At 72.4% G+C, this 112309-nt stretch carries 97 protein-coding genes (1 of these 97 cut by a window edge); 55 read left to right on the top strand and 42 right to left on the bottom strand.

Translation table 11 applies throughout. The annotated features are described in order from the left end of the window. Positions 1-136: 136 nt before the first annotated feature. Positions 137-1348: a S8 family peptidase gene (locus ABZ865_RS05725; protein WP_361224438.1), complete on the bottom strand. Its 1212-nt coding sequence runs from the start codon at positions 1346-1348 to the stop codon at positions 137-139. A 406-nt stretch (positions 1349-1754) separates the two neighbouring features. On the opposite strand from ABZ865_RS05725, the gene ABZ865_RS05730 reads away from it, so the two are divergent. Beyond that, positions 1755-4226 (top strand): SpoIIE family protein phosphatase, encoded by a 2472-nt coding sequence (locus tag ABZ865_RS05730; RefSeq protein ID WP_361224441.1) that lies wholly within the window; start codon positions 1755-1757, stop codon positions 4224-4226. A 9-nt stretch (positions 4227-4235) separates the two neighbouring features. Here ABZ865_RS05730 and ABZ865_RS05735 read toward each other — a convergent pair whose 3' ends face one another. Further along, positions 4236-4769: a GNAT family N-acetyltransferase gene (locus ABZ865_RS05735; RefSeq protein WP_361224444.1), complete on the bottom strand. Its 534-nt coding sequence runs from the start codon at positions 4767-4769 to the stop codon at positions 4236-4238. A 439-nt stretch (positions 4770-5208) separates the two neighbouring features. Between ABZ865_RS05735 and ABZ865_RS05740 the strand changes: the two genes are divergently transcribed. From ABZ865_RS05740 to grpE, 4 genes are all read left to right on the top strand, one after another. Further along, positions 5209-5349 (top strand): hypothetical protein, encoded by a 141-nt coding sequence (locus ABZ865_RS05740; RefSeq protein WP_361224447.1) that lies wholly within the window; start codon positions 5209-5211, stop codon positions 5347-5349. A gap of 108 nt (positions 5350-5457) precedes the next feature. Continuing rightward, positions 5458-5934, top strand: a complete 477-nt coding sequence (locus ABZ865_RS05745; protein ID WP_361224450.1) for an Hsp20/alpha crystallin family protein — start codon at positions 5458-5460, stop codon at positions 5932-5934. Positions 5935-6022: 88 nt separating this feature from the next. Beyond that, positions 6023-7918: a molecular chaperone DnaK gene (dnaK, locus tag ABZ865_RS05750; RefSeq protein ID WP_361224453.1), complete on the top strand. Its 1896-nt coding sequence runs from the start codon at positions 6023-6025 to the stop codon at positions 7916-7918. A gap of 2 nt (positions 7919-7920) precedes the next feature. Next, positions 7921-8385, top strand: a complete 465-nt coding sequence (grpE, locus tag ABZ865_RS05755; protein WP_361224456.1) for a nucleotide exchange factor GrpE — start codon at positions 7921-7923, stop codon at positions 8383-8385. A gap of 33 nt (positions 8386-8418) precedes the next feature. Here grpE and ABZ865_RS05760 read toward each other — a convergent pair whose 3' ends face one another. Then, a complete protein-coding gene (locus ABZ865_RS05760; protein ID WP_361224459.1) occupies positions 8419-8859 on the bottom strand; it encodes a hypothetical protein in 441 nt (146 codons plus the stop codon). 346 nt (positions 8860-9205) lie between these two features. Between ABZ865_RS05760 and ABZ865_RS05765 the strand changes: the two genes are divergently transcribed. The 6 genes from ABZ865_RS05765 to ABZ865_RS05790 all read left to right on the top strand — a co-directional run bounded on the left by ABZ865_RS05765 (position 9206) and on the right by ABZ865_RS05790 (position 14450). After that, positions 9206-10375, top strand: a complete 1170-nt coding sequence (locus ABZ865_RS05765; protein WP_361224462.1) for an ATP-binding protein — start codon at positions 9206-9208, stop codon at positions 10373-10375. After that, the gene (locus tag ABZ865_RS05770) at positions 10372-10773 is read left to right on the top strand and encodes a roadblock/LC7 domain-containing protein (protein WP_361224465.1); all 402 of its coding nucleotides are present in this window, start codon (positions 10372-10374) and stop codon (positions 10771-10773) included. Before ABZ865_RS05765 ends, ABZ865_RS05770 begins: the two co-directional genes overlap by 4 nt. After that, positions 10770-11147 (top strand): DUF742 domain-containing protein, encoded by a 378-nt coding sequence (locus ABZ865_RS05775; protein ID WP_361224468.1) that lies wholly within the window; start codon positions 10770-10772, stop codon positions 11145-11147. Before ABZ865_RS05770 ends, ABZ865_RS05775 begins: the two co-directional genes overlap by 4 nt. After that, positions 11122-11715 (top strand): ATP/GTP-binding protein, encoded by a 594-nt coding sequence (locus ABZ865_RS05780; protein WP_361224471.1) that lies wholly within the window; start codon positions 11122-11124, stop codon positions 11713-11715. The genes ABZ865_RS05775 and ABZ865_RS05780 overlap by 26 nt, the downstream gene beginning before the upstream one ends. A gap of 8 nt (positions 11716-11723) precedes the next feature. Next, on the top strand, positions 11724-13076 hold the full coding sequence (locus ABZ865_RS05785) for a cytochrome P450 (RefSeq protein ID WP_361224474.1): 1353 nt from the start codon (positions 11724-11726) through the stop codon (positions 13074-13076). A gap of 222 nt (positions 13077-13298) precedes the next feature. Beyond that, positions 13299-14450: a tryptophan dimethylallyltransferase family protein gene (locus tag ABZ865_RS05790; protein ID WP_361224477.1), complete on the top strand. Its 1152-nt coding sequence runs from the start codon at positions 13299-13301 to the stop codon at positions 14448-14450. A gap of 166 nt (positions 14451-14616) precedes the next feature. On the opposite strand, the gene ABZ865_RS05795 is transcribed toward ABZ865_RS05790, so the two are convergent. Together ABZ865_RS05795 and ABZ865_RS05800 are read right to left on the bottom strand one after the other, a co-directional pair. Beyond that, positions 14617-15903 carry an NAD(P)-binding domain-containing protein gene (locus ABZ865_RS05795; protein ID WP_361224480.1) on the bottom strand — a complete coding sequence of 429 codons (1287 nt, stop codon included), beginning with the start codon at positions 15901-15903 and terminating at the stop codon, positions 14617-14619. Positions 15904-16078: 175 nt separating this feature from the next. Next, positions 16079-16660 (bottom strand): NADPH-dependent FMN reductase, encoded by a 582-nt coding sequence (locus ABZ865_RS05800; protein WP_361224482.1) that lies wholly within the window; start codon positions 16658-16660, stop codon positions 16079-16081. Positions 16661-16779: 119 nt separating this feature from the next. Between ABZ865_RS05800 and ABZ865_RS05805 the strand changes: the two genes are divergently transcribed. From ABZ865_RS05805 to ABZ865_RS05815, 3 genes are all read left to right on the top strand, one after another. Continuing rightward, positions 16780-17259, top strand: a complete 480-nt coding sequence (locus tag ABZ865_RS05805; protein WP_361224485.1) for a MarR family transcriptional regulator — start codon at positions 16780-16782, stop codon at positions 17257-17259. Positions 17260-17321: 62 nt separating this feature from the next. Next, positions 17322-17669 carry a tetratricopeptide repeat protein gene (locus tag ABZ865_RS05810; RefSeq protein ID WP_361224488.1) on the top strand — a complete coding sequence of 116 codons (348 nt, stop codon included), beginning with the start codon at positions 17322-17324 and terminating at the stop codon, positions 17667-17669. Positions 17670-17824: 155 nt separating this feature from the next. After that, positions 17825-18475: a peptide deformylase gene (locus tag ABZ865_RS05815; RefSeq protein ID WP_361224491.1), complete on the top strand. Its 651-nt coding sequence runs from the start codon at positions 17825-17827 to the stop codon at positions 18473-18475. A gap of 18 nt (positions 18476-18493) precedes the next feature. On the opposite strand, the gene ABZ865_RS05820 is transcribed toward ABZ865_RS05815, so the two are convergent. Further along, positions 18494-19924: an NAD(P)/FAD-dependent oxidoreductase gene (locus ABZ865_RS05820; RefSeq protein ID WP_361224495.1), complete on the bottom strand. Its 1431-nt coding sequence runs from the start codon at positions 19922-19924 to the stop codon at positions 18494-18496. A 201-nt stretch (positions 19925-20125) separates the two neighbouring features. Between ABZ865_RS05820 and trxA the strand changes: the two genes are divergently transcribed. Further along, positions 20126-20506 carry a thioredoxin gene (gene trxA / locus ABZ865_RS05825; RefSeq protein ID WP_361224498.1) on the top strand — a complete coding sequence of 127 codons (381 nt, stop codon included), beginning with the start codon at positions 20126-20128 and terminating at the stop codon, positions 20504-20506. A 108-nt stretch (positions 20507-20614) separates the two neighbouring features. Here trxA and ABZ865_RS05830 read toward each other — a convergent pair whose 3' ends face one another. Next, entirely contained in the window at positions 20615-21628 is a 1014-nt protein-coding gene (locus ABZ865_RS05830; protein ID WP_361224501.1) for a LacI family DNA-binding transcriptional regulator, read from the bottom strand. Positions 21629-21811: 183 nt separating this feature from the next. On the opposite strand from ABZ865_RS05830, the gene ABZ865_RS05835 reads away from it, so the two are divergent. Beyond that, the gene (locus ABZ865_RS05835; protein WP_361224504.1) at positions 21812-22504 is read left to right on the top strand and encodes a TetR/AcrR family transcriptional regulator; all 693 of its coding nucleotides are present in this window, start codon (positions 21812-21814) and stop codon (positions 22502-22504) included. Then, positions 22501-23676, top strand: a complete 1176-nt coding sequence (locus ABZ865_RS05840) for an NAD(P)/FAD-dependent oxidoreductase (protein ID WP_361224507.1) — start codon at positions 22501-22503, stop codon at positions 23674-23676. The genes ABZ865_RS05835 and ABZ865_RS05840 overlap by 4 nt, the downstream gene beginning before the upstream one ends. A 30-nt stretch (positions 23677-23706) precedes the next feature. Here ABZ865_RS05840 and ABZ865_RS05845 read toward each other — a convergent pair whose 3' ends face one another. Continuing rightward, positions 23707-24387, bottom strand: a complete 681-nt coding sequence (locus tag ABZ865_RS05845; protein WP_361224510.1) for a TetR/AcrR family transcriptional regulator — start codon at positions 24385-24387, stop codon at positions 23707-23709. Positions 24388-24488: 101 nt separating this feature from the next. Between ABZ865_RS05845 and ABZ865_RS05850 the strand changes: the two genes are divergently transcribed. Both ABZ865_RS05850 and ABZ865_RS05855 read left to right on the top strand, forming a co-directional pair. After that, entirely contained in the window at positions 24489-25046 is a 558-nt protein-coding gene (locus tag ABZ865_RS05850; RefSeq protein WP_361224513.1) for an NAD(P)H-dependent oxidoreductase, read from the top strand. A 98-nt stretch (positions 25047-25144) separates the two neighbouring features. After that, on the top strand, positions 25145-26128 hold the full coding sequence (locus ABZ865_RS05855; protein WP_361224516.1) for an alpha/beta hydrolase: 984 nt from the start codon (positions 25145-25147) through the stop codon (positions 26126-26128). Between the two features lie 13 nt (positions 26129-26141). On the opposite strand, the gene ABZ865_RS05860 is transcribed toward ABZ865_RS05855, so the two are convergent. Beyond that, a complete protein-coding gene (locus ABZ865_RS05860; protein ID WP_361224519.1) occupies positions 26142-26600 on the bottom strand; it encodes a (2Fe-2S)-binding protein in 459 nt (152 codons plus the stop codon). Positions 26601-26690: 90 nt separating this feature from the next. Beyond that, positions 26691-28769 carry a molybdopterin cofactor-binding domain-containing protein gene (locus ABZ865_RS05865; RefSeq protein WP_361227148.1) on the bottom strand — a complete coding sequence of 693 codons (2079 nt, stop codon included), beginning with the start codon at positions 28767-28769 and terminating at the stop codon, positions 26691-26693. Between the two features lie 535 nt (positions 28770-29304). On the opposite strand from ABZ865_RS05865, the gene ABZ865_RS05870 reads away from it, so the two are divergent. Next, complete coding sequence (locus ABZ865_RS05870; RefSeq protein WP_361224522.1) at positions 29305-29859, top strand: lasso peptide biosynthesis B2 protein; 555 nt, start codon at positions 29305-29307, stop codon at positions 29857-29859. Between the two features lies 1 nt (position 29860). Next, complete coding sequence (locus ABZ865_RS05875; RefSeq protein WP_361224525.1) at positions 29861-31633, top strand: asparagine synthase-related protein; 1773 nt, start codon at positions 29861-29863, stop codon at positions 31631-31633. On the opposite strand, the gene ABZ865_RS05880 is transcribed toward ABZ865_RS05875, so the two are convergent. Then, a complete protein-coding gene (locus tag ABZ865_RS05880; protein WP_361224528.1) occupies positions 31617-33017 on the bottom strand; it encodes a hypothetical protein in 1401 nt (466 codons plus the stop codon). The genes ABZ865_RS05875 and ABZ865_RS05880 overlap by 17 nt on opposite strands. Before the next feature lie 106 nt (positions 33018-33123). Here ABZ865_RS05880 and ABZ865_RS05885 point away from each other — a divergent pair, with 106 nt between their 5' ends. The 5 genes from ABZ865_RS05885 to fxsT all read left to right on the top strand — a co-directional run bounded on the left by ABZ865_RS05885 (position 33124) and on the right by fxsT (position 42654). Next, entirely contained in the window at positions 33124-34548 is a 1425-nt protein-coding gene (locus ABZ865_RS05885) for an amidase (protein WP_361224531.1), read from the top strand. Between the two features lie 111 nt (positions 34549-34659). Next, positions 34660-35616 (top strand): trypsin-like peptidase domain-containing protein, encoded by a 957-nt coding sequence (locus tag ABZ865_RS05890; RefSeq protein WP_361224534.1) that lies wholly within the window; start codon positions 34660-34662, stop codon positions 35614-35616. Then, positions 35613-37118, top strand: coding sequence for a hypothetical protein (locus tag ABZ865_RS05895; protein WP_361224537.1), 1506 nt, complete (start codon positions 35613-35615; stop codon positions 37116-37118). The genes ABZ865_RS05890 and ABZ865_RS05895 overlap by 4 nt, the downstream gene beginning before the upstream one ends. Continuing rightward, positions 37115-38191: an AAA family ATPase gene (locus ABZ865_RS05900; protein WP_361224540.1), complete on the top strand. Its 1077-nt coding sequence runs from the start codon at positions 37115-37117 to the stop codon at positions 38189-38191. Before ABZ865_RS05895 ends, ABZ865_RS05900 begins: the two co-directional genes overlap by 4 nt. Next, on the top strand, positions 38188-42654 hold the full coding sequence (gene fxsT, locus ABZ865_RS05905) for an FxSxx-COOH system tetratricopeptide repeat protein (RefSeq protein WP_361224543.1): 4467 nt from the start codon (positions 38188-38190) through the stop codon (positions 42652-42654). Before ABZ865_RS05900 ends, fxsT begins: the two co-directional genes overlap by 4 nt. A gap of 47 nt (positions 42655-42701) precedes the next feature. On the opposite strand, the gene ABZ865_RS05910 is transcribed toward fxsT, so the two are convergent. Genes ABZ865_RS05910 through fxsA form a run of 3 tightly spaced genes read right to left on the bottom strand, consistent with a single transcriptional unit; the run spans position 42702 to position 45378 of the window. Further along, positions 42702-43952, bottom strand: coding sequence for an HEXXH motif-containing putative peptide modification protein (locus tag ABZ865_RS05910; RefSeq protein ID WP_361224546.1), 1251 nt, complete (start codon positions 43950-43952; stop codon positions 42702-42704). Then, complete coding sequence (locus ABZ865_RS05915) at positions 43949-45202, bottom strand: FxsB family cyclophane-forming radical SAM/SPASM peptide maturase (protein WP_361224549.1); 1254 nt, start codon at positions 45200-45202, stop codon at positions 43949-43951. The genes ABZ865_RS05910 and ABZ865_RS05915 overlap by 4 nt, the downstream gene beginning before the upstream one ends. Continuing rightward, positions 45199-45378, bottom strand: a complete 180-nt coding sequence (gene fxsA / locus ABZ865_RS05920; protein ID WP_361224552.1) for an FxSxx-COOH cyclophane-containing RiPP peptide — start codon at positions 45376-45378, stop codon at positions 45199-45201. The genes ABZ865_RS05915 and fxsA overlap by 4 nt, the downstream gene beginning before the upstream one ends. Positions 45379-45696: 318 nt before the next feature. Between fxsA and ABZ865_RS05925 the strand changes: the two genes are divergently transcribed. The 3 genes from ABZ865_RS05925 (at position 45697) to ABZ865_RS05935 (ending at position 49235) form a co-directional block, all read left to right on the top strand. Further along, positions 45697-47310 carry a chloride channel protein gene (locus ABZ865_RS05925; protein ID WP_361224555.1) on the top strand — a complete coding sequence of 538 codons (1614 nt, stop codon included), beginning with the start codon at positions 45697-45699 and terminating at the stop codon, positions 47308-47310. 82 nt (positions 47311-47392) lie between these two features. Then, entirely contained in the window at positions 47393-47611 is a 219-nt protein-coding gene (locus tag ABZ865_RS05930) for a hypothetical protein (protein ID WP_361224558.1), read from the top strand. 133 nt (positions 47612-47744) lie between these two features. Beyond that, complete coding sequence (locus ABZ865_RS05935) at positions 47745-49235, top strand: SPFH domain-containing protein (RefSeq protein WP_361224561.1); 1491 nt, start codon at positions 47745-47747, stop codon at positions 49233-49235. A gap of 55 nt (positions 49236-49290) precedes the next feature. On the opposite strand, the gene ABZ865_RS05940 is transcribed toward ABZ865_RS05935, so the two are convergent. Beyond that, complete coding sequence (locus ABZ865_RS05940) at positions 49291-50877, bottom strand: HEAT repeat domain-containing protein (RefSeq protein WP_361224564.1); 1587 nt, start codon at positions 50875-50877, stop codon at positions 49291-49293. Between the two features lie 90 nt (positions 50878-50967). On the opposite strand from ABZ865_RS05940, the gene ABZ865_RS05945 reads away from it, so the two are divergent. After that, the gene (locus ABZ865_RS05945; protein ID WP_361224568.1) at positions 50968-51438 is read left to right on the top strand and encodes a type II toxin-antitoxin system PemK/MazF family toxin; all 471 of its coding nucleotides are present in this window, start codon (positions 50968-50970) and stop codon (positions 51436-51438) included. Here the strand turns inward: ABZ865_RS05945 and ABZ865_RS05950 are convergent. Beyond that, positions 51423-52247: a TIGR02452 family protein gene (locus ABZ865_RS05950; protein ID WP_361224571.1), complete on the bottom strand. Its 825-nt coding sequence runs from the start codon at positions 52245-52247 to the stop codon at positions 51423-51425. The two genes, ABZ865_RS05945 and ABZ865_RS05950, sit on opposite strands and share 16 nt — an antisense overlap. 274 nt (positions 52248-52521) lie before the next feature. Here ABZ865_RS05950 and egtA point away from each other — a divergent pair, with 274 nt between their 5' ends. Genes egtA through egtD form a run of 4 tightly spaced genes read left to right on the top strand, consistent with a single transcriptional unit; the run spans position 52522 to position 56901 of the window. Further along, a complete protein-coding gene (gene egtA / locus ABZ865_RS05955) occupies positions 52522-53835 on the top strand; it encodes an ergothioneine biosynthesis glutamate--cysteine ligase EgtA (protein WP_361224574.1) in 1314 nt (437 codons plus the stop codon). Continuing rightward, positions 53832-55163 (top strand): ergothioneine biosynthesis protein EgtB, encoded by a 1332-nt coding sequence (gene egtB / locus ABZ865_RS05960; protein WP_361224577.1) that lies wholly within the window; start codon positions 53832-53834, stop codon positions 55161-55163. Before egtA ends, egtB begins: the two co-directional genes overlap by 4 nt. Next, a complete protein-coding gene (egtC, locus tag ABZ865_RS05965; RefSeq protein WP_361224580.1) occupies positions 55163-55942 on the top strand; it encodes an ergothioneine biosynthesis protein EgtC in 780 nt (259 codons plus the stop codon). The genes egtB and egtC overlap by 1 nt, the downstream gene beginning before the upstream one ends. Then, on the top strand, positions 55939-56901 hold the full coding sequence (gene egtD / locus ABZ865_RS05970) for an L-histidine N(alpha)-methyltransferase (RefSeq protein ID WP_361224583.1): 963 nt from the start codon (positions 55939-55941) through the stop codon (positions 56899-56901). Before egtC ends, egtD begins: the two co-directional genes overlap by 4 nt. A gap of 114 nt (positions 56902-57015) precedes the next feature. Here the strand turns inward: egtD and ABZ865_RS05975 are convergent, their stop codons facing one another. Then, positions 57016-58275, bottom strand: a complete 1260-nt coding sequence (locus ABZ865_RS05975) for an extracellular solute-binding protein (RefSeq protein WP_361224586.1) — start codon at positions 58273-58275, stop codon at positions 57016-57018. Between the two features lie 281 nt (positions 58276-58556). On the opposite strand from ABZ865_RS05975, the gene ABZ865_RS05980 reads away from it, so the two are divergent. Beyond that, complete coding sequence (locus ABZ865_RS05980; RefSeq protein WP_361224589.1) at positions 58557-58772, top strand: dodecin; 216 nt, start codon at positions 58557-58559, stop codon at positions 58770-58772. A gap of 49 nt (positions 58773-58821) precedes the next feature. Here ABZ865_RS05980 and ABZ865_RS05985 read toward each other — a convergent pair whose 3' ends face one another. Next, a complete protein-coding gene (locus ABZ865_RS05985) occupies positions 58822-59313 on the bottom strand; it encodes a hypothetical protein (protein ID WP_361224592.1) in 492 nt (163 codons plus the stop codon). Between the two features lie 98 nt (positions 59314-59411). Here ABZ865_RS05985 and ABZ865_RS05990 point away from each other — a divergent pair, with 98 nt between their 5' ends. The 3 genes from ABZ865_RS05990 to ABZ865_RS06000 all read left to right on the top strand — a co-directional run bounded on the left by ABZ865_RS05990 (position 59412) and on the right by ABZ865_RS06000 (position 63043). Beyond that, positions 59412-60416, top strand: coding sequence for an LLM class flavin-dependent oxidoreductase (locus ABZ865_RS05990; protein WP_361224595.1), 1005 nt, complete (start codon positions 59412-59414; stop codon positions 60414-60416). 75 nt (positions 60417-60491) lie between these two features. After that, on the top strand, positions 60492-60680 hold the full coding sequence (locus tag ABZ865_RS05995) for an antitoxin (protein WP_361224598.1): 189 nt from the start codon (positions 60492-60494) through the stop codon (positions 60678-60680). 32 nt (positions 60681-60712) lie between these two features. Beyond that, positions 60713-63043 carry an excinuclease ABC subunit UvrA gene (locus ABZ865_RS06000; RefSeq protein WP_361224603.1) on the top strand — a complete coding sequence of 777 codons (2331 nt, stop codon included), beginning with the start codon at positions 60713-60715 and terminating at the stop codon, positions 63041-63043. On the opposite strand, the gene ABZ865_RS06005 is transcribed toward ABZ865_RS06000, so the two are convergent. The 6 genes from ABZ865_RS06005 to ABZ865_RS06030 all read right to left on the bottom strand — a co-directional run bounded on the left by ABZ865_RS06005 (position 63033) and on the right by ABZ865_RS06030 (position 69850). Next, on the bottom strand, positions 63033-63893 hold the full coding sequence (locus ABZ865_RS06005; protein ID WP_361224606.1) for a lysophospholipid acyltransferase family protein: 861 nt from the start codon (positions 63891-63893) through the stop codon (positions 63033-63035). The genes ABZ865_RS06000 and ABZ865_RS06005 overlap by 11 nt on opposite strands. After that, positions 63893-64666: a GNAT family N-acyltransferase gene (locus ABZ865_RS06010; protein ID WP_361224609.1), complete on the bottom strand. Its 774-nt coding sequence runs from the start codon at positions 64664-64666 to the stop codon at positions 63893-63895. The genes ABZ865_RS06005 and ABZ865_RS06010 overlap by 1 nt, the downstream gene beginning before the upstream one ends. A 142-nt stretch (positions 64667-64808) precedes the next feature. After that, entirely contained in the window at positions 64809-66305 is a 1497-nt protein-coding gene (locus ABZ865_RS06015; RefSeq protein ID WP_361224612.1) for a glycosyltransferase family 39 protein, read from the bottom strand. 179 nt (positions 66306-66484) lie between these two features. Further along, positions 66485-67234: a succinate dehydrogenase/fumarate reductase iron-sulfur subunit gene (locus tag ABZ865_RS06020; RefSeq protein ID WP_361224615.1), complete on the bottom strand. Its 750-nt coding sequence runs from the start codon at positions 67232-67234 to the stop codon at positions 66485-66487. Beyond that, positions 67231-69177, bottom strand: a complete 1947-nt coding sequence (locus ABZ865_RS06025) for a fumarate reductase/succinate dehydrogenase flavoprotein subunit (protein WP_361224618.1) — start codon at positions 69175-69177, stop codon at positions 67231-67233. Before ABZ865_RS06025 ends, ABZ865_RS06020 begins: the two co-directional genes overlap by 4 nt. A gap of 1 nt (position 69178) precedes the next feature. Next, on the bottom strand, positions 69179-69850 hold the full coding sequence (locus tag ABZ865_RS06030; RefSeq protein ID WP_361227151.1) for a succinate dehydrogenase: 672 nt from the start codon (positions 69848-69850) through the stop codon (positions 69179-69181). 119 nt (positions 69851-69969) lie between these two features. On the opposite strand from ABZ865_RS06030, the gene ABZ865_RS06035 reads away from it, so the two are divergent. Beyond that, positions 69970-70854 carry a LysR substrate-binding domain-containing protein gene (locus tag ABZ865_RS06035; RefSeq protein ID WP_361224621.1) on the top strand — a complete coding sequence of 295 codons (885 nt, stop codon included), beginning with the start codon at positions 69970-69972 and terminating at the stop codon, positions 70852-70854. A 24-nt stretch (positions 70855-70878) separates the two neighbouring features. Here the strand turns inward: ABZ865_RS06035 and ABZ865_RS06040 are convergent, their stop codons facing one another. The 3 genes from ABZ865_RS06040 to ABZ865_RS06050 form a co-directional block, all read right to left on the bottom strand. Further along, positions 70879-73023 carry an EAL domain-containing protein gene (locus ABZ865_RS06040; RefSeq protein WP_361224625.1) on the bottom strand — a complete coding sequence of 715 codons (2145 nt, stop codon included), beginning with the start codon at positions 73021-73023 and terminating at the stop codon, positions 70879-70881. Beyond that, positions 73020-73832: an SAM-dependent methyltransferase gene (locus ABZ865_RS06045; RefSeq protein ID WP_361224628.1), complete on the bottom strand. Its 813-nt coding sequence runs from the start codon at positions 73830-73832 to the stop codon at positions 73020-73022. The genes ABZ865_RS06040 and ABZ865_RS06045 overlap by 4 nt, the downstream gene beginning before the upstream one ends. 271 nt (positions 73833-74103) lie before the next feature. Continuing rightward, a complete protein-coding gene (locus ABZ865_RS06050; protein ID WP_361224631.1) occupies positions 74104-75069 on the bottom strand; it encodes an SCO0930 family lipoprotein in 966 nt (321 codons plus the stop codon). 774 nt (positions 75070-75843) lie between these two features. On the opposite strand from ABZ865_RS06050, the gene ABZ865_RS06055 reads away from it, so the two are divergent. Beyond that, complete coding sequence (locus tag ABZ865_RS06055; RefSeq protein WP_361224634.1) at positions 75844-75972, top strand: hypothetical protein; 129 nt, start codon at positions 75844-75846, stop codon at positions 75970-75972. Between the two features lie 30 nt (positions 75973-76002). After that, on the top strand, positions 76003-76785 hold the full coding sequence (locus ABZ865_RS06060) for a DUF4239 domain-containing protein (RefSeq protein WP_361224637.1): 783 nt from the start codon (positions 76003-76005) through the stop codon (positions 76783-76785). Positions 76786-76887: 102 nt separating this feature from the next. Here the strand turns inward: ABZ865_RS06060 and ABZ865_RS06065 are convergent, their stop codons facing one another. After that, positions 76888-77766: a hypothetical protein gene (locus ABZ865_RS06065; RefSeq protein WP_361224640.1), complete on the bottom strand. Its 879-nt coding sequence runs from the start codon at positions 77764-77766 to the stop codon at positions 76888-76890. 312 nt (positions 77767-78078) lie between these two features. On the opposite strand from ABZ865_RS06065, the gene ABZ865_RS06070 reads away from it, so the two are divergent. After that, positions 78079-78762 (top strand): class F sortase, encoded by a 684-nt coding sequence (locus ABZ865_RS06070; protein ID WP_361224643.1) that lies wholly within the window; start codon positions 78079-78081, stop codon positions 78760-78762. Positions 78763-78792: 30 nt separating this feature from the next. Here ABZ865_RS06070 and ABZ865_RS06075 read toward each other — a convergent pair whose 3' ends face one another. Then, positions 78793-79623, bottom strand: coding sequence for a polysaccharide deacetylase family protein (locus tag ABZ865_RS06075; RefSeq protein WP_361224646.1), 831 nt, complete (start codon positions 79621-79623; stop codon positions 78793-78795). 183 nt (positions 79624-79806) lie between these two features. On the opposite strand from ABZ865_RS06075, the gene ABZ865_RS06080 reads away from it, so the two are divergent. Then, on the top strand, positions 79807-81321 hold the full coding sequence (locus ABZ865_RS06080; RefSeq protein WP_361224649.1) for an MFS transporter: 1515 nt from the start codon (positions 79807-79809) through the stop codon (positions 81319-81321). Here ABZ865_RS06080 and lysX read toward each other — a convergent pair. Beyond that, entirely contained in the window at positions 81266-84541 is a 3276-nt protein-coding gene (gene lysX, locus ABZ865_RS06085; RefSeq protein ID WP_361224652.1) for a bifunctional lysylphosphatidylglycerol synthetase/lysine--tRNA ligase LysX, read from the bottom strand. The genes ABZ865_RS06080 and lysX overlap by 56 nt on opposite strands. A gap of 89 nt (positions 84542-84630) precedes the next feature. Between lysX and ABZ865_RS06090 the strand changes: the two genes are divergently transcribed. Beyond that, the gene (locus ABZ865_RS06090) at positions 84631-85110 is read left to right on the top strand and encodes a universal stress protein (RefSeq protein ID WP_361224655.1); all 480 of its coding nucleotides are present in this window, start codon (positions 84631-84633) and stop codon (positions 85108-85110) included. Here the strand turns inward: ABZ865_RS06090 and ABZ865_RS06095 are convergent. Further along, entirely contained in the window at positions 85046-86290 is a 1245-nt protein-coding gene (locus ABZ865_RS06095; protein WP_361224658.1) for an MFS transporter, read from the bottom strand. The two genes, ABZ865_RS06090 and ABZ865_RS06095, sit on opposite strands and share 65 nt — an antisense overlap. 103 nt (positions 86291-86393) lie before the next feature. On the opposite strand from ABZ865_RS06095, the gene ABZ865_RS06100 reads away from it, so the two are divergent. After that, complete coding sequence (locus ABZ865_RS06100) at positions 86394-87350, top strand: LysR family transcriptional regulator (protein WP_361224661.1); 957 nt, start codon at positions 86394-86396, stop codon at positions 87348-87350. A 51-nt stretch (positions 87351-87401) separates the two neighbouring features. Next, on the top strand, positions 87402-88826 hold the full coding sequence (locus ABZ865_RS06105; protein ID WP_361224664.1) for an amino acid permease: 1425 nt from the start codon (positions 87402-87404) through the stop codon (positions 88824-88826). On the opposite strand, the gene ABZ865_RS06110 is transcribed toward ABZ865_RS06105, so the two are convergent. Beyond that, positions 88827-89981 carry a CapA family protein gene (locus tag ABZ865_RS06110; protein WP_361224667.1) on the bottom strand — a complete coding sequence of 385 codons (1155 nt, stop codon included), beginning with the start codon at positions 89979-89981 and terminating at the stop codon, positions 88827-88829. It lies immediately after the preceding gene. A 225-nt stretch (positions 89982-90206) separates the two neighbouring features. Between ABZ865_RS06110 and ABZ865_RS06115 the strand changes: the two genes are divergently transcribed. From ABZ865_RS06115 to ABZ865_RS06130, 4 genes are all read left to right on the top strand, one after another. Then, on the top strand, positions 90207-90758 hold the full coding sequence (locus tag ABZ865_RS06115; RefSeq protein ID WP_361224670.1) for a sigma-70 family RNA polymerase sigma factor: 552 nt from the start codon (positions 90207-90209) through the stop codon (positions 90756-90758). A gap of 135 nt (positions 90759-90893) precedes the next feature. After that, a complete protein-coding gene (locus tag ABZ865_RS06120) occupies positions 90894-91409 on the top strand; it encodes a hypothetical protein (RefSeq protein WP_361224673.1) in 516 nt (171 codons plus the stop codon). Positions 91410-91659: 250 nt separating this feature from the next. Then, positions 91660-92313 carry a zf-HC2 domain-containing protein gene (locus ABZ865_RS06125; protein WP_361224676.1) on the top strand — a complete coding sequence of 218 codons (654 nt, stop codon included), beginning with the start codon at positions 91660-91662 and terminating at the stop codon, positions 92311-92313. Between the two features lie 79 nt (positions 92314-92392). Beyond that, the gene (locus tag ABZ865_RS06130) at positions 92393-92986 is read left to right on the top strand and encodes a hypothetical protein (RefSeq protein WP_361224679.1); all 594 of its coding nucleotides are present in this window, start codon (positions 92393-92395) and stop codon (positions 92984-92986) included. A gap of 61 nt (positions 92987-93047) precedes the next feature. Here ABZ865_RS06130 and ABZ865_RS06135 read toward each other — a convergent pair whose 3' ends face one another. Further along, complete coding sequence (locus tag ABZ865_RS06135; RefSeq protein ID WP_361224682.1) at positions 93048-93911, bottom strand: DNA-formamidopyrimidine glycosylase family protein; 864 nt, start codon at positions 93909-93911, stop codon at positions 93048-93050. 140 nt (positions 93912-94051) lie between these two features. After that, positions 94052-96139: a SpoIIE family protein phosphatase gene (locus ABZ865_RS06140; RefSeq protein WP_361224685.1), complete on the bottom strand. Its 2088-nt coding sequence runs from the start codon at positions 96137-96139 to the stop codon at positions 94052-94054. Between the two features lie 196 nt (positions 96140-96335). Here ABZ865_RS06140 and ABZ865_RS06145 point away from each other — a divergent pair, with 196 nt between their 5' ends. Then, complete coding sequence (locus tag ABZ865_RS06145) at positions 96336-97757, top strand: lipase maturation factor family protein (RefSeq protein ID WP_361224688.1); 1422 nt, start codon at positions 96336-96338, stop codon at positions 97755-97757. 69 nt (positions 97758-97826) lie between these two features. On the opposite strand, the gene ABZ865_RS06150 is transcribed toward ABZ865_RS06145, so the two are convergent. Both ABZ865_RS06150 and ABZ865_RS06155 read right to left on the bottom strand, forming a co-directional pair. Beyond that, positions 97827-98273, bottom strand: coding sequence for a MarR family transcriptional regulator (locus tag ABZ865_RS06150; protein WP_361224691.1), 447 nt, complete (start codon positions 98271-98273; stop codon positions 97827-97829). Positions 98274-98342: 69 nt separating this feature from the next. Next, entirely contained in the window at positions 98343-99287 is a 945-nt protein-coding gene (locus ABZ865_RS06155) for a DMT family transporter (protein WP_361224694.1), read from the bottom strand. Positions 99288-99359: 72 nt separating this feature from the next. On the opposite strand from ABZ865_RS06155, the gene ABZ865_RS06160 reads away from it, so the two are divergent. Then, a complete protein-coding gene (locus tag ABZ865_RS06160) occupies positions 99360-100283 on the top strand; it encodes a LysR family transcriptional regulator (RefSeq protein ID WP_361227154.1) in 924 nt (307 codons plus the stop codon). 5 nt (positions 100284-100288) lie between these two features. Here the strand turns inward: ABZ865_RS06160 and ABZ865_RS06165 are convergent, their stop codons facing one another. The 6 genes from ABZ865_RS06165 to ABZ865_RS06190 are packed head-to-tail and all read right to left on the bottom strand — an operon-like array spanning position 100289 to position 109842. Next, on the bottom strand, positions 100289-103309 hold the full coding sequence (locus ABZ865_RS06165; protein WP_361224697.1) for a glycoside hydrolase family 38 C-terminal domain-containing protein: 3021 nt from the start codon (positions 103307-103309) through the stop codon (positions 100289-100291). Between the two features lie 51 nt (positions 103310-103360). Beyond that, entirely contained in the window at positions 103361-105385 is a 2025-nt protein-coding gene (locus tag ABZ865_RS06170; protein ID WP_361224700.1) for an endo-beta-N-acetylglucosaminidase, read from the bottom strand. Continuing rightward, on the bottom strand, positions 105382-106638 hold the full coding sequence (locus ABZ865_RS06175; RefSeq protein ID WP_361224703.1) for a glycosyl hydrolase: 1257 nt from the start codon (positions 106636-106638) through the stop codon (positions 105382-105384). The genes ABZ865_RS06170 and ABZ865_RS06175 overlap by 4 nt, the downstream gene beginning before the upstream one ends. A gap of 37 nt (positions 106639-106675) precedes the next feature. Then, positions 106676-107605, bottom strand: a complete 930-nt coding sequence (locus ABZ865_RS06180) for a carbohydrate ABC transporter permease (RefSeq protein ID WP_361224706.1) — start codon at positions 107603-107605, stop codon at positions 106676-106678. Beyond that, positions 107602-108546, bottom strand: coding sequence for a sugar ABC transporter permease (locus tag ABZ865_RS06185; RefSeq protein WP_361224709.1), 945 nt, complete (start codon positions 108544-108546; stop codon positions 107602-107604). The genes ABZ865_RS06180 and ABZ865_RS06185 overlap by 4 nt, the downstream gene beginning before the upstream one ends. 6 nt (positions 108547-108552) lie before the next feature. After that, positions 108553-109842: a sugar ABC transporter substrate-binding protein gene (locus ABZ865_RS06190; RefSeq protein ID WP_361224712.1), complete on the bottom strand. Its 1290-nt coding sequence runs from the start codon at positions 109840-109842 to the stop codon at positions 108553-108555. Positions 109843-110120: 278 nt separating this feature from the next. Here ABZ865_RS06190 and ABZ865_RS06195 point away from each other — a divergent pair, with 278 nt between their 5' ends. From ABZ865_RS06195 to ABZ865_RS06205, 3 genes are all read left to right on the top strand, one after another. Then, complete coding sequence (locus ABZ865_RS06195) at positions 110121-111197, top strand: LacI family DNA-binding transcriptional regulator (RefSeq protein ID WP_361224715.1); 1077 nt, start codon at positions 110121-110123, stop codon at positions 111195-111197. A 168-nt stretch (positions 111198-111365) separates the two neighbouring features. Further along, a complete protein-coding gene (locus tag ABZ865_RS06200) occupies positions 111366-112022 on the top strand; it encodes a hypothetical protein (RefSeq protein ID WP_361224718.1) in 657 nt (218 codons plus the stop codon). A 168-nt stretch (positions 112023-112190) separates the two neighbouring features. Continuing rightward, a protein-coding gene (locus ABZ865_RS06205; protein ID WP_361224721.1) for an amidase family protein crosses the window boundary here: on the top strand, positions 112191-112309 show its start. The gene runs 1234 nt beyond the window's last position; 119 of the gene's 1353 nt are visible here — the first part of the coding sequence; its start codon is at positions 112191-112193; the stop codon falls past the right edge of the window.

A 112309-nucleotide genomic window follows, 5' to 3' on the forward strand; every position in this document is an offset into this window, starting at 1 on the left:
CGCGCGGCCGCGGGGGCGGCCCGGGGGGGGGGTCCCGGCTTGTCGTGGGGGGGGGCCCCCCGGGGCGCCCCGGGGGGCGGGGGGGCCCCGCCCGTGCGCACGGGCGGCACCACCGGGCCCCTGGTTCCTCGTGGACCTACTCGGTCACCTTCAGCAGCTTGTTGGGTGTTCCGCTGCCCGGGTTGGTGATCTTGTCGCTGGTTGCCGCGGCGGTCAGCGCGGAAGCGACCTGAGCGGGAGTGGCGTCCGGGTGTCCGGCCAGGTAGACGGCGGCGGCTCCGGTGACATGGGGGGTGGCCATGGAGGTGCCGGAGATCGTCTTGGTTCCCTGGTCACTGTCGTTCCAGTCGGACGTGATGTCCGAGCCCGGCGCGTACAGGTCCACGATCTTGCCGAAGTTGGAGAAGTCCGACTGGGCGTCGTCCTTGGTGCTGGAGGCGACCGTGATGGCCTCGGGCACGCGGGCCGGTGAGCCCTGTCCCGCGTCCGCCGACTCGTTGCCGGCGGCGACCGCGAACGTGACGCCGGAGGCGATGGCCTTCTTGACCGCCTCGTCGAGGGCGGGGTCGGCGCCTCCGCCGAGGCTCATGTTGGCCACCGAGGGCCCCTGGTGGTTCTTGGTCACCCAGTCGATGCCGGCGACGACCTGCTCGGTGGTCCCGGAGCCGTTGTTGTCCAGCACGCGGACCGCGACGATCTTGGCCTTCTTGGCCACACCGTGGGCGGCACCGGCGATGGTCCCCGCCACGTGGGTGCCGTGGCCGTTGCCGTCGTCGGCGTTGCCGTCGTTGTCGACGGCGTCGAACCCGGAACTGGCCCGCCCTTCGAAGTCCTTGTGGCTGATGCGGACGCCGGTGTCGATGACGTACGCGGTCACGCCCTCGCCGGCCTTGTCCGGGTAGGTGTACTTGCCGTCGCCGGCCGTGTCCTTCTGGTCGATGCGGTCCAGGCCCCAGGACGGCGGGTTGTCCTGGGTGGCGTCGATGTGGAACTTCTTGTTCTGGACGACCTTGGACACCGCGGGGTCGGCGGCGAGCCGCTTGGCCTCCGTCTCGGTGAGGCTGTCGGCGGAGAAGCCGTTGACCGCCGAGCCGAAGGTCCGGCGGACCTTGCCGCCGTACTCGGTGGCCAACTCCTGCTTCTGGGCGCCGGACGCCTTCTGGTCCAGCAGGACGATGTAGCTGCCGGCCACGGCTCCTTCGGCATGCAGTCCGTAGACCGTGCCTTCCGCGGGCTGTCCGGCCTGGGCGATGGGGGACACGTACAGGGCGGTACCGACGACGGTAGCGGCGGCCGCGACCGCGGTGACGGTCCTGGCCTTGCCCATGCGTTTGTGATGCGCCGTCAAGAGGGGTCTCCTCGTGAAGTGGGGGGATCGACGTTCGAACGGCAGCGCTGCGCGTGCTCTGGAGCCTGTCGACTTGTCGCGGACAGATCAACCCCATGACGTGCCCCTGACACTTCGATCGCGATCGATCTCCACAGGATTCGCGCACATTCGAAGCAACCCGAATGCGAACGTGCAGCCCTTTACGCTGGTTGAATCACCAAGAAACGACGAAGAATTATCCGTGCCGATTTCTTCACCAGCCGCTCACGCGCGGCGTTCCTGTCGGGTCGTCAGCCACTGCGTCGGCATGGTGCGGGCAGTCCGGTGTCCCCCCGGAGAGCCGGTCGGCTTCTCCCGGACCGTCGTCGTGGGGCCGACGACCGGGTTGTGGCCGCCGGTGGCCTGACCTGCGCACACTGGATGTATGCGCGGGATGACCGGCGGCCGGACGGCGGAGCTCGAGGACGTGCTCGCCGAGGCCGTCGTGGAAGGCGTCCAGGGCACGAGCGCGTACGCGGGGAGCATCTTCCTCCGCTCCCGCGACCGTCGGTCGATCGTGCTCGCCGCGACGTGCGGAGTGCCGCCTTCCCTGCTGGGTGGCTGGAGCCTCATCGCGGTGAACAGTCCCATCCCGGTCGCCGTGGCATACAAGTCCGGGCGCACGGTGCACCTGGCCGACGCCGATGAGACGATGCGGAGGTTCCCCCAGCTCGCGGTGGCTCTGCCGCATGCCTTCGGCTCCTGCTCGGTGCCGGTGCACGCAGGAGGGGAGCGCTTCGGGGCGCTGGCGATCGTCTGGTCGGCGTCACCGGGCGGCGAAGGACTGTCCAAGGCCCAGCGCCGCCACCTGCGGAGCGTCGCCGGCCGGCTGGGCAACCGACTGGCCGCGCTCCGTGACCGTACCGGCGAGCCCGTGGAGTGCGACCCGAGGACGGTTCCCGTGGAAACCCCGGCTCCCTCGGCAGCAGCCGCACGGGTGGGGTTGTTCGACTGGGACCTCGGCTCCGGAACCCTCAGCGTGGACGAGGCGTTCTGCGCGATTCTCGGTCTCGACCCCGATGCCTTCGACGGACGCGTCGAAACACTCGCTTCGTGCCTGCACCCCGGTGATCGAGCGGCGTTCCGGGCCTGCGCCCGGGAGGCGGCGGGCGAGGGCCGGATCACCGCGCGCCGGCTGCGCGCACGGGATCACGGCGACGGCGGCGGAGGCTATCGCACGGTCGAGCTGTGGGGCCGCGCCCCGGAGGCCGACGACCCTCGCCTCGGCGCGCGAGTGGTCGGCGCGGTCGTGGACGCCCAGGCCGGCACCACGGCCGTCGCCGCGCTCGAACGGCTGCGGGAGGGGCTGTTCTCCCTCGCCCCGGACGGACGGGTCACGTATGCCAACCGCAGTGCCCTGCGCCTGCTGGACGTGTCCGCCGACGAGGTACTGGGCCGCTGCCTCTGGGACGCCCTGCCATGGCTGTCCGACCCCGGCGTCGAATACCGGCACCGGTCCGCGATGATCTCCCAGACGCCGTCGTCCTTCCTGGCGAACCGGCCGCCCGACCAGTGGCTCGCCTTCTCCCTCCACCCGCGGGCGGACGGGGTGACCGCCTGTGTGGCGCCCGCGTCCCGTGCCCAGTCGGCCGCCGCGGTGTCCGCCGCGCCGGTCACCGCGGTACCCGCCGCCGCACCGGCCCGTTTGGGTGCCATGTACCACGTCCTGCAGCTGAGCAGCGCCCTGACCGAGGCAGTCACCACCCGCCAGGTGTGCGAAGTCGTCTCCGACCAGTTGCTGCCGGCCTTCGGGGGTCAGCAGATGGCGATCTACGAGGTCCACAGCGAAGCGATGCACCTGCTCCATCACACCGGCCGCCACGAGGAATTCCTCGACTGGCTGGAGGGCGTTCCGCTGCGCGCCCGCCTGCCGGGAACCGAGACCCTGACGTCCGGTGCCCCGCTCTTCATCGAGTCGCAGCAGGACCTCACCCGGGGTTACCCGGGAGTCCCCATGGGCCAGGTGAGCTCATGGGCCTATCTGCCGCTGATCGCCTCCGGCCGCCCGGTCGGCACCTGCGTTCTCGGCTTCGACGAGATCCATCACTTCACCGAGAAGGACCGCGGCGTCCTCACCGCACTCGCCGGGCTGATCGCCCAGGCCCTGGAACGAGCACGGCTCTACGACGCCGAGTTCGCCGTGGCGCACGGCCTGCAGCGGGCGCTGCTGCCGCACCGGCTGCCCACCGTCCCGGGTATCCGCGCCGTCGCCCGCTATCTGCCCGCCAGCAGCGGTATGGACATCGGTGGCGACTGGTACGACGTCATCCTCACCGACAGCGGGGCCCGCCTCGTCATCGGCGACGTGGAGGGGCACAGCATCGCCGCCGCGGCCACCATGGCACAGTTGCGCAGCGCGGTACGGGCCTTCGCAGCCGTCGGCCATACGCCCGGCGACGTGATGGCCGGCGTCAACCGGACCCTGATCGACCTCGACTCCCACCTGCTGGCCAGCTGCTGCTACCTCCATCTCGAGCCCCACGGCCGGCACGCCTACGCGGTGACCGCCGGGCACCCGCCTCCTCTGCTCCGCCGCCCCGACGGCACGACCGAGGCCCTCGACCTGGATGTCGGCCCGGTGCTGGGCGTGGATCACGCGAGCGCCTACCCCCAGACCCGTGTCGCGCTCCCGCCCGGATCCGTTCTCGCCCTCTACACGGACGGGCTGGTGGAGGAACCCGGCACCGACATCGACGTGGGGATCGACCGCCTGCGAGCATCACTGGCCCACGCGCGTGCGGACTCGCTGGACGAACTCGCCGACCGGATCCTGCACGAGGCCCGCCGCTCCCCCTACCGTGCCGACGACATCGCCCTCCTGCTCACCGAGCACGGTGTCGGCCACGGCTCGCGGTGAGCACGCCGTTCAGGGTGCGGCCGGGTCCTGGAGCAGGATGCGGAGGTCGAGCACGGACCCGGTGGAGTGGGCCGGTGTCGCGTCCAGTTTCTCCAGGACATGGAGCATCGGTGTGTTGCTCGCCGACACCGCGGCGGCCAGTGTGTGGTGGCCCTCGCGGCGGGCGACGATCGCCGCGTGCGCGGCCAGCGCGGTGCCGAGCCCCCTGGCCTGCCACGCGTCCTCGACCAGGATCGCGAGCTCCCCCACGCCCTGCTGATCGGTGCGCATGACGTTGGTCATGGCGATGATGTGGTCCGTGCGCCCGGCTGGAGTGGTCACCAGCGTGGTGCCGCGCTCCGGACTGGACAGCCGGCGCCATTCGGCAGGTGAGAGCCCGGACCTCCCCGCGTTGTACCGCAGGGCCCGGCTGCCCGGCGAGCATCGGCGGTGCAGTTCCTGGACCGGTACCAGGTCGACGGGGACCGCCTCCCGGGTCCGGGTGGCGGTGCCGTCGGTCAGGGTGATCGAGTGTGCGGCGTCTCGACGGCCGGCGTCGGGCATCGACGTTCTCCTCACATTGCGATCGCGACCTTGTGATGGTGACTGCTGTGCCGCGGGTCCCGGGGGTCGGCGCGGCCTCGTCACCGCAGCAGTCTTTTGCCGCCTCCCGGCCGGCTCAAGAGGACTTCGCGTCACGTCGATCGCGCTGCGCTTACGTACGGACACGGAGGGAGACGGGAACATGAGGGGGTCACGGTCGCCATCGGCGGCGATGCTGCGCTTTGATCACGCCATCGCTCAAGGATTTACGCGGACGTCCGCCCGGCCCGCGCCTCCAGGGCAGGCCGACGCACGTCGTCCGCGCCTCGCGCGGGTGACCCGCTTCCGTGGACCGCCGCCCTCGCCTCGGACGCGGCGGGGCAGGGAAATCCCAGCATGTGGGCGTCCGGTTCGCATTCGCGACCTTTTGCGTAGCATCCCGGCAGTTTGAGGAGGCGCCATGAGCGAGCATGTTCACGTCCGCATCGGGGACGGCCTGAGGGTGAGCGACGACGGTGATGTGATCGAGCTGTCGCACTGCCCCTGCGGTGCCACATGGGCCAGGACTCATCGGGTGGACGAGGGCGTCCCCGAGGAGTGAGCAGGGCCCCGGCCTGAGCATCGTGAGCAGCCCCTGAGCAGCGTGAGCAGGACCCGAGCGGGTACTCGCCAAAAAGAAGAGACTCAGGGAGGCGGGACAGTCATGAACATGCCTGTACGACGCACCTCTGGCAGGCTCGCCGAGCGGCCGTTCCCCGGGTGGATGAGGGACCCGATGGCCGAGTTCGACGACCTGTTCAGCCGCATGGGATCGCTGCTGGAATCCACGTTCGGCGCGACGCCCGCCGCCACCGGCGCCGCCGCCTGGGCGCCGTTGGCCGACTTCTCCGAGACCGACGACGCCTACATGATCGAGGTCGATGTTCCGGGCGTCGCGCGCGAGGACATCGACATCGAGCTGAGCGACCGGGACCTCATGATCAGCGGCGAGATCAAGGAGAAGGAGCGGACCGGCATGCTGCGCCGCTCCATGAGGCGGACGGGACGCTTCGAGTACCGGACGCTGCTGCCCGGTGAGATCAACACGGAAGGGGTCGACGCCACTCTCCGCGACGGAGTGCTGACCGTCAAGATCCCGAAGACGGAGATGACCAAGCCCCGCCACATCGAGATCAGCGGAGACTGAGGACGCCCGGGCCGGGCCGCCGTCGAGGCCCGTGCACCGGCGCAGGCGCCCCTGACGAGTACAGCGACGACGAGGAGGGAGAGCCCTCATGGCGCGTCCGGTAGGCATCGATCTCGGTACGACGAACTCGGTGGTGTCGATCCTCGAAGGCGGAGAGCCCACCGTGATCACCAACACGGAGGGCGCCAGGACCACGCCGTCGGTCGTGGCGTTCGCCAAGAACGGCGAGGTCCTCGTCGGGGAGGTCGCCAAGCGGCAGACCGTGACGAACGTCGACCGCACCGCCCGCTCGGTCAAGCGGCACATGGGCGATCACGCCTGGCGCTTCCCGGATCACGGTGACATCGACGGCAAGCGGTACACCGCCCAGGAGATCTCCGCCCGCGTGCTGCAGAAGCTGAAGCGGGACGCGGAGGCGTACCTCGCGGAGGACGTCACGGATGCCGTCGTCACCGTCCCGGCCTACTTCGACGACGCCCAGCGCCAGGCGACCAAGGAGGCCGGTGAGATCGCCGGCCTCAACGTCCTGCGCATCATCAACGAGCCGACGGCGGCGGCACTGGCGTACGGACTGGACAAGGAGAACGACCAGACGGTCCTGGTCTTCGACCTCGGCGGCGGCACCTTCGACGTGTCCCTCCTCGACATCGGCGAGGGTGTGATCGAGGTGCGGGCGACCAACGGCGACACGCATCTCGGCGGCGACGACTGGGACCAGCGCGTCGTCGACCACCTGGTCAAGCAGTTCAAGAACGGGTACGGGGTGGACCTGTCCAAGGACAGGATGGCGGTCCAACGGCTGCGCGAGGCCGCGGAGAAGGCCAAGATCGAGCTGTCCAGCGCGTCGGAGACGACGATCAACCTGCCGTACATCACGGCCTCCGCCGAGGGCCCGCTGCACCTGGACGAGAAGCTGACCCGCGCCCAGTTCCAGCAGCTGACGGCGGACCTGCTGGACCGCTGCAAGGCACCGTTCCACAACGCGGTGAAGGACGCCGGGATCAAGCTGTCCGACATCAACCACGTGATTCTGGTGGGCGGTTCGACGCGCATGCCCGCGGTGACCGACCTGGTCAGGGAGCTGACCGGCAAGGACCCGCACAAGGGCGTCAACCCGGACGAGGTCGTAGCCGTGGGCGCCAGCCTGCAGGCCGGTGTGCTCAAGGGCGAGGTCAAGGACGTCCTGCTGCTCGACGTCACCCCGCTGTCCCTCGGCATCGAGACCAAGGGCGGCATCATGACCAAGCTCATCGAGCGCAACACCACGATCCCGACGAAGCGCTCCGAGATCTTCACGACGGCCGAGGACAACCAGCCGTCCGTGCAGATCCAGGTCTACCAGGGCGAGCGCGAGATCGCGGCGTACAACAAGAAGCTCGGCATGTTCGAGCTGACCGGTCTGCCGCCGGCCCCGCGGGGCGTCCCGCAGATCGAGGTGGCCTTCGACATCGACGCCAACGGGATCATGCACGTCTCCGCGAAGGACCTCGGCACCGGCAGGGAACAGAAGATGATGGTGACCGGCGGTTCCGCGCTGCCGAGGGACGACATCGACCGGATGGTCCGTGAGGCCGAGCAGCACGCCGAGGAGGACCGCGGGCGCCGGGAGGCGGCGGAGACGCGGAATCAGGCCGAACAGCTCGTCTACTCCACCGAGAAGCTCATCAAGGACAACCCCGACAGGATCCCGGACGACGCGAAGCGCGAGACGGAGACGGCGCTGGCCGACCTGAAGGAGAAGCTCAAGGGTGAGGACACCGCCGCGATCCGGCAGGCCCTGGACCGGGCGGCGCAGGCGGCCCAGAAGATCGGGACCGGGCTGTACGAGAGGGCGCGCGCGGAGAGCGGTGCCACGGCGGGTGCGGCCTCGGACGCCTCGGCCGGCGGGCCCGGCTCGGACGAGGACGTGGTGGACGCCGAGATCGTCGACGAGGAGGACGAGAAGAACCAGAACAAGGACCAGGGCAAGGGGGAGGCGGGCTGACGATGGAGAACGGCCGGCTGGAGACCACGGACGTCACGCGGCTGCGGCGTCTGGCGGAGGAGCGCACGGCCGACCTGCAGCGGGTGAAGGCCGAGTACGACAACTACCGCAAGCGGGTGCACCGGGACCGCCTGGCCGTGCGCGAGATCGCGGTGGCCAACGTCCTGCGCGCCCTCGTGCCTGTCCTGGACGCCGTCGACCGCGCGTGTGCCCACGAGCCCATGACCCCGGGTCTGAAGGACATCGCCGACACCCTGTGGACCCAGGCGGGATCTCTGGGGCTCAGGACCTTCGGGGAGGCCGGTGATCCCTTCGACCCCACGTGCCACGACGCCGAGGCCCATCACGTCTCCCCCGAGGCCGACCGGCTGATCTGCACCGAGATCCTCCGCCCCGGCTACCGGGTCGGTGACCAGCTGCTGCGTCCGGCCCTCGTCGAGGTCACCGGGCCGCCCCCGGCCCGGTGACCTCGACGCGAGCACACCGCTCGGCCCGCTCGCTCAGTCCCCTTCCTCCCCTTCCTCCACTTCTTCCCCCGCCACGGGGAGCGGCTGCCGGCAGGGCGTGGAGGTGTCGATGTTCGGCGCCGCCCGGCCGAGCCTGTCCACGACGGCCTCGGCCTCCTGTTCGTCCTGCTCGGACACGGCGAGGAGCAGGAAGGGGGCGGGCGGCCGGAGTTCGACGCATACGACGGGTGTGCCGGGCCGCACGGCGGTGAAGTCCTTCCCGGCTTGGTGGCAGCGTGTACCGAGGGACAGGGTGCCGGGGATGGAGCAGCCGCTCTGGCGGACTCCGCGCAGGGTGCGCCACCAGTCGGGCTCGACGGTGACCCGGCGGACCGCGGCCCAGGGCAGGCGCAGGTCGCCGTGGTGGGCGGTCACCTTCTCCCACCAGGCCAGGTGTACGACCACGGCGTCGTCCTCGGCGAGTATGCGGGCCATCGTTCAGCACCTCGCTCGCCGCGTACCCGCGCCGTCTTCCGGAAAACATGTCGTACGTCCGTATTGACTCCGAATGAGGGCGGAAGCCCGTTTATCGGTTGTCTTGTCGGGCGTGGTGGTAACTGATTGACCGTCAATTGTTCATCGGCGAGCCGATTTTGTCGGTCTGGGAGTCTCTCTCGCGGTGATACGATCACGCTCGTTTGTAGAGCGGGCGGACGCGAGCAGGACGGCATCCCCGACTACGGGGACGGCCCGGGCGGAGACCCCGGTGCGGGCGGTCCGGCGGTCCACCCGCGTCGAGGGGAATTCAGCAACTGGCCGTCAGTCGCCTGAAGAGAGTCTTATGACGCATTACATACCCGACCCGGTGTCCTGGGTTCTCCTGGTCATCACGATTGCCGCTGTTGCCCTGATCGTTCGGCAGCGCAGGGCGACCCGGGCGCTCAGGCAGGAGATCACGGGCCTGAGGGATCACAACTCCCGGCTCGAGAACGAGTACGCGCGGTCCGTCGAGGTCGCTCACGAGCGCGCCGAGGAGGCGACGAAGACCGTACTGAAGTCGGCGATGCGGACCCTGCAGGGTCTCGCCGCGGAACAGCAGCTCATCGTCTCCCGGCTGCAGAACAAGTACGGCGAGTCGGTGATCCTCCAGGACCTCCTGGAGATCGACCACACCAACTCCCAGTTCGGCCGCCGCGCCCAGTCCATCGCCGTGCTGTGCGACGGCTGGCTCGGCCGGCAGCGCGAGGTGGCGTCGGTGTACGACGTGGTCCGCAGCGCGCAGGGCAGGATCCGCCATTACCGGCGGGTGGAGATTCTCTCCCAGGTCGACTTCGGCATCACCAGCCGTGCCGTCGAACCGGTGGCGCTGGCCCTCGCCGAACTTCTCGACAATGCCACCAGCTATTCCAGCCCCGACACGGTCGTGGAAATCAATATCCGTACCGTGCCGAAGGGTATTTGCATCGTCGTCGACGACGCCGGTGTCGGCATGAACGACGAAGAGCGGGCCCGGGCGGAGAAACTGCTGTCGTCGGAACGTGTCTCCGGTGTTTCCGGACTCGGCAATCCGCCGCAGTTCGGCTTCGCCGTGATCGGTGTGCTCGCCGAGCGTTTCGGCTTCGAGGTGTCCGTCGACTCCACCTCCCCCTACGGCGGCGTCCGCTCGGTCCTGCTGCTGCCGCACGATCTGCTGACCAGTGCCCCGGAGCAGAAGGAGCCCGCGCCGGTCGTCTCCACCGTCGCACCCGAACCGGCCGCCGCCTCCGGCGGTCCCGAGCCGGTGGCGGTCGGCACCACGACGGCCGACGGCCTGCCCAAGCGGCGCCGCAAGCGGCCCATGACGATCGTCCCGGGCGGCACCGCGGCCGGCCCCGCCCCCGCCCGCTCGGGCGCGGAGTCGGCGGCGATCATGGGCGCCTTCCAGCGGGGCACGCAGTCGGGCCGGGCCACGCACGCGGACACGACGAGCAGCACACCTGGTGCGAGCAGTGAAGGGCATGATGTCTCGTGAACGACGATCTGTCATGGATGCTTGACAGCGCTCTGGAGATTCCCGGGGCTCTGCACGCGGTCCTGATCTCCGCGGACGGCCTGCTGATGGCCCGGACCAAGGACTTCGACAAGGACAACGCGGACCGGGTGGCGGCCGCGATGAGCGGGGTGCAGTCGCTCAGCCGCTCGCTCGGGTTCTTCTGCGAGGGCGCGAACCAGCAGTGGCGGCAGACGCTGGTCGAGTTCGACGGCGGCTGGGTCTTCCTGATCTCCGCGGGCGAGGGCGCCTACCTGGGTGTCTCCGCGTCCCCGGACGTCGACATGGCGGACATCACCTTCCGGATGCAGCAGCTCGTCGGTCAGCTCGGCAAGGCGCTTACGACGCCGCCGCGCGAGAACCTCGGCGCGCGGTCATGAGCGGGTTCGGCGAACTCGAGCCGCAAACGCCGGAATTAGTGCGACCGTACGTCATCACCAAGGGGCGGGGGCTGCCCGACGAGGAGCAGCTGTCACTCATCACCCTGGTCACGGCGGCGGCCGACTCCGAGCAGCGGCCGACCCGTCTGTCACCGGAGGAACAGAACCTGCTGGACCTGTGCTCCGCCGGCTACCTCTCGGTCGCCGAGATCGCGGGTCACACCCAGCTGCCGCTCGGCGTGGTGAAGATCCTCCTCGCCGCCCTCACCGAGGGCGGTTACCTCATCACCCGCCCGCCGGTGCAGCGGGCGCCTCTCGCCGACAGGGAGATCCTGGAGGAGGTGCTGAATGGTCTCAGGGCCAAGTTTGGATGAGGCGGCGTACGTCCGCGGCGGCGCGACCCAGACCGCCGTGAAGATCCTCGTCGTGGGCCACTTCGCGGTCGGCAAGACCACGTTCATCGGGGCGATCTCGGAGATCGAGCCGCTGTCCACCGAGGAGACGATGACGCGGGCCGCCGAGGCGATCGACGACCTCAAGGGGGTCCACGGCAAGACCACCACCACGGTCGCCATGGACTTCGGCCGTCTCACCATCAGCGAGCGCGTCGTGCTGTACCTGTTCGGCACGCCCGGCCAGCAGCGCTTCGTGCAGATGTGGGAGGACATGGCGCGCGGCGCGCTCGGCGCGCTCGTGCTCGTGGATCCCGAGCGGCTCGCCGACTCGTTCGCGGTGATCGACCTGATCGAGCAGTACGGACTCGACTACGCCATCGCCGTCAACCACTTCGACGGCTCCCCCCTGCGTGACGAGGCCGCACTGCGCGATGCACTGGACCTCCTCGACGACACCCCCGTCGTCACCTGCGACGCGCGAGACGAGAAGTCGTCGGCCGAAGCGCTCATCACCCTCGTCCGCCATCTGCAGGAACGCGCCCGCTAGGAGCAACCATGGACGCTGAATCCACCCCCGTGCCCCCGCCCGGGTGCCCGGCCCACAACTCCGGGGCCCGAGTCCCCCTGTACGGCCCCGAGTTCGCGGCCGATCCGCAGGCGTACTACTCCTATCTGCGCCACTACGGCCCCGCCGCTCCCGTCGAGCTCGCTCCCGGTGTGGAGGCAACCCTCGTCACCGACTACGCGGCGGCGCTGCAACTCCTGCAGGACTCCGCCTCGTTCCGCAAGGACGCGCGCCGCTGGCGGGACCTCAACGAGGGCAAGATCCCCGCCGACAGCCCGGTCGCTCCCGTGCTGGCGTACCGGAACAACTGCATGTTCAGCGACGGCGCCGAGCATCTGCGGCTGCGTCAGGCGGTCACCGACAGCCTGTCCAAGGTGGACACCCGCCGGCTCACCCAGTCCACCGAGCGCATCTCCGACTACCTCATCGCGCAGTTCGCCGGCCGCGGCTCGGCCGACCTGCTCGCCGACTACGCCAAGCAGTTGCCGCTGTTCATCTTCAACGAGCTGTTCGGCTGCCCCGCCGGCATCGGCGACCGGGTGGTGTTCGGCGTCACCGGCATGTTCGACGGCGTCAACGCCGAGAAGGCGATGGAGGTGCTGTTCGCGGCCGTCGGCGAGCTGATCGCGCTCAAGCGCGCCCGGCCCGGCGAGGACGTCACCAGCTGGCTGATGCAGCATCCGGCCCGGCTGACCGACGAGGAGATGCTTCATCAGCTGGCCCTGCTGCTGGTGGCGGGCAACGAGCCGCTGCGCAACCTCATCGGCAACACCCTGCACCGGCTGCTCACCCACGACGCGTACGCCCACCAGGGCGGACTGATCGACGAGGCGCTCGACGACACGCTGTGGGAGAACCCGCCCATGTCGAACCTGGGAGCCCACTACCCGGTGGCCGACATGGAGTTCGCCGGGCAGCAGCTCCGGGCCGGTGACCTGGTGCTGGTCAGCTTCGCCGCCGCCAACACCGGCCCCGCCCTGACGGCTGCCCGCCAGGCGGGCAGCAACCGGGCCCATCTGGCGTGGAGCGCGGGCCCGCACGCCTGCCCCGCCAAGGACCCCACCCGGCAGGTCACCGTCACCGCCGTGGAGAACCTGCTCAACCAGCTGCCCGACGTCGAACTCGCCGTCCCCGCCGACAGCCTGACGTGGCGTCCGGGCCCCTTCAACCGGGGTCTGGTCACCCTGCCCGCCCGGTTCACGCCGACGCGGGCGGCGGGCCGGCCGAGGCCCCAGCCGGCCGTCCAGCCGGCCGCGCAGCAGCAGCCGGCGGCGGCCGCGGCAGCCGGCAAGGCCGAACGCGGGGGCAAGTGGAGCCAGTTCCTCAACTGGCTGAAGGGGTGATTCACACAACACCCGTCAACTCCTCACCATTGCATGACGATTCAACTGTGGGGGTAGTGAGCAACGCGTCCCATCGAGTTGCTCATGAGTCGAAGGAGGTTTCGTGGACTTCATATCCACCGACACCGTTCCGATACGACGCCCTGTCGTCGTGCACGCTCGGATACCCGCCCTGACCGGCGGGTATCTTCTTGTTCCCGCCGGCCGGGGGCGTGAGACCCGATGACCGCCCTCCGCGACGACGTGACGGCCCTCCCGGACGCCGACACCCTCGGCGGGCATACGGCGCGGCAGTTGCTGCGGCTGTGCGAGACCGTGGGTCTGGGCGACGACGACGCCACGGTCTACGCGCGTACCCTGCTGGAGTCGCTGGGGACCGTCGCCGCACGTCCGCTGGACCTCCCGCCCCCCAACCGCACCTTCCTCTCCGACGACCACACGCCGGTGGAGTTCTCGCTGTCCTTCGTGCCGAACGCCGCCCCCACCCTGCGGGTGCTGCTGGAACCGGGGTGCGGCACGGCCGGCCTGGCCCGCAACGGCCGTACGGGACTGCGGTTCCTGCGCGCGATGGCGCGGCGCTGGGACTTCTCCACCGACCGGCTCGACGAGCTGGAGGACCTGTTCCTCCCGGTCGCTCCGCACGGCCCGCTGGCCCTGTGGTGCGCGCTGGAGCTGAGACCGGGCGGGGTGCCGCAGGTCAAGGTGTATCTGAACCCGGCGGCGTCCGGTCCGGACCGTGCCGCCGACACCGTGCGCGAGGCACTGCACCGGCTCGGTCACCGGAAGGCGTTCGCGGACCTGCCCGATGCCCACCGCCCGCTGTTCTTCGCCCTGGACCTCGGCGACTGGGACGAGCCCCGGGCGAAGGTCTACCTCGCCCACCACGACCTCTCGGCCGCCGAGGCCGGCCGGCTGTGCCGGACGGACGGCGGCCCCCCGGCCGCGCGGACCGAGGAGTTCTTCCGCATCGCGGCCGGACTCGAACCCGGCCTCGGCGCGGACGAGGGACAGGACGAGCGCCTCACCCGGCGGCCGGTCCAGTCCTGCCATTCCTTCACCGAGACGGCCAGCGGCCTGCCCAGCGGCTTCACCCTCTACGTCCCGGTGCGCGACTACGCCCGGCACGACGGCGAGGCCCTGGCCCGCGCCACGGCCCTGCTCGACCGCCACGGCATCGACGCGGCCCCGCTGCGTCAGGCGCTGTCCGCCGTCACCGCACGGCGGCTCGAGGACGGCGTGGGGCTCATCGCCTACCTGTCCGTCGCCCACCAAGGGGGCCATCCGCCCCGGGTGAGCGTGTACGTCTCCTCGGAGGCGTACCGAGTGCGCCCGCCCGCGCGCCTCCCGCTCGCGGAGCCCGTGCCCGTTCACTAGGGCCCGCCCGCCGTCGAGCACCGCTCAGGGGGGAGCCGTACGCCGCCGTCGCCGGACCGCTCCCCTCGGCACCACGCGGCACATCCGTCGTACGACGAACGGGGCCCGGACGCGCGGTGGAGAACCGCGCACCGAACCCCGCACCGGCCGGTCCGTGCCGGCCGTCTCACATCTCGCGCAGCTCCTTCAGATACGGCCCCACATTGACCTGGATCGACGCGCCCTCCCGGTCCCCGTACTGGCCCGCGATGCCGCCGAGGTAGTCGCCGATCTCCTTGCGCATGACGTCCGGCTCCGGCAGGGCCGCCTCGCCCGCGGCCACCCGGGCCACCCAGCGCGCCTGGGCCTCCACGATCCGGGTGATCGAACCGTGCGGCCGGACGAGCCCGATGAAGGAGAGACCCGGCTGGTCCGGCGCGAAGACCCGCTGGTACAGCTCGACCGTGCCCTGCGGGCCGATCGGGCAGCCGTCGGGCAGGAAGGGGAAGGCCATGCGGTAGCCCGTGCAGTACACGATCGCGTCGGCCGGCTCGGAGGTGCCGTCGGTGAAGACCACCCGGTCGCCGTCGAGGGACTCGATCCCGGGCCTGGGGACGACCCCGCCGTGCCGGATCCGGCTGAGGATCTCGTCCGAGAGGGTCACGGCCGAGGCGAAGAGCGGGTGGTCGGGCTCGGGCAGCCCGTAGTCCGACAGCTTGCCCCGGGCGGTGAGCAGCGCCTGTTCGATGACGCGGCGCTGCTCCGACAGGGTCATCTCGTTCCACCACGGGGCCTCGGCGACCTCGTCCAGGGGCGTGCCGAAGAGCTGCTTGGGCAGGATGTGCAGGCCCCGGCGCACCGACAGCAGGGTCCGCTCGGCGTGCCGGGACAGGTCGGCGGCGATGTCCACCGCCGAGGCGCCGAGGCCCACGACCACCACGCGCCGGCCGGCGAAGTCGCTGCCGTCGCGGTAGTCGTACGCATGCAGAATCGTTCCCGCGAAGGTGTCGGACCCCGGCGGCGGAGCGGGCACGAAGGGCTCGGTGTTGTGGCCCGAGGCGACGACCACATGGGCGAAGGAGCGGGTGGTGCGGGTGCCGTCGGCGCCCCGGCTCTCCACCGTCCAAGAGCCGTCGGCCGCCCGCCGCACGGACTCGACCGTCGTCTCCAGCTCGATGTGGTCCAGCACGCCGGCCCACTCCGCGTACGACCGCAGATAGGCGGCCATCTCGCGGTGGCCGGGGTAGACGGGGTAGGAGTCCGGCATCGGACGGTCGGCGTAACCGGTGAGCTGCTTGGTGGAGTTCAGGTGCAACGAGAGATACCCGGGTCCCCGCTCGCCCGCCCCCGGCCTGCGCCAGATCCCGCCGACGCCGGCCGACGCGTCCAGACAGACGAAGTCGACACCCTGGGTCTTGAGGGCGCGTGCCGCCGCCAGCCCCGACAGGCCCGCACCGATGACGCACACTCTCACGGCTTCCCCCACAGAACAGACACCATCCTTCCGTATCCCGCAGTGACTGCCCATCAGGCACTCGCCAAACACACCGCGGGACAGCGACAAGGATCACATGGGGCGTTCTCACGGCGCGCCGACCGGGTTCCGCTTCCGCTCCCGGCCGGCGCGCGGCGGTCGTTCAGGCGGTCGCTCAGGCGGCGGTGCGGGACGCGGCGCGCAGGGTCGCGAGCGCGGTGTTCCAGGCGAGCAGCTCGTCGACGAGCCGTTGCACCTCCTGGGTGCGCGACTCCTGCGGCTTGAACTCGGTGAAGTCCACGAAGTCCTCGCGCAGCGTCAGCGCGACCTGCGGTCCGATGTCCGCCATCTGCAGCTTCCCCGCCTGGGCGCGAAGCTCCTGCACGGCCATCACGGCGCCGTGGACGCCGTAGCCGACGTACGCGACCGCCTTGCGCGTCCACTCCTCGTAGAGGTAGTCGACGGCGTTCCGCAGGGACGCGGGGGCGCCGGAGTTGTACTCCGGGGTGACGAAGACGAACGCGTCGCAGGAGCCGACCCGCTCCGCCCACCGGACCGTGTGCGGACGGCCGCCGGGGGCAACGAGGGCGGGAACCGGCTCGTCCAGCAGCGGCAGTTCGAACTCCTTCAGGTCGAGCACGTCGAACAAGGCCTCGTCACCGGCGTGCCGCGTGGCCAGCTCCTGGACCCATGCGGCCACTTGCTCGCCCTTACGGCCGGGACGCGTGCTGCCGACGATGATGCCGATCCTGGTCATGGATGTGTCTCCTGCTCTGGTCGTGGTGCGGTTCAGCAGTACGACGAGGCGGCCGCGCGGATTGTGACGGGACGAGCCCGGAGATGTCCGGCGGATAGTAGCCATGTACGGTATTCGTCATGAGCAAGGCATCCGAAGGGGCCACTCCGGGTTTCCTGGTGTGGCGGCTGTCGATGAAGTGGCGGGTCGCCGTGGACCGGGCGGTGGCGCCGCTGGGGCTCACGCATGCCCAGTACGCGCTGGTGGCGTCGCTGTACGGCATGCAGCGCTCCGGCGAGCGGCCCAGCCAGCGACGACTGGCCGACCACACCGGGCTGGAACCCCTGTACGTCTCGAAGCTGGCCCGCGCGCTGGAGTCGGCGGGGCTCCTGGAGCGGGCCAGGGATCCGCGCGACCCGCGCGCCGTGCAGCTCTCGCTCACCGAGGAGGGGCGTACGGTCACCCGGCGGGCGATCGGGGTCGTCCAGGGGCTGCTGGGGCAGCTGCTGGAACCCCTCGGCGGGCTCGACAGCGAGCGGACCGAGGAGCTGGTCCGCGATCTCTCGGCACTCCTGGACGCACCGCTGGACCCGACGGGCGCGGCCGGCCCGGACGCGTAGCCGAATCAGTGGTGGAATATTCAACGACCCCGGCGGGTTCCACGCGGCGAAGGAGGTCACGAGTGGAGACCACGTACTACGACCACGGAACCGCCGCGGAGCGCTGGGAGCGCGCGCAGCAGTTCTTCGACGCCAAGGACTACGCGGGCGCGGCGCGGGTGCTGGCCCGGCTGGTCGAGGAGGTGCCGGAGCAGACCGGACCCCGGCTGCTGCTGGCCCGCGCCTACTACCACTCGGCCCAACTGAGCCGCGCCGAGGCCGAGTTGCGGACCATCGTGGAGCGCGACCCGGTCGAGCACTACGCCCGGCTGATGCTGGGCCGCACGCTCGAACGGCAGGCGCGGCACGACGAGGCGGAGCGGCACCTGCGGATCGCCTCGGCCCTCGCGGGTGACTTCCCGCGGGAGTGAGCGGGTGACTTCCCGCGGGTGTGAGCGGGTGCGCGGGGCCCGGTTCCGGTGCGGGACCGGGCCCTTCGTGCGTCCCGGTCCGGCCGGGGGAACGGCACGAGCGCCGCGTGTGCCCGGCCAGGCGGAGCGGCGGGCGGGCATGGCATCCTGACGCGATGGCACCTCCCAGTGATCGCGCGTCCGTCGCCGAGCGGGTCGAGGAACTCCTCGCCGCCGGTGGTCCCTTGCCCATCGTCGCCGCCGGACAGCCGGTGCTCCGGCAGGGCGCCGAGCCGTACGACGGCCAGCTCGCCCCGGCCCTGCTGGCCCGCTTCGTCGAGGCCATGCGCGCCACCATGCACGCGGCTCCCGGTGTCGGCCTGGCCGCCCCGCAGGTCGGGGTGCCGCTGCGGATCGCGGTCATCGAGGACCCGGCGCCGGTGCCCGAGGACGTGGCGGTGGCCCGGGGCCGGGTGCCGCAGCCGTTCCGGGTCCTGGTCAACCCGTCGTACGAACCCGTCGGCACCGCCCGGGCCGCCTTCTTCGAGGGCTGCCTGAGCGTCCCCGGCTGGCAGGCCGTCGTCGCCCGGCACGCGGAGGTGCGGCTGCGCGGCGAGGACGAGCGCGGCACCCCTCTGGACGAGGTGTTCACCGGCTGGCCCGCCCGCATCGTGCAGCACGAGACGGACCACCTCGACGGTGTGCTGTACCTCGACCGCGCCGAGATCCGGTCCCTGTCCACGAACGAGGCGGTGGCTGCGCGCTGGGCGCAGCCGACCCCTCGTGCCGCGGCCGAGGCACTCGGCTTCGACCTGCCGAAGCCGTGAACCGCCCTGCCGGGCAGGTCAGTTGTCCCGGTACGCCTCCAGCAGTCGCAGCCACACCTCGCTGAGCGTCGGATAGGAGGCGACCGCGTGCCACAGGCGGTCGACCGGGACCCGGCCGGCGACGGCGACGGTGGCGGAGTGGATCAGCTCGCCGACGCCGGGTCCGACGAAGGTGACGCCGCGCAGGATCTCCTCGTCCAGGTCGACGACCATGCGGGCGCGCCCCTTGTAGCCGTCGCCGTACAGGCCCGCGCCCGCGACCGAGCTGAAGGCGACGTCGACGGCGCGGACGCGGTGGCCGGCCTGCTCCGCCTCGGCGAGGGAGAGTCCCACGGCGGCGGCCTCGGGGTCGGTGAAGACGACCTGGGGTACGGCGTAGTGGTCGGCGGTGGCCACATGGGCGCCCCAGGGCTCGTCCAGGAGGGGGCCGCCCGCGGCCCGGGCGGCGATGGCGGCGCCCGCGATGCGGGCCTGGTACTTGCCCTGGTGGGTGAGGAGGGCGCGGTGGTTGACGTCGCCGACCGCGTACAGCCAGTCGGTGCCGTCGACGCGGAGGGTGTCGTCGACCTCCAGCCAGGAGCCGGGTTCCAGGCCGACGGTGTCCAGACCGATGTCCTCGGTGTGCGGGACGCGGCCGGTGGCGAAGAGGATCTCGTCGGCCTCGATGCGCTCGCCGGTGCCGGTGACGGCCACGACCGTGCCGTTGCGGCGGGTGACCGACTCGACGGTGGTGCCGGTGCGGACGTCGGCGCCCGCCTCGGTGAGGGCCTCGGCGACCAGTTCGCCGGCGAAGGGCTCCATCCGGTTGAGCAGGCCCTTGCCCCGGACCAGCAGGGTGACCTGCGAGCCGAGGGCCTGCCAGGCGTTGGCCATCTCGGTGGCGACGACACCGCCGCCGACCACGATGAGCCGGCCGGGGGCCGCCTTGGCGCTGGTGGCCTCGCGGCTGGTCCAGGGCTCGACCTCGGCGAGCCCTGGCAGGTCGGGCAGCCGGGCGCGGGTGCCCGTGCACACGGCGACGGCGTGCCGGGCGGTGAGGGTGGTGACCGTGCCGTCGGGGCCGGTCACGGTGACCGTGCGGGGGCCGGCGAGGCGCCCCTGGCCGCGGTACAGGTCGGCGCCGACGCCGTCCAGCCAGGCCACCTGGCCGTCGTCCTTCCAGTGGGAGGTGTAGTCGTCCCGGCGGGCGAGGACGGCGGGCGTGTCGAGGGGGCCCTGGACGTCCTGGGCCAGGCCGGGCAGGCGGCGGGCGTCCGCCTGGGCGATGACCGGCCGCAGCAGCGCCTTGCTGGGCATGCAGGCCCAGTACGAGCACTCGCCGCCGACGAGTTCGCTCTCCACGACAGCGGTGGTGAGCCCTGCCGCGCGGGTGCGGTCGGCCACGTTCTCCCCCACGGGCCCGGCCCCGAGCACCACGACGTCGTACGCGATGGATTCCGTTTCCGTCATGGGGTCAGTCTGGTGCGTGGCGGGCGCCGGGGCCACACGGGTACGCGCCCGGGCCACGACCTTGCACACGGAGAACAGGGATGACGCGTGGCACGGGAACGGGGTGTGGCGCGGGACGGCGTACCGCGCCGGAATAGCGGGCAGGGTGGTCGTGTTTGCGCCGGTGGCACAACCCCCACCCCAGGAAGAGGGAATCACGCCATGAGCAGCACTGTGGAGCTGACCAAGGAGAACTTCGACCAGATGGTGACGGAGAACGAGTTCGTTCTCATCGACTTCTGGGCGTCCTGGTGCGGGCCGTGCCGTCAGTTCGCCCCGGTGTACGAGAAGGCCGCGGGCGACAACCCGGACCTGGTATTCGGCAAGGTGGACACGGAGGCCCAGCCGGAGCTGGCGCAGGCGTTCGGCATCCAGTCGATCCCGACGCTGATGATCGTCCGGGACCAGGTCGCGATCTTCGCCCAGCCGGGCGCGCTGCCGGAGGCCGCCCTCGCGGACGTCATCGGGCAGGCGCGGAAGCTGGACATGGACGAGGTCCGCAAGAGCATCGCCGCTGAGCAGGGGCAGGGGCAGGCCGAGTAATCCGCGGTCGGGGGGACAGCTGTTCGCGGGTGCCGCCCGCGGCGTGGTGCGCGCCGCGGGCGGCAGTCGTACGCACCGGTCCCCGGGCCGGCCGCACCGGCCGCCGGGTCAGCTGGACGCGCGGTGGACGAGCGACGCGCCCAGCACCTCGCGGACCTCGGGCTCGCCGCCGGGCTCGTGCACCGCGCGGTCGACCAGTTCCGCGAGGTCGCGTCCGGAGGGCAGTTCGATGCGGACGGTGCTGAGGCGGGGGCGCAGCAGCCGGCCGAGCATCAGGTCGTCGGCGCCCACGACGGCCACGTCCTCGGGGACGCGCAGGCCCTCGTCCTGCAGGGCGCGCATCAGCAGCATGGCGTACTCGTCGTTGTAGGCGAACACCGCGTCGAGGCCCGACTCCCGCCAACGGGCGGCGAGTTCGGCCGCGGACTCCTCCGTGTAGGCGAGCGGCAGTTCGGTCACCGTCGCGGCCGTGCCGCGCAGGGCCTGACGCACGCCCGCGAGCCGGGGCGCGGAGAACACCTCGAGTCCGGGCTCCTCGGGCACGACCACGCCGACCCGGCGCCGGCCGCGCGCGTACAGGTGGGCGCCCGCGCACTGGCCGACGATGTCATGGTCCGCCAGCAGGGCGTGCGCCCCGTCGACCCTGTCGGGGCCGAGGGTCACCACGGCCCGGGCACCGGCCCGCTTGAGGACCGCGACGCCCCGCGGGCCGAGTCCCACCCCGGGCACCAGGACGGCCACCGGTCTCAACTCCGCCCAGGCGCGGGCCGCTTCGTCACCCTGGAGGCCGACGGTGCCGTGCTGCACGACCGTGTAGTCGAGGCGGCCGAGGGCCGACTGGAGTTCGTCGAGGAATCGGCTGTAAAGAGGGCCCACCGGGAACGTCGGGGCGGGCATCAGGACCATACGGCTGTGTCCGGCGCGCAGGCTGCGGGCGGCCGCGTGGGGCACGTACCCGAGTTCGCGCGCGGCCTCGTGGACGCGGCGGCGCGTCGGTTCGCTGATCCGTACGGACCTGGTGTTGTTGAGGACGTAGGAGACGGTCGCGCGGGAGACGCCGGCCAGGCGGGCCACATCGGCACTCGTGGGCGTGTTCGGTATCTGCACCATGACAGACCGCATCTTGGCAGAGGGGCCGGGGCCGGATGCGGGCGGGGCGACATGGTTCAGCGCTGGACGAAAGCACGCAATCTCGTGAGCGGTGCGCGATCTCGTGAGCAGGCTGAGGTGTGATGACGAGCGCACTGTGACGAACACGTTCGCTACGAACTTGTTCGCGCCGAACATGTTCGTTACGGTTAACGCATGACAGCCTCTCCTCGCTCCCCCCGTTCCCGCCGTGAACGCCCCGCCAAGCCCGCTCTCACCCGGGAGGGCATCGTCGCCGCCGCGGTGGCGATCCTGCGTGCCGAGGGGCTGCGGAAGGTGACCATGCGGCGGCTGGCGCAGGAACTCGACACCGGTCCCGCCTCGCTGTACGTCTACGTCCGCAACACCGACGAGCTGCACGCGGCCGTGCTGGATGAGCTGCTCGGCACGGTCGGGCCCGCGCCCGCCGAAGGCACCTGGCGGGAGCGGCTCGAACAGGTGCTCACCGCCTACACGGCGATGCTGCTGGAGCATCCGAGCCTCGCCCGCTCGGCGCTGACCGCACGGCCGAGCGGCCCGCACTACCTGAACCTGATCGAGACGCTGCTCGCGCTGCTCGACGAGGGCGGGGTGCCGCGCGAGCGGGCGGCCTGGGGCGTGGACCTGCTGCTGCAGCACGCGACCGCGACCGCCGCCGAGCACGCCGGGGAGGAGTCTCCAGAGGGGTGGCAGGCAGTCGCGAGCGCCTTGCGCGAGGCGCCCGAGCGCACCCATCCGCACATCGCCGCCACCGCCGAGGACCTGCTGTCCGGCACGCCCGAGGCCCGCGTTTCGTGGGCCTTCCAGACCCTGATCAACGGCATCGAACGCACCGCCGTACCCGATCGACCCGCCAGGAGGCGACCATGACCAACCCCTCTACCAACCCTGCCACCAGCCCTTCCACGCTCCCCCACCACCCCGTCGCCGTCGTCGGCGCCGGGCTCGGCGGGCTCGCGCTCGCCCGGGTGCTGCATGTACACGGCATACCGGCGGCCGTGTTCGATCTGGAGGACTCCCCGGCCGCGCGCACGCAGGGCGGCATGCTCGACATCCACGACGACTCCGGTCAGGAGGCGCTGCGCGCCGCCGGGCTGCACGACGAGTTCCTCGCCCGGGTCCATGCCGGCGGTCAGGAGACGCGTGTGCTCGACCAGTTCGGGTCCGTGCGCCTGGAGATGACGGACGACGGCACCGGCGGGCGCCCCGAGATCGACCGGGGCGAGCTGCGCGACCTGCTGCTCGACTCCCTGCCTGAAGGCACCGTCCGCTGGGGCGCGAAGGTGACGCAGGCGCGCCCGCTCGGCGGCGGGCGGCACGAGGTGATGCTCGCGGACGGCAGCGCCTTCACGACCGGTCTGCTGGTCGGCGCGGACGGCGCCTGGTCGCGGATCCGCCCGCTGCTCTCGCCCGCCCAACCTGCCTACACCGGCGTGTCGTTCGTCGAGGTGAACCTGCTGGAGGCCGATGTCCGCCATCCGGTGAGCGCCGGGGTCGTCGGCGGCGGCATGCTCTTCGCGCTCGGCGCCGGCCGGGGCTTCCTCGCGCACCGCGAGACCGACGGCAGCCTGCATGTCTACGTCGCCGTCGAGGCGCCGGAGGAGTGGCTGGACGGCATCGACTTCACGGACGCCGAGGCGGCCAAGGAGGCCGTGCTCAAGGAGTTCGACGGCTGGGACGAGAACCTGAGGGCGCTGGTCACGGACGCGGACGGCCCGCTGGTGCCGCGCCGGATCCACGCGCTGCCCATCGGCCACCGCTGGGAGCGGATCCCCGGGGTCACGCTGCTCGGCGACGCCGCCCATCTGATGTCGCCGTTCGCCGGCGAGGGAGCCAACCTGGCGCTGCTCGACGGCGCCGAACTGGGCCTCGCGCTGGCCGCGCACCCCGGGGACACGGAGGCCGCGCTGGCCGCCTACGAGGAGAGGCTGTTCCCGCGCGCCGAGGCGTCCGCTGCCGGCTCCGCAGACGGCGCCGCGCTGCTGTTCCGCGCCGACGCGCCGCAGGGGCTGGTCGACATGTTCACCGGCGTCGAGGGCTGAGCGAGCCTCGACAGAGAGCCGACGCGCCGGTCAGGCAGGCGGCTCCGTGCCCGTCACCCGCGCGACGAGGTCGAGCCAGCCCGCCTCCAGCCGCTCCATCGGCATCCCGCACTGCCTGGTCAGATGGTGGATCAGGGCGGGGTCGAGGTAGGCCAGCAGCGTCTGGGAGAGCAGCTCGCAGTCGGCGCCCGGGACCAGCTGTCGCAGCAGCACCGTGATGTGCGTGCGCAGCGCCTGGACCGAGGGGTGGGTGAACCGGCGGTCCGGCTCCGGCTGCGCGGCCAGCTGCAGGTCCAGCTGCTCGGCGGAACGGTAGAGCACCGCCACGCCGAACGCCCGCAGCCGCTCCAGGGGCGGCGCCCCGGGCCCCAGCGGCGGCGGGCCGGCGAGGAAGTCGGCCTGCAGCTGCCGCGCCGAGTGGTCGAGCAGGGCCGTCAGCAGTCCGGTGCGGTCGCCGAAGCGGCGGAAGACCGTGCCCTTGCCCACCTGGGCGGCCGCGGCCACCGCCTCCATGGTGACGCCGGCCGCCCCGTGCTCCGCGATCAGTCGGGCGGCGGCCTCCAGCAGCCGGGCCCGGTTGCGAGCGGCGTCGGCGCGCAGGCACGGCTCGTCGGGTCCCCGGCCGACCTCCAGCAGTTGCGGGGTGTCGAGGGGCTCCTCGGGCTCGGGGCAGGGCGGCAGGGCGCTGGACATGAAGCCAGCGTAAAGCATCGGGAACAAAACTGGACCGCGGTCCGGTTAGCCTGCTAGAAATTAAGCGGACCCCGGTCCGGTTTGTGCCAGCAGTGTTTCAGCCCCCCTTGGAGTTCCCCATGTCTATTCGCATCCTCGCCCTCGTCGGCAGCCTCCGCGCCGGTTCGCACAACCGCCAGCTCGCCGAGGCGGCCGTCAAGGTCGCGCCCGAGGGCGCCGAGGTCGAGGTCTTCGAGGGCCTGGCCGAGGTCCCCTTCTACAACGAGGACATCGACGTCGAGGGCAGCGTCCCGGCCGCCGCCGCCCGGCTGCGTGAGGCCGCGCAGGCCGCCGACGCGTTCCTGCTCTTCTCCCCCGAGTACAACGGCACCATCCCGGCCGTCCTGAAGAACGCCATCGACTGGCTGTCCCGCCCGTACGGCGCCGGCGCCTTCACCGGCAAGCCCGTCGCCGTCATCGGCACCGCCTTCGGCCAGTACGGCGGCGTGTGGGCGCAGGACGACGCCCGCAAGGCCGTGGGCATCGCCGGCGGCAAGGTGATCGAGGACATCAAGCTGTCCATCCCGGGCTCCGTGACCCGCTTCGCCGAGACCCACCCGGTCGACGACGCCGAGGTCGCCGCCCAGCTGACCGAGGTCGTCGCCCGCCTGCACGGGAACGTGGGCGCGGCCGCCTGAGCCGTGCGCACCCGGAAGGGGGCCGGAGCTTCGTGAAGCTCCGGCCCCCTTCGCCGTCGTACGGTACGTGTCAAGGGGGCATGCGAGGAGGAGAAGACATGCCGCTGGTCCCGCCCCCCTTCGACCCGGAACTCGCCGCCGCCCTAAAGCTGCTCCAGGACGAGATCTCGCCCGGTCTCACCCCGGACGAGATCGATGCCGTACGCCACGATGCCGGCGCCGAGCTGCTCGAGCTGATGGACCTGACGCTGTGCGGCGCGTTCGAGGCCGAGGACCGTGCGGTGCCGGGGCCCGAGGGCGCCCCGGAGGTCTCCCTCCTCGTCTGCCGCCCCACGCCCACTGCCGCCGCTGCCCCGGCCACCGGGCTTCCGGTGATCTACTACGTCCACGGCGGCGGCATGATCCTCGGCACCAACCGCGACGGTGTCGACTCCGCGCTGCGGTGGGCCCGGGAACTGGGCGCCGTGGTCGTGTCCGTGGAGTACCGGCTGGCGCCCGAACACCCGCACCCGGCCCCGATCGACGACGTGTACGCCGGACTTCTCTGGACGGCGGAACACGCCGAGGAGATCGGCGGCGACCCGGAGCGGATCGTCCTCGCGGGCGCCAGCGCGGGCGGCGGCCTGTGCGCGGCACTCGCGCTCCTCCTGCGCGACCGCCAGGGCCCGCCGGTGATCGGTCAGCTCCTGATGTGCCCGATGCTCGACGACCGCAACGACACCGTCTCCAGCCACCAGATGGCGGGCGTCGGCCTATGGGACCGCACCGCGAACGAGACCGGCTGGACGGCCCTGCTGGGCGAGCGCCGGGGCACCCCCGACGTCTCCCCGTACGCCGCCCCCGCCCGTGCCGACGACCTGTCCGGCCTGCCCCCGGCCTTCCTCGACGTGGGCTCCGCGGAGACCTTCCGGGACGAGGTCGTGGACTACGCGTCCCGCATCTGGCGGTCCGGCGGCACGGCCGAACTCCACGTCTGGCCGGGCGGCTTCCACGGCTTCGACGACCTCGTCCCCCACGCCGCCCTCTCCCGGGCCGCCCGCGCCGCCCAACTGGACTGGCTGCGCCGACTCCTGGACCGGTGAGTGCTCCGAGAGGTCAACTGCCGTCGGCCGCCGCCTTCTTGATGGCCTCCCGGATCCTGAAGTACGTGCCGCAGCGGCAGATGTTCTCCAGGGCGTCGATGTCGGCGTCCGTGGGGTGGGGGGTGCGTTTCAGGAGGGCCGCGGCGGCCATGATCTGGCCCGGCTGGCAGAAGCCGCACTGGGCCACGTCGCAGTCGATCCAGGCCTGTTGGACGGGGTGGAGGATGTCGCCGTCGGCCAGGCCCTCGATGGTGGTGACCGTGCGGCCCGCGCAGTCGGCGACCGGGACCGTGCAGGGCTGGATCTCGGCGCCGTCGAGGTGACTGGTGCAGGCGCGGCAGACGCCGACACCGCAGCCGTACTTGGGACCGGTGACGCCGAGGAGGTCTCGAAGCACCCAGAGCAGGGGCATGTCGGCGGGCGCCTCCACGGTCACCGGTTCGCCGTTGAGGGTGAAGGAGTACGAGCGCATGGCTGCCTTCGGGTCGTGAGTCGGAGGTAAAGGATCAGAGGTCGTGGGTCAGAGGCCGTGGGTCAGAGGCCGTGGGTCAGAGGCCGTGGGTCAGAAGGTGAGCGGGAAGGTGCGGGGCACGGTGCCGGTCGCGCGGGCGTAGGCGTTGGCCACGGCGCCGGTGGCGGCGGGGACGCCGAGTTCCCCGGCGCCGCCCGGCTCCCGGGTCGAGGGCAGGATGTGGGCCTCGAAGGCGAGCGGCGCGTTGCGCTGGCGGGCGTAGCGGAAGTCGGCGAAGCTGCCCTCGCGGACGGCGCCCCGGTCGATGTGCAGGCCGGCCTGCAGGACGACGGAGATCCCGTCGATCGCCGTGCCCATCAACTGGGCCTCCAGACCACGGGGGTTGACGACCGTACCGACGTCGGCCGCCATCACCACCTTGGTCACCCGGGGGTTCTTCGGGTCGGTGGCGTCGATCTCGGCCAGGCAGGCCACGCAGGAGCCGTACTCTTCGTGGACGGCGACGCCCTGGGCGGTGCCCCCGGGCATGGCCCGGCCCCAGTGACCCGCCGCCGCGACCTTGTCCAGGACGGCGCCGACCCTCTTGTTCCGCAGGGTCGTCCGGCGGAGGGCGACCGGGTCCCGGCCGAGGGCGCGGGCGATCTCGTCCACCATGATCTCCTCGGCCGCCCGCACGGTCCCGGAGTCCACCGACCGCCAGGCGCCGAGCGGCATGGCCAGCTCGATCCCGCCCGAATCGCCGCTCACCCGGCCGAAGTTGTACAGGCCCGAGTCGCTGGGCAGCGGTCCGGACGCCGTGCGCACGCCACCCTGCGCGGACAGGCCCGTGCCGTCGTACGACTCTCCCACCGAGGCCGACGCGTGCTCGAAGGCCACCACCCGGCCCCCGGCCACACTGGCCCGGATCCGGTGATGGCTCGCCGGGCGCATGCGGCCGTGCCGGATGTCGTCGCCCCGGCTCCACATCAGCTTCACCGGACTGCGGGCCGCCTTGGAGATCAGCGCCGCCTCGATCGCCGCGTCGTAGGTCAGGCGGCGGCCGAACGAGCCTCCGCCGCGCACGACATGGACCCGGACCGCCGACGGGCGCAGACCGACCGCCTGGGCGACCGCGTCCCGCGCCTCCATGGGGGTCTGGGCGGAGAACCACAGCTCCGCGTGGCCGGCCCGGACGTCGGCCACCGCCGTCAGCACCTCCATCGGGGCGTGGCCGACGAAGGCGAACGCGAACTCCCCGGTCACCTGGGTCGATCCGCGCGGCGGGGTGCCGAACCGGGGCACGGCGGCCTTCAGCCGGGCCCGGATCTGCGCGTCGGACAGGGCCGCGAGCGGGCCCGGCGCCCAGCCGAGGCGCAGCGCGTCGCGGGCGCGGAAGGCCTGGTGGAAGGTGTCCGCGACGACGGCGACACCGGCCGCCTCGGGCAGCCGGACGACGGCGTGGACGCCGGGCAGGGCGCGGGCCGCCCGGTCGTCGACCGTGAGCAGCCGGCCCCGGATCGTCGGCGGCCGGGCCACCACGGTGGGCCTGGCGCCTGGCACCGCGAGGTCCCCGGCGTACTTCGCCCGTCCGGTGACGATGTCCCGGGCGTCGATCCTGGTCGCCGGCCGTCCGATCACCCGGTGCCGGGACGCCGGTTTGGGCTTGCTCGGCACGTCAGGGCGGTGGATGCGGGCCGCGCTCGCGGTCAGCGAGCCGAAGGTGGCCGTGCGCCCGTCCGGGGCGACGACCATGGTGTCCCGGGTGCGCAGGAGCCGGGCGGGCAGGTGCCAGCGCCGGGCGGCGGCGGTGACCAGCAGGGCGCGGGCGGTGGCGGCGAGTTCCCGGGCCGGGCCGTACAGCGAACTCACCGAACTGGAGCCGCCGGTGAACTGGTTGCCCTTCGTCCGGGCGTCGGCGAGCGGGATCCGCACGTCGCCGAGCCGGGCGTCCAGCTCCTCGGCGATCATCATGGCGACCGCGGTGGTGATGCCCTGGCCGACCTCGGCCCGGGGCAGCCGTACGACGACGTGGTTGGCCGTGGTGACCTCCAGGACCAGCATCTCCTCGTCGGTGCCGGTCACCAGGACGTCGGAGCCGGCCCGGACGGACTCTGCGCCCTCCGCGGGCGCGGGGGTGCAGGCGAGCGGGGCGGCGACCGTAAGGGTGGCCGCGGCCACCGTGTACACCATGAATCTGCGGCGGGACGGGCCCGCGGAGGGTGGGGGCTCGGTGCGGTCCATGTGAGGGCTCCTGTCGGCGCGTGGGGCGGGGCAGGGCACGCACGGCGCGTCGTGCGGCGCGTGGTCCCCGTACGGCTCACTCGACAGATAGGAGGGGCGCGGCCCCGCGCCGGTTGCCTGCCCGGTCCGGTCCGCTGTCTCCTGCGTCCGTGCGTTATGTGACGTAGGGTCAGGAACGAGTCCCGCGTGCGTCGGCGCCGGCACCGGGACTCCGGTTGCGCGCCGTTCGGGGCAGCGTAGCCTGGACCTGACCGCCCGTGCCCGATCCTGGAGGTGGGCGATGTTTCTCCGACTACTGCGGCGCCGTAGGCCGCGTCGACTTCTCCTTCTCGGCAACGGCCGTCTGATTCGGGGCTTCAGCGGCGGCGACTACGACGGCCACGGTTACCAGTCCTGACACCTTCGAGGAGGTGCGGTGGCAGAGGACACCGAGCCCCTTGTGGCCATGAGGCGGATCCTGTCACCGTATTGCCGCGTCATCAGGATGTCCGGAGGAGTCCTGATCGCGGACTGGCGGCGGACCCGTTTTCTCGGCATGACAACGGCGGACCTCCGGAAACTCGCCGACGGAAGCCCTGAGGAACGCGCGGAACTCGTCACCGCTCTCGTCCGTGCCGGGTGCGCGGTGCCCCGCCGGAAGGACTACACGAACGCCGAGGTCGGGCTCTGGCTGCGTGGAGTGCACCTGCTGATCCGGACCGTGGGGTTCGGACGCGTCCTGCGGCTCCTCTCCTTGGCGGCCCCGGATTACACCCGTGCGGAACCCCCCGACGCCGAGGACGTCGTACGGCTGAAACGAGCGGTGCAACGGCACGGCCGCACCAGCTGGTTCGTCAACGACGACTGCAAGGCCGAGGCCGTGACGGCTTTCGTCCTGCTGCGGCGGTGCGGCCTGCAGGCCGCGCTGCACGTCGGCGTGCGCGAGCACCCGTTCGCCCTGCACGCCTGGACGTCGGCGGCGGGGCTGTGCATCCCCGACGCCGAGCCGCGAGGCCACGCGTTCACGCCGGTTCTCTCCATCGACCGCGGAGGGCGGTGACGTGGAGGCGGTCCGCCTCGAGTGGGCCGAGGGCGCACCAAAACTCCGGGCGGCCGAGGACATGGCGAGCCGGGGACTCGTGACGACGGTCTCCTCCGGGGCCGGCACCGCGGCGGTCGTCGGCTGGGCGGGCTCGGTCCGTGATCGCGTGGCGGGTGCGCACCGCCTCCTCGACACCTTCGGCCGGCCAGGAGCCGCACCACGTCTGCCGAACGGTGACTATGCGGCCGTCCTGGTGTACCGCGACCGCATCCTGCTGATCCGGGACGTGCAGGCACGCATCCCGCTGTTCTTCAGGGAGTCCGGTGGCCGGGTGAGCGCGGTGAGCACCTCGGCACGCCGCCTCGGCGACGGCGCTGAGCTGGAACGCCGCTACTTCTGCCGGTACCTGACCGGGAACATGGCGCAACCGCATGCGGACCTCACCCCGTTCGCCGGGGTGCACCGGATCCTCGGCGGCGAGGTGGTGGAGCTGTCCCTCACCGGGCAGTTGCGCGGCCGCGTGTCCGGGAGCCGCGGCCCGCTGCTGCCGCCGCCGACCGACGGAGCCCGCCCCGGCGGGGCGGTGAACGCCCTGCGGCGCGCGCTGGAGGACGCCGTCGGGCGCCGGATGGGCACGACGACGGCATGCCACGTGTCCGGCGGCATGGACTCCACCAGCGTCGCGTTGCTCGCGACACGCCTACTGGCCACAGGAGACGACCGCCCTGGAGACCTCGTCCTGCTCGCCGGGCGCTTCGGCAGCGGAGAGCTGGCCGGGGAGGGGCCGTACCTCGACGAGGCGATGGCGGAGATCCGCCGTCGCGCGCCCGCGGCCCGCCCGGTGATCGTCGACGCCGGCGACGTGGCCGACTTCGACGATTTCCGGCACCACGCCGGGGACGCGGACGAGCCTCATGCGCACGCCTTCCGCGCCCCGTTCTGGAGCAGGCTCCACGCGGCTGCCGCGGAACTGGGCTGTGACACCCTCCTGACCGGTTGCGGGGCCGATCCGATCGCGGACGCCAACCCGTTTCACCTGCACCGGCTGGCCCGCACGGGACGGCTCCGGCAGCTGGCGCGGCAGGCGCGCGCCTGGGCCGAGAGCAGCGAGCGGGGCGTGCGGGACATCGTCCACGCCTACGTCATACAGCCGGCTCTTCCCCTGGCGGCCGAACGGATCAGCGGGCCGGCCCGCCGCGGAACGGTGCTCGACGGGCTCGGCACCTTCGGCCGTCCCCCGTGGCTGCGATCCGGATTCGCGCGGGCCCACGCTTATCGCGAGGCCAGCATCGCTGAGAGCCGCTTCGTCTTCGGGCGTGCGCCGGAACAATCGCTCTACGACGCGGCCAATTACCTCGCCGCTCCGGACCTTCTGTCCTGGCACCGCGCACCGCAGGACGGATTCTTCCTCTCGCACCCCTTCCTCGACCCGGAGGTCGTCGCCACGATGCGCCGGCTCCCAGCCGAGGCGACGTTCCGTCCGGGCCGTCCGAAAGCGGTGCTCCGCGAGGCCATGGCGGATCTGCTGCCGCCTCGGATCCGCGGCCGGGCGGTCAAGGTCCCCTTCAACGAGCTGTACGCCCGTGGCCTGCGCACACACGGCGACGAACTCATCGACCTGTGCCGCTCCGCGCGGCATCCGCTGGTGGAGGAGATGTTCGACGTCGAGACACTGTGCCGGGCCGTGGAAGAGGCTCGGCTGGGCATGGGCGACTCATACGCCTGGGACCGTGTGAACAGCTCTCTCGCCCTGGTGATGTGGCTGGAGGGCCTGGTCAGCGCCGACCCTTGATGTCCCACAGCGGCAGTTCGATCGGACCCGCCAAGACGTCGACGAGACCGTACCGGCGCCGCACCTCGCGGTTCGTCGGCTCGGGAAATTCGCGACCTTCCTCGCCCTCGCGTGCGATGACCTCTGACACGTCTACGCCATGCGGGCCGAAACGCCAATAGACAGTGACGTAGCGGCGTTCCCTCGTATGCCGGTCGATCGCGTTGTTCTCTTCCAGCCTGGCCTTGTAGGCAAGGGTATCCTGGTCTCCCCGCCCGCTCTTTACCCACTGGGGCAGCTCGGCACCCTTCCAGGAATACTCAGTCTGGCCGAATTTATCCACGCCGAGCCGGTCTTTGCGCGCCAGACTCGCGGTGGCGTAGAACGTCAAATGGTCGTACGGCGTACCAATGGGAAGCTGAACAACCGTCCGAACCACGAACTCGTCGCTGGCCTCGATCCAGTGTCCGGCAGGGATCCATGGCTTCGCCGCCACCAACTGTCCGGGCTGGTAGGCCTCCGTGCGGGAGAGCGGGTGCTTCTCCTGGTATTTGCTCCATTGCTCTGCATCATCACGCCACTTCCCAGGGGGCCGGGCCGAGTCGCTCACCCCCACCTTCTCTCCCATGGCGTGGAACTCGGTGCCCAGTACGTAGAAACCCACATCACTGCTGTTCACAATCCTGATGTCGACCGGCACGGCGAATTCTTTGCGATCCTGACGGAGCACAGGCTTCCCCGGAGTCAGACTCACAAGAGGTTGGATCCCGCGATGGAATGGCTGATAGAGGTTCTGGTAGCTGAAATTGGCGATGGCGATGACCGTGGAGACGATCAGTGCCGCAGCCACCCGCTTCGGAGCGGGAATCTCGCCCAATGTCCGCCACACCATGAGGGCAGCAAACACCGAACCCACCGCGAGCAAGCCCAACAGCACCGGATAGCGGATGCGCTCGCCGTCCAAGGACACCTGAAGCAGGAGCATGGTGTTCACCAGGAACGCCACGACGGTACTGATCAGCGCGACCAATCCGGAGTGAGGAATCGTCCCCTGGCCCCAGTGGTCCACGACCGCGACAGCGCCCAGCAACGTGATGATCGACACCGCAATCAGGGCTGCTCCGGTGATACGACCCGGGAAGTCCAAGGCCTCGCTGAAGTCCTCGATGCCCCACCAGGCCGCCACCGATGCCGTCAGGAGCAGGACCAGCAGGACCCCTGCCAGCTCCGCCCGTGACTGTTTGGTCTTCATCAGGCACCGTCGCCCCAGCAGGTGAGAGCCGGAGCCGGTCCTGGGGGAACGCTTCGCTTGATCACCTTCCGTCGCCAAACTGATCACCTCCTGACGCCACACCAAGATCAGATCACCATCGTCCGAGGTGATCCGCGGGCCCACCACCTGCATGCCTCCGCTCGGCCCAACCAGCCTGGGCGAAAGCTGTACCGAGGCACCCCATCTGACGTTACCGTTCAGTAGACATGGTGCTCGGAGTCCCGGAGGTGCTCCCGCAATGACGTCCGACCGTGCCGCAGGCCTCGCGGAGTCCGCTCGCGCCCTGGCCGCCGGTGAGGTGACCTCTCGCGCGCTGGTGGAGCGGGCGCTGGCCCGGATCGAGGCCACGCAGCCGACCCTGAACGCGTTCCGGGTCGTCCGCGCCGAGGCCGCGCTCGCCGAAGCGGACGCCGCCGACCGGGAGTTGGCCGCCGGGGTGCGGCGTCCGCTGCTCGGCGTGCCGGTGGCCGTGAAGGACGACATGGACGTGGCGGGCGAGCCGACCGCGTTCGGCTGCCGGGGCGACTTCCCGCCGGTCGCCGAGGACGGGGAGGCCGTACGGCGGCTGCGCGCGGCCGGAGCCGTGATCGTCGGCAAGACGAACACCTGCGAGCTGGGGCAGTGGCCGTTCACCGAGGGCCCGGCGTTCGGGGAGACCCGCAACCCGTGGCACACCGGCCACACCCCGGGCGGCTCCTCGGGCGGTTCGGCGGCCGCCGTCGCCGCCGGTCTGGTCCCGGCCGCGCTCGGCTCGGACGGCGCCGGTTCGGTGCGGATCCCGGCCTCCTGGACCCATCTGATCGGCATCAAGCCGCAGCGCGGCCGCATCTCCACCTGGCCGCGCGGCGAGTCCTTCCAGGGCATCACCGTCAACGGCACCCTGGCCCGTACCGTCGCCGACGCGGCGCTGCTGCTGGACGCGGCCTGCGGCAACCACGCGCACGACCCGCACCGGCCGCCCGCGCTCACGGTGTCCGACGCGGTCGGCCGCGACCCCGGCCGGCTGCGCGTCGCTCTGTCCCTGAAGCCGCCGTTCACCGCCGTACCGGCCCGCCTGCGACCGGAAGTGCGGTCCAGGATCCTCGAACTCGCGGAAAAACTCGCCGGGTTGGGGCACACGGTGGAGGAGGCCGACCCGCCCTACGGCCAGATCGGGCTGACCTTCGTGCCGCGCGCCACCGTCGGCATCGCCGAGTGGGTCCGCGACACCCCCGACCCCGCGCTGCTCGACCCGCGCACCCGGGACGCGGCCCGGCTCGGCCGGCTGCTGGGCGGCGCGCCGCTGCGGGCGGCCCGGCGCGCCGAGGCGGTCCTGCACCGGCGGATCGGCGCGTTCTTCGACGCGTACGACGTGATCCTCGCGCCGACGACGGCCGCGCCGCCGCCCGAGATCGGCGCCCTCCACAAGCTCGGCGGGCTCGCCACCGACCGGGCGATGATCGCCGCCTGCCCGTACGCCTGGCCGTGGAACGTGCTGGGCTGGCCTGGCGTGAACGTGCCCGCCGGCTTCGTGGGCGACGGCCTCCCCGTGGGCGCCCAGCTGCTCGGACCCGCCAACAGCGAGCCGCTGCTGGTCTCCGTCGCCGCCCGACTGGAGGCGGAGCTGCGCTGGTTCGAGCAGTGGCCCGGCCGGCCGGACGGATCGGCCGCCGCGGCCGCGTGAGGCGCCGGCTCACCCTGTGCAACAGAACCGTTGCAGTGTTCACGCGCACCGCTGTCACCGACCGCCTTTCTCTGTCAGCATCGTGACGAGACGGAGCGAACGGGGCGCGGGGTGTCGCAGTCGATCGAGGACTCTTGGCGGGTACGGATTCTCGGCACGGACAACACGCCGGTGGGATCGGGTGTTCTGGTCGGCGGGGAACGGGTGGTGACGTGTGCTCATGTCGTGCAGAAGGCACTGGGGCTGACTGACGGGAGCGGTCCCGAGGGGGCGCGGATCGCCCTGGACCACCCCGGCTCACTGAGCCGCGGCGTGTCGTACGCCTCGGTGCTGCCCCAGGGCTGGGCCCCGCCCGACGAGGAGCGCGCGGACGTCGCGGTGCTCCGGCTGGAGGCGCCCGCGCCCCGGGACTGCTCGCCCGCGCGGCTGCGCCCGTGCCGCGCGGCCGCCGGACGCGCCGTGCGGGTCTTCGGCCAGGGCACGCCCGAGCCGCCGGGCCTGTGGGTCACCGCCCGGCTGGTCGGGGCGGGCGGGCTGAGCGCGGACTGGATCCAGCTGGACGGCACCGGGCTGGCCGGCGCCCGGGTGCGGGGCGGATACAGCGGAGCGGGCGTGGTGGACGAGCGCGGGGACGTGATCGGCGTCGTCGTCGCCGCGCTGCGCGACGAGGCGGCCCGCACGGCGTGGATGATCCCGGTCGAGGCCCTCGTACAGTACTGCCCGCTCCTGGCCGACGCCGTCGCCGCTGAGCTGCCGCCGGCGCCGGAGTGGCCGCCCGGGGCCTCCCGGGAACTCACCATGGCTCTCGTGCGTGTCGCCGGCATGCGGGACGCGCAACGCCGGGACCGGGTGCTGCGCGACACCGGCGAGGACGTCTTCGACCTCGCCGAACGGTCGTCGGTGCTGGTCGAGGACGTGCGCGGGATCGTGGAGGTGTGTCTCCAGTACGCGGACGGCATCGACCGGCTGGCCGCCGCACTGCGCTGGTACGAACGGGGGTCGCTGCCGATGCGGGAGTTCGAGCGGGTGCTGCGCCGGCTGCGCGGGGCGCCGGAGCCGGCGTCATGACGGACGCCGGTACGCCCCGCACGAGTCTGTTCTGGGAGCTGGCGGGCCTGATCGTGCGCGTGCCGGGGCTGGCCCACCCGGTCACCCTGCGGCGCGCCCACGACACCTTCACCGAGCGGTTCGGGCAGCTCGACGTCGCGCCGTCGGGGATGATCAGGGAGGACGTCCTCCAGACGCTGCGCGCGTGCGACGCCTATCCGGACGGCCTGCGGTTCTACCTCGACACGCTGGGCAGCGGCCGTACCGGGATGCGGGCCTGGACGGACGTAGAGCAGATGTACCGGCGCCTGTACCCCGAGCGGCTGCTCGCCTCCTCCGAGTACGACGAGTTGTGCGCCCTGCTCGAGACCCGCGCCCCCGGCACGCCGATCGAGCGGATCGCGCTGCGGTTCCTGCCGGCCCTGCCGGAGCGCGCCGGGGGCGCGACGGGCCCGTACCCGGTGGCGGAACTGCTCGACGCGTTCGAGGACGCCCTCCTCATGCCGGACGAGGCCCATCCGCTGATCTCCTTCGTGGAGGCCGTCGCGGTCCGTCAGCCGGCCGCTCTGGAGAAGCGGCTGCGGCTCTGGAACGAGCGGGTGGCGCCCCGGCTCGCGTGTCCGCCGAGCCTGCTGCACCAGGTGCGCAACCGCGAGGCGTTCCGTGCCGGGCGCCCCGTCGAACCGGCCCGGATCCTGGTCGACATCACCGCGCATCCCGCGGTCCCCGAGGACTACTGGGTGCGGGCGTGGCTGCTGTGCCCCGGCGACGGGCCGCGCTCCCTGCTCGCCGACCGCCGGGCGACGTCACGGCGCGAGCTGGAACACACCGTGGCCGCACTGCACCAGGACGTGGGGAACGTGCTCGGCGAGTTGAGCGGGGAGCTGACCGTGGAGTTCATGCTGCCCCGCGCCCTGCTGTGGCTGGACGTCGACCAGTTCATGATCAGCCCGAACGGGTCGGTGCCCCGGCCCATAGGCGCCGACCACACCGTGCTGGTCCGCAGCCGCGACCGGTTCCGCATCCGCAGCTGGTGGCCCGCGCTGTACCGCCGGCTGGACTGGCTGGAGCTGAACCCCGACGAGGTCTTCGACGCGCCCGCCGTACGGTACGTCGCACCCGGCGCCGCACCGGCCCCGGCGGAGCTGCTGCGTCAACTCCGGGGCGGGACCAGTCCGTTCTGTTTCGTGCTGTTCGATCCCCCGGACTACGACGGCGACCTGACAGCGGATCCGGTCTATGTACTGCTGGAAGTGGGCATTCCGGCGATCGTGGCACTGCGTCAGAACGGCCATCACGCCGATGCGCGGCCGCAGTTGTGGAATCACCTGGCGGGCAGGTTGGACCAGCTGCCCGACCGGGTACGCCTTCTGAGGGGAGGCGTGTATCCGGACGTCACCGGTCCGTCACCGGTGACGCTGGACCTGCATCGTCACGTCACCCTAGTGTGGGACAGCCAAGACGGACTGGAGGGGGCGGAGGCCACGCTGGGGCATCCGCGGACCGGGGGTGGCCATCCATGAGCGGGGAACCGACCGACCTGCACGGGGCGCCCCTCCCCCCTCCGCCCGCCTGGTGGGTCTTCCGGGACGACGGCGCGCGCCACTCGCCCGCCGACCCGCTGCCCCCGCTGCCGCCCGCCCCGCCGTGGCGGCGCTTCCGCCAGACCACCGACAGCCCGCCGCGCGACATCCCGGTACCCGCCGACTCCCTGGACGTGGAGCGCAAGCTGGGCGCGTGCGTGCCCGGCACGCTCGACCGCACGGTCGTCGACCTGATCAACGCCGCCATCCAGCTGCGCCGCCCGCTGCTGGTCACCGGGCAGCCCGGCACCGGGAAGTCCAGCCTCGCCCACCAGATCGCCGCCGAGCTGGGACTGGGCAAGGTGCTGTGGTGGCCGGTCGTCAGCCGCACCACCCTGCGGGACGGTCTGTACGACTACGACGCCATCGGCCGGGTGCAGGACGCCCCCGCCGGACCGGGTTCCGGCGGTTCGCGGGGCCCGCTGCCCGACATCGGCCGCTACCTCACGCTGGGACCGCTGGGCACGGCGCTGCTGCCGTGGAAGCGGCCCCGGGTGCTGCTGATCGACGAGCTGGACAAGAGCGACGTCGACCTGCCGAACGATCTGCTGCACATCTTCGAGGAGGGCGAGTTCCGGATCCGGGAGCTGGAGCGGCTCGGGCAGTCGCGGCGCGAGGCGAGCGTCGGCACGGCCGACCACGGGGCCCCGGTCGTGGTGCGGGACGGCCGGGTGCGGTGCGCCGAGTTCCCGGTGGTCGTGATCACCAGCAACGGGGAGCGCGCGTTCTCGCCCGCCTTCCGCAGAAGGTGCCTGGAGGTCGAGCTGGCCCCGCCGGACGAGCACCGGCTCGCCGCGATGATCGAGTCGCACTTCGGCCCGGAACTCGACCCGGACACACGGGACCTGGTCCGTTCCTTCCTGGAGCAGCGGGGTGACGGGGCGGTCGCGGCCGACCAGCTCCTGAACACCGTCCACCTGGTCACGAACCGCGCCGCCCACGCGGACGAGGCGTCGTGGGCGCAGTTGCGGGCCGCGCTGTGGCGCAGTCTGGCGACGGATTCCGCGCCATGACCGGCCGCAGGGCGGCCGCGCCGCCCACCGCGCGCGAATGGGCCGAGGCGCTCTGGCTCGCGGAGCGCATCGGGGCGGACGGCGGCGCGTTACCCGACCGCGACCCGACGACGCGCCGGGCGGACGACGCGCCCCCGGGCCCCTACGGTCTGCGGGCCGGGGGCGACGGTGACGGCAGGGACGGTGCGGGCAGGGACGCCGGGGGCGGCACGAGCGCCCGGGACGGCGCGAACGGCGGACCCACCGCGGACCGCCCGCCGACCGACGCCGACCCGCCCGCGCCCCCGGGCCAGGACCGGCCCGGCACGACGGCACCGCACGCCCCCGAGCCGACGCCCGCCCCGCCCGCCTCCGCGCCCGCCCACGGCGTTCCCCCGCTGTACGACGTGCCCGCCCCGCCGGGCTCGAACGCGCCCACCCCGGCGCTCTCCACCCCCCTCTTCGACACGGACACCCGTCCCGGCATCCTCCGCGACCCGCTCCGCTTCGCCCGTACGCTGCGCCCCTTCAACCGCCGTGTCCGCTCCCGTCACCGGTACACCCTGGACGAGGAGGCCACGGCCGTCCGGTCCGCGGAGCTGGGCCGGTGGAGCCCCGTCGAAGTCGACGTGCCGGACCGGTGGTTCGAGGTGGCACTCGTCGTCGAGCACAGCGTGTCGCTGGCGGTGTGGCAGGGCGTCGCCGCCCGGCTCGCCGAACTCCTGCGCAGGCAGGGCGCGTTCGCGGACGTACGGATGTGGCGGCTGGACACCCACGACGGCAAGGCGGCGGCCCTGCGCCCCGAGCGGGGAGGTCCGCCGCGCGCGCCGAGCGAGCTGTTCCATCCGCAGGGGCGGCGGCTGATCCTGGTGCTGAGCGACTGCGTCGGCGACGCCTGGGCGTCCGGCAACGTGCCCCGGATGCTGTACCGGTGGGCGCGCCGGGCCCCCGTCGCCGTACTCCAGCCGCTGCCCAGCCGGCTGTGGGACCTGTGCGAGGGGGTGCCCCGCGACGTGCGAGTGCGGGCGGCCGCGCCGGGCCTGCCGAACGCGCTGCTCCAGCAGCGCCGCAACCGCACATGGGCGCGCGGGGGACCGGTGCCCGTACCGGTACTCGAACTGGAGTCCTCCTGGTTCGCCGGCTGGGCACGTCTGGTGACCGGCGAGGCCGGGACCCGGCACGACATCGCGGCGCTCCTCGTGGACGAGCAGGGGCTCGCGCCGGAGTGCCTGCCGCCGCTCGCCCCGGACCGCCGGCCCGACCCGGTCTCCCCCGACCAGCGGGTGCGCCGCTTCCTGGAGCACGCCTCGCCGGGGGCCCGGCGGCTCGCGGCCAGGCTGGCCATGGTGCCGCTGCGGCCCGAGGTGGTGCGGGCGGTGCAGCGGCTGCTGGGGCGCGAGACGGAACCGCTGCCGTTCGCTGAGATCCTGCTCGGCGGCCTGCTGTCCGTACGCCCGGGCACGGACGGACCGCTGTACGAGTTCCTGGACGGGGTGCGGGACCGGCTGCTGCGCGGGCTCGGCCGCAAGGAGACCCTCCGCACGCTCCAGGAGGTGTCGGACGTCGCCGGAGCCGTGCTGGGCGCCCGCGCGGGGCTGCTCGGCACCCTCGTCGTCGCCCCCGCCGACCTCGACGGGAGCGCCCTGTCCGCCGCCGACCGGGAACTGCTCGCGGCCGCAGCGCCCGCGCTCGCCGCGCTCGGACCGGCCTACGGAAGTGCGCTGGCCCGCGCACGGGAGCGTACGTCTTTGGACGCGCCGCTCGCTGGAAAGGACAGCCAAGGTCGGACGGGCGCGCCCGCCGAGGACGCGGCGCCCACCCCTGCCCCCCGGCCCACCGACCCGGCTCGGCCAACGGAGGACGTCTCGATGGATCCCGCCTCTGCCCGTACGACGCCCCCGCCCGCCTCCGACCAGCCGCCCGCCTCCGGCCGGCCGGCCGCCCCGACCGGCCGCGCCACGAGCACCACGAGCGCCTCGCACGCCCTGCCTACGCGGCTGCCGCGCGCCATGCCGCTGCCCCAGGCCGGCCACTTCACCGGCCGGGAGACGGAACTCGGCGAGCTGCGCAGGCTCCTCGACGCCGGCGACCAGGTGGCCGTCCTGCCCTACGCCCTGTACGGCATGGGCGGGGTCGGCAAGACCCGGCTCGCCGTGGAGTACGTGCGCCGGCACCACACCGAGTACCAGCGGATCTGGTGGATCGACGCCGAGCAGCCCGCGGTGATCCGGCAGCAACTCGCCTCCCTCGCCCCGGACTTCGGCCCGGCCGCCGAGGGCCCCGGCGACCCGGTCGACCGGGTCCTCGCGGCGATGTCCACCGGGGACCCGTTCACCCGCTGGCTGCTGATCATGGACAACGCCGGGGCGCCCGAGGACGTCGTCCCGTACGTCCCCTCGCTGCTCGGCGTGCGGGACGGTGCGGGACATGTGCTGGTGACCTCGCGGCACTCCGGCTGGGCCGAACGCGTCCACGCGCTGCGGGTCGACGTGTTCAGCCGCGAGGAGAGCGTGGCCTTCCTGCGCCGGCGCACGCCCTGGGCCACCACGGAGGAGGCCCAGCGGCTCGCCGAGTCGCTCGGTGACCTGCCGCTCGCCCTGGAGCACTCGGCCGCGGCCCAGGCCCAGTCCGGCATCCGCACCGACGCTTACCTCGACCTGCTCGAACACCGTCGCCGGGAGGTGCTCGCGGAGCCCGCCCTCTCCGGTGCCCAGACGGTCGCGGCCACCTGGCGCACCTCGGTGGACCTGCTGCGCGCGCAGAACCCGCGCGCGCTGGAACTGCTGCGCCTGCTGGCCTCCTTCGGGCCCGAGCCGATCGCCCAGTCCTTCCTGCACGACGCGCGACTGCTTCCGCTGCCGGAGGCGCTCGCCTCCGTCGCCCGCGACGAGCTGGCCCGGGGGCGGGCGATCCGCGCCATCAACCAGTTCTCGCTGCTGACCGTGAACCCGGCGACCTCCACCCTCCAGGTGCACCGCCTGCTGAGCGGGGTGCTCCAGGACGAGATGTCCGAGGAGGAGCGCACCACGATGCGCCACCTCGTCCACCGGATCATCGCCGCGCACGACCCCGGCAACTCCCAACGGCCGGAGAACTGGGGCAACTACGCCGACATCCTCCCCCACCTGGAGCCCTCGGGCCTGCTGCACTGCGGCGACCAGGAGGCCCGCGCCACCGCCCTGAGCATCCTCGGCTACGTCATCGCCCGCGGTGACTTCCCGGGCGCCGTCCAACTGGCCGGGCACGTGGCCAAGGTGTGGTCGGACGAGCTGGGCCCCGACCATCTCCAGACCCTGTGGGCGCGGCGGCAACAGGCCAGTGCGCACTGGCAGTTGTCGCAGTTCGCCGAGTCCCGGCGGATCAACGAGGACGTGCTGGGCCGGCTGCGCTCCACCGTGGGCGACGACCACGAGTACACGCTGACCGTGGCCGGTGCCACCGCCGCGGACCTGCGCGCGGCCGGACGCTTCACCGAGGCGCTCGCCCTGGACCAGGACGCGTACGACCGCAGCGTGCGGCTGTACGGCGCGACGGACCCGTACGCGCTGACGGTCGCCCACAACTACGGCGTGAGCCTGCGCGTCAACGGCCTGTACGCCGAGGCGCTCGCGCGGGACGAGGAGTGCCACGAGGGCCGTCTGGCGGTCCTCGGCCCGACGGCCCGCTCGACCCTCTTCTCGATCAACAACGTGGCCCGCGACCTGCGCGAGTGCGGGCGCTACGCGGAGGCCCTCGCCCTGCAGACGAACACCCTGGCGCGCTACCGGGAGCAGTACGGCGACCAGCACCCGGCCACCCTGCGCGCCGTCAAGAACATGGCGGTGACGTGCCGCAAGGCCGGTGAGTTCGAGCAGGCCCTCACCCTGTCCCAGGAGTCCTTCGCACTGCACTGCACCCACTACGGCCCCGAACACATCGAGACGCTCGCCGCGACGACGAACCTGGCCAACGACCTGCGGATGACCGGGGACCCCCGGTCGGCGCGCGAGCACAGCGGCGACGCCCTGCACCGGTATCACGCGGTGCTCGGCGCGCAGCACCCGTTGTCGTGCGCCGCCGCCGTGAACCACGGGGCCGCCCTGCGCGCCTCGGGCCGGCACGCCGAGGCGCGGCGGGTCGACCAGCAGACGGTGACCGCGCTCACCGCCGCTCTGCCCGACGACCACCCCTGGCTGTTGCTCGCCCGGGTCAACCTCGCCACCGACCTCGCCCTGGCCGGGGAGGCGGAGGAAGCGCGGGCCCTGGGCGAGGAGTGCGCCCGCAAGCTGGAGGCCCGCTACGGCGACCGTCACCCCGCGACGCTGGCCGCCCTCACCAACCTGGCCCTGGACATGACCGCGACGGGCGACACCGAGGCCGGTGAAGAGCTGCTGGCCTCCGTACAGCGGCGCTATCTGGACACGCTCGGCCCGGACCATCCGGAGAGCCGGTGGGCGGCGGCCGGCATGCGGGCGGAGTGCGACATCGAGCCACCGCCCATCTGATCCCGCCGACCGGCCACCCTCTGTCAGGGCGCCTCCAGCGGCAGTTCTCATGGGGCTTCCCACTCGGCGAGCACGTCGCGCACGGCGTCCAGCAGGAGCCGACCGTGCGCGGTGAGCCAGCCGTCGCGGGCGAGTTCACCGGCAGCCGTGCGGGCGATGTGCCGCGTCCGCTCGTACGGGGCGTTCGCCGCGCGGTTGCCGAACGCGGCCTCGGTGCGCCAGAACCCGGCGGTGACGAGGAACGCGGACACGCCCTGGAGCAGCGCCGACGGCGGGCGGGGCCGGTCGCTCCAGGGCGCGCGGCCCCGAGCACCGGGCGGGGCGTCGAGGAGCGGGGTGAGGTCCTGCAGGGCGTACAGCAGGGAGTGCTGTGTCTCGTGGACGAGCGCCGCGGCCAGTTCGGCCGGGTCGTCCAGCGGGGCGAGGGCCACGAGTCCGAACGCGTCGCTGAAGGAGGCGCTCTGCCAGGGGCGGCGCGCGCCCGGGGCGTGCGCCGGCTCGGCCAGGGGTGCGACGGCGCGCACGGTCGCACCGACGACAGCGGCCCGCCCGGGATGCCGGGCGGCGAGCAACTCCCAGGCGGCGGCGAGCCGTTCGCGCCAGCGGTCCTCAGCCACGGGCCCACCCCGGTCCGCGCCGGCGTGCGGCAGCGCGTACGGGTCGAGGCGCACGGCGAACACAGCGCCACCTGACGAGAGTTGGAGCCGGGGCGCGGGTTCCCAGCCCGGCGCGGAGCGACCCGGCGGGTCGGGCACCTCGACGCGCAGTCCCGGCGCGACCACGGCCGTGCCGTACGCTCCCCGCTCCACCCGGACCGTGGCCGGACCCGCCCCGACCCGGGCCCGCCCGAGGCCCGGCAGGACGACGCCGTCGCCCTGTACGGGGACGTCCAGCCGGAACGGCAGGCCCGCCCGGTGGCCGGCGACGGCGGCCAGGGCGGGGACGGCACCGGGCAGGACGGTGCGTACGGCGTCGGCGAGGGCGGTTCCGGCGGCCGGATCCGCGATCTGCGTGCCGAACAGGGCGGGTGCGTGCCGCCGTACCTCGGCGAGCAGGGTGACGACGGGGCGCCAGCCCGGCTCGTCCCGCAGCTCAGCATGCAGGGCGCGCAGGAGCAGGAGGTTGCGTCCCGTGCGCGCGGTGCGCAGCAGGCCGACCGTGCCGGGGTCGGGGGTGCCGCGGGCGATCCGCTGCCACAGGTCCGGTGACAGCACGAGCGGCGGCGCGAACGGGGGCACGGGTGCGGGCGCAGGCAAGGGTGCGGACGCGGGTGGCACGGCCCGCAGGTCGCCCGTCATCGGTGCGCTCCGGGGTGTGGTCCGGGGTGCGCCCCGGCGGCCCGGTCGAGGTCGGCACGGAGCACCCCGGCCACATGCCGGATCAGCGCCATCAGGTCGGGACAGTAGACGGACGGGTTCAGGTAACCGCTGCCTGCGCGATAGCGGTGCGGGTAGTGACCGCCTCCGCACACCGCGCCCACGGGGCAGTCGCGGCACGGCGCGGCCAGCCCGGTCGCCGTGAGCTGGCGGGCCGCGACGCCGGGGTGGTCGAGCAGCGCGTCGAAGGAGTGCCGGTGCACGTCACAGCCACTGCGATCCGCCCCTTCGTACGCCGATTTCAGCTGGTCGGAGAGGGTGAGCGCACCGTCCGTGTCGACCACGGCGAGCTGTGAGGGGGCGCCGCCGATGGTCTCGGTGCGGGTGACGCCGCCGAGCAGCAGGTCCAGGATCGACTCGAAGAAGGCGATGCGCACCGGTGGGCCCGGAGCGTGGTACCAGCGGTCGAAGACGGCGGTGAGCCACTCGGCGTACGGGATGCGGGTGGGGTCGGCGGTGCGCTCGGGCGGCCGGTGGGTCCAGTTGCCGAGGGGCAACAGGAGGCGGATCGCGGGCGGGTCGTAGGACAGCAGGTGTTCGTAGACGGCGAGCGGGTCGGCGGTGACGTCGACGGTGCACAGCAGGCCGGCCCAGACGGGACGGTGCTCGGCGGAGGAGAGGCGGCGCAGCACGGCGGCGACCCGGGCGTGGCTGCCGCGGCCGGCGTGGTCCCGGCGGGCGCGGTCGTGGACCTCCCGGGGGCCGTCGAGGCTGACGGCGATCCGGATGTCCTCCTCGTGGCACAGGCGCAGGACGGTGTCGTCGACGAGGACGCCGTTGGTCTGGATGAGGATCTCCGCGGCGGTGGCGGCGGGGAGCAGGGCGCGCAGGGTGCGGGTGAAGGCGCGCAGGAAGTCCGGGCCGGCCAGCAGCGGTTCGCCGCCGTGCAGGATGACCCGTAACGAGGCCGTTCGGTGGGCCCTGGCGTGCTCGGCGACGCGGCGGCACACCGTCTCGGCGGTGTGCCGGGACATGGTGCGCGGCTGCTCGCGCCACAGCTGGTCGGCGCCTTCGTACACGTAGCAGTACGCGCAGGCCAGGTTGCAGCGGCTGTGCACCTTGACGACGAACTCCCGGAAGGGGAGCGGCCGGCTGCCGGCCGCGCGCAGCGCGGCGACGTCGAGGAGGTCGTCGGGCCAGAGCGCATGAGGGGCGGCGGACGGCCGGGTCATGGGGCGACGGCGGTGAACCGCCACGGACCGTCCTGCGCATCGCCCCCGGAGTCGTAGGCGGCGACCGGCGCCTCCTCCCCCGCCAGATGGGCGAGGACCCGGCGCAGCGCCTGGGAGAGCGCGTGGTCGCCGCTCTCCAGGATCTGTTCGAGGGGCAGTCCCGTGAGGTCCGGCATCTGAGCCGTGCACTCTCCGCCGCTGCTGGACACAGGCCTCAACCCCCCTGGTTCTGCTGCCCGCTGACACACTGTTGAATCATTTTTGAGGATAACCAGAGGAGCGGGCGCAGGTCAGTTCATGATTCGGGCGCGGCGGTACCGTTCCCGCCGGGACTGTTCCGGCCGGGGCGGATTCGCCTCCACGGGCGCCCGCGTGCTCCCGTTTCACCCACCTGGCGCACTGCAACACCCGTTTGGGGAGACGGAGTTGACCACGGGCCGGACCGGCGGCCACCCTTTCGGAGGGCATGTGCGTCGGGTGTCGGGAGCTTGTCGGTGAAAACGGGGTCACGGAAGTCACGGGCTGCCCGGGAGGGTACGACCCGCTCCTGGTCGCGTGCCCTCGCCGCGCGGGTGATGCCGCTGGACGGCACGGACGACTCCCTCGCGCGGTGGATCGTGCCGGCCGTGCTCATCGGTGTGGTGGCCGGGGCGGGTGCGGCGGCCCTGTTCGGTCTGCTGCATCTGTGCACCGGCTGGCTGTTGGAGTCGGTGGCCGGTTACTGGCCCTACCGGACGTCGGCGGACGGCGGATTCCGCACGATGGACGACTCGGTCCGGCCGTGGGCGGTCCCCCTGGTGGCCGCCGGCGGCGCCCTGGTCGCCACGGTGTTCGCCCTGTGGCTGGCACCGGAGGCCCGCGGGCACGGCACGGACGCCGCGATCGCCGCCGCCCACCACGATCCCACGGGCATGCGGGGCCGGGTGACGGTGGTGAAGCTGGTCGCGTCCGCGCTGACGATCGGCTCGGGCGGCTCCGGCGGCACGGAGGGGCCCGCCGCGCAGATCTCTGCGGCGTTCGGTTCGGTGATCGCCCGGCGTACGGGCATGTCCCGGCAGCAGGCCCGGACGGCTCTGGTGATCGGGCTCGCGGCGGGCGTCGGCGCGATCTTCGACGCGCCGTTCGGCGGGGCGCTGCTCGGGGCGGAGCTGTTGTACCGGCGGAGCATCGACGCCCGGGTGCTGCCCAAGGCGGTCATCGCCGCCGTCGCGGGCTGGCTGGTCTTCGGCGCGTGCTACGGCTTCGCCCCGGTGCTGGGCCGGCCCGAGGGCGGCGTCGGCGGTGCGGGCGGGCTCCTGCTGGTCGTCCTGGTGGGCTTCGCGGCGGGAGGCGCGGGGCGCCTGTACACGGCGTGCTTCTACCTCGTGCACACGAGGGTGGGTGAACGGGCCCGCCGGCTGTCCGCCCGGATCGCGGCGCCGACCCTCGCGGCGCTGCTGGTGGGCGGTCTGGGCCTCCTGGTTCCAGGTGTGCTCGGCACGGGCTACGGCGTGATGGAGGCGCTGACGTCGCGGGAGTTGCTGCTGGGCATGCCGCTCGCCGTGGTGCTGGCGCTGCCGGTGGCGAAGATCGCGGGCACGGCCCTGTCGGTCGGCTCGGGCGGCTCCGGCGGCATCTTCGGGCCGGGCATGGTGGTCGGCGCCGGTGTGGGTGCGGCCGTGTGGCGGCTGGCGGAGCCGCTCGGCATCGCCCCGCACAGCCCGCTGGTCCCGGTGGCGGTGGGCATGGCGGCCTGTCTGGGCCCGGTGGCCCACGCGCCGCTCGGTGTGACGGTCATGGTGGCCGAGATGCTGGGCGACGCCTCGCTGCTGGGCCCCGGCCTGCTCGCGGTGCTCGCCGCGAGCGCGGTGACCGGCGGGACGACGCTGTATCGCAGCCAGCTCGACCGCATGGAGAACGAGCCCGGCACCCCGCCCGCGCCGCCGCACCAGGCGGGCCCGGCGAGCCCGCCGACCGCCCCGCAGCGGCCTCCGCTGCTGCTGCCGCCGTTCCCCGAGCCCGGCTCCGCGCCGCCGAGGGACTCCGTGGCCGGACGGCCGCCGGACCCGCTCGCCGTCAAGCCGCCGGACCCGCTCACGGTCAAGTCGCCGGACGCACTGCGGGACTGAGCGGGACCACCGGCGTCGAGGGGCGCGCACGGTCACTGACGAGCACTGACTGCGGGCGGCCGGCAGGCCCTACCCTGTCGCCATGGACGATGCGTCGATGATCGGGCTCATGGGGCGGGTCACGGGGACGATCGGGCCGGGGCTGGTCGGCGAGGTGATCGTCCGGGTGCGCGGCGGCGCGGAGCACTTCCTCGCCTACGCGGCCGACGGCACCGCCCGGATCACGCCGGGCACGGTGGTGATGGTGGTCGAGTACCTGCCGCCGAGAACCGTCTACGTCACCGCCGCCTACGACAGTTGAGCAAGCTTCACCCCAGGTGAGAGCGGTTCGCGTCAAGATTGCAACAAGGATCCGTCAGCGTCTTCACGCCGACCCGGCGCAGGCGCACACTCCCTTCGTTCGGTGCCGAAAGGGCACCATGCAAAGGGGGCGTATGCCGATGGTTGTCGGCGTCGTTGCGGGGGCGGTCGTCGTTGCCGTCCTCATATTGATCGGTCTGTTCAAGATGATGTGGCGGGTCGCCGAACCCAACGAGGCGCTCATCATCTCCGGTTCGAAGCACCGGACCGAGGGACTCGAGGAGGGCATGGGATTCCGCATCGTCACCGGGCGCGGCACGCTGGTGCTGCCCGGTGTGCAGGCGGTGCGCAAGCTCTCCCTCGACCTGAACGAGACCGAGTTGCAGGTGGACTGCGTGACCCACCAGGGCATTCCGCTGAAGGTGCGGGGTGTGGTCATCTTCAAGGTGGGCGACGACTTCGTGTCGATCGCCAACGCGGCCCGCCGATTCCTGGACCAGCAGCGGCTGATGTCGGAGCGGGTGCACAACGTCTTCGCCGGTCATCTCCGTTCCATCGTGGGCGGGTTGACGGTCGAGGACATGATCCGCGACCGGGAGAAGCTGACCGGGCAGACCCGGGCTGCCTGCGGTACGGAGATGGAGAAGCTCGGCCTGATCGTCGACTCGCTGCAGATCCACGAGATCGAGGACCCGACCGGGTACATCCAGAACCTGGCGATGCCGCACGCGGCGGCCGTGCAGCGGGACGCGCGCATCGCGCAGGCGGAGGCGAACCGTCTCGCCACCGAGGCCGAGCAGCAGTCGTACGCCCGGATGGCGGAGGCCACCCGGGACAGCGAGATCCTGCAGGCCGGTTACCAGGCCGAGCGGGACAAGGCGGCCGCGGCGGCCCGGCAGGCCGGCCCGCTCGCCGACGCCGCCGCCCGGCAGGAGGTCGTGGTCCAGGAGACCCGGGTCGCCGAGCTGGAGGCGCACCGCAGGGAGCAGCAGCTCCAGGCGGACGTCCGCAAGCCGGCGGACGCCAAGGCCTATGAGAAGCGGACGCTGGCCGAGGCCGAGCGTGACGCGCGTATCTCGGGGGCCGAGGCGAAGGCGAAGGAGACGGAGCTGGCGGCCGCGGCCGAGGCCACCCGGGTCAAGACGGCCGCGGGTGCCGAGGCGGAGGCCACCAAGACCCGGGGTACGGCCACGGCCGCGGCGACCCGGGCCACCGGTGAGGCCGAGGCCGCCGCCGCGCAGGCCAAGGGTCTGGCGGAGGCCGAGGCGACCAGGGCCAAGGGGCTCGCCGAGGCGGAGGCCATCAAGGCCCGTGCCGCCGCGCTCGCCGAGAACCAGGAGGCGGTCGTCGCCCAGCAACTTGCCGAGAACTGGCCGGAGATCGTCCAGGCCGGCGCTTCGGCCTTCGGCAACGTGGACAACATGGTGCTGCTCAACGGTGCCGACGGTATGGCCGAGTTGTTCGCCAAGGCGCTCACGATGGGCGGTACGGGCCTCGGCCTGGCCCGCCAGTTGCTGTCGTCGATGAACCAGAACGGGCAGGCGACGAACGGCACTTCACCGTCCCTGAACGGGACGGTGGCGCCTCCGCCGGCGCAGAAGGTGCCCGTGGAGCAGGAAGGCTAGGAGGTCCGGCAGGCGGGCCGGCGGGTCCGGTCCGGTCGTGACGGCCGGGGTCCCCTCACCAGGGGCCCCGGCCGTCCGTCGTCAGCAGCCGGTCGATGGTGGCCGCGTCCAACGCCGGGTTGGCGGCGGCGGCATGGGCCAGTTCCTCGTCGTCGAGGAGTTCCGCGAGCCGGGGCCGCGGCAGGTTCGGATGGCGGGCCAGCGCGGCCCGTACGTCCGGGTCCGGGTCCCGGGTCAGCCGGTCCACGATGGTGGGCGAGGTGTCCGGGTCGCGGGCGACCAGGGCGCGGACCTGCGGGTCCTCGTGGTCGGCGAGTTCGCCAAGACCTGCACGCGGGAAGTTCGGCCGGGTGATCAGGTTCTCGCGTTCGGGGCCGGTGTACTCCAGGAAGCTGCGCAGCAGGAGTGCCGCCGGGGCGTCCGGATGGTTCTGTGCCAGCAGCACCCGCACGCCGAGATCGTCGTCCTCGGCCAGAAGTGCCACGAGGTCCGCCGCCAGCTCACGGTCCTCGGCGGCCTCCCGGCGCAGCATCGGGTGCCCGGAGAGCGCCTTTCGGCGAACGGCGTCGGGGTCCCTGGGCTGTGGCAGCACGGACACGTAACGGAATCCGAAGCGGCAGTCCATGGGGACCTGGTAGTCGATCCGCGCGCGTTCCTCCTCCGTCAGCGCGGGGTGGACGGACACGGCCAGCCGTACGTCCGGGTCGGGGTCCACCGCGAGCCTCTCGCGTTCGACGGGGCCCAGCTCGGCCTGGTGCGCGACCGCTCTGCGCACCTCCGGGTGCGGATCGGCGACGAGGGCGTGGCGCTCGGCGGGCTGGAGGTCGGGGCGGCGCGCGATCCGCTCACGTACCTCCGGGTCCGGATCGGCGGCGAGGAGAGCGACGACGTCGGCAGGGAGACTGGGGTTGCCGGCGATCATCGCCTTGTCGTCCTTGCCGGCCGGTGCCGTGAGCACGCTGTCCACGACGGCTCTGCTGAGGGCCTGGTTGAGCAGGATGTCGGTGCGGGCGTGGCACGGCCGGTCGGGCAGCACGCTCTCGATCCACGCCGGATCCTCGTACCGCTGGAGTTCACGGGCCCGCTCCCGCACTCTGTCGTCGGGGTCCGCGAGCAGCGCGGCCCTGATGTCCGCGGGCAGCCCGTGCCAGCGGCCGGCGCCCCACCAGCGGACCTCCGGGAGCGGGTGTGTGGGCATGGACTCGATCAGCTCGGCGGACATCTGCTGGTAGAAGTAGTGAGAACCCAGCGGTTCCTCGCCGTTGTACGTGCGGATCATCCGGACGATGACATCGTCGGGCAGTGGCCTCGGCCGGTGGGGAAAATGTATGCGCGGCCCCTCGACGAGGTGAGAGCGGACGATCCAGTCCGGGTCGTCCACCAGCCGTCCCCTCCGGGCCGGATCGACATGCGGGTTGGTGGCGAAAAAGCCGCGCGTACGCCGGTCCGGATGCTCGATCACCGCGTCCACGACGGCCTCGGGCAGATCCCGGTCCCGGCACAGCACCATCCGTACGGCCAGGGGCGCGTCGGCGAGCAGCCGCAGCAGGACCTCCTCCGAGGCGGACGGGTTGAGCGCGAGCCCTGCGAGCCGACGCGTGGCCAAGTCGGCTTCTTCCCAGACCTGTTCAGGCGTGCGCATGCGTCGAATCCCCCGCATTTCATGTCCCCGGCCCTCAAGGCCCCCTGGCCCAAAAGCCTATGAGACCACTGAGACCACTAGGGTGCCCCCGTGAGCACGCACATCGATGAGAACGTCCCCGGCCGCTACGGCCCGCACGCCACCGCCGAGGCCGACCCGCGCGAGGTCGGCCGGGTGCGCACCGAGTACTCCCCCGCCCATGACGGCGACCCCGACCCGGGCGAGATCGTCTGGACCTGGGTGCCGTTCGAGGAGAACGACGGCCGGGGCAAGGACCGCCCGGTGCTGGTCGTCGCCCGGGAGGCGGCGGGCACCTTCCTCGCCGTGCAACTGTCCAGCAAGCGGCACGACGCCGGGCGGGCGGGCGGGGGAAGAGGTGCCCGGGAGTGGGTGGCGATCGGCAGCGGCCCCTGGGACCGGTCGGGGCGCGACTCGTGGGTGGACGTGGACCGCGTGCTGCGGCTGCACGAGGAGGGCATGCGCCGGGAGGCGTGCGCGCTGGACCGGATGCGGTTCAACCTCGTCCGGCAGCGGCTGCACGAACGCTACGGCTGGACCTGAGCGCCGAACACCTGCGCGAACGCCGCCCGGACCGTCGCCCCGGGCGTACGGTCCAGCACCCCGAACACCACGTGCTCGAACGTACGGGCGAACCGGCCGCCGGGGCCAAGCAGCACGCGGAAAGCCTCCGCGACCTGCGCCGGATCGTTCTGGAAGACGCCGCAGCCCCAGGCGCCGAGCACCAACCGCCGGTAGCCGTGGGCGGCGGCGGTCTCCAGGACCCGCTCGGCCCGTGCGTCGAGGGCGGCCGGGATCTCGGCGGCGCGCCGCGGTGCCGTACGCCGCACGACGCCCGCGTTTGGGGCGGCCGCCGTCAGGAAGCCCGCGAGGTAGGGCTCGTCCAGCAGCCGGCCGCGGTCGTCGCGGAACACCGGTACGGCCGGGCTGTGGATCACCCGGTCGGAGTAGAAGGGGTCACGGTCGGCGCGGTGGTGGTCGTAGAAGGCACGCGCCTCCAGCAGACAGGTGTGCAGCGCGGAGGCGCGGCACAGGGCCTCTTCCTGGGCCTGGGCGCCGTTGAGGTAGCCGCCGCCGGGATTGCGGGCCGAGGCGAAGTTGAGGACGGCCACCGGGGCGTCGGCCAGCCGTAGCGCCGCCTCCAGGCTGCTCTCGCCGGTGACCTCGAAGAACGTGTCGGCCTCGGGTGCGGTCGGTACCGGCACCGGCTCGGGGCCGTACATCCGCGTGCCCGCCCGGGCGGCCTCGACGGCGGCCGCGATCGACACCTCCCGGCCGTCCGGCACCCGGTACGCCCCTGCCGCCACGATCCGCTCGGTCTCCGCCGCGACACCGCGCAGGCGCGCGCTCACGGCGCCACCCCCGTGGGCGCCGCGACCGCGGCCCGCGCGATCTCCCCCGTCGTGCTCATGCACGCATCCTGGGCGATGCTGGGGAGGCGGTGCAACGGAGTTTCCCGGACCCGGATCGGGCGGAAACACGCAAGGAAGCGGAGATGACCGATCCCGAACGTCCCGTTGCGCACTCTTGTGCGATTCGGCTCGAGGGTCTTGGGTGGAACGAGTGCCTGCCCGGCCCACCGGAAACCGGGCCCGTGGCATGGTGGAATCTCAGGAGGATCCCGACATGTCCGACTCAGTGATAGATGGTGGTGACTGTACGGAGTCTCGCGCCGCCGTCACCGAAGCCGAGGTGGACGCCCTGGTCCAGGGCATCTGCTTCAAGACCGGCCCGCCCCGCACGGTCGGGGTCGAAGTGGAATGGCTCGTCAAAGAGCTGCATCTGCCGCAGCTCCCGGTGACACCCGAACGACTCGAAGCGGCCTACGCCACCCTGCGGACCGTGCCCCTGAAGTCGCCGCTCACGATCGAGCCCGGCGGCCAGCTGGAGCTGAGTTCGCCGCCCGCCGCCTCCCTGATGGAGTGCATAGGCACCGTCTCGGCCGACCTGGACACCGTCCGCGCGGTCCTCGCCGAGGACGGACTGGGACTCGTCGGCGTGGGTCACGATCCCTGGCACGCACCCCGCCGGTTCCTGCACGAACCGCGCTACGACGCCATGGAGGCGTGCCTCGACCGCACCGGCCGGGCCGGCCGCCACATGATGTGTGCCTCGGCCTCCGTGCAGGTCTGCCTGGACGCCGGGTACGAAGGCCCCGGCCCCCTCGGGCACGAGCGGCGGTGGTGGCTGGCGCACCAGCTGGGTGCGGTCCTGGTGGCCGCGTTCGCCAACTCCCCGTTGTCCGGCCGCAGACGCACCGGCTGGCGGTCCACCCGGCAGCTGATGTGGATGGAGATCGGCGCCGGCCGGGCCGGGGCTCCCCCGCCGGACGGCGATCCACGCGCAGGCTGGGCCCGGCACGTGCTGGACTCCCCCGTGATGTGCGTCCGCCGCGACAGCGGCCCGTGGGACGTGCCCGAGGGCCTGACCTTCCGCGAGTGGACCCGCTCGCGGGCGCCCCGGCCGCCCACCCGGGCGGATCTCGACTACCACCTGACCACGCTGTTCCCGCCGGTGCGCCCGCGCGGCCACCTGGAGCTGCGGATGATCGACGCGCAGCCCGGCGACGACGGCTGGATCGTGCCGCTCGCGGTGACGGCGGCGCTGTTCGACGACCCGGAGGCCACCGAGGTGGCGCACCAGGCCGTGAAGCCGCTGGCGGAGCGGTCTCTGAACCTCCCCGCGCCGCACAACCCGCTGTGGGTCGACGCGGCCCGGCACGGGCTCGCCGACCACGAACTGCGCGAGGCCGCCGTCACCTGTTTCACGGCGGCGCTGATGGCCCTGCCCCGCCTCGGCGCCACGCCCGCGGTCACCCAGGCCGTGGCGGACTACCTGAACCACTACGTCGTACGGGGCCGTTGCCCGGCCGACGACCTGCTGGACCGCCTGCACGGCACGGACCACCGTGCCCCCGGGAGGAAGGGACTGCGCACATGACCGCCCCGGAGACCGAGACGTCCGTGGCCGACGCGGAGGCGCTGCGCGAGCGCGCGCTCGCCTCCCTCACCACCGCCCGCGCCCGCACCACGCTGCTGACCAGCTGCGTCGAGGACCCCGACCTCACCGCCCAGCACTCGCCGCTGATGTCACCGCTGGTGTGGGACCTCGCGCACATCGGCAACCAGGAGGAGCTGTGGCTGCTGCGGGCGGTCGGCGGCCGGGAGGCGATGCGGCCCGAGATCGACACCCTGTACGACGCCTTCGAGCACCCGCGCGCCGAACGCCCCTCGCTGCCGCTGCTGCCGCCCGACGAGGCCCGGAAGTACGCGGCAGAGGTGCGGGGGCGGGCCCTTGACCTGCTGGAGGCCGCGGACTTCCACGGCACCCGGCTGACCGAGGCCGGCTTCGCCTTCGGGATGATCGCGCAGCACGAACAGCAGCACGACGAGACCATGCTGATCACCCATCAGCTGCGCAGGGGCCCGGCGGCCCTGACCGCGCCCGATCCGGAACCGGTGCCCGTGTTCACCGGTCCGGCCGAAGTCCTCGTCCCCGGCGGCCCGTTCACCATGGGCACCTCCGCCGAGCCATGGGCGCTGGACAACGAACGCCCCGCGCACCCGCGGGACGTGGCGCCGTTCTGGATCGACACGACCCCGGTGACGAACGCGGCCTACCAGGCGTTCATCGAGGACGGCGGCTACGACACCGAGCGCTGGTGGACGCCGGGGGGCTGGGCGCACATCCGGCAGCACTCGATCACGGCGCCGCTGTTCTGGCGCCGGGACGGCGGCCAGTGGCTGCGGCGCCGCTTCGGCGTCACCGAGGTGGTGCCGCCCGACGAGCCGGTGCTGCACGTGTGCTGGTACGAGGCGGACGCCTACGCCCGCTGGGCCGGACGCCGGCTGCCCACCGAGACGGAGTGGGAGAAGGCGGCCCGGCACGATCCGGCCACCGGCCGCTCCCGGCGCTATCCGTGGGGTGACGCCGACCCGGCGCCCGAGCACGCCAACCTGGGCCAGCGGCACCTTCGGCCCGCCCCCGCCGGCAGCTATCCGGCGGGTGAGTCCCCGCTCGGCGTACGCCAGTTGATCGGCGACGTGTGGGAGTGGACGGCGAGCGACTTCCTGCCGTACCCGGGATTCACGGCGTTCCCGTACAAGGAGTACTCGGAGGTGTTCTTCGGCCCCGAGTACAAGGTGCTGCGCGGCGGTTCGTTCGCCGTGGACCCGGTGGCCTGCCGGGGCACGTTCCGCAACTGGGACTACCCGATCCGCCGGCAGATCTTCTCCGGGTTCCGCACCGCACGCTCGGAGTCCGTCTGATGTGCCGTCACCTCGCCTACCTGGGCCCAGAAGAGCCGCTCGGCCGGCTCCTCGTGGAGCCCCCGCACAGCCTGTACCGGCAGTCGTGGGCGCCGCGCCGGCAGCGGTACGGGACGGTCAACGCCGATGGTTTCGGCGTGGGTTGGTACGCCCCGGGCGATCCCGTGCCGGCCCGCTACCGGCGGGCCGGGCCGATCTGGGCGGACCTCTCCTTCGCCGACCTGACCCGGGTCGTGCGCTCCGGCGCCGTCCTGGCCGCCGTGCGGGACGCCACCGTGGCGGGCGCGAACGGCGAGGCCGCCGCGGCACCGTTCGCGGCCGGGCGGTGGCTGTTCAGCCACAACGGCGCGATCCCGGGCTGGCCCGATGCGGCGGCGCCGCTGGTGCCCTCGCTGCCCCCGGTCGACCTGCTCTCCCTGGAGGCCCGCACCGACTCGGCGTTCGCGTGGGCGCTGGTCCTGCACCGGCTGCGCGCCGGTGACCCGCCGGACCACGCCCTCGGCGAAACGGTTCGCCGGCTGGCCGAGGCCGCGCCCGCCGCCCGGCTCAACTTCCTGCTGACCGACGGCGACACCATCACCGCCACCGCCTGGGGCGACAGCCTCTGGTACCGCACGGAGCCCGGCCACGGCGTGGTCGTCGCCTCCGAACCCCACGACGACGACCCGCTCTGGCAGGAGGTCCCCGACCGCACCGTCGTCACCGCGAGCCGCGCCGGCGTGCGGCTCGCCCCGGTCGAGGATCCCGCGTCCGCACCTTCGAAGGAGCCCTGTTCGTGAGTCCCCTGCACGTGACCCGCACCCTCCCCGAGGACGCCACGGACGCCGCGCTGCGCGACGACGTGCGCGCCGGCCTCACCGTCATGCCCAAGTCGCTGCCGCCGAAGTGGTTCTACGACGCCCGGGGCAGCGAGCTGTTCGAACAGATCACGGAACTGCCCGAGTACTACCCGACGCGGGCGGAGCGGGAGATCCTGATCGCCCGCTCCGGCGAGATCGCCGCCGCCGGCGGCGCCCGGACCCTCGTCGAACTCGGCTCCGGCTCCTCGGAGAAGACCCGCTACCTGATCGACGCCCTCACCTCGCTGGAGACCTATGTCCCGGTCGACGTCAGCGAGAGCGCCCTGGTCCAGGCCGGAGAGGCGCTCATCGCGCAGCGGCCCGGCCTCGACGTGCACGCGCTGATCGCGGACTTCACCGCGCCGCTCGCCCTGCCCACCACGCCCGGGCCCCGGCTGGTGGCCTTCCTCGGCGGCACGATCGGCAACCTGCTGCCCGCCGAACGTGCCGCGTTCCTCACCTCCGTACGGTCCCTGCTCGCCCCGGGCGACGGTCTGCTGCTCGGCACGGACCTGGTCAAGGACGAGGGGGTGCTGGTCCGGGCGTACGACGACGCGGCCGGGGTCACGGCCGCGTTCAACAAGAACGTCCTGGCCGTGGTGAACCGGGAGCTGGGCGCCGACTTCGACCCCGCCGCCTTCGACCACGTGGCGCTGTGGGACGCGGGGCGGGAGTGGATCGAGATGCGGCTGCGCTCCCGTAGGGCACAGACGGTCAAGGTGCCCGCGCTCGACCTCGTCGTGGACTTCGCGGCGGGCGAGGAGCTGCGCACCGAGGTGTCGGCGAAGTTCCGCAGGGAGGGCGTGACCAGGGAACTGGCCGAGGCGGGACTGGAGTTGACCCACTGGTGGACGGACCCGGAGGGCCGCTTCGCGCTCTCGCTGAGCGTGGCACGCTGAGCATGCCGTGGTGATCACGGCGTGGTGAGCATGCCGTGATCACCACGGCTCGGTGACCGCGGCTTGCTGACCACGGCTCGGTGAGCACGGCGCGGCGAGGCGGCCCTGCGCGGGTCAGCCCAGCGGTGGCGTGAGCGCCTCGGTGATCCTCCGGGAGGCCCGGCGGGCCTCGGTCGCCGGGTTCGCGCCGGTGAGCACCTTGGTCATGTACCCCTTGATCGGGTTGTCGGCCTCGACCGCCGCCCATTGAGGGCTGCTGGGGGTCGCCCGGCCGTGCGCGGCGCCCGCCGCCATGGCGGCGACCCCCTCCGCCCCCGCCACCGCGCCGGCGAGAGTGGTCTTGTTCGGCACGTAGTTCATGGTGCGGGCGAGTTCGGTGTCCCACTTGGCGCCGGTCAGCGCCCCGACGACGGCGGTCGCGGCGAACTGGTCGTCGGTGTTCTGCGGGACGACGAGGTCGGAGCCGCCGGTGAAGACGGCGCCGGGCCGGGCGGCGGTCCTGCCGGGCACCGGGAAGAAGCCGAGCTTGTCCTCGAGCCCCGGGTTCTTCTGCGCGATGGCACGGGCGAGCCCCGGTACGGCGATGATCTGCGCCACCTTGCCGTCGGCGAACATCCCGGCCTGCGGCGGGTGTTCCTCGTCGGCGTCCATGGGGCCCGCGCCGAGCGCCTGGAGCCGCCGGTAGAAGTCCATGCCACGCAGCGCGGCCGGGGTGTCGAGCGCGCCCCGCCACTCGAAGTCCTTCTGCGCGGCGAGGTCGCCGCCCTCGTCCCAGATGAAGCCGGAGAGGGTGTACCAGTCCTGCCCGGCGAGGTAGATGCCCTGATTGCCGCCCGAGTTGAGCTTCTCGGTGTCGGCGAGCCACTCGTCGCGGGTCTTCGGCGGACGGGTGATGCCGGCCTCCTCGAAGAGGTCCTTGCGGTAGATGACCACCCGGTTGGCCGCGTACCAGGGCACGCCGTACTGCTCGTTGCCGGACTTGCCGGGCTCGGCGAGGCCGGGCAGCCAGTGCTGCCGGTCCCAGTCGCGCACCGACTCCAGCGTCAGGTCGGCGAGCCGGCCGTCGTCGATGTACAGCGGGACCTGGGTGTTGCCGACCTCGATGACGTCGGGGGCGTCCTCGGCCTGCGACCTGAGCGCCTTGCGGACCTTGTCCACGATCCCGGTCCACTCCTGGATGCGGATTTCGAGGCGCAGGTCCTTGTGGGTCCGCTCGAAGTCCTCGGTGAAGCGCCGCAGGAAGTCCTGGGAGGCGCTGTCCTTCATCAACCACACGGTGACGGTGTGCCGTTCGTGCGTGCCGGGCAGGACCCCGCAAGCGCTGACGAGGGAACCGGTGACACAGAGGAGGGCGAGCAGACGAGGTCGTCTCACGAGGGGTCCTGTTCTGTCTGGCATGGGCGGTGCGGACAGGGCGAGGGGCCCGACGTGGGGGGACGAGCGCGGAGCGCTCGTACGGGTGTGCTGGATTTTGGTATGGACCAATGCGTAGGTCAAGCGCTACCCGGAGTATCGGCCGACGTCTCGCGCGCCGGGCGGGGATACGGCACGGTGGAGTACGGCGTGACACATCGGTCACGGCGTGACACACCGGTCACGGCGTCCGTGAGGCGCGGGCCCAGCGCGGCGCCCTCACGGCGGAGAGGAGCACCCGCATGTCGAACAACACCTACCGGGTCACCGAGATCGTCGGCACCTCGCACGAGGGGGTCGACCAGGCCATCCGCAACGGCATCGCCCGCGCCGACCAGACCCTACGCAACCTGGACTGGTTCGAGATCCTCCAGGTCCGCGGCCAGATCGAGAACGGGCAGATCGAGCACTACCAGGTATGCATGAAGGTGGGCTTCCGCCTGGAGGACGTCGGCTGACCCGCCACCGCCGCGGCGACCAGGTCCGGCTCAGTCCGCTCAGTCCGCTTCAGGTCCGGCCCTCGCGCTCCTGGGCGTCCTCCAGTGCGGCGGAGTGCTCGGCCCAGCGGGCCCGCAGGACGGTGAACCCGGCCCGCTCGGCGTCGTCGCACACGAGTTCGTCGTCATCGACGAGGAGGCGCACCTCCCTGTCACGGGCCAGTCGGCGCAGGATCTCCAGCTTGGTGAACCGGGCGGGCCTGCGGTCGGCGTTGCCCCTCATATGGACGCGTCCCTCGGGCAGCCCGTGCGCGGCGAGCCAGTCCAGCGTGGCGCGCCGGCAGCGCTCGGGCCGCCCGGTGAGATACACGATCTCGCACTCCCCCGCCTGCTCCAGCGCGAGCGCCACGCCCGCGGCGAGCGGCGGGTCCGCGGGCGCCGCCGCGAAGAACCCGTCCCAGTCACGCGGCCGGCGCTCCAGGAAGTGCTGCCGGTGCGCGGTGTCGGCGAGGGTGTTGTCGAGGTCGAACACGGCGACGGGGCGCCCGCTGCTGTCTGTCACGGGGTCACCCTAGCCACCCCGGCAATCCGGGGTCCCACCCCCGGCGACCCTGGGAGCCACCCCGGGAATCCTGGGGCCGCCACGGTGTTGAACCCTGCGTGAGCGCAATGATCAGCCGGACCAGGTTCTCCGTCCTCGACCGCTCCCGCACCCGCGCGGGGCGTCCGCCCGGTGAGGCGTTGCGGGACACCCTCGCGCTGGCGCGCGAGGCCGAGGCGCTCGGCTACCACCGCTTCTGGGTCTCCGAGCACCACGGCGTGCCCGGTGTCGCCGGGTCCGCGCCGACCGTGCTCGCCGCCGCCGTGGCCGCGGCGACCCGCACGATCCGGGTCGGCACCGGCGGGGTCATGCTGCCCAACCACCAACCCCTGGTCGTCGCCGAGCAGTTCGGCGTACTGGAGTCGCTGTTCCCGGGCCGGATCGACATGGGGCTCGGCCGCTCGGTGGGTTTCACGGACGGGGTGCGCAAGGCCCTCGGCCGGGACCGGCACGACGCCGAGGACTTCGCGGCACAGCTCGGCGAGCTGCTCGGCTGGTTCGAGGGGACCTCCCCGACCGGGGTGCACGCCCGCCCCGCGGAGGGCCTGCGCGTGCCGCCGTTCGTGCTGGCCATGGGCGAGGGCGCGCTGATCGCGGCCCGCGCGGGCCTGCCGATGGTCATCGGCGATCTGCGGAGCCGCGAGAAGATGCTGCGCGGCATCGACCAGTACCGCTCCCACTTCCGCCCCTCCCCCTGGGCGTCCGAGCCCTATGTCGTGATCTCCGGCACGATCGCGGTCGCCGACACCCCGGACGCGGCGCGCCGGCTGCTGGTGCCGGAGGCCTGGGCCATGGCGTACTCGCGCACCCATGGCACCTTCCCGCCGCTGGCCCCGGCCGAGGAGATCCTGGCCCGCACGATGACCGCCAAGGAACGCGGCTTCTACGAGTCCGGTCTGGCCGGGCACATGGCCGGTACCGAGGAGCACATCACCCACGAGCTGGAGACGGTACTCAAGGAGACGGCCGCCGACGAGGTTCTCGTCACCACCAGCACGTACGACCGGGAGGCGCTGCTGGATTCGTACCGGCGGCTCGCCGCCCTGTTCCGACCCGCCCACTGACCGGGCCCGAGATGCGAACGCGGCCGGGGCCCGGGACCCTGGGAGTGGAAGCCTCGACCGACAAGGAGGGCTGCCATGTCCGTGATGGACAAGCTCAAGCAGATGCTCAAGGGCCACGAGGACCAGGCCGAGCAGGGCGTCGACAAAGCGGGCGACATGTTCGACGAGAGGACGCAGGGCAAGTACCGCTCCCAGACGGACACCGCGCAGAAGAAGGCGGACGAGTTCATCGACCAGAATCGCCGGGACAACCCTCCGCAGTAGTGGTACACGGGCGCGGATAGAGTTGCGCCTCTATGCACAGCCCACATGACCAGTACGTCCGCGTCCGCGGCGCCCGCGAGCACAACCTCAGGGGTGTCGACGTGGACATCCCCCGGGACGTCCTGGTCGTGTTCACCGGCGTGTCCGGCTCGGGCAAGTCGTCCCTGGCCTTCGGCACCGTCTACGCCGAGGCGCAGCGCCGCTACTTCGAGTCGGTCGCGCCGTACGCGCGCAGGCTGATCCATCAGGTGGGGGCGCCCAAGGTCGGTGAGATCACCGGGCTGCCGCCCGCGGTGTCGCTGCAGCAGCGCCGCTCGTCCCCGACCTCGCGTTCCTCGGTGGGCACGGTCACCAATCTCTCCAACTCGCTGCGCATGCTGTTCTCGCGGGCCGGCGACTATCCGCCGGGCGCCGAACGGCTCGATTCCGACGCGTTCTCGCCCAACACGGCGGCCGGTGCCTGCCCGGAGTGCCACGGCCTCGGCGAAGTGCACCGCACCACCGAGGAGTTGCTGGTCCCCGATCCGTCGCTGTCGATCCGCGAGGGCGCGATCGCCGCGTGGCCGGGGGCCTGGCAGGGCAAGAACCTGCGCGACATCCTGGACACGCTCGGCTACGACGTGGACCGGCCCTGGCGCGAGCTGCCCGCCGGGCAGCGGGAGTGGATCCTGTTCACGGACGAGCAGCCGGTGGTCACCGTCCACCCGGTCCGGGACGCCGACCGGATCCAACGGCCGTACCAGGGCACGTACATGAGCGCCCGCCGGTACGTCCTGAAGACATTCTCGGACACCAGGTCCGCGACCCTGCGGGCCAAGGCGGAGCGCTTCCTGGCCAGTGCACCGTGCCCGGCGTGCGGGGGCAGCAGGCTGCGGCCGGAGGCGCTGGCGGTGACGTTCGGGGGCCGCACCATCGCCGAGTTGGCGGCGCTGCCGCTGACCGACCTGGCCGGTGTGCCGCCCGGGAGCACGGAGACCGCCCGCGTGCTGACCGCGGATCTGCGGTCCCGGATCGCGCCGGTGGTCGAGCTGGGCCTCGGCTATCTCAGCCTGGACCGGGCCACCCCCACCCTCTCGGCGGGCGAGCTGCAACGGCTGCGGCTCGCCACGCAGTTGCGCTCGGGCCTGTTCGGCGTGGTGTACGTGCTGGACGAGCCGTCCGCCGGGCTGCACCCGGCGGACACCGAGGCGCTGCTGACCGTGCTGGAGCGGCTGAAGACGGCCGGGAACTCGGTGTTCGTGGTGGAGCATCACCTGGAGGTGGTGCGCGGCGCCGACTGGCTGGTGGACATCGGCCCCGGTGCCGGGGAGTACGGCGGGCAGGTGCTGTACAGCGGTCCGCCGGCCGAGCTGGCGTCGGTGCGGGAGTCCGCGACGGCGGCCTTCCTCTTCGACGAGTCACCCGGTCCGGCACGGGAGGTGCGCGAGCCGCGCGGCTGGTTGAGCGTGGGCCCGGTCACCCGGCACAACCTGCGCGAGGTGACGGCCCGTTTCCCGCTCGGCGCGTTCACCGCCGTCACCGGCGTGTCCGGCTCCGGCAAGTCCACCCTCATCGGCGAGCTGACCGAGGACGTGGCCGGGGTCGACCGGCTGGTCCGGGTGGACCAGCGGCCGATCGGGCGCACCCCGCGCTCCAACCTGGCCACCTACACGGGCCTGTTCGACGTCGTGCGCAAGGTGTTCGCCGGAACCGAGGAGGCACGCGAGCGGGGTTACGGCGTCGGGCGGTTCTCGTTCAACGTGGCCGGGGGGCGCTGCGAGACCTGTCAGGGCGAGGGGTTCGTCAGCGTGGAACTGCTGTTCCTGCCGAGCACGTACGCGCCCTGCCCGGACTGCGCCGGTGCCCGCTACAACCCGGACACGCTCCAGGTCACGCACCGGGGGCGGAACATCGCCGAGGTGCTCGACCTGACCGTGGAGGCCGCCGCGGAGTTCTTCGGCGACACCCCGGCCGCCGCCCGCAGCCTCGGCACCCTTCTCGACGTCGGCCTCGGCTATCTGCGTCTGGGCCAGCCCGCTACCGAGCTGTCCGGCGGCGAGGCCCAGCGGATCAAGCTGGCGAGCGAGCTGCAGCGCGGCCGCCGCGGGAACACCCTGTACCTGCTGGACGAGCCGACGACCGGTCTGCACCCGGCCGACGTCGAGGTGCTGATGGACCGGCTGCACGGGCTGGTCGACGCCGGGAACACGGTCGTCGTGGTCGAGCACGACATGACGGTGGTCGCCGGCGCGGACTGGGTGATCGACCTCGGCCCGGGCGGCGGCGACCAGGGCGGCCGGATCGTGGCGGCCGGTCCGCCGCAGCGGGTGGCGGCGGCGGAGGGCAGCGCGACCGCGCCCTATCTCGCCCGGGTCATGCCCTGACGCTCCCGCGCGGCGACATCGTGACCGGGAACGCCGGTGACGGGGTCACCAGGGCCGCGTGGGTCCAGGCGGGCTCCGGGTTCACCGGCTGGGCCGCGCGGGCGAGGGAGCGGCGGTCGGGATGCGCGCCGGGCGGTATCACCGGGCGTACGTCCACCTCGGCCACGAGACCGCGGGTACGGGCCACCCGCCACAGGGAGGCGAACAGGGTGTCCTCGCCGACGAACGCGGCCGCGGTGCTCGCGGCCTGCTCCCCGTCCCGCAGATAGCGCAGCCGCACCGGCTGCACGGGCACGCCCGCGTCCAGCGCGGCCTGGAACACGGCCCGGTGGAAGCGGCCGTGGGCCCGCCCGCACCAGGTGCTGCCCTCGGGGAAGGCGACCACGGCGGCGCCGTCGCGCAGGGCCCCCGCGATCCGCGCGACCGTGCCGGGCAGCGCCCGCAGCCGGTCGCGCTCGATGAACAGCGCCCCGCCACGCGCGACCAGCGCGCCCGCCACCGGCCACTGCCGGATCTCGGTCTTGGCGAGCATCCGGGCGGGGCGTACTGCGGCCAGCAGCGGGATGTCCAGCCAGGAGACGTGGTTGGCGACCAGCAGCACTCCGCCGGCGGGTGCGGCGGTGCCGGTGATGCGGACCCGGACCCCCATGGCCCGCACGATCGTCCGGCTCCACTGCCTGACCCACTCGGCGGGGATCCTCCCGCCGAGCGGGGCCAGCACGATCCCGGCCAGCACGAGGACCGCGACCGCGGTCAGCCGCAGCACGGCACGGGGTACGGCCGCGGCGGGCACGGCCGGCTCCACACAGGCGCCCGGGGTGCAGGGCGCGGCGGGCAGCCAGACGCCCATCAGGCCGGCACGAGGGAGAGGAAGTGCTTCAGATAGCGCGGGTTGACCCGGCGCATCGAGAGCAGCACGTACAGGTCGGCGACGCCGAAGTCCGGGTCGTACGCGGGCTCGCCGCAGACCCAGGCGCCCAGGCGGATGTAGCCGCGCAGCAGGGCGGGGAGTTCGGTGCGGCCGGCCGGGGCCTCGGCGTTGGGGATCCACGGCAGCAGCGGCCGTACCCGGTACTCCTCGGGAGCCAGGTGCTTGTCCTTCACGCGCTCCCAGGTGCCGGTGGCCAGCGCGCCGCCGTCCGCGAGCGGGACCGAACAGCAGCCCGCCAGCCACTCGTGGCCCCGGTCGACCATGTAGCGGGCGATCCCGGCCCAGATCAGGCTGATGACCGTACCGTCGCGGTGGTCGGGGTGGACGCAGGAACGGCCGACCTCGACCAGCCCCGGGCGGACCTGGTTCAGCGGGCCCAGGTCGAACTCGCCCTCGGAGTACAGCCGTCCGGCGACTGCGGCCCGCTCCGGCGGCAGCAGCCGGTACGTACCCACCACCTCTCCGGTGGCGGCGTCCCGTATGAGAAGGTGATCGCAGTAGGCGTCGAACGCGTCCGCGTCCAGGCCCGGCTCGGGGCCGTCGATCCGGGCGCCCATCTCGCCCGCGAACACTTGGTACCGCAGGCGCTGCGCGGCCCGGACGTCGTACTGGTCCCGGGCCAGCGAGACCAGGTAGCCGGATCCGCCGGATGGTTGGGCGAGTGCTGGGGGCGAGGCGGGCATGGCGGTCATGTCGGTCTCCTGTGCCGGACGGAAGCAGGACTGCATCTGCACTCCACTTTTTCCGTGACCGTCTGGCCTCGGCGTGACCTGCGCGGGGCGCCCGGATGTGCGCCTGCTGAATGCCGGGGGTCGGCGGCCAGCAGGCTGTCTCCTATTTGGTACGAACCAGCAGAGACACGGTGAGACCGCTGGGCCGCTCCGCCCTGTACGGCGTGTAGTGGGCCCACAGGGCGTCCGCCTGCGTGGGGGGCAGGCCGAACAGCGGATCCGCCACGTTCCCGGACACCACCAGCCAGATCCGCTTCTCGCCCCGCAGGCATCGGGCCGGCTGCGGGCACTCGGTCGCCGCCAGGTCGTCGCGCCGGACGGGCGACTCGGCGAGGAAGACGTCGCGCATCTTCAGATCGCGCGGAAGGTAGTAGCTCACGCCCAGGGACAGGGCCTCCTCCTGGACCCTGTTGTAGACGATCGCGTCACCGGGCACGTAGTCCTTCTCGATGGTCCGTGCGGCCGCGGCGAAGTCGGGGCCGCCCGCCCCGTAGTGCGCGAGCGGTTCCCGCAGGGTTTTCTGGTCGAATGCCGTGATCAGCGCGAGGGCCGCGAGGACCGACGCGATCGCCGGGCGGGACCGTGCCGAGGCGGCGAGCCCCGCCCCGGCCAGGATCACGATCGCGGGCAGGACGAACAGCATGTAGCGGAAGTAGAAGTACGAGATGTGACCATGGGAGATGCCCCACAGCACCAGGACGGGCACCACGGCCCACACCGCGCAGAAGACGACGGCGTCGCGGCGCTGCTGGCACGCCACCATGGCCAGCAGCATCACCGTCCCCGCGCACAGGCCGGTGTAGAACAGCTGCGACCAGATGTCGATCAGCTCCCAGCCCCCCGGCTCGGTGATCCACCAGATCTGCCGGGTGGTCTGCGCCCTGCCCAGCAGCACGATCGGGACCATGCAGCCGACGCAGGCCAGGACCGCGCAGCCGAAGCCCCACCACGCCCGGCGCTCGCGCCGGGCCCGCAGGAGCACGAGGGCCAGATGCCCGATGAGGGCGGTGAGCGCGAGGAGGTGGAACAGTCCGACGGCCACCAGGCCGAGGGTGTAACCCGACCACCGCCAGGGGCTGCCGGGACGGTCCAGTGCCCGCAGCAGGAGCAGCGCGGACAGAGTCACGGCCAGCATCACCAGACCGTACGGGCGGGCCTCGTGGGCGAAGCGGCTCACGCCCGGGATCAGGGCGAACAGCAGACCACCGGTCAGTCCCGCGCGGTGGCCGAACAGGCGCCGCCCGACCAGCGCGACGCAGGCGGCGGCGCCGGCCATGGCCATCGCGGACGGCATGCGCAGGGCGAGGGCCGAGTCCCCGAAGACGCTGGTCCAGGCGTGGAGCAGCAGGTAGTACGGGGCGAGCACGGCGTCCACATGACGCACCGTGGCCAGCACCTGGCCGAAGCTGCGGCCGGACATGTCCCAGCTGGTCAACTCGTCGCGGCCGAGCAGCGGTTCGCTGATCCGGTACATCGCCAGCGCCAGGGTGGCCCCCGCGGGCCACCCCCACAGGCCGACCGCCGGACTCGGGTCGGAGCGCCATGCTTCGGGGGCCGCGCCATCGCCGGTGCGCGGGGCGGGAGGGGTGAGAATTGCCATGCCGACAGCCATATCGGCGCGGCCGCTTGGGCGTCAGCGTGACCCGCCCGATCCGTATCGCCTTCCCCCATTCGGACCTGGCCACGACCGGATGGACCGTGGGGTGCCTGACGGGGCCGGAGTTGAGCACCACACCCGGCCCCGCCCGTCCGCGTCCTCAGCGAACGATCATCGTGGCGCTACCCCTTGGCCACCTTTCGAGTGGCCCGCAGCCACTCCTTGTTCATACTCGTGATGGACACCAGCGGAATCCCCTTCGGGCAGGCCGTCGCGCACTCACCGGTGAGCGTGCATCCGCCGAAGCCCTCCTCGTCCATCTGCGCCACCATGTCCAGCACCCGCGTCTCCCGCTCGGGCGCCCCCTGGGGCAGCACATTCAGGTGGTTGATCTTCGCGGAGGTGAACAGCATCGCCGCACCGTTGGGACACGCGGCCACGCACGCCCCGCACCCGATGCACTCGGCGTGCTCGAAGGCGAAGTCGGCATCCGGCTTCGGCACCGGCGTCGCATGCGCCTCCGGCGCGGATCCCGTCGGCGCGGTGATGTAGCCGCCGGCCTGGATGATCCGGTCGAACGCCGAACGGTCGACGACCAGATCCTTGACCACCGGGAACGCCGACGCCCGCCACGGCTCGACGTCGATCGTGTCGCCGTCCTTGAAGGACCGCATGTGCAGCTGGCAGGTGGTGGTGCGCTCGGGCCCGTGCGCGTCGCCGTTGATCACGAGCGAACACGCGCCGCAGATACCCTCGCGGCAGTCGTGGTCGAAGGCGACCGGGTCCTCGCCCTTGAGGATCAGCTCCTCGTTGAGCGTGTCGAGCATCTCCAGGAAGGACATGTCCGACGAGATTCCGTCCACCTCGTACGTGGACATGGCGCCTTCGGCGTCGGCGTTCTTCTGCCGCCAGACGCGCAGGGTGAGCCTCATGCGTAGCTCCGCTGGGTGGGGTGGACGTACTCGAAGACCAGGTCTTCCTTGTGCAGGACGGGCGCCGTGCCGGTGCCGGTGAACTCCCAGGCGGCGGCGTACGAGAACGCGTCGTCCTTGCGGGCGGCCTCGCCGTCGGGGGTCTGGGACTCCTCGCGGAAGTGGCCGCCGCAGGACTCGGCGCGGTGCAGCGCGTCGAGGCACATCAGCTCGGCAAGCTCGAGGTAGTCGACGATGCGGTTGGCCTTCTCCAGCGACTGGTTGAACTCCTCGCCGGTGCCGGGCACCTTGATGCGCCGCCAGAACTCCTCGCGGATCTGGGGGATGCGCTCCAGCGCCTTGCGCAGACCGGCGTCGGTGCGGGCCATGCCGCAGAACTCCCACATCAGCTCGCCGAGTTCGCGGTGGAAGGAGTCGGGGGTGCGGTCGCCGTCGACGGAGAGGAGCAGGTTGATCCGGTCCTCCGTCTCGGCCAGCACCTCCTGGACGACGGGGTGTTCGTCGGTCACCTCGCCCTGGTGCGGGTTGCGCGCCAGGTAGTCGTTGATGGTCGCCGGCAGTACGAAGTAGCCGTCGGCCAGGCCCTGCATCAGCGCGGAGGCGCCGAGCCGGTTGGCGCCGTGGTCGGAGAAGTTGGCCTCGCCGATCGCGAACAGGCCCGGGACCGTGGTCTGGAGGTCGTAGTCGACCCACAGGCCGCCCATCGTGTAGTGCACGGCCGGGTAGATCCGCATCGGCACCTCGTACGGATCCTCGTCGGTGATCCGCTGGTACATGTCGAAGAGGTTGCCGTACTTGGCCTCGACGGCCTTGCGCCCCATGCGCCTGATGGCGTCGGCGAAGTCCAGGTACACGCCCTGTCCGCCGGGGCCGACCCCCCTGCCCTCGTCGCAGACGTTCTTCGCGGCGCGGGAGGCGATGTCGCGCGGGACCAGGTTGCCGAAGGACGGGTAGATGCGCTCCAGGTAGTAGTCGCGCTCGTCCTCGGGGATCTGGTGCGGCGGGCGGGTGTCGCCCTTGGCCTTGGGCACCCAGATGCGTCCGTCGTTGCGCAGCGACTCGCTCATCAGCGTCAGCTTGGACTGGTGGTCGCCGGTGCGCGGGATGCAGGTCGGGTGGATCTGGGTGAAGCAGGGGTTGCCGAAGTACGCGCCGCGCCGGTGCGCCCGCCAGACGGCGGTCGCGTTGGAGTTCATGGCGTTGGTCGACAGGTAGAAGACGTTGCCGTAGCCGCCGCTCGCGAGGACGACGGCGTCCGCGAAGTACGTGTCGATACGACCGGTGATGAGATCGCGCGCCACGATGCCGCGCGCCCTCCCGTCGACGACGATCAGGTCGAGCATCTCGGTGCGCGGGTGCATCTCGACGTTGCCCGCGGCGATCTGCCGGCTGAGGGCCTGGTAGGCGCCCAGCAGCAGCTGCTGGCCCGTCTGGCCGCGGGCGTAGAACGTCCGGGACACCTGGACACCGCCGAAGGACCGGGTGTCCAGCAGGCCGCCGTACTCGCGGGCGAACGGCACGCCCTGGGCCACGCACTGGTCGATGATCTCGACCGAGATCTGCGCGAGCCGGTGCACGTTGGACTCGCGGGCGCGGAAGTCGCCGCCCTTGACGGTGTCGTAGAACAGCCGGTGGACCGAGTCGCCGTCGTTGCGGTAGTTCTTCGCCGCGTTGATGCCGCCCTGCGCGGCGATGGAGTGGGCGCGGCGCGGGGAGTCCTGGTAACAGAACTGGACGACGTGGTAGCCCTGTTCGGCGAGGGTGGCGCCCGCGGAGCCACCGGCGAGACCGGTGCCTACGACGATGATCGTGTGCTTGCGGCGGTTGGCGGGGTTGACCAGCTTGGCCTCGAAGCGGCGCTTGTCCCAGCGCTCGTGGACGGGGCCCGAGGGGGCCTTGGTGTCGACGACGGGCTCGCCGGTGAGGTAGTCGGTGTAGGTCATGTCAGCTCACCACTCCGGTCATGACGCCCACGGGTACGGCGATGAAACCGGCCGTGAGCAGCAGCGCGAGGACGTTCGCGACGGTCTTCAGGGCGCGGTCGCGGGCGCGGCTGCCGACGCCGAGGGTCTGCGCCGCGCTCCAGAAGCCGTGCCGGATGTGCAGGCCGAGCGCGAGCATCGCGACGATGTAGATGACGTTGCCGTACCAGGTGGAGAAGGTGTCCACCACGTTCTGGTACGGGTGGCCCTCCTGGAAGCCGCCGCTGTGCACGGTTCCGGTGGTCAGGTCCAGGAGGTGCCAGACGATGAACAGGCCGAGGATGATCCCGCCCCAGCGCATGGTGCGGGTGGCGTAGCTCGCCCGCGGCTTCTTGTGCACGTACGCGGTGGGACGTGCCTTGATGTCGCGGCGGCTGAGTTGGTAGGCGGAGGTGGCGTGGGCGACCACGGCGACGACGAGGACGATCCGGATCAGCCAGAGCGTCCACTCGTAGTGCATGAAGGGCTCGCCGATGGTGCGCAGCCAGTGGGCGTAGTGGTTGAACTCGCCCGCCCCGAAGTAGATCTTCAGGTTCCCGATCATGTGCGCGACCAGGTACAGCAGCATGATCACACCGCTGACGGCCATCACCGTCTTCTTGCCGACGGTGCTGTCCCACACGGTGCGCGCCATGGACGGCCGTCGGTCCGTCCGCGTTGCCAGAGCCATGGAAAGGACGGTAGGGCCGAGGGTCCCGATCGGTCCAAGACATGGTTCAGCTGGATTCCATAGGCTCCGGCTATCCTGATGGCGTGCAGTTCCAGCAGCTCCAGTACTTCGTCGCCGTCGCCGAGACCCGGCACTTCACCCGGGCCGCCGAGCTGGTCCATGTCGCCCAGCCGTCGCTCTCCCAGCAGATCAAGGCGCTGGAGCGGGAGCTGGGCGCCGATCTGTTCCTGCGCGCCCGGGGCAACATCACCCTCACCGACGCGGGCGAGGCCCTGCTGCCGCTGGCCCGGCGCATCCTCGCCGACGCCGACACCGCCCGGCACGAGGTGCAGGAACTGGTGCAGCTGCGGCGGGGCCGGGTGCGGCTGGGCGCGACGCCCAGTCTGTGCACCGGTCTGCTCCCGGACGTGCTGCGCGCCTTCCACGACCGCTACCCGGGCATCCAGCTGCTGATCGAGGAGGGCGGCTCGCACGACCTGGTGCGGGGGCTGGCCCGGGGCGCCCTCGACCTCGCGCTGGTCGTGCTGCCCCTGCCGACGCCGGCGCCCGCGCTGACCACGGTGGAGCTGCTGCGGGAGGATCTCGTGGTGGTGTCGTCACCGGAGACGCCCGCGCCGGGGCGAGGCGGCCGGACGGTCGAGATCGGCGACCTGGAGGGCGAGCGCCTCGTGATGTTCCGGCACGGCTACGACCTGCGCGAGCTGACCGTGGCCGCGTGCCGCTCCGCCGGGTTCGAGCCGGAGTTCGCGGTGGAGGGAGGCGAGATGGACGCGGTGCTGGGGTTCGTACGGGCGGGGCTCGGCCTGGCCGTGGTGCCGCGCATGGTCGCGGCACGGTCGGGCCGGGGGCTGAGGGTCACGCCCCTGGCTCGCCCGGGGTTGCATCGGACGATCGCCCTGGCTCACCGCAGCGACGTGGCTCCGCCGCGGGCCGCGAGGGAGTTGCAGCGGATGTTGTTGGAGCGGTGAGGGTGCCCTCCACACCCCCGGCAATCAGCCTGTCGCGTCCACCAATGCCAGCTCGTGCAGCCTTTCCGGTGGGCCCGGCCGCGCGTAGTACCAGCCCTGGGCCGTGTCGCAGCCCAGTATGCGGAGTTGTTCGGCCTGGGCTCCGGTTTCCACGCCTTCGACGGTGACCGCGAGGTCGAGGCTGTGGGCCAGGGAGACGATGCCCTCGACGATCTTGAGGTCGACGGGGTCGGCCGGGAACTGCTGCATGCCCTGGGTGAAGGAGCGGTCCAGTTTGAGGATGCTCACCGGCAGGCGGCGGAGGTTGGCGAGGTTGGAGTAGCCGGTGCCGAAGTCGTCGAGGGCGATGTCGACGCCCATCTCGGCCAGCCGGCGCAGGGGTTTGAGGAGGTCGTCGTCGGCGCCGATCAGGGCGGACTCGGTGACCTCCAGGCAGAGGGCGTCGGGGGCGACGCCCGCGCGTTCGAGGATGTCGACGGTGTCCTGGACCAGGCCGGGGTGGGTGAGCTGGCAGGGTGAGAGGTTGACGTTGATGCGCAGGGGCCCGGCCGCGGTCCGCTCGCCGTCGCGCTCCCGCCAGGCGCGGGCCTGGCGGATGGACTCCTCCAGGACCCAGCGGCCGAGCGGCACGATCAGGCCCGTGTGCTCGGCGAGCGGGATGAAGCGGTCCGGACCGAGGACGCCGTGCTGCGGGTGCAGCCAGCGCACCAGCGCCTCGGCGCCCCGGACGCTGCCGTCGCCGAGGTGGACCAGGGGCTGGTACTCGATGAAGAACTCGCCGCGCTCCAGCGCCGTCGGCAGGGCGGTGGTCAGGCCGTGGCGGGTGATCGCGCGGGCGTCGGCCTCCGGGTCCGCGAGCTCCGAGCGGTTGCCGCCCGCCGACTTGGCCCGGTACATGGTGATGTCCGCGCTGCGCAGGACCTCCGCCGCGGTGCGTTCGCCGGCCGGGCCCTCGACGATGCCGAGGCTGCCGCGCACCAGCAGGTCACGGCCGTCGATGCTGATCGGGGTGACGAGCGCGTGCATGATGCGCTCGGCGAGCTCGTCGACCTCGCGCGCGGTGTCGGGGCCGGTGGTCAGCGCCACGAACTCGTCGCCGCCGAGCCGGGCGACCATCTCGCCGGGCGCGGTCGCGCAGGACTGCAGCCGGTCGGCGACCTCCACCAGCAGCCGGTCGCCGGCCGCGTGGCCGAGGCTGTCGTTGATGGTCTTGAAGCCGTCCAGGTCGAGGTAGCACAGGCCGAAGCGCTGGCCCTCGCCCGCGCCCAGGGCCTTCTCCAGGCGCTCGAAGAACAGCGTGCGGTTGGGCAGTCCGGTGAGGGCGTCGTGGGTGGCCTCGTAGCGCAGCCGGAGGTTGAGCAGCCGGCGCTCGGTGGTGTCCTCCATGAGGGCGAGCTGGTACTGCGGATTGCCGTCCGCGTCGCGCAGCAGGGAGACCGTCAGATTGGTCCACAGGACGGTGCCGTCGGGGCGGTTGAACGCCTTCTCGACGTGGTAGGCGTCGCGCTCGCCGCGCACGAGTTCGTCGTACAGCTTCCAGGTCTGGGGCGCGTCCTCGGGGTGTGTCCAGTCCCTGACCCGGCGGCCGCGCAGGGACTGCTCGGTGAGGCCGAACATGCGCAGCAGTGCCTCGTTGACCTGGAGCACGTTGCCCTCCAGGTGGGCGATGCCGATGCCTATGGCCGCGCCCTCGAAGAGCGCGCGGAAACGGGCCTCGCTGGCGTGCAGCGCCTGGGCCACCACGCCCTGCGCCCGCAACGCGGCCTGCGCGATGGCCTCCTGCTCGGCGAGGGTGCGCTCGCGCAGCGCCTGCGCGTACCCGGCGGCCATCGCGTGCTGCAACCGGGAGGAGCGCATGCGCAGTTCGTCCTGGGGGCCGTCCCCGCCGCAGTAGAGCACGAGGTAGGCGTCGACGCAGTCCAGGGTGCGGGAGAGCGCCTCGGGGTTGGTGCAGTGCGCGTCGACGAGGGCGGCGCCGACCGCCTTCGCCTCCTCGGCCTCGAAGCTGCGGGCCCGCAGCAGTTCGCTCAACCGGCGTGCGAGGGGCAGAAGTTGCTGCTCGAACTCGGCCCGGGTCAGCGACGTGGAGGTGACCGGGAAGACCGCCCGGCTCCAGATCGTCGTCAACCGGCGCAGTCTGTCCTCCGGGCCGTCCGGCTCCGCGCTCACGCCGTACGCCCCACGCCGGCGAATCCGGAGAAGGCGTACGGATCCTCGTCCTCCGGCGCCGACTCCGGGCGCCAGTGCGGCATCTGCACCAGTCCGGGTTCCACCATGTCGTACCCCTCGAAGAACCGCGCGATCTCGTCGCGCGAGCGCATGATCAGCGGGTTGCGAATGTCCTTGTATACGTCCACCGCGCCCTCGGCCCGCTCCGCGGGCAACGGGATTCCCTCGTACGAGGCATGGGTGAGGATCAGCAGGCTGCCGGGCGCGAGCGCGTCGCGCAGCTCGGCCACCGCTCCGTACGGGTCGTCCGCGTCTTCCACGAAGTGCAGTATGGCAACGAGCAGCAGCGCCACTGGGCGATTCAGGTCGATCAGCCGCTCCAGTTGGGGGCTCGTGAGGATCTCATGGGGCTTGCGCAGATCGGCCGCGACCACGTCCGCGCGCTGGTTGTCCGCCAGTACGGCCTGGCTGTGCGCGACGGCCACCGGGTCGTGGTCGACGTAGACGACCCGGGCCTCCGGTGCGGCGGCCTGGGCGACCTCGTGCACATTGCCGAAGGTGGGGATGCCGGAGCCGATGTCGAGGAATTGGGTGATGCCCTCGTCCGCCGCGAACCGCACGGCCCGGCGCATGAACGCCCGGTTGGCCTGCGTGATCTTCGGCAGGCCCGGCATGAACTCCATCGCCTTGCGCGCCGCCTCCCGGTCGACCTCGAAGTTGTACGAACCGCCCAGGTAGTAGTCGTAGATACGCGAGACGCTCGGCACCGAGATGTCGATGTTCCGTGGGGCCCAGGCGGGACGCTCCATGTATCTCTCCAACGCTAGGCGACAGGGACAGGCGATCCGGTGTTCGAGCTGAGGCTACTGATCGCCTGCCAAAGGAGCGACCCGAACCGGAAATTGACCATCCGTTCCCGGTCACTGCCTGCGGCAAGTGCACGCCCGGTCCCGCTGGGTGACCGCTGTCCGGCATGTCCGTACAACAGAAGGGTCCGCCCCCTCCGTGCGGTGCGGAGGGGGCGGACCTGAGGCCGGGCGCCCGGGCGGGCGGGGCGATCGAACCCTGGGGAGGTGATCTCTACTTGCCCGGTGCGCCGACCGGCTTGCCGTCGGGCGCGACGGCGTACCACGTGCCGCCCACGCCCTGACCGTTGGTGTCCCCGGGGGCCTTGTCACCGGAGAAGGTGTAGATCGGCCAGCAGTTGACCGTCATCTGCTTGACGCCGTCGGGGCGGGTGAAGGGCATCAGGCCCTTCTTCTTGACGCCCACGGTGTCGTCCGCGCTCACCGGCCCGACGGCCGGCCACTTCTCCAGGCAGGCACCGGTGCAGTTGGAGACCGACTTGGGCCAGGCCTGGTCCTTCAGGAAGCGGTAGACCGTCATGCCCTTCTTGTCGACGATGATGTCGCCCAGCTTGGGGTCCTTGCGGACGGACAGTCCGGGCAGCGACGACAGGGAGGCCTTCTTGCCGTTGGGGGCGAGCGCGAACCACTTGCCGCCCACGCCCTGGCCGTTGACGTCGCCGGAGTTGACGTCCTTCGCGTAGCGGTAGGCGGGCCAGCCGCCGATGGTCAGCTGCTTGCTGCCGTCGGCGCGGGTGACCTCGCCGAGAAGCGCCTTGTCGATGCCCACGCCGGCGGTGGCGTCGTCGGCGGGGACCGGCGGCCAGGTGGTGGCGCAGTCGCCGTCGCAGTTCGACGTGGGCGGATTGGCGGTGTCCTTGTCGAACCGGTAGAGGGTCAGGCCCGAGCCGTCGGTGAGCACATTGCCGAGGTCGGGGTTGGCGGCGACGGTCAGCTTGCCCGCGGGAGCTGCCGGGGTCGGGGAGCCGGTGCTCTGGTTGCCGTCGGCACCGTAGCCGTTGCCCGCACCGGTCGCCGTGCCACCGCCCGGGCTGCCGTAACCGCCCGCCGGTGCGGTGGCGCCGACGTTCTGGGCCGCCGATGCCGGGGTCGTGGTGTTGTCCTGACCGCACGCCGTCGTCAGCGCCAGCACCGAAGCGGCTGTGGCCACCAGTGAGGCGGTCCGCCAGGAGGTCTTCATCGTCAACTCCCCAAATCTGCATGGATGTTGCAGCGCCCCGCTTGCGTCGCCGCACGGCCATGGGTACGCGCCGAGGGGGGCGGAGTGTTCAACGGGACCGCGAAATTTTTTTCTCCGCGGCTGCGGTGCGGCGCCCCGCGCCACTGCGGACGTGCAACAACACAATTCGGCCACTCAGGTCACTTCAGCCCGTCAAACCATGGATCCCGCTTTGTCCCTCATACGGGCCAATCCCGGGGCACTCCGGAGTGGGACGGCCCCGAGCGCCTCATGATCTCGGTCGTGCATGGACCCGAAGCGACCCGATGTGCGCCCGCCACACGGGCGTTGGCCCTGGTGGCACTGACGTGGGCCTTGGTGGGCTGCCCGGCCGGAACCGCGTCGGCCGACGCCTGCGCGTACGCCTCGACGGGCCCGGACGGCACGGTGGCCGTGGCGGTGGCCGGAGACGGCCACGGTGACGGCGGCGGCGAAGGCCACGGCGACCACGACCACTGGCCGACGCCTCCGCCGCCCTGCCCGGAGCCCACCCCGCCGCCGTGCCCGCCCACGCCGACCCCGACGCCCCCGCCGCCACCGCCACCCCCGCCGAAGCCGACGCCCAAGCCTCGGCCGACGCCGGTCCCGAAGGCGCCGCCGAAGCCGAAGCCGCCCGTGAGGCCGGCCCCGGCGCCCCCCGCGGCCCGGCCGGCCCCTCCCCCACCGCCCCCGCCCGCCCCGCGTCCGAAGCCGACCCCGCCGCCCAAGCCCACCCCCCGGCCCTCCGTGACCCCGGTGAGCTACCCGGCGTACCACCCCCGGCCCACGGCTCACCCCGCGCCCTCACCGACCTCCCCGGTCACCTATGTCCTGCTCATCACCGTTCCCGCGATCGTCGCCGTCGCGGCGCTGCGCCCGCGCTGACGCGCGGCCCCTCACTTCTGGAGGCACCTGTTGTCGGATTGGCTTGTTCTCGTCCTCGCGATGCTGGGGGCGTGCGTCGTGGTGGTGGTCATCACCCTCGTACGGCACAAGCGGGCTCCCGAGGACGAGGATCCCAGCGAGACCCCGGACGTCATCGAGTACATGACGATGTGGATCGGCGTCGTGTACGCCATCGTCCTGGGCCTGGCCATCGCCGGCGTGTGGGAGGCGCGCAGCGCCGCCCAGGACCATGTGCAGGCCGAGGCCCAGGCGCTGCACGAGATCTCGGAGCGGGTACGGGTGTACCCGCCGGACGTGCGTGACCGCATCCGGGGCGACATCGACTCGTACGTCAGTTATGTCGTGACCACGGAGTGGAAGTCGATGACCGACCACGGGCAGGTCACCGACCACGGCGGGGACCTGCTCGGCCGTGTCCGCCAGGACGTCACGGACTACCGGCCGAAGAACGACTTCGAGGCCCAGGTCTACCAGCCGGTGCTGGACCAGATGGCCGCCGCCGACCAGGCGCGCAACGCGCGCGCCGACTCGACCGGGGCCACCATGCCTCCCGTGGTGTGGGCAGGGCTGCTCGCCGGGGCGGTGGTCACGGTGGGCATGGTCTTCGCACTGCAGATCCGGCGCACCACACGGGAGTTGGTCCTCGCCGGGCTGTTCTCCGCGACCATCGCCTTCATGCTCTTCCTGATCTGGGACTTCGACGCCCCGTTCAGCCGGGGCATCGCGGCGACGGCGGAGCCCTTCCTCGGCCTGTTCCCGCACGCCAAGGCGGTGGTCACGGCGGCCGGATGACCCGGCCCGCGATCGCCACAGGCCTTCGCCCCGGTGCCCGAAAGGGGCCGGGGTGAAGGCCTGTGCTCATAGGCCGGCCACGGGGGCGTGGCCGGGCGGGGGTCAGAGCTGCTTCTCGTTCCGGCGGCGCAGCAGGAACACGCCGCCGCCGAACACGGCCGAGGCCACGAGTCCTCCGCCGATGGCCATGTCGGTCGTCGTGGCACCGCTGGAGATGCTGCCGCCGAGACCGGCCTTGGCCGGGCCGGGGACATGGGGGCGCCCATCGTTGGGCCTGAACACGGTGAAGGCCGCGCGGCGGGTCACGGTGCGGCCGTTGCAGGTGACCGTGAGGTCGTACTGGCCGGATTCGGCGTTCGAGCGGATCGTGGCAGTCCCTTGTGAGGCTTTGTCATCGAGCGGTGTCAGCACCACACGGCTCTCGGTGAAGGCCGCGGAGGAGGCTGTGCCGCCCTGGCAGCCCTCCACGGTGATGGTCAGGGTGCCGCCGGCCTCGACCACGTTGGGTTCGACGATGATGTCGCGTCGACCGCCGGACTCCTCACCGTGCCCGTTCTCGTTGCCCCGGCCGTTCTCGTTGCCCCGGCCGTGCTCGTTGCCCCGGCCGAAGTCGTTGTTGTTCCGGCAGTTGTTGTCGTTGCCCCGGCCGTTCTCGTTGCCCCGGCCGTTGCCGTTGCCGTTCCCGAAATTCCCGTTCCCGTTGAAGTTGCAGTTGAAGTTCCCGTTACCGCCGATGACGCCGGTGCCGCCAATGACGCCGGTGCCGCCGATGACGCCGATGCCACCGACACCACCAATGCCGCCCACACCACCCACACCACCCACGCCGCCCACACCACCGACGACGCCGGTGCTGGTTCCCGTTTCCCCGGACGGGCCGCCGGGGTTGCCCAGCCCTCCGTCCGCGACCGCCACGGGGGTGGCGAGCGCGAGCACCGCGACCGCGGCGCACGCGGCCGCCAGGGCACGTTGGTTCCGCATGTGATCCTCCGCGGGAGGCACCCCGGGTCCGGTCCCCGGGGTCGGCGAGAAAACACCTCCCGAGCAAACCCTCGGACCCCCGGAACACGCCCGCATGTCGAGAATGGTCCGTCCCGGTGATCCGGCATGCCGCGAGACAACCACACAATCGGATATTTCCGCAGGTCACGGGCCGTCAGAAATTCTCTTGCGAGTGCAACTCGGATGGCGCACCGAAAGGCTGCCGGGCCACCCGTTCGCCCGTGGTCCCGTCGCCTCCCGCGCGCACGGGACTTAGCTTTTTCCCAGGCCCGCGTCGAGAGGGGATGACGAATGTATGCGTCCGAATGGGCCGAGCTGGCCGAAGAGGAGGAGCGGCGGAGGAAGCGCGCCCCCTGGGGCGTGATAGCGCTTGTTCTCCTGACCGGCCTCGCGCTCATTCGGAACGGCTCCGGGGAGTTCGACATCGGTCCGCCGCAGCCCGCCTCGGCCGCCGCCCCGGACACCCGCACCGACCCGGGCACCGACACCTTCGCCGCGGCGGCCGCGCCCGCCCCGCTGCCGTTCGCCGCTGTCGACCGGGTCCGGATCCCCGCGATCCAGGTCGACGCCCCGGTCATCCCGGTCGGCCTGGACGCAGGCGGCCTGGTCGACGCGCCGCCCCCCGAGGACCCCAATCTGGCAGGCTGGTTCACGGGCGCGGTCTCGCCGGGCGAGAAGGGCACGTCCGTGATCGTCGGCCACGTCGACAACCAGCAGGGCCCCGCCGTGTTCTACGGGCTCGGGGCGCTGAAGAAGGGAAACCGGGTCGAGGTCCTGCGCAAGGACGGGAAGACCGCGGTGTTCGAGATCTACGGCGTCGAGGTCTTCGAGAAGAGCACGTTCCCCAGCGACCGGGTGTACGGCTCGAAGGGCACGCCGGAACTGCGCGTGATCACCTGCGGCGGCGGTTTCTCGAAGCAGAACGGCTACGACGGCAACGTCGTCGTCTTCGCCCGCCTGGTCACGGTCGACTGAGGCGCCGCGACCGGGCGGGCTGACGCGCCCTCAGGTGCGGCGGCTCGGCACGGTGAGGCGGTAGCCGGAGTCGAGCAGGTAGGGCAAGTACTCGCGGATCGCGCGGACGCTCTGCGAGCGGTCGCCCCCGGCGTCGTGGGAGAGGACCACGACGCCGGGGGCGGCGCCGCTCTCCACCCGGTCGACGATGGTGCGCGTGCCGGGTTCCTCCCAGTCGGTGCTGTCGACCGTCCAGGCCATCGGCTCCATGCCCATCTGGGCGCCCAGCTGGAAGGCGGCGCGGTTCCAGGCGCCGTAGGGCGCGCGGAACCACTGCGGGCGTTCCCCGTACGCGTCCTCGATGACGTCGCTGGTGCGCTCCATCTCGTCGCGGATGTCCCGTCGGCCGAGCTCGGTCAGCAGGGGATGCGTCCAGGTGTGGTTGCCGACCACGTGGCCGTCGTCGGCCATCCGGGCCAGCAGCTCCTTGTTGTCGACGGCCATCTCGCCGCACACGAAGAACATCGCGCGCACGTCGTACTTGGCGAGGGTGTCCAGGATGTGCGGGGTGTAGTCCGGGTGGGGACCGTCGTCGAAGGTCAGCATCATGTGCCGGCCGCGTGTGGAGATCCGCAGGATCGGTTCGTGCCGCACCGTGAGCCTGCGCGGCGGGGTGCGCGGCGGACCGTATCCGGTAAGCGGCTGGAGCCGGTACGCCGACGGCTTGAGCACCTGGCGGGCCTGCGGACCGGCGAGGACGGCCGGGCGGGGCGGTGCTTCCTCGCTGCCCGCCATGACGAGTCCCGCGGTGCCGGCCGCACCCAGAGCGGCGGCGCCGGCGAGCAGCATCCGGCGCCGCGTGAACAACTGATCCTTCTGCATGACCCATCAGTCGCCCCATGAGCCTCCGGCGCACCACACCGACACTGATGTGGCGGCGGGAAACCACCCGGTCGGAGCAGTGCGGAACCTCCCTTGTGCGGTACTTTCCGGGTTTCCGATAATCGGCCGGGTCGCGGAACGAGCGTCTACCGGTGTGCCGTTGGGGGTCGAACAGAGTTGGTCGTGCACGGGGGAACCCATGGGGGAACGAACGGGGGAACGGGTGGCGGTACGGGTGGGGCGCTGCGCCGGCGGTCGGCGGTGGTGCTGCTGGCCGTCGCCCAGGTGCTGGTCGCGTTCGACGCGGCGGCCTTCTCCATGGCGCTGCCTTGGATCCAGATGCAATACAGGCTGTCCATCGACGGACTGACCTGGCTGCTCACCGCGTACAGCGTGTGCTTCGCCGCGCTGCCGGTGCTCGCGGTCGCGCTCGGCGGGGCGTTCGGGCACCGCAAGGTGCTGCTGGGCGGGCTCGCGCTGTCGAGCCTCGCCGCCACGGTGTCCGCGGTGACGACGGATCCCGGGATGCTGCTGGGCTCGCGGGCCCTGCAGGGAGTCGCGGCGGCGGCGATCACGGCGGGTGCGCTGGCGCTGATCGACGCCACTCATCCCGAGGGCCGGGGCCGGGACCGGGCGCTCGGCGTGCACTTCGCGGTCGTCGCGAGTGCCGCGCCGGCGGTGCTGCTGCCGTGCTCGATGGTGCTGGAGACGGCGGACTCCGGGAAGGCGGTCTTCTGGGCCGAGGCCGGCGTCGGCCTGGCCCTGTTGCTGCTGGTCCCGTGGGCGCTCGCCGAGTCCGCGCCCCGGCCCCGGGCCCGGGCACGCCTGGGCCGCGCCGCGGGTGCCGTCCTCCCGCTGGGCCTGCTCGCCTGGTTCGCGGACTGGCTCGGTGACCACAGCGTGTCCGCGACCACGATCATCGTCGTCGCGGTGGCCGGTGCCCTGGTGCCGTCCTCGCTGAGCTGGTTCGGCCGGGGCGAGAACGTGCCCGAGCTGTTCGCCCGGCTGTACCGGGGGCGGGCCGCGTTCGGTGCGTACACCGTGGTGGCGCTGCTGGCGGCGGGGCTCACCGGCTCCTCGTTCGTCCTCACGATCGCCCTGCAGCTGCTCGGCCAGATGTCCGTCGTCTCGGTCGGCTGGGCCCTGTTCCCGGCCGTCGTGGGGCTGCTGCTGGGCTGGCTGGTCCTGCCCGCCGTGGCCGCGCGCGCCGGCCTCGGTGCCACGGTGGCGGCGGCGTGCGGTGTGACGGCGGCCGGGTTCTTCCTGCTGACGCTGGGCGGCACCGCGTACCGCTTCTCCGATGTGCTGCTGCCGCTGCTGCTGATCGCCTTCGGCTGCGGTGTGCTCGCCCTGCCGGTGAGTTTCGCCCGGTCCGGGAGCGGTGCGCTGCCCCGGGGGCTGAACTCCTCCCGGCAGCTGGGCGCGGGCCTCGGCGCCTCGCTGTTCGTCGGGGTCGTCACGGTCTCCCAGCAGGGGCTCTCGTCCCCGGCGCTCGGCGGCCGCAAGGCCTACGAGAACTCTCTGGCGGCCGGTTTTCGCGACTGCTTCGAACTCGGCGCGGCGCTGGCCCTGACCGCCGCGGTGGTCGCGCTGCTGACCCTGCCCCGGCAGGGCTTCCGGACGACCGCGCCGGATCCTGCCGCTAGCGGTGGCGCACCAGCGGGAACGGCAGGGTCTCCCGGATCGTCAGGCCGGTGAGGAACATGACCAGCCGGTCCACGCCGAGGCCGAGTCCGCCGGTCGGCGGCATCGCGTACTCGAGGGCGTCGAGGAAGTCCTCGTCGAGTTCCATGGCCTCGGGATCGCCGCCGGCGGCCAGCAGCGACTGCGCGGTGAGCCGGCGGCGCTGCTCGACGGGGTCGGTCAGCTCGGAGTAGGCGGTGCCGAGTTCGGTGCCGAAGGCGACGAGGTCCCAGCGTTCGGCGAGCCGGGGGTCGGCGCGGTGCTGCCGGGTGAGCGGGGAGACGTCGGTCGGGAAGTCCTTGTAGAAGGTGGGCAGCCGGGTGCGGTCCTCGACGAGCCGCTCGTACATCTCCAGGACGACGTCGCCGGGGCCGTCGTCGGCGGTGTACGGCACCCCCGCCCGGTCGCACAGCCGGTGCAGCCGCAGGAGTTCGGTGCCGGGCGTGATCTCCTCGCCGAGCGCCTCGGAGATCGACCCGTACACCGTCCTGACCGGCCACTCGCCGGAGATGTCGTACGCCTGGCCGTCCTTGTGGGCGACGGGCGCGCCGAAGGCGGCCGTGGCGGCGCTCTGGACGAGTTCGCGGGTGAGGTCGAGCATCACGTCGTAGTCGGCGTGCGCCTGGTAGGCCTCCAGCATCGTGAACTCGGGGTTGTGCTTGTAGGAGACGCCCTCGTTGCGGAAGGTGCGGCCCAGTTCGAAGACCTTCTCCAGGCCGCCGACGCACAGCCGCTTCAGGTACAGCTCGGGGGCGATGCGCAGGTACATGTCGAGGTCGTAGGCGTTGATGTGGGTGGTGAAGGGGCGGGCGTTGGCGCCGCCGTGGATCTGCTGGAGCATCGGGGTCTCGACCTCGAGGTAGCCGCGGTCCAGCAGGCCCTGGCGCAGCGCCTGCACGGCGGCGGAGCGGGCCCGGAGCACGCCCCGGGACGTGGGGCTGGTGGCGAGGTCGAGGTAGCGGCGGCGGACCTTGGTCTCGGGGTCGGTGAGGCCGCGCCACTTGTCGGGCAGCGGGCGCAGGCATTTGCCGGTCAGCTGCCAGGAGGTGACGAAGACGGTGGGTTCGCCCCGTTCGCTGAGGTCCGTGTGGCCGGTGGCGGTGATGTGGTCGCCGATGTCGATGTCGGCGCGGAAGCCGTCGAGGGCGGTTCCGGAGCCGTGGCGGGTGAGGGCGATCTGGTGGTCGCCCGACCAGTCGCGCAGGACGGCGAAGAGGATGCCGCCGAAGTCGCGGACCAGCATGACGCGGCCGGCCACGGTGACGTCCTGGCCGAGCGGGACGTCGGCGAGGGCGTGGGTGGGGGCGGGCACGCCGACCGGGTAGGGGTCGGTGCCGGTGGCGCGCAGCCGGTCGAGGGTGCGGTGCCGGACGCGGACCTGGTCGGACAGGCCTCCCGGTGCGGCGGGCCCGGCCTCGGCCCCCGCGGCGGGGCCGGGCGCCGCCGGGGGCGGCGGGAGCGGGGCGGTGAGGGGCCGCTGCCCCGGCTGCGGGTGTCCCCGTCGCCAGAGCTTGCGCAGGGACGGTACGGGGACGAATCCCTCGGCGATCCCGGAGGCGAGGCCGATGCGGGCCAGGGAGGCGGTCTCGCCGTAGCAGATGAAGCGCGGGTACCACTCGGGGTGGTACTTGGCGTTGGAGCGGTAGAGGGCCTCCAGCTGCCACCAGCGGGAGAAGAACAGCAGCAGGCGGCGCCAGAGCCGCAGGACCGGTCCGGCGCCGATGCGGGCGCCCTCCTCGAACACCGACCGGAAGACGGCGAAGTTCAGCGAGATCCTGTGCACGCCGAGTTTCGGGGCGGCCGCGCACAGGTCGGCGACCATGAACTCCATGACCCCGTTGGGGGCGGCGCGGTCACGGCGCATCAGGTCCAGGGAGACGCCGTCGGTGCCCCAGGGCACGAAGGAGAGCAGGGCGAGAAGCCGGCCGTCGTCGCCGAGGGCCTCCACGAGCAGGCAGTCGCCGTCGGCGGGGTCGCCGAGCCGGTCCAGGGCCATGGAGAAGCCGCGTTCGGTCTCGGTGTCGCGCCAGGCGTCGGCCTTGTCGACGATCTCCTCCATCTCCCGGTCGCTGAGGGTGGCGTGGCGGCGGATGCGGCAGGTGGCGCCGGTGCGGCGGACGCGGTGCACGGCCTGGCGGGTGACGCGCATGTCCCGGCCGTCCAGGTCGAATCCGGGCACGTGCAGGATCGCCTCGTCGCCGAGCTGGAGGGCGCCGAGTCCGGCGCGGGCGTAGGCGCGGGCGCCGTCCTCGGAGGCGCCCATGACGGCCGGCGCCCAGGCGTGCCGGCGGGCCACGTCGAGCCAGGCGGCGATGGCGTGCGGCCAGGCCTCGGGGTCGCCGACGGGGTCGCCGCTGGCGAGGCACACGCCGGCCTCGACGCGGTAGGTGACGGCGGCCTTGCCGCTGGCGGAGAAGACGACGGCCTTGTCGCGGCGGGTGGCGAAGTAGCCGAGGGAGTCCCGTTCGCCGTAGGCCGCCAGCAGGGCGCGGATGCGGGTCTCCTCGTCGCCGTGCAGGGCCGCTTCCAGGCGCTGGGAACGGAACAGCGCGGCGGCGGCGTTCAGCAGGGCGAGCGCGCCGAGCAGGCCGAGCACGAAGGTGACCTGGCGGGGCGGTCTGCCGTCGAAGGCGTTGTTGGAGACCAGCCCGCCGCACACCCGGTCGGCGGCCCAGGCCAGGTGCTGGCCCTGCGGCAGCGTGCCCGGGAAGAGCGAGACCAGGCCCCAGCCCAGCACGATCGCCACGACGAGTCCGGCCAGCAGGACGGCCAGCGCCCGCCACAGGGCACCCCGGCGGGAGGCGGCGTAGAACTCCTTGCGGGCCACCACCAGCAGGAGCAGCAGCAGCCCGCACAGCACGAGGGACGGCAGGGAATCGGCGTACAGGCCGACCGCCACGCCGACGGCGTCGGTGACGACCACGAGGCCCAGGTAGACGACGACCAGCCACCAGGCGACCTTCTTGCGGGCGGCGGTGGCGCCGGCCAGCAGGAACAGGAAGACGGCGTAGGCGAGGTTGGCGCTGATCGGGACCAGGAGCAGGTCGAGGGTGTGCGCCACCGGGCGCAGCAGGCGGCGCAGCGGGGCGAAGAAGGCGAGCAGGGCGCACAGCAGGCCGAGCGCGCCGAAGAGGGTTCCGAAGGCTTCGGGCACCCAGCCGAGCCTGCCGCCGGCGGGCGGGCGTGCCGGGCCCTCGGCGGCCCTGCGTGCGGCCGGCTCGGCGGTGGCGGTCATGGTTCCGACTCTAGGAAGAGCCCGGACGCCCCGCCCGTCGAGCGGGCGCGGGCCTCGGCAGGAAGGGGGGATTCCGATAGCCTCGGGACGTGACGGAACAGCACGATCAGCACGAACATCACGCGCACCAGTTCGAGCGCGGGACCGACGGGCCCAAGGTCATCGTGGTCGGGATGGACGGCTCCGACTCCTCGATGCGTGCCGCCGCCTATGCGAGCGGTCTGGCCCGGCGGCAGAACGCGCTCCTGGCCGCGGTGTACGTGCAGCCGGTGCTGGCGGCCGGGGCGGCGCTCGGGGCGCCGGTCGCGGAGACGACCGACGAGATCGCCGAGGACCTGATCACCCAGATCCGGGAGGCGACGGAGCGGGTCAAGGGGATATTCGACGTGCGCTGGGAGTTCCACACCTTCCGCGGCGACCCCTACAACGGCCTGGTGAAGGCGGCCGACGAACTCAAGGCGGACGCGGTGGTGGTGGGCGCCTCCGAGCAGGCCGGGCACCGCATCATCGGCTCGGTGGCGGTCCGGCTGGTGAAGGCCGGGCGGTGGCCGGTGACGGTCGTCCCGTAGGCAGCCGCGCGAGCAGCAGCGGGGTGGCCAGCAGCAGGACGCCGGCCAGGGCGATCGCGGTGCGCGGGCCGGTGAGGCTCGCCAGCAGGCCCCACAGGGCGGTCAGGACGGCCGTGGTGGCCTTGCCGGTGATCGACCAGGCGGACAGGGTGCGGGCGACCCGGTCGTTCGGGGTGCACTCCAGGCGGCGGGTGGCGTACACCGGGCTGTAGACGCCCGAGCAGGTGATCACCCCGAACTCCAGCACCATCACCAGCAGGAGTCCGGGCAGCCCGGGCCGGACGAAGGCCAGCCCGAGGGGCCAGACGGCGCGCAGGACGGCCGCGGTGCGCAGCACCCGCCGCTGCCCGTGGCGGGCGACCAGGGGGCGGGCCAGCCGGGAGCCCAGGAGGCCGCCGAGGCAGGGCACGGCGAAGGCGAGTCCGTACTGCCAGGGGGCGAAGCCGAGCGGGCCGAGCATGAGGACGGCCAGCGGCGGGGCGGCGACCATGATCAGGGCGTTGGCCGCGAGGTTGTTGAAGAAGAGAGGCCGCAGCTCCGGGCTGCCGAGGATGTACCGCCAGCCGTCGAGCAGGTCGGCGGCCCGCAGGCGCCCCGGGTTCGTGCGCTCGGGGCGGGGCTCGCCGCCGCCGACGGCCCGGATGCCGAGCGCCGACAGCAGAAAGCTGACCGCGTTCGCCGCGACCGTGGTGACGGGCCCGAACAGGCCGATCGCGGCGCCGCCGAGGGGCGGCCCGAGGACGAGCGCGGTCCAGTTCGTGGACTCGAAGCGGGAGTTCGCGGTGAGCAGCCGGTCCGCCGGGACGAGCCCCTTCAGGAAGGCGCCGGAGGCCGCGTTGAAGGTGATGTCGGCCGCCGCGACGATCACCGAGACCAGCAGGAGCTGACCGAGGCCGAGGCCGCCGAGCGCGTAGGCGGCGGGAACGGTGAGCAGGGCGGCGAACCTGACCAGGTCCATCGCCATCATGACGGGCCGCTTGCGCCGGAACTCCACCCACGGCCCGAGCGGCACCGCCGCCACGGCGCCCACGGCGGGCCCGGTCGCGGCGAGCAGCGCCACCTCGGCGGACCCGGCATGCAGCGCGAGAACGGCGATCACCGAGAACGCGTCGAAGGCGAGATACGTGCCGAGCGCACTCGCCGAGTACGCGGCCCACAGCCACCCGAACCGCCGTCCCATGCACAACCTCCCGTTGCCCCGGGACATGAAAACGTGCAGGTGGCCGCTGGATCAAACAACTGCCGGCACCGTCGTCACAACCATGGGTTGTACGGTGCCGAGGGTGGACCTCAAAGCAGTGCGGACCTTCGTCGCCGTGGCCGACTCCGGGCAGTTCCAGGAGGCCGCGGCGATCCTGGCGGTCACCCAGCAGGCCGTCTCCAAGCGGATCGCCGCGCTGGAGAAGGAGCTGGGTGCCCGGCTGTTCACCCGGACCGCCCGGGGTGCCGCCCTGACCGTCGACGGCGCGGCCTTCCTGCCGCACGCCCGCGAGCTGCTGCTGGCCGGGGAGCGGGCCGCCGCCTCCGTACGGCCGCGCCGCGCCCTGCGGGTCGACGTGGTCGGCGCGCGGCTCGCCCCCGCGGCGCTGCTGCGCGGCTTCCACGAGGCGCACCCGGACATCGCCCTGGACGTCGTCACGCTCTTCGACGTGGACTCGGCCCTCACCGCCCTGCGCTCCGGGTCGGTCGACGCGTCCTTCCGCGCTGTCGCCATGCCCGGGCGGCCGCTGCCCCGGGGCGTCGAGGCCGTCCGGGTGTACGACGAGCCGCTCCAGCTGCTCATCGGCCCGGGGCACGCCCTGGCCGGCCTGGGCTCGGTCTCGCCCGGGCAGCTGGCCGGGCACCGGATCTGGATGCCGGGCATCGTGGACGGCACCGAATGGGCCGCCTACTACGCCTCCCTCGCCGCCGAGTTCGGGCTCACCATCGACTCCTCGGGCCCCAACTTCACCGGGGCGGTGCAGGACGCGGTCGCCGGCTCCGGCACCCTGGCGACCCTCGTCGGTGAGCGGACCCGGCTGGTCTGGCCGGCCGGCCACGATCTGCGCCGGATCCCGCTGCGCGACCCGACCCCCGTCTACCCGCACTCCCTCCTCTGGTCCACCGCCGATCCGCACCCGGCGCTCGCCGCGCTGCGAGCCCATCTCGGGGCGTCCGAGCCCGACCGGGAGGCGGGCCGCACCTGGACGCCCGGCTGGGCCGAGGCCGTGCGTGGCGTCTTCCGTCCGGGGCGTGCCTGAGCCATCATGATCCGCCGTCAGCCGTTTGCCGTCGGGGAAGAGGTGAGGCGCATGGCCAAGCTCCGTATGGGTGAGGGGATTCTCCGTCGCAAACCCATCGAACACATCGAGGACACGGAGGTGCACGAGGGCGTCACGCTGGAGCGCTCGCTCGGGCTGTGGCAGCTGACCGCGATCGGCGTGGGCGGGATCATCGGCGCGGGCATCTTCGCGCTGGCCGGGGCCGTGGCCAACAAGACGGCGGGGCCGGCGGTCCTGGTGTCGTTCCTCGTCGCCGGCGTGGCGAGCGCCTGCGCGGCGCTGTCGTACGCCGAGTTCGCCGGGCTGATCCCGAAGGCGGGGTCGGCGTACACCTACGGCTACGCGGTGCTCGGCGAGTTCGCGGGCTGGTTCATCGGCTGGGACCTGCTGCTGGAGTACACGGCGATCGTCGCCGTGGTCGCCATCGGCATCTCCGGGTACTTCGGCTTCCTGGTCGAGGACATGGGCGCGCACCTGCCCGCCTGGATGCTGGGCGCGCCGGGCACGGGACCCGGGCACCGGGTCGACCTGTTCGCGGTCCTCCTGTGTCTGCTGATCGCGTGGCTGCTCAACCTGGGCATCCGCAGCGCGGCCCGCTTCGAGACGTTCGTGGTCGCGCTGAAGGTGCTGGTGGTGCTGCTGGTGATCGGGGTGGGCGTGTTCCACGTCGATGCCGCGAACTACACCCCGTTCTTCCCGTTCGGCATCGGCGGCGCGTTCACCGGTGCGGCGACCGTGTTCTTCGCGGTGTTCGGCTACGACGCGATGTCGACCGCGGCCGAGGAGTCGAAGGACGCGCAGCGGCACATGCCGAAGGCGATCATCTACTCCCTGGTGATCTCGATGGTGCTGTACGTGGCCGCCTGTCTGGTGCTGACGGGCATGCAGAACTACAAGGAGATCGACCCGGAGAGCGGCTTCTCCTCGGCGTTCAAGGCGGTGGGGCTGGGCCGGCTCGCGGACCTGATCGCGGTCGGCGCGATCATCGGCATCCTCACCGTGATGTTCACGTTCATGCTGGGGGTGACCCGGGTGTGGTTCTCGATGTCCCGGGACGGGCTGCTGCCCCGGTGGTTCGCAAAGACGCACCCGACGCGGCACGTGCCGACCCGCGTGACCTGGATCGTCGGGGCGGCTTCGGCGCTCATCGCCGGGTTCCTGCCGATCGGCGAGGCGGCCGAGCTGACCAACATCGGCATCCTGCTGGCGTTCGTCGTGGTGTGCACGGCGGTGATCGTGCTGCGCTACCGGCAGCCGGAGCTGCCGCGCACCTTCCGTACGCCGTGGATGCCGTTCGTGCCGGCACTGGGTGTCGTCTTCTCGATCTGGCTGATCACGTTCCTGCAGTGGCAGACCTGGGTGCGGTTCGCCGTGTGGTTCGTGATCGGCTGTGTGATCTACTTCAGCTACTCCTACCGCCGTTCGGTGCTGGCGACCGGGCCGGCCGCGGAGTGATCACTGCCCCGTCGGCTGCCCCATGACGAGCCCGTCCTTGGCGGCTCCGCGGCTGAGGACGACGTCCCGGACGCGGTCGCGCGCCCCGGTCAGATCGGCGCCGCCGGCGACGGCCTGGCCCAGGTCGACCGCCCGTCCGGCGTCGAGGTCGTAGACCTGCGGGAGGAACTCTGCCCGGGTGACCTCCCAGCGGGCGCCGGGGCGGGCCGGCGGGGCGAAGGTGAAGCGGCCGATGGTGGACTCGGCGCCGCGGGAGTCCCGGACGCCCTGGCCGTTGTACAGCTCGCCCGTGACCTGGTCGCCCATGCCGTAGACCACCCAGGTCCCGTTGACCTTCTCGTAGGGCTGCGGGACCTGGGCGCCGGTGCCGAGGATCAGGTCGATGTCGGGGCGGCCCTGCGTCGTCGAGGCGGTCAGGCGCTGGGCGAGGGTGAGCTGCAGCTGGTCGGGGGTGTCCTGCCAGGCGGTGCCCCAGTGCACCGAGACCACGACCACGTCGGCGCCGGCCTGCCGGGCGGCCCGGGCGTCGGCGATCATCCGCTGCTCGTCGACCTGGTTGACGGCCCAGGAGGGACCGGCGGCGAGCGGGTGCTGGTCGGTGGCGTAGGTGTACGACAGATGGGCGACCTTGGCCGGGCCCGCCTGGAGCAGGACGAGCGAGCGGGCCTCGGCCTCGCTGCGGGCGGTGCCGGCGTGCCGCACGCCGGCCTGGTCCAGGGCGGCCAGGGTGCGCTGGAAGGCGTTGGTGTCGTCCAGGGCGTGCTCGGAGGCGGTGGAGCAGCTGTCGTAGCCGGTGGCGGCGAGGCCCCAGGCGATCTGCGGCGGGGCCGAGGAGGCGGGATGGCCGTTGCGGTCGCCCTCGTGGACCATCTCCAGGTGACACAGCGCCACGTCGGCGCGGGAGACGAGCGGTTCGGCGCCGGAGAGCATCGGGCGGAAGTTGTAACCGCCGCCGCCCGCGTCGTAGGCGGCCCGGTCGACGACGGAGGCGTGCGGCAGGACGTCACCGGAGGCGACGAGGGTGAAACCCCGCGCTGCGGGCGGCGCAGGCCGCGCGGCCGCGGCCGACTCCTCCCGCTCCTGGTTGGTGCAGGCGGCGGCCGCCGCGAGCAGAGCGGTCAGCGCCAGAGCCACCTGGTGTCTGCGTCCGATCATCAGCTCACCCCAGAGTTGTCGTATTGGCTGACAAAGCCGTGACAGGCATATGGGTACGAAGCTGGCTCCCGGCGCAAACAGTCCCGGCGCCCTGATTAGCCCATCCGGTGTCGCACCCGCGATGCCGGACCGTTCGTCGTACCGCTCGCCGACGCGATCGACCGTCCGTCGCACAGTCGGGTACGCCCCCTGTCCCCCGGCGGCGGCCTGCGCTGCCATACGGCCATGACGGCCGGAACCACCACCACCGCACACGGCACCACGACCGCCGAGCACGCCCTGGCCGCGCTCCAGCGCGAGCACGGCCGCCCCCTGTTCGCGCTGCTGCTCCGGCTGAGCGACGGGGACCGGCAGCGCGCCGAGGATCTCGTGCAGGAGACCCTGGTGCGGGCCTGGCAGCATCCCGAGGCCGTGTACGCCGAGGAGTTCGACTCCGTACGGCCCTGGCTGCTGACCGTCGCCCGGCGGCTGGCGATCGACGCGCGGCGCGCCCGGCAGGCCCGGCCGCCCGAGGTCGGCGAGGACGTCCCGGAGACCGCGCGGGTGACCGCCGACCACGCCGAGCGGGCCGCCGCGATGCTCGACGTCCGGGAGGCTGTGAAGACTCTCACGCCGGAGCACCGTGACGTGCTCGTACTCGTGTATCTCCGCGGGGCCAGTGTGGCGGAAGCGGCGAAAACGCTGGGGATTCCACCCGGTACCGTGAAGTCCCGCGCGTACTACGCGCTGCGCGCCCTGCGCCGGGTCCTTCCGGGTTATGCCACCGATCCGCGCTGAAACCGAAGGCCGGGTCAAACCTCGGTAAAGCGCCTTGCTGCGACCCCCGTTCGGGCAATCAGCTGTCCTCATCCGTGTTCCGGGCGGGGGGCCGGGTTCGGGCGACACGCACGCACCGGAGGAGGGCAGGAAGGGATGCTGCACAGAGGTCACGAGAGCGCGGACGGCGCCGATGACGATGAACTCGCCGTCCCCATGGCCTGGTTGTACGCCGAGTACATCGCCGACGAGCTGCTGCGTACCGGCGATCTGATGCCGCCGACGTCCTTCGAGTTCCGGGCCGGCCGGGACGCCCTGGCGCTGACGGTCTTCCTGTCCGACACCGACGGCGAACTCTCCTGCATCCGGGTGATCTCGCAGCTGGAGACCTGGCTGTCGCTGACGGCGTACGACCAGCCGTGGCAGGACTGGGTGCGCGAGCGGCTGGCCGAACTGGCGGCCGCGGCGGCGGGCACCGGTACACCCTCGCCGGACCTGGCGCTGGCGCTGGACGCGTGGCGCTGGCTGGAGGAGACCGAGCTGCTCGCGCCCGATCTGGACGCGGTGCCGGGCGGTGGGACGGTGTTCGGGGAGGACGACGGGCCGAAGGTGTGGACCCCGGCCTGGCGGCTCGGACTGCCCCTCGGGCATCTGGCCATCCACCTCTTCTGAGCCGGCCGGCCACCTCTTCGGAGCCCGGCGGGTCGCGCTTCCGAGCCTGCCGGCCGCGCTGGTGAGCCGGTCGGCCGTACCGTCGTGCGAGCTCTCCGAGGTTTTCCGGAATTCGCACCAATCCGCGGGCCCGGCCGCTCCGAATCTCTTGCGGCGATTCCGCGCGTGGCTTGAGTGATTCGGCTGTCCTCTGCGTACGGATGGGAGCAACGAGTAACCCCACCCACACCCAAAGGCACGAGGATTCGGCATGAGGTCCCTGGAGAGGCATCGCGACGTCGGCGCGTACGCGCTCGGCGTGCTGGACGAGGCGGAGGCCTTCCGCTTCGAGGACCACCTCATGGAGTGCCCTCAGTGCGCCACGCAGGTGACCGAATTCGGGCCCGCCGCACGGCAGTTGATGCTGTACCGGCGAGCCACACCACGCTTCGTGCACCCCATGGCCCAGCCCGGCCCCCGGCTGCTGGAGCGACTGCTCGGCGAGCTCGCCCACCGGGACCGGACGCGGCGCCGCCGCTTCCTGTACGGCCTGGCCGCCTCCGTGGTGCTGGCGGTGGCCGGTCCGGGGCTGCTCGTCCACGCCGGGCACGGTGAGACGGGCCCCCGGGTCATGGCGGCGACCGACCCGGCGACCGGGGTGTGGGCGCGGGTGACCGCCGAGGACGCGGACTCGGGCAGCAGGCTCCGCCTGGAGGTCAAGGACGCCTCCGGCCCGCACACCTGCCGGCTCGTGATCGTCGGGCGGGACGGCTCGGAGCAGAGCGTCGACGGCTGGAGCGTCGGCGCGCGCGACACCGCCACGACCACGACGACGGCCGGTTCGACGATGCATCCCGACCAGGTCGCCCGCTACGAGGTGCGCACGACGGACGGACAGCGTCTGGTCACGCTCCGGGCACAGTAACCGCACCGGAACTTGACCAGAGATTCTCATTAGGTGAGGCTTACCTCAGTTTGATCTGTGAGCCACCTAGGAGTCGTCCGTGTCCGCACACCCCGAATCGCCCGTGTCCCCCGAGGCCACGCCCGTTCGGCGGCTCGGCGTGTACGACACCTGGTGGACCGTCGGGAGCGCCGCGGTCGCCGCCTGTCTGGGCCTGACGGCCTGCGCCTGGATCTCGGCGCACCTGCACGTGGACGCCACCCTGCACACCGCCGCGCTCTTCGTGCATCTGGCCTCGCTGGTGCTCGGCTTCGGGGCCGTGCTCGCGGCCGACTACCACGCCCTGCTCTGGATGACCGGCCGGTGCTCCCTGTCCGACGCCCTGGTGGGCACGCACCGCCTGCACGTGCCGATATGGGCCGGTCTCGCGGGCCTGGTCGCCAGCGGCGCCCTGCTCCAGCCGGACCTCGACTCGCCGGTGACCCGCGTCAAGCTGGCCCTGGTGCTCGCCCTCACCCTCAACGGCCTGCAGGCCGGGCTCCTCACCCGGCGCCTCGCCGGACGCACCGGACGGCCGCTGACCGGACGGCCGCTGACCGGACGGCTGGTGGCCTGGGGGGCCGCGACGGCGCTCGTCTCACAGCTCTGCTGGTGGGGCGCCGTGGTCATAGGCTTCCGCAACAGCCAGCGCTGAGGCGTCCCGGCGGCGCTCGTACTCGTACTCGTACCTCGAAGTCGTACCCGCTCCCGCCCCCTCACTTCAGCAGCCGGGACAGTCTGCGGTCGGCGAGCGGTCTGCCGCCGGTCTGGCAGGTGGGGCAGTACTGGAGCGAGGAGTCGCTGAAGGAGACCTCGCGGATGGTGTCGCCGCACACCGGGCAGGGCTCGCCGGTGCGGCCGTGGACGCGCAGACCGCTCTTCTTCTCGGCCTTCAGCCGTCCCGCGGCCAGCCCGCGCGAGCGCTCGACCGCCTCGGTGAGGGTGGTGCGCAGCGCCTCGTACAGCCGCGCGGTCTCCTCCGGGGTGAGGGACGCGGCGAGTTTGAACGGGGACATCTTCGCGGCGTGCAGGATCTCGTCGCTGTAGGCGTTGCCGACCCCGGCGATCAGGGACTGGTCCCGCAGCGCGCCCTTCAGTTGGCGTCTCTCCTCCTTGAGCAGGGCGGCGAGGCAGGACTCGTCGAATCCGGCGGCGAGCGGGTCGGGGCCGAGGCGGGCGATGCCGGGCACCTCCTGCGGGTCCCGTACGACGTACACCGCGAGGCGCTTCTGGGTGCCGGCCTCGGTGAGGTCGAAGCCCTCACCGGTCTCCAGCGCCACGCGCAGGGCCAGCGGGCCCTTGCCGGGGCGGGGCAGGCCGTCCGGGAGGCGGTCCTTCCACTGGAGCCAGCCGGCCCGGGCCAGGTGGGTCACCAGATGCAGGCCGCCGCTCGTCTCCAGGTCGAGGAACTTGCCGTGGCGGCGCACGGCGGTGACCTCGCTCCCCTCGACGGCGGTGACCGGCGGGTCGTACGTCTTCAGGACGCTGATGGCGACCGGCAGCACCCGCACCACCCGGCGCCCGGCCAGGTGCTCGGCGAGGAAGTCCTTCAGCGCTTCTACCTCGGGCAGTTCCGGCATGAGTCCAGGGTGCCATCCGGCACCGACAGCGCCATCGGAGTCGCCGGCAGGCACCCCTCACGTCATCGGAGTCGCCGGCAGGCGCCCAGCGGACTGGTCAGCACGCGCCCAGCGGAGTCAGCCCGCGCCCCGCGGACCGGTCAGCACCCGCCCTCGCCGTCCGGCGACACCCGGAACTCGCACCAGACGGCCTTGCCGCCGCCGCGCGCCTCCACGCCCCACACGTCGGCGAGCCGGTCGACGAGGAGCAGTCCGCGCCCGGAGACCCCGTCCTCCCCCGCCTCACGGCGGCGCGGCAGGGCGCTGGAGGAGTCCTCGACCTCGACGCGCAGCCGGCAGTCGCTGCCCTCCAGGCCCCGCAGGGTGACGACCGCGGAGCCCTCGGTGTGTATCAGCGCGTTGGTGATCAGCTCGTCGGCGACCAGTTCGATCTCGTCGGCGCGGTCCCGGGCGCCCCAGGAGCGGACCGCGGCGCGGATCATGTGCCGGGCCTGGACGAGGGCCTCCGGGTCGCCGGGGGCCACGTGCTGCCGGAGCCGGCCGCCGGTCCGCGGTGCCTCGGGCGCGCGGCGGCGCAGCAGGAGCAGGGCCACGTCGTCGTCGCCGCCGCGCTCCTCGGCCACCTCGATGAGCCGTCCGGCGAGGTCGCGCACCTCTTCGGAGCCCTCGGCGATGAGCGAGGCCAGGACCCGTATGCCGTCGTCGACGTCGGTGCCGGGCTGTTCGACGAGCCCGTCGGTGCACAGCAGCAGGGTGTCGCCGGGGTCGAGTTCCAGGGTGGAGACGGGGTACTCCAGCCGGCCGAACTCGGCGGACAGGCCGAGGGGCAGGCCGCCCTCCACCGGGACGCGTCCGCAGGTGCCGTCGGCGCGCCGGACCAGCGGGTCGATGTGCCCGGCGCGGACCACCTGGACGACGCCGGTGGACAGGTCGGCCTGCGCGTACAGGCAGGTCGCGAACCGGTCGGTGTCGAGTTCGTGCAGGAAGACGGAGGCGCGGGCCATCACGGTGGCCGGGGTGTGCCCCTCGGCGGCGTAGGCGCGCAACACGATCCGCAGCTGGCCCATGACCGCGGCCGCGTGGGTGTCGTGGCCCTGGACGTCGCCGATGACCGCGCCGACCCGGCCGCCGGGCAGCGGGATGAGGTCGTACCAGTCGCCGCCGATGTCCCGGCCGAGGGCGGCCGAGCGGTAGCGCACGGCCACGTCGGCGCCGCGGACGCTGGGGATGGTGCGGGGCAGCATCGCCTGCTGCAGGCCCTGGGCGAGGTCCTTCTCCTGCTCGTAGAGCATGGCCCGCTGCAGGCTCTGCCCGATGGTGCTGCCGAGCGCGACCAGCACGGCCCGCTCCTCGTCCGAGAAGCCGCACCGGTCGTTGTAGAGCAGGCCTATGGCGCCGATGGGGCGGGCCTGGGCGATCAGGGGCAGATAGGCGGCGGAGGTGATCTTCAGGTCGGTGATGTGCGGCCAGAGGATGGGGTAGCCGTCGGCGAACTCCTGGGGGGACTCGATGAAGCGCGGGCTCAGCGTGCGGACGACCTCGCTCATCGGGTACGGCTCGTCGACCCGGGTGATCAGGGTGCCGGGCACGAAGCTGCCGGCGGGGCCCTCCGCGACGAGCCGGATCCGCCCGGCCTCCACCAGCCCCATGACGATGCTGGCCACGCCCAGGTGGCGCATGCCGTGGGTGTTCTTGAGGACGTCGATGACGTCCTGGACGCTGCGGGCGTGGGCGAGGGCGGCGGTGATGCCCTGGACGACGCTGCTCTGCCGGCGGAAGGCGTGGTTCTGGGCGGCGCGGAGACTGCGTGCCTCGGTGTCGGCGAGTTCCTCGGTGGCGTCGCGGACGATGCCGATGATCCGGCGCGGGCGGCCGGTCTCGTCGCGCCGGATGTAGCCCTGGGTGTGGGTCCAGCGCGGGGTGCCGTCGCGGCAGCGGATGCGGAAGTAGGCGCCGTAGTTCTCGCTGCCGTCCTTGATCGCCTGGGACACCACCGTGTCCAGCCGGGAGGCCTCCGGCGGCGGCACCCGTATCACCAGTGACTCCGGCCGGCCGTCGTACTCCCCGGGGAGCAGGTCGAACACCTCGTGGGCCTGGGCGTCCATGTGGAACAGTCCCGTGTCCAGGTCCCAGTCGAAGCTGCCCATGCGGTTGAGCGCCAGGATCGGATCCGGGTGGGCGGGCCAGTCCTCCGGGAGTGACAGGGCGCTCGCTCCCCGATCAGCCATGGGGCCACTTTGCCAGGGATTGTCCGATTCTTCGAGCGGGGTGACGCGCCTCTCCGCATCGTCCAGCGGGGTGGTCGGCCCGCCCTGGTTACGTGACCGGCCGCGGGTTACGTGAGCGGCCGGTGCGGTACACGCAGTGACACGGCGTGGAGTGGTCACGGTGGAATGGCCACAATGGAGGCAGGAGCGCACGGCCGTGGACTGGTTCACCGCACCCGACTACTGGCTGAGCCGGCTGGTCTTCCAGCGGGCCCTGGCCGCTCTGTACCTCGTCGCCTTTCTGGCGGCCGTCGCGCAGTTCCGGGCCCTGCTGGGCGAGCGCGGCATGCTGCCGATCCCCCACTACACGGCCCGGATCCCCTTCAAACGGGCCCCGAGCCTGTTCCACCTGCACTACTCGGACCGCTTCTTCGCGGCCTGCGCCTGGGCGGGCTGCGCGGTGTCGGCGGGGCTGCTGGCGGGCGTGGACGGGCTGCTGCCCCTGTGGGCCGGCATCCTGCTGTGGCTGGTGCCGTGGGCGCTGTATCTGTCGATCGTCAACGTGGGTCAGACGTGGTACGCGTTCGGCTGGGAGTCCCTGCTGCTGGAGACCGGTTTCCTGGCGGCGTTCCTCGGCAACGACGAGGTCGCGCCGCCGATCGTCGTACTGTTCCTGCTGCGCTGGATCCTGTTCCGGGTGGAGTTCGGCGCCGGGCTGATCAAGCTCCGGGGCGACGCCTGCTGGCGGAAGCTGACCTGCCTGTACTACCACCACGAGACACAGCCGATGCCGGGCCCGCTGAGCTGGTTCTTCCACCATCTGCCGAAGCCCCTGCACCGGGTCGAGGTCGCCGCCAACCACGTCACCCAGCTGGCCGTACCGGTGCTGCTCTTCACCCCGCAGCCGATCGCCTCGGGCGCCGCCGCGCTGATGATCGTGACCCAGCTCTGGCTGGTGCTGTCCGGGAACTTCTCCTGGCTGAACTGGATCACCATCGTGCTCGCCCTGTCCGCGCTCCGGCTGCCCACCACCGCACCGCCGGTCCCCTTGGCGCCGCTCTGGTACGAGGTCCTCGTCCTCGCGGTCGCCGCGCTGCTGCTCTACCTGAGCTACCGCCCGGTGGTGAACATGGTCTCCCGCCGCCAGATCATGAACCGCTCCTTCGACCCGCTGCACCTGGTGAACACCTACGGCGCCTTCGGCAGCATCAGCCGGACCCGCTACGAGGTGGTGGTCGAGGGCACGCTGGACGACGTGCCGCGGGAGGACTCGGACTGGCGGGAGTACGAGTTCAAGGGCAAGCCCGGAGAGCCCCGCCACTGGCCGCGCCAGTTCGCCCCCTACCATCTGCGCCTGGACTGGCTGATGTGGTTCGCCGCGCTGTCCCCCGCCTACGCCGGGGAATGGTTCGGCGGCCTGGTGGAACGGCTGCTCGTCAACGACCGCGACACCCTGAGACTCCTGCGCCGCTCCCCCTTCCCCCCGGACACCCCGCCCCGCTTCGTCCGCGCCCGGCTCTTCCGCTACCGCTACACCACCTGGCGGGAACTGCGGGAGACGGGCGCGTGCTGGGAGCGGGTGTACGTCCGGGAGTACATGCCGCCGACCCGGCTGGCGGGGGTGGCCGAGAGGATGTGAACGCGCCCCGCCGCAGCGGGCCTGGGCTGGGCGAGAGGGGCCGGCCGGGACCCCGGTCGAGGCAGCGCTTCAGGCGCCGGCCAACTCGATGTTCGCGCGCTGCGTGATCAGTGCCAGGACGCGGCCCGCGGCCGCGAGGTCCCCGTCCGGAATGCCTGCGTACAGCCGGGCGGAGATCTCGGCGGTCTCGGCGGAGCTGCTCTCGTACAGCTCCCGTCCGGCGTCCGTGAGCCGTATCCGGGACGCCTGCGCCGGATCCTCCTCCAGCAGCTGCGCGGCCGTCAGCTCCTCGATCACGCCGCGCACGACCGACGCCTCGGTCTTCAGCGAGCCGGTGACCTCGCCGATCAGCTCGTCGCGGCCGATGGACTCGCCGGCGACCACGACGGCCCGGAGCGTCACACTCTGGTGGAACGTGGCGCCGTGGCGGGCCAGCACGCCCTCCAGGAGGGCACGCCCGGCATAGTGCGCCAGGGCGATGACCCGGCCGTTGACCGTGGGTGCGGTGGTGGTCATGACTGCTCCTTCGCGTCGTTCTCGGTGTGCCGTCCCAGGTACTGTACATAGCTACTATGTACATGGCTACTATTTTCCGCCGAGCAGGGGCCCCGGTTCCGGTTGCCGGTGAACCGGCGGGGCGCTCTCCGCCGGTACGGACACGCGACGCGACGCCCGTGCCGTTCCCCGGCCGACCAGGGCCACCCCCGCGATGGTCAGCAGTCCCCCCAACACCTCCACCGGTCGCGGCCGTTCGCCGAGCCAGACGTAGGCGACGGCCAGGGTGGCGGCCGGGACCAGGTAGAGGGCCGCGGTGGCCGCCGTGACGGTGAGGCGGGCCACGGCGTGTCCCCAGACGACGAAACCCGCCGCGGAGGGCAGGGCGCCCAGGTAGACGGCGGCCAGGAGTGCGCCGGACGGGGCGTGCAGAGCGGCATGGAGCGCGGTGGGGGCGAGGGGGAGCAGCAGGGCCGTGCCCGCCCACATCGCGTAGGCGGCCACCTCCAGGCCGGTGTACGTGCGCAGCAGCGGCTTGATGCCCAGGTGGTACGCGGCCTGCGCGCAGGCGGCGGCCACGACCGCCCAGGCCGCCGTGGTGTACCCGGTGTCGCCGCCGGCGAGGGCGATGAGGGCCGCTCCGCCGAGTGCGACACCGGAACCGGCGATCCTGGTCGGGGTGAGGCGCTCCCGCAGGAAGGCGGCGGCGAGCAGGGCGCTGATCGCCGGGGCCACGGCCACGATCATGCTCGCGGTACCGGCGGGCACGTGCAGTTCACCCCAGTTCAGCAGCAGCTGGTAGGCGCTCATGCCGGACGCGCCCACCAGCACGATCCGCGGCAGGTCCCGCCGGGCGGGCCGTCGTACCCGCATCGCGGGGGCCACGATCGCCAGGGCGGCGGAGGCGACGGCCAGGCGCAGGAAGGACAGCTCGGCGGGGCCGTAGCCGCGCAGGGCGACGCGGATGGCGGGGAAGGCGGAGGCCCACAGCAGGACGGTGGCGGACAGGGCGAGGAAGGTCTTGTCGGGCTTCACGTCCTCGACTCTGCTCCGTAGAATCGAGAAGGTCTATTTATTCTTTCTTCGTTGATCCGGTAGGTGAGCTTCATGCTGGAGGTGCGCAGGCTCCGGGTGCTCGCCGAGTTCGCGGCGCGGGGCACGGTGGCGGCGACCGCCGAGGCACTGCATCTGACCGGCCCCGCCGTCTCCCAGCAACTGGCGGCGCTGGAGCGGGAGACGGGGTTGGTGCTGCTGGAGAAGCAGGGCCGCACCCTGCGGCTGACCGGTGCCGGGCAGCGGCTCGTGGACCACGCCCAGGTGGTGCTGGGGCATCTCGCGGCCGCCGAGTCGGACCTGGTGGCGCTGCGCCGGGGCGAGCGCGGCCGGGTGCGCGTCGCCGCGTTCCCCTCGGTGGCGCGGACCGTGCTGCCGGGCCTGTGGCCGGACCCGGACGCCGCCGGCGGCGCCGAGGCCCCACTCGTCGAGCTGGTCGAGCACGAGCCCGACCAGGCCGAGGCCGCGCTCGCTCGGCACGAGGTGGACCTCGCGGTGACCCACTCCTACAGCCTGCTGCCCCGCCCGCTCCCGGCCGGCTGTGAGCGCCGGGACCTGTTCGAGGAGCCGGTGTTCCTGGTGCTGCACCCCGCCGAGGCGGCCGATCGCGGTCTGGCGCCGGGCGCGGCGGCCGACCTGGCCGCGTTCGCGGACGCCGCCTGGCTGCTGCCGGGCGCCGACACCGCCTGCCACGAGATGGCCCAACGGGCGTGCGGGGCCGCCGGTTTCGTACCTCGCCCGGTCGCGGTCGCCAGTGACTTCGCGGTGCTGTGCGCGCTGGCCGCCCGCCGCGCCGGGGTCGCGCTGGTGCCCCGGCTCGCGCTGCCCGACCCCGATGCGCCGGGCCTCGGTGTGCATCCGCTGCGGGTGCCGGTGCGGCGCCGCGTGCACGCCGTGTACCGGACCGGGACGGGCGGGCACCCGGGCACCCGCCACGTCCTCGACCGCCTCGCCGAACTCGCGCCCGCCGACGGGTGAGGGGCTCAGGCCCGGCGCAGCCGCAGTGTCATCAGCTGGAACGGCCGCAGCCGTACGGCGATCCGCCCGTCCTCCCGCTCCACCCGCTCGCCCTCCCGGTCCGGGCGTTCCAGCAGGTCGGTCACCGTGACGTCGGCGACCTCGAACCCGGCCGTGAGGGTGGCCCGGGCCCGGCCGCCGTTCGCCTCGTGGAAGCGGACGACCACGTCCCCGCTGCCGTCGTCCGCCAGCTTCACGGCCGTCACCACGACCGCGTCGTCGTCCACGGTGACCAGCGGGGCGACCTCACCGGCCCCGGTCGTGCGCCGCTCGGGCAGGTTGATCCGCCAGCCCTCGCGGACCGCGTCGGCGATCCCGGCGCCCGGGATCAGGGCGTGCCGGAAGTGGTGGACGCCCTGGTCGGTCTCGGGGTCGGGGAAGCGGGGGGCGCGCAGCAGCGAGGCGCGGACCGTCGTGGTCGTACCGCGGTCTCCGTCGGTGCGGACGGTACGGGTCACGTCGTGGCCGTACGTCGAGTCGTTGACGAGCGCAACACCCCAGCCGGGCTCCTCCAGATGGACGAAGCGGTGGTTGCAGGCCTCGAACTTGGCGGCCTCCCATGAGGTGTTGGTGTGGGTGGGGCGGTGGACGTGCCCGAACTGGGTCTCGGACGCGTACCGTTCGGCGTGCAGATCGAGCGGGAAGGCCAGCTTCAGGAACTTCTCCGTCTCGTGCCAGTCGACCTCGGTGTCGAGGTCCAGCCTCCGCTCCCCCGGCGGCAGCGACAGCACCTGGGTGACGCGCGAGGCGCCGAAGGACCGGACGATCCGCACCGACGCCCCGTCGTCCCCGGCGCTGATCTCGTCGGCGTCCGTGAGGTCGGTGACGGTGTTGCGGTAGAAGGCGTCGACGTCCCAGGCGTCCCACATGTTCGGGAAGTCCGGGTGGAGTTGGAGGAGACCGGCGGCCTTGCCGGGCGCGATCGTCTCGCGGTCGGCGTCGTGGTCGTACGCGGAGACGACGAGGCCGCGGGCGTCGATCTCGATCCGCAGCAGGCCGTTGTCCAGGACGTGTCCGCCGCCCGGGCGGGGGGTGAGCGTGGTGCGTCCGCCGGTCACCGCGCGGCCGGCGCCGCCCGCCGCGACACCGGCGCGGGGGTGCGGGGCGGCGTTGAAGACGAGCGGTTCGGGGCCCTCGCCGGCCAGGGCGCGCTGGGCGGACTCGATGATCGCGGTCAGCTCGGCGGCCACCCGCTCGTAGGTCGCGCGCGCCTCCCGGTGCACCCAGGCGATGGACGAGCCGGGCAGGATGTCGTGGAACTGGTGCAGCAGGACCGTCTTCCAGATGCGGTCCAACTCCTCGTACGGGTACGGGAATCCGGTGCGCACGGCGGCGGTGGCCGCCCACAGTTCCGCCTCCCGCAGCAGGTGCTCGCTGCGGCGGTTGCCCTGCTTGGTCTTCGCCTGGCTGGTGAGGGTGGCGCGGTGCAGTTCGAGGTACAGCTCGCCGACCCAGACGGGCGGCTCCGGGTACTCGGCCTCGGCCTTCTCGAAGAAGGCGCGGGGCGTCTCCCAGACGACGGTCGCCGAGCCCTCCAGATCACGCAGCCGGGCCGCCTTGGCGACCATCTCCCGGGTCGTGCCACCGCCTCCGTCGCCCCAGCCGGAGGGGGCGAGGGAGTGCCGGGCCCTGCCCTTGTCCCGGAAGTTGCGTGCCGCGTGGGCGATCTCGCTGCCCTTCATGGAGCAGTTGTAGGTGTCGACGGGTGGGAAGTGCGTGAAGATCCGGGTGCCGTCGATGCCCTCCCACTGGAAGGTGTGGTGCGGGAACTTGTTCGTCTGCGACCACGAGATCTTCTGCGTCAGCAGCCACTTGGAGCCGGCCGCCTTGATGATCTGCGGCAGGCCGGCGGCGAAGCCGAAGGTGTCGGGCAGCCACGCCTCCTCGTTCTCGATGCCGAACTCGTCGAGGAAGAACCGCTTCCCGTGCACGAACTGCCGCGCCATCGCCTCCGAACCCGGCATGTTGGTGTCCGACTCCACCCACATCCCGCCGGCCGGCACGAACCGCCCCTCCGCCACCGCCTTCTTCACCCGCGCCCACACCTCGGGCCGGTGCTCCTTCACCCACGCCCACTGCTGGGCCTGGGACATGGCGAAGACGAACTCCGGCTCGTCCTCGATCAGCGCGGTCATGTTGGACGTCGTACGGGCCACCTTGCGCACGGTCTCGCGCAGCGGCCACAGCCACGCCGAGTCGATGTGCGCGTGGCCGACGGCGCTGATCCGGTGGGCGGACGGCACGGCGGGAGCGGACAGCACGTCGGTGAGCCGCTCCCGGGCACGGTCCGCCGTGCCGTTCACGTCCTGCAGGTCGATCGCGTCGAGGGCCCGGTCGACGGCACGGAGGATGTCGTGGCGGCGGCCGGAGTCCGCCGGCAGCTCGGCCATCAGCTCGCCCAGCACCTCCAGGTCGAGCACCAGCTGCCCCACGGTCTCGTCGAACACGGCGAGGTCCATGCGGGTCAGCGTGTACTGCGGCTCGTGCCCGGCCGTGTCCTTGTCACCGAGCCAGGTGGGCCGGAAGGGGTGGTAGTCGAGGATGACCGGGTTGGAGGCGGCCTCGATGTGCAGGCGCACCTCCTCCCCGCCCTCGACGGGAGCGCCGACGCGCACCCACTGGTTGCGCGGGTTGAGGCCCTTCACCGGGGTGCCGTCGGGCCGGTAGACCAGGCCCTCGCACTGGAATCCGGGCATGTTCTCGTCGAAGCCCAGGTCGAGCAGGGCCTCGACGGTCTTCCCGGCCCAGGCCTCGGGCACGGTCCCGGTCACCCGGAACCAGCTGGTGCCCCACGGAGCACCCCACCGGGCGCCCACCTCGATCGGGGCGGGCTCGGCCGCCAGCCCTTCCTCGACCGGCACCGGCTCGCCCGGCGCGTGCCACACCGCGACCCGCAGCGGCACGGACTCGGGGTACACGGCGGGACGGATGCGTTCGTCGAGGACACGCCGGAGGCGGGCTTCGACCAGGTTGCGGTCGTCATGCATGCGGGGTGCTCCCTGCTGGGTTGCGGGGTGATTACCAGGTGTTACCAGGCGTTACCAGGTGTGGGTGACGGTCACCGGAGTCGACGCGTTGTACAGCTCCCCCACGGCACGCACGTCGAATCGTGCGGCCGTCTCTCCTTGCGCGGGCTGCAGGCCGGCGACGAAGAAGGCGCGCTGGCAGGTGCCGCCGAGGAAGCGGCGGGTGCCGTCGGGGAGGAGGCGGTGGAGCTCGTAGTGGCGGACGGGGCCCGGAGCGGGGCTCCAGGCGAAACGGAGGTCGCCCCCGGAGGCGGCGCTGATCCGCAGGTCGGTGGGGGCGGCGGGGGTCGGGGCGGTGTCGTGGACGGCGAGGCCGCCCAGCCGCCAGCGCACGGGGCCGCCGTCGGGCGCGGTGAGACGGACCCCGAGGGCGTGGACGGTGCCGGACAGCCCGGTGAGCCGTAGGGTCGACGTCTGCCAGGTGTTGACCGAGTCCACAGGCAGATAGGTGTACGGGGGTGTCGCCCCGGCGCTGCCCGGCTCGGCGGTGGCGACGGCCAGCTCGACGTTCACGGTCCCAGCGTCGGTCCGGTGCGTCAGCTCGACAACCGTGTTCACAGTGATCGGCAGCCTGGTCGCGTACAGGTCCAGCACCACGGGTTGATCGGGTTCACCGGCGACCAGCACACTGCTGCCGCCCCGCCACGCGTCCGCGAAGTCGAAGGAGACCGCCGGTCGCCGCCCCGCCGTGCGGACGGCCCACCGCCGCGACGGCAGCCGGTCCTGGAGCCCGAGGTGGTTCCAGGGCGCGTCCGAGGTGACCGCCCCGTCCTCGTACCACCGCAGCCCGTGCCCGGTGTTGAACACGCTCGCGAACGGCAGCGCCGACGCCGTCGACCGATCCGCCACGGACACGGCCGGCGCCCGCCACGGATCGGTCCCGTCCGGCCGCGCCGGATCCAGCGACCGGCCGGTCCAGAACCGGTCGTCGGCGGCGTGGAAGTCCCCCGGGGTGCGCTGTCCGTCGGGCAGGTGGTTGCGGGTCCACTCCGGCCGGTAGAAGCCGATCGAGGTCACGTGCGCCTTGCTCGCCGGCACGATCGCGTCCCAGTTCACGTACGTGTCGGACCCGTTCGACTCGACGTCGACGCCCGCCCACAACGCGTACCGGCTGCGCCCCAGTTGCTCCGCCTTCGTGCCCGAGGAGGCGAGCGTGGCCGCGCTCCACCGGAAGTCGACGAACATGTCGTCGGCCGCCTGGAAGAACGCCTGGTTCTGGCTGTTCAGGGCGCCCTGCCAGCTGACCGTGCCGTTCACGGTCATCGCGTCGTACCAGGTCACCCGTTGCCCCTGCGCCGCCGCGAGCGTCTTCAGCTCCTTCATGAACCCGAGCATCGCGGTGCCGAGCGCGGTGTTGCCGCCGCCGGTCTCGGCGTTCACGAACCACCCGTCGAAGCCGTACGCCGAGGCCACCGCGACGAGCTGCGCGGCGAGCGGGTAGTGCCCCGAGGAGTTCTTCTGGACGAGGTCGCGGGTCCACCGCAGCTGACCGCCGTAGGCGGTGGGCGGCAGGAAGATGTTGCCGAGGACGGGCACCCCGTGCCGGTGGGCCGCGTCCACGATCGGCGCGTTCGGCGCCAGGATCAGCCCCTCCCCCGCCGAGCCGCCCCAGAAGACCAGCTCGTCCAGGTAGGCCCAGTGCGTGAGGGCGTAGTAGTCGGCGGTGGCCGAGCCCTGGGAGGGGTTGCCGGAGGTCGGGCCGAAGGAGACCAGGGCCTGGATCCGGGCCTGGCCGGCGCGGGCGGTGGTGTTCGCCGGGGTCGGGGTGAAGCGGGCGGCGAGCGGGACGGACGCGGCGTTGAACGCGAGGTCGGCGTCGTCGGCCGCGCGCCAGCTCTTCAGGCTGCGCCAGGTGATCCCGGCGCCCGGGCTGCCGGAGGGCAGGGAGTCCGGGTACCAGTACGAGGCGTACGGCGGGGTCGCGGCGGCCTTCGGGCGGGCCGCAGCCAGCGCGGGAGCCCCCGGGAGCAGGGCCACGGCGGCTCCGGCGGCTCCGGCGGCCCCGGTGATGAGCATGGTGCGTCTGGTGGGGTTCACGAGCAAGTTCCTCCTTGTGGGGTGGGGAGTACCTGGTCGGGAGTGACGACTTCGGTGATGCCGCGCGCGGCGAGGTGCTCCTTGTCGTCCGCGCGACTGTCCAGGACGGTCGTGGGGCGGGCGCCGTCGGCGACGAGCCGGAAGAAGGCGTCGAAGACGGGCCCGCCCGGGGCACAGCGGGAACGGCGGCCCGGGTCGGCGGGCACGACGAGGGCGGTACCGCGCACGGCAGGGGGCGCGTGGTGGGCTCGTGCCGCCTCGGCCAGGACGCGGGCGAGGTCCTTGGGGCGCCGCTCGTTCGTGAACAGGCCGAGCCCGTACTCGAGTTCGGGGAAGTCGGCCAGTTCGCGGGAGACGTCGTACGAGCACCACCAGGTGACGCCCCACAGGTCGGGGCAGTCCAGCGCATGGCGGACGGTCGCCTCGGCGAAGGCGGCGGCGTGCTCGGGCGGCACGAGGGGCGCGGGTGCGCCGACCTCCTGGAGCCACACGGGCCGGTGCGGCCGCTCCGCCCAGGCCTTGCTCAGCTCGACCAGGTAGGCCGCGTGGTGCTCGGCCGGTACGGAGGTGCGGCCGTGCCGCTGGGCGGTGCCGTTGAACACCCAGGAGTGCACGGCGGTGACCTCGCCGAGGCGTGCCGAGTGGCCCGGCGTGAAGGGCTGGTCGTCCTGGTACCAGGCGGCGTCGTACGAGGCGTGCAGATGCGTCCGGTCCGGGGCGCCCTCCGCGCAAGCGGCGAGCAGCCGGGTCAGCCACCGTTCGGCGTCCTCGGCCGTGATCCGGTCGGGGTCGGGGTGGGGTCCGGCGGCGAACTGGTTGACCTCGTTGCCGATGGTCATGCCGATGAAGTTGGGCCGGTCGGCGAGGGCGGCGGCGAGGGTGCGCAGATAGGCGGCCTGGCCGTCGACCACCTCGGGGTCGGTGAAGAGGTTGCGCCGGTGCCAGGTGCGGGTCCAGGCGGGCAGGAAGTCGAAGCTGCTCAAGTGCCCCTGCAGACCGTCCACGTTGACGTCCAGGCCGCGTTCGGCGGCGGCGTCGGCCAGGGCCACCAGCTGGTCGACGGCGCGCGGGCGGATCAGGGTGCGGTTGGGCTGGAAGTAGGGCCAGAGCGGGAAGACGCGGATGTGGTCGAGGCCGAGGGCGGCGATCGCGTCGAGGTCGGCGCGTACGGAGTCGAGGTCGAAGTCGAGCCAGTGATGGAACCACCCCGTGCTGGGGGTGTAGTTGACGCCGAAGCGCACGGCGGGGGGCATGCTGTGTTCTCGCTCCTTGCTGATGAAGTACGGGAGTTCAGCCCTTGACGGCACCCTCGCCGACCCCGCGGAAGAAGTACCGCTGGAGGCAGGCGAACAGGGCGATGAGCGGGGCCACGGCGATGACGGTGCCTGCGGCGACGAGCCGTTCGTCGTTGGCGAAGGTGCCGTGCAGATAGTTGAGGCCGATGGTCAGGGTGAACTTGTCCGGGTCGCTGAGCACGATGAGGGGCCACAGGAAGTCGTCCCAGGCGCCCATGAAGGCGAAGATCGCGACGACGGCGAGGGTGCCCCTGACCGACGGCAGGGCGACGCGCAGGAACCGCTGCCAGACATTGGCGCCGTCGACGTAGGCGGCCTCCTCGATCTCGTACGGCAGGTTGCGGAAGGCGTTGCGCATGAGCAGCACGTTCATCGCGGCGACGGAGCCGGGCAGCACGACCCCGATGAGGGTGTTGTTCAGGCCGAGTTCCCGCATGGTCGTGAACTGGGCGATGATGATGCCCTCCACGGGCACGAGCATCGCGAGCAGGAAGACCAGCGTGGTCACGCGCCGGCCGCGGTAGCGCAGCCGCGCGAGGGCGTATCCGGCGAGGGCCGAACCGACGCAGTTCGTCACCACGTTGGCCGTCGCGACCTTCAGGGAGTTGAGGGCGTAGTCCCACACGGGGATGGTGTGCGCGACCCGCTCGTAGTTGTGCAGGGTGGGACGGCCGGGCAGGAACGACGGCGGCGAGCTGAAGATGTCCTCGGTGGGGCCTTTGAGCGAGGTGGACAGCTGCCAGAGGAAGGGGCCGACGGTGAGGGCGAGGACGGCGAGCAGCAGCGCATAGCGCAGGACCAGTTCCCACACCCGGATCCGGCGGCCGTACTCGTCGGTGACGCGACCCTCGCGGACGACGGTCTCATGGCGGGGCCGTGCCTGCCGCCCCTGCCGTCCCTGCCCTGCCTTCTCCAGGACGCTCATGACTCCTCCCGCCGGTCGGCGCGCAGGACGAGCAGCATCAGGGCGACGGTGACGACGAACACGACGACGGAGAGGGCGGAGGCGTAGCCCACCCGGCCGGTGAGACCGGTGCCGGTGCGCTGCACGAGCATGACGAGGGTGGTGTCCTCGCCGGCCGGACCGCCGCTCGGCCCGGCCATCAGGTAGACCTCGGAGAACACCTTGAACGCGGCGACCGAGGAGAGCGCGGCGACCAGCACCATCGTGGAGCGCACGGCGGGCACGGTGACCGTGAGGAAGCGGCGGACCGGGCCCGCGCCGTCCACGGCGGCGGCCTCGTGCAGCTCACGGGGTACGTTCGCCAGCGCCGCCAGGTAAATGATCATGTAGTAGCCGAGGCCCTTCCACACCGTCACGGCCATGGCGCTGAGCAGGAGCAGCCACTGGTCGCTGAGGAACCCGACACGCCCGATCCCCACCGTCTCCAGCAGGGAGTTGACCAGGCCGCGTTCGTCCAGCAGCCACACCCAGATCAGGCCGACGACCACGATGGAGGCGACGACCGGGGTGTAGAAGGCGGACCGGAAGAAGGTGATCCCGGGGATGTTCTTCTGCACCAGCAGCGCGAGCAGCAGCGGCAGGATCACCAGGGCCGGTACGACCCCGACGACATACAGCGTGCTGTTGCGCAGCCCGGTCCAGAACATGTCGTCGTGGAGCAGCTCGCGGAAGTTGGCGAGCCCGACGAAGCGGCCCGGGATCAGGGTGCGGCGGTCGGTGAAGGAGTTCACCACGGTCGACACGAACGGGTAGAGCACGAACGCGCCGGCGATCAGCAGTCCGGGGGCCGCGAACAGCCAGGGGCTGGTGGGGAGTTGCCGCCGGATCCGGGGGCGAGCGGTCGGCGTCCGGGACGGGGCGGCGGTCCGGGCCCGGGACAGAGCAGTGGAGGGGGCGGCCATGACTGCTCAGCCCTGCTGCTGGAGCAGCTGGTCGCAGGCCTTGACAGCGTTGTCGAGAGCCGCCTTGGGGCTCTCCTTGCCCTGCAGGGTCTTGGCGACCTCGTTGCGCAGGGCGGTCTTCATCTGCTCGCTGAACAGCACCGGGGTGTAATTGACCGCGTTCTTCAGGGACTTGGCGGCGGCGATGCGCACCCGCGTCTCGTCGGTGCCGTCCTCCTTCGTGAAGTACGGGTCGTCGAGCGAGCCCGCGGTGCTCGGGAAGATGGCGACCTTCTTGGCGAAGGACATCTGGTTGCGTGCGTCGGTGACGAAGTGCGCGAAGGCGACGGCGGCCGGGGTGTGCTTGGTGCGGGAGTTGACCATCACGCCCATCACGTACATGTTGACGTGCCCGGTGCTGGTGATCTGGTCGGTGATGCCGATGTTCTTGTACAGGTTGGGTGCCTGCTTCTTGAAGTTGCCGAGGTCGAGCGCGCTGCCGGGGTTCATGGCGACGGCCTCGGTGAGGAACTTCTTCCCGGAGGACTCCGGGGTGGCGGTCAGGGCCTGCGGGTCGAGCGCCTTCGCGTCGTACAACTCCTTGTACTTGGTGAGGAGTTCGACACCCTTGGCGTCGTTGAAGGCGAAGCCGGTGCCTTCCTTGTTCATCAGCTCGACGCCGTAGCGCCCGAAGTCCTCGATGGTGGGGACGTTGGCGAGCGTGGCGACCTTGCCGCCGCTCTTCCTCGCCATCCGCAGGGCGTCCGCGAAGAGGTCGTCGTACGTCCTCGGTGGCGTGCCGGGGTCGATTCCGGCCTTCTTGAACAGGGACTTGTTGTAGAAGAGCGGGCCGGTGTTCAGGTACCAGGGGAAGGCGTACGTGCCGTGCATGCCCGGCACCTGGTGGCTGGCCCAGGCCCCGTCCAGGTACTCGGACTTGTAGATGGCCGCGGCCTTGTCGAGGTCGAGGGCGAGGCCTGCCTTGACGAGCGGGGCGACCAGGTCCGGGGAGACGTTGACGACGTCGGGCAGGGTGCCGCCCGCCGCGTCGGCGCTGATCTTGTCGGCGTAGCCCTCGGCGGGCTGGTCGATCCACTTCACGTGGGTGCCGGGGTACTTCTTCTCGAAGTCCGCGATCAGGCCCTCGAAGTACGGCTTGAAGTTGGCGCGCAGGTTCCAGGTCTGGAAGGTGATGTCGCCCTCGACCTTGCCCGAGGCGTCGGTCGAACCGCCGGAGTCGCCGCCCGAACCGCAGGCGCTCAGCGGCAGGACGAGGGCGACGGCAGCGGCGGCGAGGGTTCTGCGGGAGATGCGCACGGCAGCTGGGCTCCTTTGCGGTGGGGGGATCGGTGGCCGAAGGTGCCGGGCCAGACTGTGCCCAGCGTTTCCGTGAGGAGTCAATGGATTCGACCCGGCTAAAGTCATTAGTGGCGCGAAGTCCCTGGTCACAGCTGTGCGTTGGGCCTATTGCCAGCGATCGCTAATGCGCTTTAGAGTCGGAGCACTCAAGCGCATTAGCACTTGGCCCGAAACGTGGCCCGAACCACGGCCCAGACCGTGGCCTGAACCGGACCGCCCGAAGGAGGATCTCGGCATTGCCGGAGAAGCGATCACCCGCGCGCCGGCCGACGATGAAGGACATCGCGCGGCGCGCCGGAGTCTCCGAGAGCGCGGTCTCCTTCGCGCTCAACGGCCGCCCCGGTGTCTCCGAGGCGACCCGCGCCCGGGTGCACCGGGTCGCCGAGCAGCTGGGCTGGCGGCCCAGCACGGCTGCGCGCGCCCTGTCCGGTGAGGGGGCGGCCACGGTCGGCTTCGTCCTGGCCCGCCCCGCGGACACGCTGGGCGTCGACTCCTTCTTCCTGCAGCTCGTCTCCGGTATCCAGGAAGTCCTCGCCGAGCGTCATCTGGGCCTCCTCTTCCAGGTCGCGCAGGACGTGGCCGACGAGTGCGCGGTGTACCGGCGTTGGTGGGCCGAGCACCGGGTGGACGGCGTGCTGGTGGCCGACCCGCGCACCGAGGACCCGCGCCCCGACGTGCTGGACGAACTCGGCCTGCCCGCCGTGGTCATCGGCGGCGCACCCGACGTGCGGCATCCCGGGCTCTCCACGGTCTGGGCGGACGACGCCGGCGCGATGGCGTCCGTGGTGGACGAGCTGACAGCCCTCGGCCACCGCCGGATCGTGCACATCGCGGGCCTGCCCGGCCTGGCCCACACCCAGCGCCGTATCGCCACCCTGCGCGCGGAGGCGGACCGCCGGGGCCTCGGCGAGGTGCGCTCCCTGACGACCGACTACTCCGACACGGAGGGCGCGGCCGCGACCCGCCGGGTCCTCGGCGGCTCCCCCGCCCCGACCGCCCTCATCTACGACAACGACGTGATGGCCGTCGCCGGTCTCGCCGCGGCGGCCGAACTCGGCTTCCGCGTCCCGCTGGACGTGTCGGTGGTGTCCTGGGAGGACTCGGCGCTGTGCCGCATGGTCACGCCCCGGCTGTCCGCGCTCTCGCGGGACAGCGCGGAGTTCGGCCGCACGGCGGCACGGGAACTGCTCTCCCTGCTGGACGACCGGCCCGCCCGGGCGGTGGGCGTACCCGTGCCCCGGCTGACGGGGCGGGGCAGCACCGGCCCGGCAGCGGTCGTAGCGGCCAACGTGCCTGGAGAACATGCCTCTTGAGATATCCGCCGCCGCTACGATGGGTCGTCCGGCCGACGTGCTGACAGGGCTCGACGGGGAAGAGGAGTGCGGGCTTGGACGAGGAGCCGGACGCGGGCGGCGAGACCATGGGCCGCTGATCCCGAGGCGCCGCCAGCGGACCGCGTGGCGGCCGTGGACACGGTCACCATGGCGTCGTCGCAGGAGCCGGCATGGCACGCCCTGGCACACGACTCCGCCACTCCCCCCGAACTCCGCGTCGCCATCTGCGCACTCCTTCCCACGAGCGGCACCCACAACCGCATCCCCCTCACCCGCGCCCTGGCCGCCGACCCGGCCGTCTCCCTGTCCGTCCGGGCCAAGGCCGCCGCCCTTCTCGCGGAGGACCTCGGGGAGGAAGGCCGTAGCATCCTGCGCGCCCTCGCCGGCCCCCGCACCACCGACCCCGAGGCCCATCTGGCCGTCGCCGCGGCCTGGGACGGTCTGGAGGTCGGCGACGAGGCGGTGGCCTGCTACCGCCGGGTCCTGGAGTCCGACGCAGCGACGGCCGGGCAGCGCGTCCGGGCGGCCGAGGGACTGGCGGCGTACCGCCCGGTACGGAACCTCGCCGGGCAAGCCCTGGAAACGGTGCTCGCCGATCACCGCGCCGCCGTCCCCGCCCGTATCGATGCCGCCCAGGCCCTGCTCTCCCTCGGCGAGACCGCCGAAGCCCACCTCGGTCTCTTCCGCCTCGCCCGGGAGACGGGCCCCACCGACGCCGAGCGGGAGCGGATCCTGGACCTGCTCCCGCCCGACCTCCGCGCCTGCGCCCCCGCGCGGACGCCCGGTCCAGCCCCTCACCCCTGAGCACCCGCCGAGCATCCGCGCAGGTGCAGGTCACGGGCCTCTCGACGTGCCGCGCGCGACCGTGCACAGTTCTCCCTACGCACTTGATTCCTACCGACAAGTAGCCGCGAGTGACCGTGCCTTGCCGCGCGGTGCCGAACGCGCGCCGAGACACAGCGAGGAGTGCCCGTGAGCAGCTGGGCCGGCCGGAGTGCCGCCGAGATCGCCACCGCCGTACGCGAGAAGCGGGTCACGCCGCGCGAGGTGGTGGCCGAGCACCTCGCTCGGATCGAGCGGCTCGACGGGCG

Origin of the sequence: Streptomyces sp. NPDC047085 (assembly GCF_040643735.1) — a bacterium.
Taxonomy (GTDB): domain Bacteria; phylum Actinomycetota; class Actinomycetes; order Streptomycetales; family Streptomycetaceae; genus Streptomyces.

What these genes read in the sequence shown, in the direction of transcription:
- ABZ865_RS05730 (WP_361224441.1), top strand. Translation starts at nt 1,755, where the DNA reads ATGCGCGGGATGACCGGCGGCCGGACGGCGGAGCTCGAGGACGTGCTC.
- ABZ865_RS05735 (WP_361224444.1), bottom strand. Translation starts at nt 4,769, where the DNA reads ATGCCCGACGCCGGCCGTCGAGACGCCGCACACTCGATCACCCTGACC.
- ABZ865_RS05740 (WP_361224447.1), top strand. Translation starts at nt 5,209, where the DNA reads ATGAGCGAGCATGTTCACGTCCGCATCGGGGACGGCCTGAGGGTGAGC.
- ABZ865_RS05745 (WP_361224450.1), top strand. Translation starts at nt 5,458, where the DNA reads ATGCCTGTACGACGCACCTCTGGCAGGCTCGCCGAGCGGCCGTTCCCC.
- dnaK (WP_361224453.1), top strand. Translation starts at nt 6,023, where the DNA reads ATGGCGCGTCCGGTAGGCATCGATCTCGGTACGACGAACTCGGTGGTG.
- grpE (WP_361224456.1), top strand. Translation starts at nt 7,921, where the DNA reads ATGGAGAACGGCCGGCTGGAGACCACGGACGTCACGCGGCTGCGGCGT.
- ABZ865_RS05760 (WP_361224459.1), bottom strand. Translation starts at nt 8,859, where the DNA reads ATGGCCCGCATACTCGCCGAGGACGACGCCGTGGTCGTACACCTGGCC.
- ABZ865_RS05765 (WP_361224462.1), top strand. Translation starts at nt 9,206, where the DNA reads ATGACGCATTACATACCCGACCCGGTGTCCTGGGTTCTCCTGGTCATC.
- ABZ865_RS05775 (WP_361224468.1), top strand. Translation starts at nt 10,770, where the DNA reads ATGAGCGGGTTCGGCGAACTCGAGCCGCAAACGCCGGAATTAGTGCGA.
- ABZ865_RS05780 (WP_361224471.1), top strand. Translation starts at nt 11,122, where the DNA reads ATGGTCTCAGGGCCAAGTTTGGATGAGGCGGCGTACGTCCGCGGCGGC.
- ABZ865_RS05785 (WP_361224474.1), top strand. Translation starts at nt 11,724, where the DNA reads ATGGACGCTGAATCCACCCCCGTGCCCCCGCCCGGGTGCCCGGCCCAC.
- ABZ865_RS05790 (WP_361224477.1), top strand. Translation starts at nt 13,299, where the DNA reads ATGACCGCCCTCCGCGACGACGTGACGGCCCTCCCGGACGCCGACACC.
- ABZ865_RS05800 (WP_361224482.1), bottom strand. Translation starts at nt 16,660, where the DNA reads ATGACCAGGATCGGCATCATCGTCGGCAGCACGCGTCCCGGCCGTAAG.
- ABZ865_RS05805 (WP_361224485.1), top strand. Translation starts at nt 16,780, where the DNA reads ATGAGCAAGGCATCCGAAGGGGCCACTCCGGGTTTCCTGGTGTGGCGG.
- ABZ865_RS05815 (WP_361224491.1), top strand. Translation starts at nt 17,825, where the DNA reads ATGGCACCTCCCAGTGATCGCGCGTCCGTCGCCGAGCGGGTCGAGGAA.
- ABZ865_RS05820 (WP_361224495.1), bottom strand. Translation starts at nt 19,924, where the DNA reads ATGACGGAAACGGAATCCATCGCGTACGACGTCGTGGTGCTCGGGGCC.
- trxA (WP_361224498.1), top strand. Translation starts at nt 20,126, where the DNA reads ATGAGCAGCACTGTGGAGCTGACCAAGGAGAACTTCGACCAGATGGTG.
- ABZ865_RS05830 (WP_361224501.1), bottom strand. Translation starts at nt 21,628, where the DNA reads ATGCGGTCTGTCATGGTGCAGATACCGAACACGCCCACGAGTGCCGAT.
- ABZ865_RS05835 (WP_361224504.1), top strand. Translation starts at nt 21,812, where the DNA reads ATGACAGCCTCTCCTCGCTCCCCCCGTTCCCGCCGTGAACGCCCCGCC.
- ABZ865_RS05840 (WP_361224507.1), top strand. Translation starts at nt 22,501, where the DNA reads ATGACCAACCCCTCTACCAACCCTGCCACCAGCCCTTCCACGCTCCCC.
- ABZ865_RS05845 (WP_361224510.1), bottom strand. Translation starts at nt 24,387, where the DNA reads ATGCTTTACGCTGGCTTCATGTCCAGCGCCCTGCCGCCCTGCCCCGAG.
- ABZ865_RS05850 (WP_361224513.1), top strand. Translation starts at nt 24,489, where the DNA reads ATGTCTATTCGCATCCTCGCCCTCGTCGGCAGCCTCCGCGCCGGTTCG.
- ABZ865_RS05855 (WP_361224516.1), top strand. Translation starts at nt 25,145, where the DNA reads ATGCCGCTGGTCCCGCCCCCCTTCGACCCGGAACTCGCCGCCGCCCTA.
- ABZ865_RS05860 (WP_361224519.1), bottom strand. Translation starts at nt 26,600, where the DNA reads ATGCGCTCGTACTCCTTCACCCTCAACGGCGAACCGGTGACCGTGGAG.
- ABZ865_RS05865 (WP_361227148.1), bottom strand. Translation starts at nt 28,769, where the DNA reads ATGGTGTACACGGTGGCCGCGGCCACCCTTACGGTCGCCGCCCCGCTC.
- ABZ865_RS05870 (WP_361224522.1), top strand. Translation starts at nt 29,305, where the DNA reads ATGTCCGGAGGAGTCCTGATCGCGGACTGGCGGCGGACCCGTTTTCTC.
- ABZ865_RS05880 (WP_361224528.1), bottom strand. Translation starts at nt 33,017, where the DNA reads ATGCAGGTGGTGGGCCCGCGGATCACCTCGGACGATGGTGATCTGATC.
- ABZ865_RS05885 (WP_361224531.1), top strand. Translation starts at nt 33,124, where the DNA reads ATGACGTCCGACCGTGCCGCAGGCCTCGCGGAGTCCGCTCGCGCCCTG.
- ABZ865_RS05895 (WP_361224537.1), top strand. Translation starts at nt 35,613, where the DNA reads ATGACGGACGCCGGTACGCCCCGCACGAGTCTGTTCTGGGAGCTGGCG.
- ABZ865_RS05900 (WP_361224540.1), top strand. Translation starts at nt 37,115, where the DNA reads ATGAGCGGGGAACCGACCGACCTGCACGGGGCGCCCCTCCCCCCTCCG.
- fxsT (WP_361224543.1), top strand. Translation starts at nt 38,188, where the DNA reads ATGACCGGCCGCAGGGCGGCCGCGCCGCCCACCGCGCGCGAATGGGCC.
- ABZ865_RS05910 (WP_361224546.1), bottom strand. Translation starts at nt 43,952, where the DNA reads ATGACGGGCGACCTGCGGGCCGTGCCACCCGCGTCCGCACCCTTGCCT.
- ABZ865_RS05915 (WP_361224549.1), bottom strand. Translation starts at nt 45,202, where the DNA reads ATGACCCGGCCGTCCGCCGCCCCTCATGCGCTCTGGCCCGACGACCTC.
- fxsA (WP_361224552.1), bottom strand. Translation starts at nt 45,378, where the DNA reads ATGCCGGACCTCACGGGACTGCCCCTCGAACAGATCCTGGAGAGCGGC.
- ABZ865_RS05930 (WP_361224558.1), top strand. Translation starts at nt 47,393, where the DNA reads ATGGACGATGCGTCGATGATCGGGCTCATGGGGCGGGTCACGGGGACG.
- ABZ865_RS05935 (WP_361224561.1), top strand. Translation starts at nt 47,745, where the DNA reads ATGCCGATGGTTGTCGGCGTCGTTGCGGGGGCGGTCGTCGTTGCCGTC.
- ABZ865_RS05940 (WP_361224564.1), bottom strand. Translation starts at nt 50,877, where the DNA reads ATGCGCACGCCTGAACAGGTCTGGGAAGAAGCCGACTTGGCCACGCGT.
- egtA (WP_361224574.1), top strand. Translation starts at nt 52,522, where the DNA reads ATGTCCGACTCAGTGATAGATGGTGGTGACTGTACGGAGTCTCGCGCC.
- egtB (WP_361224577.1), top strand. Translation starts at nt 53,832, where the DNA reads ATGACCGCCCCGGAGACCGAGACGTCCGTGGCCGACGCGGAGGCGCTG.
- egtC (WP_361224580.1), top strand. Translation starts at nt 55,163, where the DNA reads ATGTGCCGTCACCTCGCCTACCTGGGCCCAGAAGAGCCGCTCGGCCGG.
- ABZ865_RS05980 (WP_361224589.1), top strand. Translation starts at nt 58,557, where the DNA reads ATGTCGAACAACACCTACCGGGTCACCGAGATCGTCGGCACCTCGCAC.
- ABZ865_RS05995 (WP_361224598.1), top strand. Translation starts at nt 60,492, where the DNA reads ATGTCCGTGATGGACAAGCTCAAGCAGATGCTCAAGGGCCACGAGGAC.
- ABZ865_RS06000 (WP_361224603.1), top strand. Translation starts at nt 60,713, where the DNA reads ATGCACAGCCCACATGACCAGTACGTCCGCGTCCGCGGCGCCCGCGAG.
- ABZ865_RS06005 (WP_361224606.1), bottom strand. Translation starts at nt 63,893, where the DNA reads ATGGGCGTCTGGCTGCCCGCCGCGCCCTGCACCCCGGGCGCCTGTGTG.
- ABZ865_RS06010 (WP_361224609.1), bottom strand. Translation starts at nt 64,666, where the DNA reads ATGACCGCCATGCCCGCCTCGCCCCCAGCACTCGCCCAACCATCCGGC.
- ABZ865_RS06015 (WP_361224612.1), bottom strand. Translation starts at nt 66,305, where the DNA reads ATGGCAATTCTCACCCCTCCCGCCCCGCGCACCGGCGATGGCGCGGCC.
- ABZ865_RS06020 (WP_361224615.1), bottom strand. Translation starts at nt 67,234, where the DNA reads ATGAGGCTCACCCTGCGCGTCTGGCGGCAGAAGAACGCCGACGCCGAA.
- ABZ865_RS06025 (WP_361224618.1), bottom strand. Translation starts at nt 69,177, where the DNA reads ATGACCTACACCGACTACCTCACCGGCGAGCCCGTCGTCGACACCAAG.
- ABZ865_RS06030 (WP_361227151.1), bottom strand. Translation starts at nt 69,850, where the DNA reads ATGGCGCGCACCGTGTGGGACAGCACCGTCGGCAAGAAGACGGTGATG.
- ABZ865_RS06045 (WP_361224628.1), bottom strand. Translation starts at nt 73,832, where the DNA reads ATGGAGCGTCCCGCCTGGGCCCCACGGAACATCGACATCTCGGTGCCG.
- ABZ865_RS06050 (WP_361224631.1), bottom strand. Translation starts at nt 75,069, where the DNA reads ATGAAGACCTCCTGGCGGACCGCCTCACTGGTGGCCACAGCCGCTTCG.
- ABZ865_RS06065 (WP_361224640.1), bottom strand. Translation starts at nt 77,766, where the DNA reads ATGCGGAACCAACGTGCCCTGGCGGCCGCGTGCGCCGCGGTCGCGGTG.
- ABZ865_RS06070 (WP_361224643.1), top strand. Translation starts at nt 78,079, where the DNA reads ATGTATGCGTCCGAATGGGCCGAGCTGGCCGAAGAGGAGGAGCGGCGG.
- ABZ865_RS06075 (WP_361224646.1), bottom strand. Translation starts at nt 79,623, where the DNA reads ATGCAGAAGGATCAGTTGTTCACGCGGCGCCGGATGCTGCTCGCCGGC.
- lysX (WP_361224652.1), bottom strand. Translation starts at nt 84,541, where the DNA reads ATGACCGCCACCGCCGAGCCGGCCGCACGCAGGGCCGCCGAGGGCCCG.
- ABZ865_RS06095 (WP_361224658.1), bottom strand. Translation starts at nt 86,290, where the DNA reads ATGGGACGGCGGTTCGGGTGGCTGTGGGCCGCGTACTCGGCGAGTGCG.
- ABZ865_RS06105 (WP_361224664.1), top strand. Translation starts at nt 87,402, where the DNA reads ATGGCCAAGCTCCGTATGGGTGAGGGGATTCTCCGTCGCAAACCCATC.
- ABZ865_RS06110 (WP_361224667.1), bottom strand. Translation starts at nt 89,981, where the DNA reads ATGATCGGACGCAGACACCAGGTGGCTCTGGCGCTGACCGCTCTGCTC.
- ABZ865_RS06115 (WP_361224670.1), top strand. Translation starts at nt 90,207, where the DNA reads ATGACGGCCGGAACCACCACCACCGCACACGGCACCACGACCGCCGAG.
- ABZ865_RS06120 (WP_361224673.1), top strand. Translation starts at nt 90,894, where the DNA reads ATGCTGCACAGAGGTCACGAGAGCGCGGACGGCGCCGATGACGATGAA.
- ABZ865_RS06125 (WP_361224676.1), top strand. Translation starts at nt 91,660, where the DNA reads ATGAGGTCCCTGGAGAGGCATCGCGACGTCGGCGCGTACGCGCTCGGC.
- ABZ865_RS06135 (WP_361224682.1), bottom strand. Translation starts at nt 93,911, where the DNA reads ATGCCGGAACTGCCCGAGGTAGAAGCGCTGAAGGACTTCCTCGCCGAG.
- ABZ865_RS06140 (WP_361224685.1), bottom strand. Translation starts at nt 96,139, where the DNA reads ATGGCTGATCGGGGAGCGAGCGCCCTGTCACTCCCGGAGGACTGGCCC.
- ABZ865_RS06150 (WP_361224691.1), bottom strand. Translation starts at nt 98,273, where the DNA reads ATGACCACCACCGCACCCACGGTCAACGGCCGGGTCATCGCCCTGGCG.
- ABZ865_RS06160 (WP_361227154.1), top strand. Translation starts at nt 99,360, where the DNA reads ATGCTGGAGGTGCGCAGGCTCCGGGTGCTCGCCGAGTTCGCGGCGCGG.
- ABZ865_RS06165 (WP_361224697.1), bottom strand. Translation starts at nt 103,309, where the DNA reads ATGCATGACGACCGCAACCTGGTCGAAGCCCGCCTCCGGCGTGTCCTC.
- ABZ865_RS06175 (WP_361224703.1), bottom strand. Translation starts at nt 106,638, where the DNA reads ATGCCCCCCGCCGTGCGCTTCGGCGTCAACTACACCCCCAGCACGGGG.
- ABZ865_RS06180 (WP_361224706.1), bottom strand. Translation starts at nt 107,605, where the DNA reads ATGAGCGTCCTGGAGAAGGCAGGGCAGGGACGGCAGGGGCGGCAGGCA.
- ABZ865_RS06185 (WP_361224709.1), bottom strand. Translation starts at nt 108,546, where the DNA reads ATGGCCGCCCCCTCCACTGCTCTGTCCCGGGCCCGGACCGCCGCCCCG.
- ABZ865_RS06200 (WP_361224718.1), top strand. Translation starts at nt 111,366, where the DNA reads ATGGCGTCGTCGCAGGAGCCGGCATGGCACGCCCTGGCACACGACTCC.